The sequence below is a fragment of the Shewanella amazonensis SB2B genome (assembly GCF_000015245.1).
Lineage (GTDB): Bacteria > Pseudomonadota > Gammaproteobacteria > Enterobacterales > Shewanellaceae > Shewanella > Shewanella amazonensis.
On record NC_008700.1, the window covers coordinates 2,457,812 to 2,573,154 of the forward strand.

The 115,343-nt window shown below is 52.7% G+C and carries 108 protein-coding genes and 8 tRNA genes (2 of these 116 running past the window's edge); 46 read left to right on the forward strand and 70 right to left on the reverse strand.

Annotation, left to right across the window (positions count from 1 at the left end):
• The 3 genes from ushA to SAMA_RS10555 form a co-directional block, all read right to left on the reverse strand.
• Positions 1 to 258 carry the start of a bifunctional UDP-sugar hydrolase/5'-nucleotidase UshA gene (gene ushA / locus SAMA_RS10545; protein WP_011760134.1) on the reverse strand. Its footprint begins 1,458 nt before the window's first position, so 258 of the gene's 1,716 nt are visible here — the first part of the coding sequence; the start codon lies at positions 256 to 258; its stop codon lies beyond the left edge, outside the window.
• Between the two features lie 359 nt (positions 259 to 617).
• Positions 618 to 1,298 (reverse strand): alpha/beta hydrolase, encoded by a 681-nt coding sequence (locus SAMA_RS10550; protein WP_011760135.1) that lies wholly within the window; start codon positions 1,296 to 1,298, stop codon positions 618 to 620.
• A 3-nt stretch (positions 1,299 to 1,301) separates the two neighbouring features.
• Positions 1,302 to 1,532, reverse strand: a complete 231-nt coding sequence (locus SAMA_RS10555) for a DUF3389 family protein (protein ID WP_011760136.1) — start codon at positions 1,530 to 1,532, stop codon at positions 1,302 to 1,304.
• Between the two features lie 60 nt (positions 1,533 to 1,592).
• Between SAMA_RS10555 and SAMA_RS10560 the strand changes: the two genes are divergently transcribed.
• Positions 1,593 to 2,543 carry a phosphotransferase family protein gene (locus tag SAMA_RS10560; RefSeq protein WP_041409817.1) on the forward strand — a complete coding sequence of 317 codons (951 nt, stop codon included), beginning with the start codon at positions 1,593 to 1,595 and terminating at the stop codon, positions 2,541 to 2,543.
• Positions 2,544 to 2,633: 90 nt separating this feature from the next.
• On the opposite strand, the gene SAMA_RS10565 is transcribed toward SAMA_RS10560, so the two are convergent.
• The 5 genes from SAMA_RS10565 to SAMA_RS10585 form a co-directional block, all read right to left on the reverse strand.
• A complete protein-coding gene (locus tag SAMA_RS10565) occupies positions 2,634 to 4,544 on the reverse strand; it encodes an alpha/beta hydrolase family protein (protein ID WP_011760138.1) in 1,911 nt (636 codons plus the stop codon).
• 102 nt (positions 4,545 to 4,646) lie between these two features.
• On the reverse strand, positions 4,647 to 7,835 hold the full coding sequence (locus SAMA_RS10570) for a TonB-dependent receptor domain-containing protein (protein ID WP_232280483.1): 3,189 nt from the start codon (positions 7,833 to 7,835) through the stop codon (positions 4,647 to 4,649).
• Between the two features lie 639 nt (positions 7,836 to 8,474).
• Positions 8,475 to 8,957 carry an FKBP-type peptidyl-prolyl cis-trans isomerase gene (locus SAMA_RS10575; RefSeq protein ID WP_011760140.1) on the reverse strand — a complete coding sequence of 161 codons (483 nt, stop codon included), beginning with the start codon at positions 8,955 to 8,957 and terminating at the stop codon, positions 8,475 to 8,477.
• Between the two features lie 94 nt (positions 8,958 to 9,051).
• Positions 9,052 to 9,924 carry a WYL domain-containing protein gene (locus SAMA_RS10580; protein WP_011760141.1) on the reverse strand — a complete coding sequence of 291 codons (873 nt, stop codon included), beginning with the start codon at positions 9,922 to 9,924 and terminating at the stop codon, positions 9,052 to 9,054.
• A 58-nt stretch (positions 9,925 to 9,982) separates the two neighbouring features.
• Positions 9,983 to 11,188 (reverse strand): lytic murein transglycosylase, encoded by a 1,206-nt coding sequence (locus tag SAMA_RS10585; protein WP_011760142.1) that lies wholly within the window; start codon positions 11,186 to 11,188, stop codon positions 9,983 to 9,985.
• A gap of 214 nt (positions 11,189 to 11,402) precedes the next feature.
• On the opposite strand from SAMA_RS10585, the gene SAMA_RS10590 reads away from it, so the two are divergent.
• Together SAMA_RS10590 and SAMA_RS10595 are read left to right on the forward strand one after the other, a co-directional pair.
• On the forward strand, positions 11,403 to 11,762 hold the full coding sequence (locus SAMA_RS10590) for a DUF2750 domain-containing protein (RefSeq protein WP_011760143.1): 360 nt from the start codon (positions 11,403 to 11,405) through the stop codon (positions 11,760 to 11,762).
• The gene (locus SAMA_RS10595; RefSeq protein ID WP_011760144.1) at positions 11,759 to 12,397 is read left to right on the forward strand and encodes a hypothetical protein; all 639 of its coding nucleotides are present in this window, start codon (positions 11,759 to 11,761) and stop codon (positions 12,395 to 12,397) included. The genes SAMA_RS10590 and SAMA_RS10595 overlap by 4 nt, the downstream gene beginning before the upstream one ends.
• Positions 12,398 to 12,489: 92 nt before the next feature.
• Here the strand turns inward: SAMA_RS10595 and SAMA_RS10600 are convergent, their stop codons facing one another.
• On the reverse strand, positions 12,490 to 13,434 hold the full coding sequence (locus tag SAMA_RS10600; RefSeq protein WP_041409818.1) for a chemotaxis protein CheV: 945 nt from the start codon (positions 13,432 to 13,434) through the stop codon (positions 12,490 to 12,492).
• A gap of 204 nt (positions 13,435 to 13,638) precedes the next feature.
• Between SAMA_RS10600 and SAMA_RS10605 the strand changes: the two genes are divergently transcribed.
• The gene (locus SAMA_RS10605) at positions 13,639 to 14,169 is read left to right on the forward strand and encodes a lipocalin family protein (RefSeq protein WP_011760146.1); all 531 of its coding nucleotides are present in this window, start codon (positions 13,639 to 13,641) and stop codon (positions 14,167 to 14,169) included.
• On the opposite strand, the gene SAMA_RS10610 is transcribed toward SAMA_RS10605, so the two are convergent.
• Positions 14,162 to 14,770 (reverse strand): class I SAM-dependent methyltransferase, encoded by a 609-nt coding sequence (locus tag SAMA_RS10610; protein ID WP_011760147.1) that lies wholly within the window; start codon positions 14,768 to 14,770, stop codon positions 14,162 to 14,164. The genes SAMA_RS10605 and SAMA_RS10610 overlap by 8 nt on opposite strands.
• A 145-nt stretch (positions 14,771 to 14,915) precedes the next feature.
• On the opposite strand from SAMA_RS10610, the gene SAMA_RS10615 reads away from it, so the two are divergent.
• The 3 genes from SAMA_RS10615 (at position 14,916) to SAMA_RS10625 (ending at position 16,978) form a co-directional block, all read left to right on the forward strand.
• The gene (locus SAMA_RS10615) at positions 14,916 to 15,470 is read left to right on the forward strand and encodes an LON peptidase substrate-binding domain-containing protein (protein ID WP_011760148.1); all 555 of its coding nucleotides are present in this window, start codon (positions 14,916 to 14,918) and stop codon (positions 15,468 to 15,470) included.
• 79 nt (positions 15,471 to 15,549) lie between these two features.
• Entirely contained in the window at positions 15,550 to 16,197 is a 648-nt protein-coding gene (locus SAMA_RS10620) for a sigma-70 family RNA polymerase sigma factor (RefSeq protein ID WP_011760149.1), read from the forward strand.
• Positions 16,190 to 16,978, forward strand: coding sequence for a ChrR family anti-sigma-E factor (locus SAMA_RS10625; protein WP_011760150.1), 789 nt, complete (start codon positions 16,190 to 16,192; stop codon positions 16,976 to 16,978). Before SAMA_RS10620 ends, SAMA_RS10625 begins: the two co-directional genes overlap by 8 nt.
• Before the next feature lie 71 nt (positions 16,979 to 17,049).
• Here SAMA_RS10625 and SAMA_RS10630 read toward each other — a convergent pair whose 3' ends face one another.
• Positions 17,050 to 18,276, reverse strand: coding sequence for a nucleoside recognition domain-containing protein (locus tag SAMA_RS10630; protein ID WP_011760151.1), 1,227 nt, complete (start codon positions 18,274 to 18,276; stop codon positions 17,050 to 17,052).
• Between the two features lie 80 nt (positions 18,277 to 18,356).
• On the opposite strand from SAMA_RS10630, the gene rsmF reads away from it, so the two are divergent.
• Positions 18,357 to 19,760 carry a 16S rRNA (cytosine(1407)-C(5))-methyltransferase RsmF gene (rsmF, locus tag SAMA_RS10635; RefSeq protein WP_011760152.1) on the forward strand — a complete coding sequence of 468 codons (1,404 nt, stop codon included), beginning with the start codon at positions 18,357 to 18,359 and terminating at the stop codon, positions 19,758 to 19,760.
• Between the two features lie 197 nt (positions 19,761 to 19,957).
• On the opposite strand, the gene SAMA_RS10640 is transcribed toward rsmF, so the two are convergent.
• The 9 genes from SAMA_RS10640 to apbC are packed head-to-tail and all read right to left on the reverse strand — an operon-like array spanning position 19,958 to position 26,959.
• Entirely contained in the window at positions 19,958 to 20,746 is a 789-nt protein-coding gene (locus SAMA_RS10640) for a TatD family hydrolase (protein ID WP_011760153.1), read from the reverse strand.
• A 45-nt stretch (positions 20,747 to 20,791) separates the two neighbouring features.
• Positions 20,792 to 21,118, reverse strand: a complete 327-nt coding sequence (locus SAMA_RS10645) for a PilZ domain-containing protein (RefSeq protein ID WP_011760154.1) — start codon at positions 21,116 to 21,118, stop codon at positions 20,792 to 20,794.
• Between the two features lie 3 nt (positions 21,119 to 21,121).
• Positions 21,122 to 22,036, reverse strand: coding sequence for a DNA polymerase III subunit delta' (holB, locus tag SAMA_RS10650; protein WP_011760155.1), 915 nt, complete (start codon positions 22,034 to 22,036; stop codon positions 21,122 to 21,124).
• 15 nt (positions 22,037 to 22,051) lie between these two features.
• Complete coding sequence (gene tmk, locus SAMA_RS10655; protein WP_011760156.1) at positions 22,052 to 22,678, reverse strand: dTMP kinase; 627 nt, start codon at positions 22,676 to 22,678, stop codon at positions 22,052 to 22,054.
• Positions 22,675 to 23,685 (reverse strand): endolytic transglycosylase MltG, encoded by a 1,011-nt coding sequence (gene mltG, locus SAMA_RS10660; protein ID WP_041409819.1) that lies wholly within the window; start codon positions 23,683 to 23,685, stop codon positions 22,675 to 22,677. Before mltG ends, tmk begins: the two co-directional genes overlap by 4 nt.
• Complete coding sequence (gene pabC, locus SAMA_RS10665) at positions 23,682 to 24,572, reverse strand: aminodeoxychorismate lyase (RefSeq protein ID WP_011760158.1); 891 nt, start codon at positions 24,570 to 24,572, stop codon at positions 23,682 to 23,684. The genes mltG and pabC overlap by 4 nt, the downstream gene beginning before the upstream one ends.
• An 8-nt stretch (positions 24,573 to 24,580) precedes the next feature.
• Complete coding sequence (gene dcd / locus SAMA_RS10670; RefSeq protein ID WP_011760159.1) at positions 24,581 to 25,165, reverse strand: dCTP deaminase; 585 nt, start codon at positions 25,163 to 25,165, stop codon at positions 24,581 to 24,583.
• Between the two features lie 30 nt (positions 25,166 to 25,195).
• Positions 25,196 to 25,834, reverse strand: a complete 639-nt coding sequence (gene udk, locus SAMA_RS10675) for a uridine kinase (RefSeq protein WP_011760160.1) — start codon at positions 25,832 to 25,834, stop codon at positions 25,196 to 25,198.
• A 12-nt stretch (positions 25,835 to 25,846) separates the two neighbouring features.
• Complete coding sequence (apbC, locus tag SAMA_RS10680) at positions 25,847 to 26,959, reverse strand: iron-sulfur cluster carrier protein ApbC (protein ID WP_011760161.1); 1,113 nt, start codon at positions 26,957 to 26,959, stop codon at positions 25,847 to 25,849.
• A gap of 162 nt (positions 26,960 to 27,121) precedes the next feature.
• On the opposite strand from apbC, the gene metG reads away from it, so the two are divergent.
• Positions 27,122 to 29,149, forward strand: coding sequence for a methionine--tRNA ligase (gene metG, locus SAMA_RS10685; protein WP_011760162.1), 2,028 nt, complete (start codon positions 27,122 to 27,124; stop codon positions 29,147 to 29,149).
• 70 nt (positions 29,150 to 29,219) lie between these two features.
• Here metG and SAMA_RS10690 read toward each other — a convergent pair whose 3' ends face one another.
• On the reverse strand, positions 29,220 to 29,969 hold the full coding sequence (locus tag SAMA_RS10690; protein ID WP_011760163.1) for a Nif3-like dinuclear metal center hexameric protein: 750 nt from the start codon (positions 29,967 to 29,969) through the stop codon (positions 29,220 to 29,222).
• Positions 29,970 to 30,153: 184 nt separating this feature from the next.
• Here SAMA_RS10690 and SAMA_RS10695 point away from each other — a divergent pair, with 184 nt between their 5' ends.
• Positions 30,154 to 30,558, forward strand: a complete 405-nt coding sequence (locus tag SAMA_RS10695) for a hypothetical protein (RefSeq protein WP_011760164.1) — start codon at positions 30,154 to 30,156, stop codon at positions 30,556 to 30,558.
• Positions 30,559 to 30,650: 92 nt separating this feature from the next.
• Here the strand turns inward: SAMA_RS10695 and SAMA_RS10700 are convergent, their stop codons facing one another.
• Positions 30,651 to 31,118 (reverse strand): outer membrane lipoprotein, encoded by a 468-nt coding sequence (locus tag SAMA_RS10700; protein WP_011760165.1) that lies wholly within the window; start codon positions 31,116 to 31,118, stop codon positions 30,651 to 30,653.
• 51 nt (positions 31,119 to 31,169) lie between these two features.
• Between SAMA_RS10700 and aat the strand changes: the two genes are divergently transcribed.
• The 3 genes from aat to infA all read left to right on the forward strand — a co-directional run bounded on the left by aat (position 31,170) and on the right by infA (position 32,912).
• A complete protein-coding gene (gene aat, locus SAMA_RS10705) occupies positions 31,170 to 31,880 on the forward strand; it encodes a leucyl/phenylalanyl-tRNA--protein transferase (protein WP_011760166.1) in 711 nt (236 codons plus the stop codon).
• Positions 31,870 to 32,583, forward strand: a complete 714-nt coding sequence (locus SAMA_RS10710) for an arginyltransferase (protein ID WP_011760167.1) — start codon at positions 31,870 to 31,872, stop codon at positions 32,581 to 32,583. The genes aat and SAMA_RS10710 overlap by 11 nt, the downstream gene beginning before the upstream one ends.
• A 110-nt stretch (positions 32,584 to 32,693) precedes the next feature.
• Complete coding sequence (infA, locus tag SAMA_RS10715; protein ID WP_011760168.1) at positions 32,694 to 32,912, forward strand: translation initiation factor IF-1; 219 nt, start codon at positions 32,694 to 32,696, stop codon at positions 32,910 to 32,912.
• Between the two features lie 68 nt (positions 32,913 to 32,980).
• On the opposite strand, the gene clpA is transcribed toward infA, so the two are convergent.
• Both clpA and clpS read right to left on the reverse strand, forming a co-directional pair.
• Positions 32,981 to 35,242, reverse strand: coding sequence for an ATP-dependent Clp protease ATP-binding subunit ClpA (gene clpA, locus SAMA_RS10720; RefSeq protein ID WP_011760169.1), 2,262 nt, complete (start codon positions 35,240 to 35,242; stop codon positions 32,981 to 32,983).
• 48 nt (positions 35,243 to 35,290) lie between these two features.
• On the reverse strand, positions 35,291 to 35,599 hold the full coding sequence (clpS, locus tag SAMA_RS10725; RefSeq protein WP_011760170.1) for an ATP-dependent Clp protease adapter ClpS: 309 nt from the start codon (positions 35,597 to 35,599) through the stop codon (positions 35,291 to 35,293).
• Positions 35,600 to 35,804: 205 nt separating this feature from the next.
• Here clpS and cspD point away from each other — a divergent pair, with 205 nt between their 5' ends.
• Positions 35,805 to 36,011, forward strand: a complete 207-nt coding sequence (gene cspD, locus SAMA_RS19395; protein WP_011760171.1) for a cold shock domain-containing protein CspD — start codon at positions 35,805 to 35,807, stop codon at positions 36,009 to 36,011.
• Between the two features lie 136 nt (positions 36,012 to 36,147).
• Here the strand turns inward: cspD and SAMA_RS10735 are convergent, their stop codons facing one another.
• On the reverse strand, positions 36,148 to 38,373 hold the full coding sequence (locus SAMA_RS10735) for an NADP-dependent isocitrate dehydrogenase (protein ID WP_011760172.1): 2,226 nt from the start codon (positions 38,371 to 38,373) through the stop codon (positions 36,148 to 36,150).
• Between the two features lie 269 nt (positions 38,374 to 38,642).
• Between SAMA_RS10735 and SAMA_RS10740 the strand changes: the two genes are divergently transcribed.
• The 6 genes from SAMA_RS10740 to SAMA_RS10765 all read left to right on the forward strand — a co-directional run bounded on the left by SAMA_RS10740 (position 38,643) and on the right by SAMA_RS10765 (position 44,455).
• A complete protein-coding gene (locus SAMA_RS10740) occupies positions 38,643 to 39,452 on the forward strand; it encodes an rRNA large subunit pseudouridine synthase E (protein ID WP_408640216.1) in 810 nt (269 codons plus the stop codon).
• A gap of 21 nt (positions 39,453 to 39,473) precedes the next feature.
• Complete coding sequence (locus tag SAMA_RS10745; protein ID WP_011760174.1) at positions 39,474 to 39,947, forward strand: NUDIX hydrolase; 474 nt, start codon at positions 39,474 to 39,476, stop codon at positions 39,945 to 39,947.
• Between the two features lie 181 nt (positions 39,948 to 40,128).
• On the forward strand, positions 40,129 to 41,262 hold the full coding sequence (gene mnmA, locus SAMA_RS10750) for a tRNA 2-thiouridine(34) synthase MnmA (RefSeq protein ID WP_011760175.1): 1,134 nt from the start codon (positions 40,129 to 40,131) through the stop codon (positions 41,260 to 41,262).
• Positions 41,263 to 41,265: 3 nt separating this feature from the next.
• The gene (hflD, locus tag SAMA_RS10755) at positions 41,266 to 41,880 is read left to right on the forward strand and encodes a high frequency lysogenization protein HflD (protein ID WP_011760176.1); all 615 of its coding nucleotides are present in this window, start codon (positions 41,266 to 41,268) and stop codon (positions 41,878 to 41,880) included.
• 33 nt (positions 41,881 to 41,913) lie between these two features.
• Entirely contained in the window at positions 41,914 to 43,284 is a 1,371-nt protein-coding gene (gene purB / locus SAMA_RS10760; protein WP_011760177.1) for an adenylosuccinate lyase, read from the forward strand.
• Between the two features lie 52 nt (positions 43,285 to 43,336).
• The gene (locus tag SAMA_RS10765; protein WP_011760178.1) at positions 43,337 to 44,455 is read left to right on the forward strand and encodes a cupin domain-containing protein; all 1,119 of its coding nucleotides are present in this window, start codon (positions 43,337 to 43,339) and stop codon (positions 44,453 to 44,455) included.
• 124 nt (positions 44,456 to 44,579) lie between these two features.
• On the opposite strand, the gene SAMA_RS10770 is transcribed toward SAMA_RS10765, so the two are convergent.
• Positions 44,580 to 45,023 (reverse strand): DUF4826 family protein, encoded by a 444-nt coding sequence (locus tag SAMA_RS10770; protein WP_011760179.1) that lies wholly within the window; start codon positions 45,021 to 45,023, stop codon positions 44,580 to 44,582.
• Between the two features lie 253 nt (positions 45,024 to 45,276).
• On the opposite strand from SAMA_RS10770, the gene SAMA_RS10775 reads away from it, so the two are divergent.
• Entirely contained in the window at positions 45,277 to 46,311 is a 1,035-nt protein-coding gene (locus SAMA_RS10775; protein WP_011760180.1) for a Glu/Leu/Phe/Val dehydrogenase dimerization domain-containing protein, read from the forward strand.
• A gap of 212 nt (positions 46,312 to 46,523) precedes the next feature.
• Complete coding sequence (locus SAMA_RS10780) at positions 46,524 to 46,871, forward strand: hypothetical protein (RefSeq protein ID WP_011760181.1); 348 nt, start codon at positions 46,524 to 46,526, stop codon at positions 46,869 to 46,871.
• A gap of 152 nt (positions 46,872 to 47,023) precedes the next feature.
• Here the strand turns inward: SAMA_RS10780 and SAMA_RS10785 are convergent, their stop codons facing one another.
• The 4 genes from SAMA_RS10785 to ppsA form a co-directional block, all read right to left on the reverse strand.
• Positions 47,024 to 47,440, reverse strand: a complete 417-nt coding sequence (locus SAMA_RS10785) for a MarR family winged helix-turn-helix transcriptional regulator (RefSeq protein ID WP_011760182.1) — start codon at positions 47,438 to 47,440, stop codon at positions 47,024 to 47,026.
• Between the two features lie 97 nt (positions 47,441 to 47,537).
• The gene (locus tag SAMA_RS10790; RefSeq protein WP_011760183.1) at positions 47,538 to 48,023 is read right to left on the reverse strand and encodes a DUF1285 domain-containing protein; all 486 of its coding nucleotides are present in this window, start codon (positions 48,021 to 48,023) and stop codon (positions 47,538 to 47,540) included.
• A gap of 139 nt (positions 48,024 to 48,162) precedes the next feature.
• Positions 48,163 to 51,186: a D-2-hydroxyglutarate dehydrogenase YdiJ gene (ydiJ, locus tag SAMA_RS10795; RefSeq protein WP_011760184.1), complete on the reverse strand. Its 3,024-nt coding sequence runs from the start codon at positions 51,184 to 51,186 to the stop codon at positions 48,163 to 48,165.
• A gap of 181 nt (positions 51,187 to 51,367) precedes the next feature.
• The gene (gene ppsA / locus SAMA_RS10800) at positions 51,368 to 53,737 is read right to left on the reverse strand and encodes a phosphoenolpyruvate synthase (protein ID WP_011760185.1); all 2,370 of its coding nucleotides are present in this window, start codon (positions 53,735 to 53,737) and stop codon (positions 51,368 to 51,370) included.
• 124 nt (positions 53,738 to 53,861) lie between these two features.
• Between ppsA and ppsR the strand changes: the two genes are divergently transcribed.
• The 4 genes from ppsR (at position 53,862) to SAMA_RS10820 (ending at position 57,425) form a co-directional block, all read left to right on the forward strand.
• Positions 53,862 to 54,674, forward strand: a complete 813-nt coding sequence (gene ppsR / locus SAMA_RS10805; RefSeq protein ID WP_011760186.1) for a posphoenolpyruvate synthetase regulatory kinase/phosphorylase PpsR — start codon at positions 53,862 to 53,864, stop codon at positions 54,672 to 54,674.
• A gap of 150 nt (positions 54,675 to 54,824) precedes the next feature.
• A complete protein-coding gene (locus SAMA_RS10810) occupies positions 54,825 to 55,886 on the forward strand; it encodes a 3-deoxy-7-phosphoheptulonate synthase (RefSeq protein WP_011760187.1) in 1,062 nt (353 codons plus the stop codon).
• A gap of 242 nt (positions 55,887 to 56,128) precedes the next feature.
• Entirely contained in the window at positions 56,129 to 56,554 is a 426-nt protein-coding gene (locus SAMA_RS10815; protein WP_011760188.1) for an acyl-CoA thioesterase, read from the forward strand.
• Positions 56,555 to 56,753: 199 nt separating this feature from the next.
• Positions 56,754 to 57,425 (forward strand): response regulator transcription factor, encoded by a 672-nt coding sequence (locus SAMA_RS10820; protein WP_041410357.1) that lies wholly within the window; start codon positions 56,754 to 56,756, stop codon positions 57,423 to 57,425.
• A gap of 63 nt (positions 57,426 to 57,488) precedes the next feature.
• On the opposite strand, the gene SAMA_RS10825 is transcribed toward SAMA_RS10820, so the two are convergent.
• Both SAMA_RS10825 and SAMA_RS10830 read right to left on the reverse strand, forming a co-directional pair.
• Positions 57,489 to 58,778, reverse strand: coding sequence for an NAD(P)/FAD-dependent oxidoreductase (locus SAMA_RS10825; RefSeq protein ID WP_011760190.1), 1,290 nt, complete (start codon positions 58,776 to 58,778; stop codon positions 57,489 to 57,491).
• Positions 58,779 to 58,942: 164 nt separating this feature from the next.
• Entirely contained in the window at positions 58,943 to 62,368 is a 3,426-nt protein-coding gene (locus tag SAMA_RS10830) for a hybrid sensor histidine kinase/response regulator (protein ID WP_011760191.1), read from the reverse strand.
• A 178-nt stretch (positions 62,369 to 62,546) separates the two neighbouring features.
• On the opposite strand from SAMA_RS10830, the gene acs reads away from it, so the two are divergent.
• The 4 genes from acs to SAMA_RS10850 all read left to right on the forward strand — a co-directional run bounded on the left by acs (position 62,547) and on the right by SAMA_RS10850 (position 68,136).
• Positions 62,547 to 64,499: an acetate--CoA ligase gene (acs, locus tag SAMA_RS10835; RefSeq protein ID WP_011760192.1), complete on the forward strand. Its 1,953-nt coding sequence runs from the start codon at positions 62,547 to 62,549 to the stop codon at positions 64,497 to 64,499.
• Positions 64,500 to 64,633: 134 nt separating this feature from the next.
• A complete protein-coding gene (locus tag SAMA_RS10840) occupies positions 64,634 to 66,370 on the forward strand; it encodes a DEAD/DEAH box helicase (protein WP_041409820.1) in 1,737 nt (578 codons plus the stop codon).
• Positions 66,371 to 66,443: 73 nt separating this feature from the next.
• Positions 66,444 to 66,704 (forward strand): GrxA family glutaredoxin, encoded by a 261-nt coding sequence (locus tag SAMA_RS10845; protein ID WP_011760194.1) that lies wholly within the window; start codon positions 66,444 to 66,446, stop codon positions 66,702 to 66,704.
• Between the two features lie 121 nt (positions 66,705 to 66,825).
• A complete protein-coding gene (locus tag SAMA_RS10850; RefSeq protein WP_011760195.1) occupies positions 66,826 to 68,136 on the forward strand; it encodes a GAF domain-containing sensor histidine kinase in 1,311 nt (436 codons plus the stop codon).
• Between the two features lie 75 nt (positions 68,137 to 68,211).
• Here SAMA_RS10850 and SAMA_RS10855 read toward each other — a convergent pair whose 3' ends face one another.
• The 18 genes from SAMA_RS10855 to SAMA_RS10940 form a co-directional block, all read right to left on the reverse strand.
• Positions 68,212 to 69,360, reverse strand: a complete 1,149-nt coding sequence (locus tag SAMA_RS10855; protein WP_011760196.1) for a DcaP family trimeric outer membrane transporter — start codon at positions 69,358 to 69,360, stop codon at positions 68,212 to 68,214.
• A gap of 121 nt (positions 69,361 to 69,481) precedes the next feature.
• Positions 69,482 to 69,557: transfer RNA gene (locus SAMA_RS10860), tRNA-Lys, on the reverse strand.
• Between the two features lie 41 nt (positions 69,558 to 69,598).
• Positions 69,599 to 69,674 (reverse strand) — tRNA-Lys (locus tag SAMA_RS10865).
• Positions 69,675 to 69,713: 39 nt separating this feature from the next.
• Positions 69,714 to 69,789: transfer RNA gene (locus SAMA_RS10870), tRNA-Lys, on the reverse strand.
• A 34-nt stretch (positions 69,790 to 69,823) separates the two neighbouring features.
• Positions 69,824 to 69,899: transfer RNA gene (locus SAMA_RS10875), tRNA-Lys, on the reverse strand.
• 39 nt (positions 69,900 to 69,938) lie between these two features.
• A tRNA-Lys gene (locus SAMA_RS10880) sits at positions 69,939 to 70,014 on the reverse strand.
• Between the two features lie 27 nt (positions 70,015 to 70,041).
• A tRNA-Lys gene (locus tag SAMA_RS10885) sits at positions 70,042 to 70,117 on the reverse strand.
• Between the two features lie 36 nt (positions 70,118 to 70,153).
• Positions 70,154 to 70,229: transfer RNA gene (locus SAMA_RS10890), tRNA-Lys, on the reverse strand.
• Between the two features lie 23 nt (positions 70,230 to 70,252).
• A tRNA-Lys gene (locus tag SAMA_RS10895) sits at positions 70,253 to 70,328 on the reverse strand.
• 146 nt (positions 70,329 to 70,474) lie between these two features.
• On the reverse strand, positions 70,475 to 71,239 hold the full coding sequence (ybgF, locus tag SAMA_RS10900; protein ID WP_011760197.1) for a tol-pal system protein YbgF: 765 nt from the start codon (positions 71,237 to 71,239) through the stop codon (positions 70,475 to 70,477).
• 25 nt (positions 71,240 to 71,264) lie between these two features.
• Positions 71,265 to 71,801: a peptidoglycan-associated lipoprotein Pal gene (gene pal / locus SAMA_RS10905; protein ID WP_011760198.1), complete on the reverse strand. Its 537-nt coding sequence runs from the start codon at positions 71,799 to 71,801 to the stop codon at positions 71,265 to 71,267.
• A 36-nt stretch (positions 71,802 to 71,837) separates the two neighbouring features.
• Positions 71,838 to 73,163 (reverse strand): Tol-Pal system beta propeller repeat protein TolB, encoded by a 1,326-nt coding sequence (gene tolB, locus SAMA_RS10910; RefSeq protein WP_011760199.1) that lies wholly within the window; start codon positions 73,161 to 73,163, stop codon positions 71,838 to 71,840.
• 9 nt (positions 73,164 to 73,172) lie between these two features.
• Positions 73,173 to 74,156 (reverse strand): cell envelope integrity protein TolA, encoded by a 984-nt coding sequence (tolA, locus tag SAMA_RS10915; RefSeq protein ID WP_011760200.1) that lies wholly within the window; start codon positions 74,154 to 74,156, stop codon positions 73,173 to 73,175.
• A gap of 4 nt (positions 74,157 to 74,160) precedes the next feature.
• The gene (gene tolR, locus SAMA_RS10920; protein ID WP_086015250.1) at positions 74,161 to 74,601 is read right to left on the reverse strand and encodes a protein TolR; all 441 of its coding nucleotides are present in this window, start codon (positions 74,599 to 74,601) and stop codon (positions 74,161 to 74,163) included.
• Positions 74,598 to 75,287 carry a protein TolQ gene (tolQ, locus tag SAMA_RS10925; protein ID WP_011760202.1) on the reverse strand — a complete coding sequence of 230 codons (690 nt, stop codon included), beginning with the start codon at positions 75,285 to 75,287 and terminating at the stop codon, positions 74,598 to 74,600. The genes tolR and tolQ overlap by 4 nt, the downstream gene beginning before the upstream one ends.
• Entirely contained in the window at positions 75,277 to 75,678 is a 402-nt protein-coding gene (gene ybgC, locus SAMA_RS10930; RefSeq protein ID WP_011760203.1) for a tol-pal system-associated acyl-CoA thioesterase, read from the reverse strand. Before ybgC ends, tolQ begins: the two co-directional genes overlap by 11 nt.
• A gap of 156 nt (positions 75,679 to 75,834) precedes the next feature.
• Positions 75,835 to 77,991: a prolyl oligopeptidase family serine peptidase gene (locus SAMA_RS10935; RefSeq protein ID WP_011760204.1), complete on the reverse strand. Its 2,157-nt coding sequence runs from the start codon at positions 77,989 to 77,991 to the stop codon at positions 75,835 to 75,837.
• Positions 77,992 to 78,538: 547 nt separating this feature from the next.
• Positions 78,539 to 79,408 carry a flagellar protein MotY gene (locus SAMA_RS10940; protein ID WP_011760205.1) on the reverse strand — a complete coding sequence of 290 codons (870 nt, stop codon included), beginning with the start codon at positions 79,406 to 79,408 and terminating at the stop codon, positions 78,539 to 78,541.
• A gap of 143 nt (positions 79,409 to 79,551) precedes the next feature.
• On the opposite strand from SAMA_RS10940, the gene rnt reads away from it, so the two are divergent.
• A complete protein-coding gene (gene rnt / locus SAMA_RS10945) occupies positions 79,552 to 80,268 on the forward strand; it encodes a ribonuclease T (RefSeq protein ID WP_041409823.1) in 717 nt (238 codons plus the stop codon).
• Between the two features lie 124 nt (positions 80,269 to 80,392).
• Here rnt and SAMA_RS10950 read toward each other — a convergent pair whose 3' ends face one another.
• Positions 80,393 to 80,998, reverse strand: coding sequence for a peroxiredoxin C (locus SAMA_RS10950; protein WP_011760207.1), 606 nt, complete (start codon positions 80,996 to 80,998; stop codon positions 80,393 to 80,395).
• A 306-nt stretch (positions 80,999 to 81,304) separates the two neighbouring features.
• Between SAMA_RS10950 and SAMA_RS10955 the strand changes: the two genes are divergently transcribed.
• Positions 81,305 to 82,624: a Na+/H+ antiporter family protein gene (locus SAMA_RS10955; RefSeq protein ID WP_041410359.1), complete on the forward strand. Its 1,320-nt coding sequence runs from the start codon at positions 81,305 to 81,307 to the stop codon at positions 82,622 to 82,624.
• Positions 82,625 to 82,712: 88 nt separating this feature from the next.
• On the opposite strand, the gene upp is transcribed toward SAMA_RS10955, so the two are convergent.
• Positions 82,713 to 83,339, reverse strand: a complete 627-nt coding sequence (upp, locus tag SAMA_RS10960) for a uracil phosphoribosyltransferase (protein WP_011760209.1) — start codon at positions 83,337 to 83,339, stop codon at positions 82,713 to 82,715.
• Positions 83,340 to 83,571: 232 nt separating this feature from the next.
• Between upp and purM the strand changes: the two genes are divergently transcribed.
• The 5 genes from purM (at position 83,572) to asnB (ending at position 90,063) form a co-directional block, all read left to right on the forward strand.
• A complete protein-coding gene (purM, locus tag SAMA_RS10965; protein ID WP_011760210.1) occupies positions 83,572 to 84,609 on the forward strand; it encodes a phosphoribosylformylglycinamidine cyclo-ligase in 1,038 nt (345 codons plus the stop codon).
• Positions 84,609 to 85,247: a phosphoribosylglycinamide formyltransferase gene (purN, locus tag SAMA_RS10970; protein ID WP_011760211.1), complete on the forward strand. Its 639-nt coding sequence runs from the start codon at positions 84,609 to 84,611 to the stop codon at positions 85,245 to 85,247. The genes purM and purN overlap by 1 nt, the downstream gene beginning before the upstream one ends.
• A gap of 254 nt (positions 85,248 to 85,501) precedes the next feature.
• Entirely contained in the window at positions 85,502 to 86,248 is a 747-nt protein-coding gene (locus tag SAMA_RS10975) for an HAD-IIA family hydrolase (RefSeq protein WP_011760212.1), read from the forward strand.
• Between the two features lie 202 nt (positions 86,249 to 86,450).
• Complete coding sequence (locus tag SAMA_RS10980; RefSeq protein ID WP_011760213.1) at positions 86,451 to 88,079, forward strand: M28 family metallopeptidase; 1,629 nt, start codon at positions 86,451 to 86,453, stop codon at positions 88,077 to 88,079.
• Positions 88,080 to 88,398: 319 nt separating this feature from the next.
• On the forward strand, positions 88,399 to 90,063 hold the full coding sequence (gene asnB, locus SAMA_RS10985; protein ID WP_011760214.1) for an asparagine synthase B: 1,665 nt from the start codon (positions 88,399 to 88,401) through the stop codon (positions 90,061 to 90,063).
• 135 nt (positions 90,064 to 90,198) lie between these two features.
• Here the strand turns inward: asnB and SAMA_RS10990 are convergent, their stop codons facing one another.
• From SAMA_RS10990 to SAMA_RS11020, 7 genes are all read right to left on the reverse strand, one after another.
• A complete protein-coding gene (locus SAMA_RS10990; protein ID WP_011760215.1) occupies positions 90,199 to 90,393 on the reverse strand; it encodes a DUF1289 domain-containing protein in 195 nt (64 codons plus the stop codon).
• Between the two features lies 1 nt (position 90,394).
• A complete protein-coding gene (locus SAMA_RS10995; protein ID WP_011760216.1) occupies positions 90,395 to 90,736 on the reverse strand; it encodes a 5-carboxymethyl-2-hydroxymuconate Delta-isomerase in 342 nt (113 codons plus the stop codon).
• An 8-nt stretch (positions 90,737 to 90,744) separates the two neighbouring features.
• Complete coding sequence (locus SAMA_RS11000; protein ID WP_011760217.1) at positions 90,745 to 91,092, reverse strand: VOC family protein; 348 nt, start codon at positions 91,090 to 91,092, stop codon at positions 90,745 to 90,747.
• Between the two features lie 64 nt (positions 91,093 to 91,156).
• Positions 91,157 to 91,861, reverse strand: a complete 705-nt coding sequence (locus SAMA_RS11005; RefSeq protein WP_011760218.1) for a DUF445 family protein — start codon at positions 91,859 to 91,861, stop codon at positions 91,157 to 91,159.
• Positions 91,862 to 91,932: 71 nt separating this feature from the next.
• Positions 91,933 to 92,361, reverse strand: coding sequence for a GNAT family N-acetyltransferase (locus SAMA_RS11010; RefSeq protein ID WP_011760219.1), 429 nt, complete (start codon positions 92,359 to 92,361; stop codon positions 91,933 to 91,935).
• 249 nt (positions 92,362 to 92,610) lie between these two features.
• On the reverse strand, positions 92,611 to 93,621 hold the full coding sequence (locus tag SAMA_RS11015; RefSeq protein WP_011760220.1) for a 2Fe-2S iron-sulfur cluster-binding protein: 1,011 nt from the start codon (positions 93,619 to 93,621) through the stop codon (positions 92,611 to 92,613).
• Between the two features lie 129 nt (positions 93,622 to 93,750).
• Positions 93,751 to 94,440: a membrane protein gene (locus SAMA_RS11020; RefSeq protein WP_011760221.1), complete on the reverse strand. Its 690-nt coding sequence runs from the start codon at positions 94,438 to 94,440 to the stop codon at positions 93,751 to 93,753.
• A 78-nt stretch (positions 94,441 to 94,518) separates the two neighbouring features.
• Here SAMA_RS11020 and SAMA_RS11025 point away from each other — a divergent pair, with 78 nt between their 5' ends.
• Both SAMA_RS11025 and SAMA_RS11030 read left to right on the forward strand, forming a co-directional pair.
• The gene (locus SAMA_RS11025; RefSeq protein WP_157608324.1) at positions 94,519 to 94,956 is read left to right on the forward strand and encodes a hypothetical protein; all 438 of its coding nucleotides are present in this window, start codon (positions 94,519 to 94,521) and stop codon (positions 94,954 to 94,956) included.
• 69 nt (positions 94,957 to 95,025) lie between these two features.
• Positions 95,026 to 95,244 (forward strand): DUF2986 domain-containing protein, encoded by a 219-nt coding sequence (locus SAMA_RS11030; RefSeq protein WP_011760223.1) that lies wholly within the window; start codon positions 95,026 to 95,028, stop codon positions 95,242 to 95,244.
• A gap of 124 nt (positions 95,245 to 95,368) precedes the next feature.
• On the opposite strand, the gene SAMA_RS11035 is transcribed toward SAMA_RS11030, so the two are convergent.
• Together SAMA_RS11035 and SAMA_RS11040 are read right to left on the reverse strand one after the other, a co-directional pair.
• Positions 95,369 to 96,886, reverse strand: coding sequence for an MATE family efflux transporter (locus SAMA_RS11035; protein ID WP_011760224.1), 1,518 nt, complete (start codon positions 96,884 to 96,886; stop codon positions 95,369 to 95,371).
• 11 nt (positions 96,887 to 96,897) lie between these two features.
• On the reverse strand, positions 96,898 to 97,734 hold the full coding sequence (locus tag SAMA_RS11040; protein WP_041409824.1) for an ion transporter: 837 nt from the start codon (positions 97,732 to 97,734) through the stop codon (positions 96,898 to 96,900).
• 165 nt (positions 97,735 to 97,899) lie between these two features.
• Between SAMA_RS11040 and SAMA_RS11045 the strand changes: the two genes are divergently transcribed.
• From SAMA_RS11045 to SAMA_RS11065, 5 genes are all read left to right on the forward strand, one after another.
• Complete coding sequence (locus SAMA_RS11045) at positions 97,900 to 98,397, forward strand: L,D-transpeptidase family protein (protein WP_011760226.1); 498 nt, start codon at positions 97,900 to 97,902, stop codon at positions 98,395 to 98,397.
• Between the two features lie 7 nt (positions 98,398 to 98,404).
• On the forward strand, positions 98,405 to 98,965 hold the full coding sequence (locus tag SAMA_RS11050) for a VOC family protein (RefSeq protein WP_011760227.1): 561 nt from the start codon (positions 98,405 to 98,407) through the stop codon (positions 98,963 to 98,965).
• 198 nt (positions 98,966 to 99,163) lie between these two features.
• The gene (locus SAMA_RS11055; RefSeq protein ID WP_011760228.1) at positions 99,164 to 100,009 is read left to right on the forward strand and encodes a D-hexose-6-phosphate mutarotase; all 846 of its coding nucleotides are present in this window, start codon (positions 99,164 to 99,166) and stop codon (positions 100,007 to 100,009) included.
• A 189-nt stretch (positions 100,010 to 100,198) separates the two neighbouring features.
• Positions 100,199 to 102,847: a parallel beta-helix domain-containing protein gene (locus SAMA_RS11060; RefSeq protein ID WP_011760229.1), complete on the forward strand. Its 2,649-nt coding sequence runs from the start codon at positions 100,199 to 100,201 to the stop codon at positions 102,845 to 102,847.
• Between the two features lie 47 nt (positions 102,848 to 102,894).
• Positions 102,895 to 104,085, forward strand: coding sequence for an SO2930 family diheme c-type cytochrome (locus tag SAMA_RS11065; RefSeq protein WP_011760230.1), 1,191 nt, complete (start codon positions 102,895 to 102,897; stop codon positions 104,083 to 104,085).
• On the opposite strand, the gene SAMA_RS11070 is transcribed toward SAMA_RS11065, so the two are convergent.
• The 3 genes from SAMA_RS11070 to SAMA_RS11080 all read right to left on the reverse strand — a co-directional run bounded on the left by SAMA_RS11070 (position 104,036) and on the right by SAMA_RS11080 (position 108,897).
• Positions 104,036 to 105,112 carry an AraC family transcriptional regulator gene (locus tag SAMA_RS11070; protein WP_011760231.1) on the reverse strand — a complete coding sequence of 359 codons (1,077 nt, stop codon included), beginning with the start codon at positions 105,110 to 105,112 and terminating at the stop codon, positions 104,036 to 104,038. The two genes, SAMA_RS11065 and SAMA_RS11070, sit on opposite strands and share 50 nt — an antisense overlap.
• A 156-nt stretch (positions 105,113 to 105,268) precedes the next feature.
• Positions 105,269 to 106,282 (reverse strand): protease SohB, encoded by a 1,014-nt coding sequence (gene sohB, locus SAMA_RS11075; RefSeq protein ID WP_011760232.1) that lies wholly within the window; start codon positions 106,280 to 106,282, stop codon positions 105,269 to 105,271.
• Between the two features lie 134 nt (positions 106,283 to 106,416).
• Positions 106,417 to 108,897 (reverse strand): VolA/Pla-1 family phospholipase, encoded by a 2,481-nt coding sequence (locus SAMA_RS11080; protein WP_011760233.1) that lies wholly within the window; start codon positions 108,895 to 108,897, stop codon positions 106,417 to 106,419.
• Positions 108,898 to 109,159: 262 nt separating this feature from the next.
• On the opposite strand from SAMA_RS11080, the gene SAMA_RS11085 reads away from it, so the two are divergent.
• Both SAMA_RS11085 and SAMA_RS11090 read left to right on the forward strand, forming a co-directional pair.
• Positions 109,160 to 109,897 carry a YciK family oxidoreductase gene (locus SAMA_RS11085; protein ID WP_011760234.1) on the forward strand — a complete coding sequence of 246 codons (738 nt, stop codon included), beginning with the start codon at positions 109,160 to 109,162 and terminating at the stop codon, positions 109,895 to 109,897.
• Between the two features lie 75 nt (positions 109,898 to 109,972).
• Positions 109,973 to 110,884: a M14 family metallopeptidase gene (locus SAMA_RS11090; protein WP_011760235.1), complete on the forward strand. Its 912-nt coding sequence runs from the start codon at positions 109,973 to 109,975 to the stop codon at positions 110,882 to 110,884.
• A gap of 66 nt (positions 110,885 to 110,950) precedes the next feature.
• Here the strand turns inward: SAMA_RS11090 and SAMA_RS11095 are convergent, their stop codons facing one another.
• From SAMA_RS11095 to rnm, 6 genes are all read right to left on the reverse strand, one after another.
• A complete protein-coding gene (locus tag SAMA_RS11095; RefSeq protein WP_011760236.1) occupies positions 110,951 to 111,904 on the reverse strand; it encodes a hypothetical protein in 954 nt (317 codons plus the stop codon).
• 98 nt (positions 111,905 to 112,002) lie between these two features.
• Entirely contained in the window at positions 112,003 to 112,890 is an 888-nt protein-coding gene (gene rluB / locus SAMA_RS11100) for a 23S rRNA pseudouridine(2605) synthase RluB (RefSeq protein ID WP_011760237.1), read from the reverse strand.
• Positions 112,883 to 113,479: an SMC-Scp complex subunit ScpB gene (gene scpB, locus SAMA_RS11105; protein WP_011760238.1), complete on the reverse strand. Its 597-nt coding sequence runs from the start codon at positions 113,477 to 113,479 to the stop codon at positions 112,883 to 112,885. The genes rluB and scpB overlap by 8 nt, the downstream gene beginning before the upstream one ends.
• Positions 113,479 to 114,267: a segregation and condensation protein A gene (locus tag SAMA_RS11110; protein WP_011760239.1), complete on the reverse strand. Its 789-nt coding sequence runs from the start codon at positions 114,265 to 114,267 to the stop codon at positions 113,479 to 113,481. The genes scpB and SAMA_RS11110 overlap by 1 nt, the downstream gene beginning before the upstream one ends.
• Before the next feature lie 188 nt (positions 114,268 to 114,455).
• A complete protein-coding gene (locus SAMA_RS11115; RefSeq protein WP_011760240.1) occupies positions 114,456 to 115,076 on the reverse strand; it encodes an L-threonylcarbamoyladenylate synthase in 621 nt (206 codons plus the stop codon).
• Positions 115,073 to 115,343, reverse strand: the 3' portion of a protein-coding gene (gene rnm / locus SAMA_RS11120) for an RNase RNM (protein ID WP_011760241.1). 590 nt of this gene lie beyond the right edge of the window; only the last 271 of its 861 coding nucleotides appear in the window; its start codon lies off the right edge, out of view — the gene reads right to left on this strand; its stop codon occupies positions 115,073 to 115,075. The genes SAMA_RS11115 and rnm overlap by 4 nt, the downstream gene beginning before the upstream one ends.

Sequence of the window (115,343 nt, forward strand, 5' to 3'; positions counted from 1 at the left end):
GCCGCCATTGCCTTCCACTTCACCGCGGATCTGGTCAATCAGCGCCTTACGGGCAGCCATGCCGTACTCACCGTCCTTGTTTTCCCAGAAACGACCGTGGTTGTCGTTGGTATGCAGCACAGTGAAGGTCTTACAGGCATCGCCGGCTTCAGCGCAGGTCGTTGGTACAACCGGCTCTTTCGGATCGGCATCCATACAGCCGGTTAGAGCAGCCAGTACCGCAGTGGCAAGCAATCCTTTCATCAGTTTATGTGACATATTATCAACCCCATGATTTTATTTATTTTAACCATCATCAAATGCAGACCAGGCACTTCGGCCTTTAGTCGCGCAACATAATAGCAATTTTGACGGGGAATTGTGGCAGAAATATGAATTTTCGTGAGCTAAATGTAGGTTTTCACAGCATTTTTACCAAGTGTTTGTTCAGCTGGCAGAACAGGTAAAAACCATCACCACGCATGAATGGCGTACGCTAACAAAAACACCACAAAAAACTCACACGAAGACCATAAAGGACGCCTGTTACGGCACCATCGAATGAACACTGAAGACTGTTTCAAATAAAAAACGCACCCTGAGGTGCGCCTTCATATCAGTGTCACTCCAAATGCACACTAATTAACCAGTTTTGCCAATAACCAGCGACGTATCTCCATCAACTGAGCAGGTAATACGCTATGACCCATGTTGAAACTTTGCCATTCAACGTCATAACCCGCATCACGGAGTGCCTTTTGGGCCATCTGGCCTGCAAAGAGTGGCACCACCTCATCCTGCTCACCATGGTGTTGCAAGATGGGGGTCGAAGCATTGGCGGGATGGCAGTTCTCGGGCAAGGTATCGGCACCCGGCAAGTAGCATGACAGTGCCATCACGCCAGCAAGGGGCTGATGAAACCTCAAACCACAGAAAAGACTCATTACCCCACCCTGACTGAATCCGGCCAACAGGATGCGTTCACTGGGGATACCTGCTGCCATTTGCGCCTCAATCAGCGCCATTATCTGGTGCTCTGATTCAAGCACACCCGCCAAATCCGCCCTATCGTGCAAATCCATACTTTTGATGTCATACCAGGCGCGCATGATATAACCACCGTTGATGGTCACAGGCTGTTCTGGCGCATGGGGGAATATAAAGCGAATACCGGCATCCTTTGGCAGCGAAAGCGCAGGCACTATGGGGGCAAACCCAGCCCCGGAATCCCCAAGGCCATGGAGCCAAATTACCGCGTAACGCGCAGGTACCGCGGGTTCAACCACTATGGCGTCCAAAGGTGTTTGTTCTGTGTTCATCTTTTATCTCTTATCCTTTTCCAGTCCATAAAAGGCTGCTATGGCGTCCAGCTGCTCATCATCGTCCAATATCAATGTCCAACTCACGGCACCGGCATCTGCAATCAATAGTTTGGCATCGGCCAATAAACGAATATCATCCATTAACGCTCTGAGTTGCACGCCGCCGTTAAGCCTGCACAGAAGCTCTGTTTGGGCAAGGATGAGTTTACCCTGTGAGTGGCTAATGACCATCTGGCCTCCATGAGTCTGCCCGTCAACCGATATTGCGTTAATAACCATAAGGGGCCTGAATTGTATCAGCTTTCCGACACCTTGACAGACTGGATAGTAGAGACAATTGGTGAACCTGTATTGACGGTGGAGCTCAACAACCAGGGTTGGAGTAATCTGGTACTTGAAATCAATGGCCGCTGGATTGTGAGGCTCCCCAAACGACTTACAGATAGTGAGGGAAACTCGCTCACCAACCGCTATTTGATGGAAAAACAACTGCTGGAGACCTTAAGCCTCGCCATAGATAAAGACACGTCAAGCCACTTATCGGCAGCCATTCTGCCTAACGTGCACCTGGCCCCCAGGCATGTGGCGGATTGCATGCTCTACCGCAAGCTGCAGGGAAGCCCGCTGGATTGGCAAAGTGAGCAGTTGAGCACGCTTAACAACCACATGTGCACTTCACTTGCTGCTTCTATCGGCGCCTTACTTGCCAAACTTCATGCCACAGAGTTGGCACATCCGCAGTTGGTGGCCTTTCCCTATGGCGATGAGGACTTTGTTGGAAGTGTGCTTCCGGCGCTGCGCCCTTTGGTGGATGCAGACAGTTACAAAAACGCCCAAACCTACTTTATAACGATGTTGGAGACCGTCGCCACACAAGCTGAATTTTCATCAAGACTTTGCCACGGTGATTTCGGCCCGGCCAACATCCTGCTTGGCCGTGATTATCAGCTCACTGGTGTGCTTGATTTTTCGGATGTATGCCTGGGTGATCCTGCCATGGACTTTGCCCCGTTATGGCGTCGCAGTCCCAGCGAGTTTATGCACGACTTATTTTCTGCCTATCGACACACGTCAGGGGAAGACCATTGGCAATCGCTGCAGCCACAGACGCTCAATCACCGCATCCAGTTTCATGCTTTAAGAAAAGCCGCTTTCGTGGTTTGGTACGGCACGCGTTACGGCTTTGAAGATGGGATAACTGGTAGTCTTGTTTTTTTAGAAGAATATTTCAAATCACCATGATCAAAAAGTGTGATTGTGTCTGAACACTATGTGTAATGCTCTTGCATCAAAAAGCCCGGCAATTGCCGGGCTTTTATCAGAGTTATTGTGTTACTTCAGACCGCACTTATTGTCTAACCAATCAATAAGTTCTGAGTAAAACGCCATTTTATGTTCATAAAACAAAGTGTCTGAAAAGTGATCAGCGTCCACCAGCTCAACGTATTTATGATCCTTTTTCAAATCCTTGAGTTTTTCTACAAACTCACGGCTGTGGGCAACTGGCACACGTCCATCGATATCACCGTGTACCACGAGTATTGGCACATTGACTTTCTCAACCTGTGAAAGAGGTGAAACACCCGTGATTGTTGGACGTTGCAGACGGCTTAAGAACCGATTTTCGTTCAAGGTTGCATTGATTTTACTTAAATCGCTGACACCCGCTCCGGCAACAGTACACTGGTAAATGTTATTATCGCGCATTGACGCGGCGAAAGCGGCGTAACCACCATAACTCCAACCAAACATGGCCAACTTGTCCTTGGTGGCCAGTCCTTTTTCAACCAGATACATGGCAGCATCATCAAGGTCGTCCTGCATTTTCAGGCCCCAATTGTTGTCACCCGCAGTCCAGTGCTCGATACCATAACCGGTTGAACCTCGGTAGTTGGGCTGGATAACAACATAACCATTGGAAGCCAGTAATTGCGCCCAATCGTCAAATACGATTGTGTCTCGAACCCAAGGGCCACCATGTGGCAATACTACCGCAGGAAACGGTCCTTTTCCTTTTGGAAGAGTGACATATGCGTAGACTTTACGGCCATCACGGGCTTTGTAAGAGATGTATTTGACGCTACCAAGTTTTTCTTGGTCGACAAAGGGCAACTTACTGCCGATGGTTTCAATTTTACTTTTGTTTAAAACAAGGTAATAAGTCCCAGGATCCTTGTCGGATGACGCACTGACCACCATGACTGAGTCATCATTAGAACGGCTAATAATGGAAACAAACTTGCCTTCAAACAGTTTATCCAATCCATCATAAATTGCTTGTTCATTGGCATCGGTAAGATAGCGCTGAGGCCATTTTGCTGAATAACCAAATCCAACCAAGCTACCGTCTTTTTTCTGGATCACGCCATCCGCATCGACGTTTTCCAAACCGAATAGACGTTCGGAATACTGGCCCGTTTTAATGTTGTAAAGGTAGATTCCGGTTTTGTCCTGCCCTTGGTTGGCGTTGACATAAATTTCATCGGGATTTTCCTTTGAAAAGCCGATAAAGCTGTAACTTTCTCTGGATTTGGGTGAAATCTGTTTCACGAGCTTCCAGTCACTATCGCCCTTCGCTCTGGCATAAAGGTCGATGGCATTGTCTGACAAATTCCAGCCTGTCGCAGCGCGTACATCACCATCTGCATCTGAGATATAACCACCAGAAATTTTGTCACTGCCTCGAAGAACTGAGACTGTGCGACCATTATTTACGTTAAAACGGACAACATCAGGCTTGTAGTTGTTGTTCAGGTCGGTTTCAACCAGGATTTCATCCTTGTTATCAGGCAAGGTATTCAGGATAGAAAAACCTGCGCGGGGATTGTTTTGAAACGGAATTAACCAATCTCCTTTCCCATCTGCATCGGTAATTGCAAATCGGTTTACCCAATACCTTCTGGCACCATCTTTCAAGATCTGACGGAACATTACGCCAATCTTGTCATTGTTAAGCCACACGACACCCGAAACCATCATACGATTTGCTCCCAAAACGATTGGTTGGGCATCGAGTTTGCTCGTGTCGCGGATTTCAATCACATAGTCACCTTCCTTCGACGTGGCCCGGATGATGGCTACTTTGGTTCCGTCGCTTGAAACAGCAACACTGCGAATAAGAGGCGCAGTAGAAAAGGCTTCAATAGTGCTCACGGCTTGTGACTGCGCAGTCACTGGCTCCGCATAGAGTGGCTGTGATGCCATGCAGGTAACTGCGGTAAGGCTTAACAGAAACTTCTTCATTTAACCGTCCTTAATTCTGTAATTCCTTTCGAAAAAAATGGCCCCGCAGGGCCATTTTTCATCGTTTACTCATAATCATGTTCAGCATTTGTTGAACATCTATCAGAACTTAGCACCAAAGTTAACAAACACGGTGCGTGGCTGAGCATAACCTACACCCAGTGGGATGTTGGTGTTGGAGAACGAGCCGTCTGGGTCAACTTTTGGCGGAGCATCGTTGAACACGTTGCGTACACCTACACTGAACTCGTAGTTGTCCATGGTGTAGGCCAGAGACAAGTTGTGAACCCAATAGTCTTCTGTGTAGTCAACAGGACGACAAAGCAATGGGCTACCATCAGCATTGGTCATACCGGTACAGGCTACAGTGTCTTCAACAAACTTGTCACCATCAGTCTCTGGATCGTAGTCTTCTACACCAGAACCGATGAAACGAGTTTGCCAGTTAAAGCTGAAGTCTTGGTATTCCAAGCGCAGCAGTGCACTGGCACGCCACTCAGGCACGTCCGGCTCACCCAGATTGTCGTCCACTGTCCCCAATACATCGTACAGAGATTCGGTCATTTGCGTCGCCTGAATATCCAGAGACACGTCGAAGCTGTTTTCCATAACCACAAACTCTTGGCTATAGAACAGGTTGTAATCCCAACCTTTTGAGGTCAACAAACCAATGTTGATGAAGCTGGCATCGACCAAATCGATCTGACCGTTGGAGCCTCGGTCAATACGGCTACAGAAAGCTTCGTTACCATCAGCACTGTAACATTGATTGATACTGTACGCGGATGAAGGTTCAGCAATACTGTTGGTTACCTCGATATCAAAACGCGTAGCAGACAGTGTCAAATTGAAATCATCTGAGAATGGCTGTTCAACGATCAAGCCATAAGTTTTGGCTGTAGAGGTTTCTTCTGCCAAGCCTGTTGAACCACCAGTGACAACTTCTGCACTGTAATTGGAAGTGTACGGTGCAGAACCATCACCACCAAGGCCCAATGCAGTTGGATCAACACCTGCATTACGACAAGCCTGCAGAACAGATGCATCTCGATCGTCATTTGTTGGATCGTAGGAGATAGGTGCATTAGGGTTCAGAGGGTCTGAAATACGTGCATCAACCGGAACCACACAAGGATCGCTTACCGTATTAAAACCTGATGTACCATTGAGGAAACGTTCACGTAAGTTTGGAGCACGATAAGAGGTGCCTTGCGTGCCACGAACAGTTACCCACTCTACAGGTCGGTATACAGCTTTCAGGCTATATGTTGTTGCTGCGTCGTAAAAACTTTCGTCTGAGATGCGGCCAGATGCGGTAAGTGTCAGCTCTTCAACGCCAGGCATACCACGCACCAATGGGAAGTCCAATTCGGCAAAAGCTTCTTTCAGACGACGGGAACCGTCAGCACCTTGGTCAGCAAAGTAACCCCACAACAAACCATCAGCCGCTGCGGCATTTGGGTTAGACTCAATAGAATCTTCACGCCATTCCATACCGAATACGGTACTTACTGGCTCGTTGTTCCAAGGCAAGTTGAACAGATCACCACCAACGAAACCACTGATGACAGTCTGGTCAACCTTAGTCTCCATGGTACGGTCCATGAACAGATAGTTTGCTTCTGCTTCGGTCAAAGTACCGCCACCGGCTTGGAAAATGTTTGACGCAAAGAGATTAACTGGTACGCAACCGTCGCTACCATCACCACAGGTCACATTACCGTCTGCATCCATCACCGAGGTGTACAGCGAGTTCAGCAAACGCTCTTCATTGATACCAACACGTTTGTCAGTACCCTTAGAGGCACTGTGAGAAACGTAGAAATCGTAGTACCAATTGTCGAGGCCAATTGCCTCAAATACCGGCAAGTTTCCTGTTACACCGGCAACCACGCGATACTGTTCAACTTCTACTTTCGTCAGGTCACGGTCACCACGAATGTTAATAATAGGACGAACTCGCTGAGGTCCAACAGGTGCACCCAACATAGCCAAACAGTCTATTCCATTCACGCCACAAGGGTTGAATGGGTTAGATGCAGGCACCCATTCAAAGATCTGAGCACCTGGATTGAAAATGTCGGTTTCACGTTTGGCATACAAACCTTCGTAATAAAAGGTCGAATCAGAGCTATCCTGGAAGTTGTACTCGCCGTTAACCATGGCAGATACACGTTCCTGACCACTCTTATAGTCGCCGCTCTTGTAGTATTCAGACTGCTGATAGGCATACATTGGATCCTGGAAATCAAAATCCAGGAAACCATCACCGTTGCCATCAACAATACCCACATCGTTGATACCATCGCCGTTGGAGTCAGCAGCAATCCAAGAAGGCAGTAATCCTATGTATTGATTTGGAATAGTGCTTTCACTGAAGTTAGGAATACCTGTATTTGAGTAACCGGGAGTATGGTAAAGGCTTCCCCAGAAATACTGGGTAGTGATACGGTTGGTCAATGGGAAAATATTACATGTATCTTCACCATTCTGTGTCGGACCAATACCGCTGTAGCGATTGATCACACGTCCATCTTCAGTGTAGAAGAATCGTTCTTCACAACCCTTGGTAAAATCGTTACCACCAAATGATTGGGATTCTTGCTTGTTATACTCAACACCGACGGAGATAAAACCATTATCCATGGTTGTACCCCACATACCAGAAAGTTGAGTTTCCTCACCGCCCTCGCCTTTTGGCTGTGAGTAGGCAGCGTTAAACTCAAAACCCTCAACGTCTTTTTTCAAAATTACGTTGGCAACACCGGCAACAGCATCAGAACCATAAACGGTTGAAGCACCGTCAAACAGGTTTTCTACTCGCTGGATCATTACACCTGGGATCAAGTTCAGGTCAGGTGAAGTCGGCGCACCGCCTACACCAGCGGGTGCCATACGACGACCATTTACCAAAACCAGAGTACGCTCAGCTCCCAAACCACGGAAACCGATGGTTGCAGCCCCTGGACCGTTGTCCAGAACATAACCACCAAAGGTATTATCGATTTGGATACCTGAGGCCTGGTTTGTCGTCTGCAGCATCTGACCTGCGTCAAACAAACCCAGTTCGCGCGAAATGTCACCACTGATCACCTGAATAGGTGATGCTTCAGAGAATTCGGCTTTACGGATACGAGAGCCTGTAACCACCACACGCTCTTGAACTTCTTCTTCTTCCAATGAAGCTTCTACAGCGGCATCACTGTTCAACTTCGGTTCTTCTGCTGCATAAGCATTGTAAGCTACGGCTGCGGCACCAAAGATAATCGAAGTGCGCACGGCTTTCGCCAACCTGTTTGTCCTAAACATAACATTCCCCGTTAATGTTCTTCTAATGATTCTATTTACAGGCGATCGTACCGTATTAAATTGTTACTTCACGCCTGAGGTGACACTATATCTTCACATTTATTTACATGGCAACATCATTGGAAAAACATATTCATCAACAGAAAATATTAATTTAACCTTAAAGCAATAAAATGCGGCGCAAACTTGAGAATGAACACACTCACTAAAGCCACCCATCTAATTGAATTTAAAAATATAAAATAGAAAATGCCTTCAAAAAACTGACCAATCCAACCAAATTCTTCTCCTCAGAAACGCACAACTTTGTAAATATGTAGTTACACATTGTGACTACACACATCTAAATAATTGACCACAGTGGCAAAACAGCGGGTATTTTAGTGAAAGGTATTAGTAGCAATCGATTATTCGTGTTACACGCATTGAGATTGCTGCCCTGCCGGAGGTTTCACGGAGGTTTCAGAGTGGTGGCACATTATTAGCAATGCACGAGTAATAACATTATATTTACATCCATTCCACTGGGTAACATTTCACCCAGCTGCTAACATAGTCTCCGCGTACAAATAAAAAGCCGAGGCTCATTGACCTCGGCTTTTTATTAAAGAACATCCAGTATCAGTGGTGATGGCCACCGACGCCGTGGGCGTGACCATGGGCAATTTCTTCTGCGCTGGCTTCACGGGCGTCAACAATTTCGATGTCGAATGTCAGCTCACGGCCTGCCAGTGGGTGGTTGATATCCACGGTAACCATAAACTTACCCACCTTAACCACAGTCACCTGACGCTGACCCTGATCGGTGTTAATGATGGCACGCATACCGGGTTTCCATACCTTGGCACCCATCAGATGTTTGGATGGCACACGCTGCTCAGCATTTTCGATACGCTCGCCATAGGTTTCGCTGGCCGGCAGTGTCACACTGAACTTATCACCCACCTTTTTGCCTGCGATGGCATTTTCAACGCCGGGCATCATGTTGTCGTGACCGTGCAGGTAAGCGATCGGGTCGTGCCCTTCGTTGGTCTCAATTACTTCGCCTTTCTCGTCACGCAGGGTGTAGTTGAACTGCACCACCAGATCGTCTTTGATTTCCATGAATAGTCCTAGTGTCATTAATAAAAAACCGCAGGAGCTTAGCAAAGAAGCGCCAAGCCCTCCAGCCTTATTGACTGGGGAGCCCCCCTCCTGATTATCGGCTTTGAGCGCCGGGTACTATGCCGCTGTGCTCAATTTCACGAAGAATCTCGCGATTTTTCAGCGCCAATTGGCACACACCCGAGCTGATTTGATGCCTCGGACTGCAATCCACACTCCACTGACGCAGTAAATAACCGGCGAGAGCTGCACGACAACTGATGTCCAGTACACCATTTTGCATGCCGTAATCCAACTCGATGGCTTCGGGGTACTTAAGCGAGGGATGAGGGATAAGCGTCAGACAAAGCTGTCGCTGCCAGAGAGCATCGGTTTCACTGCGTTCATGCCCCACCACAGGCTCGCCAAAGCCGCCGATTGACTTAATCCGGTTAATCACAAAGTCGGTAAATTGTTGGTTGAGTCTGTCATAGGCACGCACATGCCAGCGCTGACCATTATTGACCATGGCATGAGGCACTATTTCCCGGCGGGTTTCACCGGATGAGGTAGACACATACTGCACCTTGAGCGATGCATTGGCCTGAATAGCTCGCATCACAGCAGCGACAATCTCCGGCTCGGGATGAATAAGCGCCACCGCGTCGAAACAAATTTCACTGGGATTTTTCGGATGGGACAAACCATCACCAAACCCTTGGGCAAGGCCGTGCAGAATGACTGCGGGATCGTGGGGAAACAGCGCATTAAACCCCGGTTGACGGTGATAGCGTTTGGTTTGGTGCACCAACTGCATATTATCGGGGGCAAGTTCGCGATACATCGCAAAGTCGCGGGTAGCTGCAGCAAGGCCAGTGGCGAAGCGACTGATAAGGTCCTGACGGCTGATCTCGCCAAAATACTGCAAACTGAAATCGATAAAGGCCAGTCGCTGTCGCTGACCATGGCTCAACTCTTCCAACTGCATGGGGCACTCCTTATTATGAGAATGCCCCGAAGTTACGCTTCAGCTGTTTAAGATGCAATCATTTTGAGCTGATAGATGCGACATCCAATCCCAGAGCATTAAGGGTCGCATCGTCGGCAAAACCATCAGGCACCAGTTTGTTGCGCCGTTGAAAGTCACGGATTGCAGCAGAGGTTTTGCTGCCGATAATGCCGTCTGCAGCGCCGATATCGTACCCAAGTTCAATCAGCTTTTGTTGCATGGCTTTGAGCCCATCCCGGGTTCTTCTTGGCTGCAGAGGTGGGGCAACTTTAAGCGGCTTTGCCCCGTTAATGCGGTCGGCCAGATGCCCCACCGCAAGCGCATAGAACTCTGAGCGGTTCCAACGCTGAATCACCTCAAAGTTGCTGTACCCCAAAAATGCCGGGCCTGTATGCCCCGCTGGTAAATAAAGGGCGGCGTCCATGGGCGCGGTGGGAATTGGATGACCAAATACGGTGGTTAACCCTAACGTTTGCCACTCGGCCAACGGTTTACGGTGGTCCCTGCCAAGGCTTTCATAGTCATAATGTTTTGGCAGCAGAACTTCCCTGCCCCAACGCTCGTTTCGCTGCCAACCAAGCTGCATTAAAAAGTTGGCAGCAGAGCTTAAAGCATCCTCGGTACTGTTCCACAAATCGACCTTGCCATCACCATCGCCGTCCACGGCATAGGTGAGATAGGTTGTTGGCATAAACTGCGTGTGGCCCATGGCACCGGCCCAGGAGCCGACCATGTCTTCAAATGACAATCCAAACTTATCGCCAAGCCGCAGTGCCTGCAGCAGTTCCTGGGTGAAATACTGGCTTCGGCGGGCGTCACAGGCCAGAGTCGCCAACGCATCCAGTACCGGCATCTTACCTTTGTAGCCACCAAAGTTGGTTTCAAGTCCCCAAAAAGCCAGCAGATATTGGGGTGGTACACCATACTCCTTTTGCAACTTGTTAAGCAGGGCACCGTGGGTTTTGAGCATTTTTTGCCCTTCCGATATCCGGCGTTCCGTGACTCTTTTATTGAAGTAATCGGCAAAGGTCTGGGTAAATTCGGGTTGGCTTCGGTCAAGCTCTACCACCCGCTGTAATGGTTTGACACTATCGAGTACAGCAATGCTTTGGGGGGAGATGCCAGCACTCTGGGCATCCACTTTGATATCGGCAATGCATTGCTCAAAGGTGCGCGGCTCAGCACCGGCTGAGAATGCAGTGAGAATGCTCAGTGACGAGGCCAGGATGAATGGGTACTTCAAGACGTCGACTCCTTTAGTCGTGCCTGACTAGGCCGGGTGGCAAAAGAAAAGAACTCAGGCGAGCCATCATCGTGCACCAAGGGGCGACGCAAGGCAACCGACAGGCTATTTTTCTGCAACTCTGTGGCTAAAGCCGCATCAAAATAGAGAAAATCCTTGGGTTTGCGAGACCATCGCATATAATCAAGCGAACATCTAATGCAGAGAACCAACTATGACCGACATGAATCCAAAACTCAGCAGTTTTATTGACAATATCAAAGAGTCCCAGTTGCTTTGGGGCCTGATGGATGCCGATGGCGAAGGCTGGGTAGTCTGTGATTCCAGTGAGTACGAGGACACAGACGTCATGCCTTTGTGGTCCAGCGAAGCCAATGCACAAAAGCATTGCTGTGACGAATGGGCCGATTACAAAGCCACCGCCATTTCCCTGGTCGAGTTTCTCGAGTATTGGGTTGAAGATCTGAATCACGATGGCGTACTCATCGGCGTTGACTGGGAAGCCAACGAAGATTGTATGGAAGTTGACCCTATCGATTTGGCTCAGGATCTCGCCGAGATTGAAGCCGAGTGAGCAAAGAGGTTGCACTGACAGAGACGCCTTTCGATAAGAGGCATCTCTGCTGGTTTTGCGAAGAGCCCGCTGGAGGGCTCTTTACATTTGTCAGCCCACAAACGTCAGCGGTGGCTCTCCCCGTCTGCCGTGAATGTAAACAGATTGCCAATACCCGCGAGCTCGACAGCCTTTACGAGTATCGACTCTATGTAAAAGACACCCTCCTTAAGCGTTATGCCAAACACCTGGCTATCGGCAGTAACTGGACCAGGGAAGAGCTGGAAGACTCAGGGTTTGACTGCAAAATTCTCGGCGGTTTTAAAAAAAGCGCCTGGTTTATGTACGAGGTGGCCCGTGACCGTATTAATGCACGCGGTTGGCCCCTGACGGTCAATGGACTTCCTGTTGAAGAAAGTGTGACTGACATCGGCTTTGAGCACGGTGGCCTCACCTTTTCCAGCCTCAATGCCGCAGCGCACCACTTCAGTCAGACTCAAGGCCTGGATGAAGCTTTTTTATGTGCACTGGTAAAAATCCTTGGGCGCGACCGTTTTGGGTATGCGTTAAGGCTCGCGAACCTCTATCGGGTGGCGAGCGCCAAAGAAAAAAAGCAGTTTTTGAGAGAAATCAAAGAGGATGAAGCACAGCTCTGAGTGAACCCAACACAGCTTCCTGCCATATAGGAAGTAGCCGCTGGCGGCGGAAAAAAATCCGCATATTCAGCACTGGGTAAACGCTTGCTAAGTTACGCCTTGATGACGTTGCGCAGTCTGTCCTGAACCACTTCAACCAACCTGTCGGGTTGGAACTTGGAGATAAACTGATCACAGCCCACTTTTTCCACCATGGCATTATTAAAACTGCCGCTGAGTGACGTGTTGAGGGTAATGTAGAGGTCTTTCAGGCGCGGGTCGTTTCTGACTTCAAAGGTCAACTTATAACCATCCATTTCAGGCATTTCGGCATCGGTTATCATCATCAAAAGCTCTTTGGGCACATTCATCCCTTCGTCAGCCCAGCCTTTCAATAGCTCCAGCGCCTCTCGTCCGTCACTCACCTCAAGTATTTCAATGCCCAACTGACCCAGAGTTTCCTTCACCTGTTTGCGGGCGGTGGCAGAATCGTCCACCACCAGGAGTTTGTGCCCAGGCATTTTTGCAAGCAGCGATTCATCCAACACCCCTTCAGATAAACGCACATCGTAGTGGATAATTTCGGCAAGAACTTTCTCCACATCGATGATGGAGACCAGATTTGACACCCCCTGATAGTCAAGGCGGGTAATCGCGGTGAGATAGTTATTGCGCCCGGCCGTTTTGGGCGGCGGCATTATATCGCCCCAGGTCATATTGACGATATGTTCAACCTTCCCCACCAAAAAGCCCTGCACCGAGCGGTTATATTCGGTGATGATAAGATTCGCATCGGCCTCAGCCGGCATGGGCTGAAAACCTATGGCCTGACGCAGATTAATCACTGGTATGGAAACACCCCGAATATTGGCCACACCGCTGATACTGGGATGGGAGCCCGGCATGGCATTAAGCGGGGGCAGCTTAACCACCTCTTTGACTTTAAACACATTGATGGCAAAAAGTTGTGTGGAATTCAGCCGAAACAGCAACAGCTCAAGCCGATTCTCCCCTACCAGTTGGGTACGCTGATCGACAGTTTCCAATATTTTGGCCATAAACGCGGTCTCTCGATGATGTTCTGCGGCGCCCACTATCACAAAAGAGCAGCCGGGTAATTTATTCAACACGTTAAATTATAGGCGTTTCAGTTTTCATCAACCATGCTCTGGCGCAATATTGGGGATGGATAAAGCGCCCGGAGTGATCTTTTCACACCGATTTACGTATCAGGGGATTTACCAGTTACCAGAGGAACGAATATGAATTGGCGCCTATTTCTAATCAGCATCATCATGATTTATTGGCTTTCAGCCTGCAGCAGTCAACGACTGCCGGTAATTCAGGATTTTGAAGTAACACAATACCTGGGCACCTGGCATGAAATTGCACGAATGGAAAATCGCTTCGAAAAAGGCTTAAGCCAGGTCACTGCTGAGTATCGACAGGAAGGCGACCATATCATGGTAATAAACCGCGGCTACTCGGCAGCGGAGCAGCGTTGGAAGCAGGCTGTTGGAAAAGCGCGATTTGAGGGGGCGTCTGATGAGGGACGATTGGAAGTGTCTTTCTTTGGCCCCTTTTATGGCGACTATCAAATACTGGCAGCGAGTCGAAACGCAGATGGACAATACCGCACAGCACTGGTGAGTGGCAATTCCTTCGATTACCTGTGGCTGTTATCAAGGGAACCCTCTCTCACAGACGAAGAACGGGTTTACTTTACCGATAAAATCCGGGCTCTTGGCGTCAACCCTGACACCCTTGTGTGGCTTGACGGTTCGGCTAAGTGATGGCCGCCGCTTTTTGAAACAAGCCCATACCGGCCATTGCCGGAAGCTCGCGACTCTGGCGACATTCCAATCCCAGACGCTCAAGCTCTGCTGTAAACTCACGGTGAGAAAACCGGTTTTCCATCGGATGTTCAAATAACCTGCGACTGATTGGGTTACAGATGGCAAACCGGTACAGATCCCAATACAAAAAGTAGCCGCCGGGTTTAAGCACCCTGGCCACCTCAGCCAGGGCCCCCTGCCAATCCGGCACATGATGGAACACCGCAAACTCAACAACCAAATCAAACGCCGTTTCATCAAAGGGCATCTGACAGGCATTCGCCTCGGTGAAAAAGGCCCAATCGTTTCCCTGCCAACGCTTTGCACTGAGGGCCAACATCTCTTCGTCCAAATCCATGGCGATGACTTGCCGGGCATTGAGGCGATGTTTCAGAAATTCCATGCCGTTTCCACTGCCACAGCCAATTTCCAGTGCCCGTTCCAACACTGGCAGGTCTTTGGGAAAGAGGCTTTGTAGTAGCCTGGCTTCCAATGTGGATTGGATCCAAGCCCTGCCTTTGGAAGTAACAACTGCCTTTTCATTTTGATTCAGTTTCATAGCATCTCTTCGTCATGTGATTTTGATAAATGCCCTCACTGGCAGCGCCGGTGACACTGCAAACCGGGTTTGTCGCTACGCTCAAGTGATCCCCTTGTCGCTCTATTACGTAATGTCAGCCAGAAAAGTTTACTCTGGAGCCCTTATGCAACTGGCCCTTTTTCCTTTACCCATTTGTCTGCTGCCCGGTGGTTTCACCAAACTGAGGATTTTTGAGCCCAGGTACAAGCGCCTGGTGAGCGAATCGCTTAGCTCGGGTATGGGATTTGGTCTGTGTATGTTAGGGGAAAATAACGAGCCTATGCCCGTTGCTACGCGGGTTGAAATTATTGACTTCGAAGCCCTCGATGACGGCTTACTTGGAATAAGCATCGCCGGGATAGAGCGTATCGAAATTCTTTCATGGCACAGTGAATCAGATGGATTAAAGCGGGGTGAGGCACGCATTCTCTCTCCGTGGGAGCCTAGCAAAGTAAACAAAGATCATCTGCTGCTTTCTCAAAGGCTTGAGGAGGTGATGCATGCTTTCCCTCAGCAGCAAAACCTGAATCAAACCGCTGATTTTAACGACCTCACCTGGGTATGCCAACGTTGGTTGGAACTACTGCCCATAGCGCTGGTACATAAGCAGCAGTGTTATCGACAGGACTCACCGGATATGGCGCTTGCTCTGCTGGAACAAATTATTGAAAAAGAGTGATCCGACCGTGTCCCGGCTACGTAACTTGTTTTACGCAGCCAACCTTGCTTTATGAAAACGCCAACAAACGAGCAAAAACATGCAAATTTTCAGGCAAAATCAGCACGGATCCCACTATGATAGAAGCTCGTCTCCTATCAATATCAAAGGTATGCAGGATTCAAAGCCAGATATCAGTGAAGAAACATTGCGCCACTGGTTGGTGGCGGTAGCCAATAACAGGGACAAATCGGCCTTCCGCGCCCTGTTTGATCATTTTGGCCCCAAGGTCAGATCCTTTGGGCTGTCGCGTCTTTCGCAACAAGGTCTCGCAATGGACTTGGTGCAGGAAACCCTCACCACGGTATGGACCAAAGCGCATCTTTTCGATACCGATCGGGGAAATGTCAGTACCTGGGTGTACGCCATCATGCGAAATCAGTGTTTTGACATGCTCAGACGGGTCCAACACAACCGGGAAGATGCCTTTGGTGACGACATTTGGCCTTTATTCGATGTCGATACCCATGCGGGCGACCATGGCGACCATAAGTTGGACGCATTGCTTAACCAATATCTTTCAAAGCTACCCAAGCTCCAACGTGAGGTGGTTCAAGGCATATATCTTCAGGAACTCAGCCAACAGGAACTGGCCGACCGACTCGGCGTTCCCTTGGGTACCATCAAGTCCAGATTGCGCCTGGGCCTTGAGAAACTGAAAAGCCTGCTGGAGAAACATCATGATTAAACATCACCCCAGCGACGAGATGTTGCTTACCCATGCTGCCGGCGAAACTGTGCTTGGTCTGGCGATTGCGCTCAGCGCACACTGTGAACTTTGCCCCACCTGCGCAGCAAAAGTGGAGCATTTTCAGCATAAATTGGCTATGCATCACCTGCCCCTTCCCGACCAAACAAGCGAGGCTGCACCCAGTGGTGTAATCAGTAAAAGTGCGTCTGAGGGGCACATTGACCAATCAGGTGTATCCGCTTTGGATAGCGCTTGGGATATCTCTTGGGAAAGTCAGGATAACAGCCTTGACTCACTCTTTGACGCCATTACTGCCACTCCGGCAGCAAATGCTGCGCAGATATCCGCAACCGCCGGCAATGCTGTCTTGCTGGCAACGGAGGTGAAGGGTGTCAGTTATTCCTTGCCTAAAGCATTCAGGCCTTTTATTGCAAACCCTGCGCTGGCTTCCTCCTGGAGTGGTATTGGTCAGGTAAGCCGTATGCGTTTGGATACCCGGGACGGTAAAGCCAGATCCAGCCTGCTGCACATCGCCGCTGGCGGCGAAATTCCAGAACACACTCATAAGGGGCAGGAAATCACCCTGCTGCTTCATGGCCACTTCAGCGATGAAATGGGAGACTATGCACCGGGAGACTTTATGGTGACCGATACCCGCCACCAACACACGCCCAAGACACTTGATGGCTGTCTGTGTTACACAGTGGTCGATGCACCGCTGCACTTCACCAAGGGATTATCCAAGCTGCTTAATCCCATAGGAGAGCTGATTTACTGATACAGTCAGCGCACTATTGGCGACCAATAATAAAGCGGGCAAAAGCCCGCTTTATTGTTTGACCGATAAAATCAGCCATAAAACCAGTAACACACACCAATCGCAGCCAGGATCCCCGCCAAGTCGGCAACCAGAGCACAGCCCACAGCATGGCGACTGTATTTGATCCCAACAGCGCCAAAATACACTGCCAGCACATAAAAGGTCGTTTCGGTGGAGCCCTGAAGTACTGCCGCCAGTCGTCCGGCAAAGGAGTCCACGCCATGATGGGCCATGGTCTCCAGCATCATTGCCCTGGCGCCACTGCCACTGAACGGTTTCATCAGCGCCGTGGGCATGGCATCCACAAACCGGGTATCACCGCCCAGGGCATTTACCATGGCGGCCAGCAAAGATAACAGATAATCCAGTGCCCCCGATGCACGTAACAGCCCAATTGCCAGCAGCATGGCCAGCAGAAAAGGAATCAGCTTAATCGCCTGCGCAAAACCTTCTTTTGCACCTTCAACAAACTCATCGTAAATAGCCACCCGTCGCCAGGCAGCGCCGAGAATAAACAAAAATACCAGCATCAACAGCACGCCATTGCCGATGACACCGGACACCCTGGCAATCTCGTCAGCGGCGAGCGTTGCAAGATAGAACACCAGTGCCGACAAACTGCCTAAAATCAAAGCCCCGTAGCCGAGCACCACCAGAGAGAACAACGCCAGCCGTTGCACCAGGGCCACCGCCAATAAGCCCGCCAGAGTCGAAGCCGTTGTAGCGAGTAAAATGGGTAAAAATACATCGGCTGGGGACGCCGCCCCCTGTTGCGCCCGGTATAAAAACACGGTGACTGGAACAAGAGTCACCGAGGAGGTATTGAGCACCAGAAACAAGATCTGGGCATTGCTCGCCGTTTCTTTATTGGGATTGACACTGTGCAAATCCTGCATGGCTTTCAGCCCCAATGGAGTGGCGGCATTATCCAGGCCCAATACATTGGCGGTGAGATTCATGGTAACGCTGCCAAAGGCCTTGTGACCGCGGGGAACCTCAGGCATAAGTTTGCAAAGCAAAGGCTCTGTGCATCGCGCAAGCAGAGAAACCATGCCGGCTTTTTCACCCACTCTCATCAAGCCCATCCAAAGAGCAAGCACCCCTATCAACCCCAGCGCAATCTCAGCCGCCAGTTTGGCGCTGGCAAACAATCCTTCAACCGAAGCGGCAAGGACCGCAGTATCGCCCTGAAACAACCTCAGCAGAATTGCCAGAAGGCTTACCGCAAAAAATACCAGCCATACCCGATTCAGCACACCTTGTCCCCCAATTCCTCCGGCCACTGACGAGGGATTTCTGATATACTCCCGCCATTCGCTTTAAGCTATGTCGCGTTATGGTTCAATTAAATCAAAAATTTATCAATAGCATTGCGCAAGAAATGCCGCCACATCTGTCTATGGATGATTTCGTCCACTATTGTGGCTTGCCCCTGCGCCTGTCTATCCGGGTCAATACCCTGAAAATCACATCGGACGCGCTTCGTGCCATACTTGAGCCCCGTGGCTGGCAATTTGAACCAGTGCCCTGGTGTGAAGACGGTTTTTGGGTAACAGTGCCCGACGACTGCCAGCCGGGCAATTTAACCGAGCACTATCAGGGCCTGTTTTACATTCAGGAAGCCAGTTCCATGATGCCGCCTTGCGCACTGTTTATGGACAAAGAGCCAAGGCAACTCTTGCTGGACGTAGCATCGGCTCCTGGCTCAAAAACCACCCAGCTGGCCGCACTGATGCACAATCAGGGGCTTATCATCGCCAACGAGTATTCGGCGTCCCGCACCAAGGCATTACACGCCAATTTACAGCGAATGGGTGTTGCCAATGTGGCCATCACCCAATTTGATGGCAGGGTTTTTGGGGCGCATTTATACGAGACGCTGGATGCGATTCAACTGGATGCCCCCTGCAGTGGCGAAGGCACGGTTCGTAAGGATCCCTTGAGTCTCAAAAACTGGTGTCCTGACGAAATTGAAGCCATTGCGGAACTGCAGCGTGACTTGATTGACTCTGCTTTTCAGGCACTGAAACCCGGTGGTGTGCTGGTGTACTCAACCTGCACATTGAACCGCCGCGAGAATGAAGACGTTTGCCACTTTTTAAAAGAGCGCTACGGCGATGCTGTGGTCTTTGAATCCCTGAATGACCTTTTTAAAGGTGCAGACAAGGCACTCACGGAAGAGGGCTTTTTACACATCTGGCCGCAAATTTACGACAGCGAAGGCTTTTTTGTCGCCCGTATTCGAAAAACCGCCAGCGTAGCAAGAAATACGGACGACCCCAGGTTTGTGAGCAAGTTTCCTTTTGTTGCAGCCAACCGCAAAGAGCTAAGCGCCCTTGAAGAGGCGATGTTGGCCTTGGGTGTGTCTCTGCCGGAAGATGCTGTGATAGTGACCCGGGATGGCGAGTTTTGGTTAATGCCGGCGCCCTTAGACGGCCTGCTCACTAAAATGCGTTTTCAACGGATTGGCATACGGCTGGCAGAAACGCAAAAGCACGGCATCAAGGTCCGCCATGAAGCAGTGATGGCGCTGCCTTGCAATCAGATGCTGTCAATTGAACCTGAGGCGGCAAAGCAGTATCTGATGGGGCGAGATATCGCGCTGGATAACGCAGGGAAGGCGCAGGGCGAAAAAATTCTTTCACTGCATGGTGCACCGCTGGGCATTGCCAAGCATCTGGGAAATAAGCTTAAAAATAGCTTGCCGAGGGATCTTTGCCGCGACAACGTGCAGAACTGAAATCTTTAACCGCATGCTGTGTGGCTGCGGTGAAAAATTTTTGCTTAAAATTTCAGCAAACGCTGAAATGCTGTTCTACACTCAGTGACAGTGTTCTTTAATCCCCTTTTGCGACCGAATAGCGCACGGCTCTTTATGAGCCATTCCCCTGGGCCCAAAACAATTGGAATAGTTTTGGGCCTTTTTTTATCTGCCAATCAGCGACCAGCCAAACGGGCAGCATCCTTAAAGAGGGTAAAGAAGTTATTCGTGGTGAACTCAGCAAGTTCGGGGAATTTTTCACCACGCAGTTCTGCCACAAATTCAGCGACATCGCGAACATAGGCGGGTTGGTTTTCCTGACCACGATGAGGAACCGGTGCCAAATAAGGTGAGTCAGTTTCAACCAGCAGACGGTCCTTGGGTACCTTGCGGATTACGTCCCTGAGCTCGGCAGCATTTTTGAAGGTCACTATCCCGGATACCGAAATATAAAAGCCCAGATCCATGGCTGCCTTGGCCATTTCCCAGTTTTCGGTAAAACAATGCAGCACCCCACCCACGGTATCGGCACCGCCCTCTTTCAGGAGTCTGATGGTATCTTCGCGGGCATCCCGGGTATGAACAATCAGTGGCTTATTAACATCACGGGCCAGCGCGATTTGCTGCTCAAAACACTGCATTTGCAACTCGCGACTGTCATCGGCGTAATAGTAATCCAAGCCGGTTTCACCAATAGCCACCACCCGGGGATGGGCCGCAAACTCTTTGAGCTCGTTCAGATCCAGGCCTTCTTTTACATCCAATGGATGCACGCCACTGGACAGAAACACATTGTCAAATTGCTCGACCCTGGCACACATGGATTCAAATCCCTTCTGACGGACGTTGACACAGAGCACATAGTCAACACCCCTCTCCTTGGCGCCTTTGAGCATATCTGCCAAAGACGCATCACAGGGGGCGGCTTTTAATCTGTCGAGGTGACAATGGGAATCGATAAGCAAAGTGAGGATCCTGCCAATAGTGAAAAAGATGGCAAGGATAGCGGCCTACATGGTACAGGTCAAATCGGCGGACGCGAGCTCTCTGGAAAGCAGATTTTCGATATGATGCTTGTGGGTATCGGCATCGGAAACGATTTTGAGACCAACGCCGGGAGGACGACCACCGGAGGCTCCGACAGGGTTTATCCAAACCACTATGCCCTTGAGTTGATGCACCGTGGTGGCACCCGGGAGTCGATAAGCCACTGTCATTTCCTGCCCAAGAAAATGGCTTTCGCTGGTGGAAACAAAGAGCCCCGCCGGCTTGATAAAAGGCATATAGGCACGATACAGCTGATGCAGGGTATCGAAGTTAACCACCAGATCTACCATAGGCTAGTTTTCTTTTATTCTCTGATATTCTGAAACAATCTTTTGACATAGTGCCAGATAATTGACGCTCGGCATAGTACTTAACGTATGACAAACGCTCATAACTTCACCAGCCAATCCTGCCAGCCGTGATGCCAAAAGCGGATCCTCTTTTGCTGCTGCAGCGAGGTAGGCCATCAATTCAACGTACAAAACCTTAAGAGCATCAGTTATTTGGTCTTCGGCAATTTCTTTCAAGCTAGCACACAGATGGCCCGTCGACAAACTGCTTCGCCAATCTTTTCTGATGTTTTCAAGTACGCTTATGTAATTGTTTTGCAAGTACTCTGCCAATTTGATGGGGCCACCCACCACAGGCAAACACCAGAGAGCGTCTGTGCCAAGCCCCTGCTGAGCCAGCCAGGCCGCGATCTGGCGTTGGTTAGGTGCCACAAACGCCAACTTTTGACAGCGACTCTGCAAGGTGGGAAGCAAGCGTGCAGGCGTGTTACTGTGCAATAAAATCAGGGTGTTGGCACCTGGCTCTTCCAGGGTTTTCAACAGCGCATTGGCAGACGCGGTATTCATGCGCTCAGCCGCTTCAATGATGGCTACCCGCCTGCCACCTTGCTGGGCGGTGCTCGAAAGACGGGCAATGAGTTCACGGATTTGATCGATTTTAATTTGAGTCCCATCGGCTTTGATGGGGTAAAAATCCGGATGATTTCCCGCACTGAATAACTGACAGCTTTTACATTGGCCACAGGGTCCAGACACATTGGGAGAGGTGCAGAGTGCTGTTTGGGCAAGTTGATTAACCAGCATCGATGCGCCCAGCCCTTCATCCACACCCACCAACACCGCATGGGGCATGCGCCCGGCGGTTAGCAGCGCCGTAAAATCGGCCAAAGGCTGGGAAAGCCAGGGAATGGCAGTCATAGGTCTCCTTGCCCTCTACAGGGCTGTGCTTAAGCAGGCAAGAATGTCCTTGTGTACCTCGTTAAGCGGCTTGGAAGCGTCAATTACCACTATGGAGCTGTCATCCCTCGCCTGAGCAAGAAAGGTCGCTCGTGCGCGGTGAAAAAAGTCAATTTCCTGTTGCTCTATCCTGTCCAGAGCGCCGCGACGGGCAGCGCGCTCCAGTCCCAGCAAGGGATCTATATCGAGATAAAGCGTCAGATCCGGCTTAAATCCGCCCAGGGTGGCGTCACTGATGGTTTTGACCAAAGACATCAACCCGCGGCCACCGCCCTGATAAGCGATGGACGATAGATTGTGTCTGTCTCCCAGTACCCAACGACCCGATGCCAGCGAGGGCTTGATGACGTTTGCCACCAACTGAGCACGGGCCGCGTAAAACAGCAAACATTCGGCCTCATCACAGAGAGGATCGCCAGGCTCGGCATTTTTCACAAGGTCGCGGATTTTTTCCGCCAGCGGCGTGCCACCGGGCTCCCGTGTGCACACTGGTGCCATGCCGGTGTGCTTCTCGATAAAGTCATGTACCAGTGTGATGGCACTGGACTTACCTGCGCCTTCAAGCCCCTCAATCACAATGAATTTACCGGGATTCTGCGTCATTTTTGTTTTCTCTGAAATTGGTTTACTGCGCGATTGTGTTCAGCGAGTGTGCGGGAAAATACGTGGCTGCCATCGTTTCTGGACACAAAGTAAAGATAATCTGATTGTGCCGGTTGTGCCGCCGCCATCAAGGCTTCACGTCCGGGTGCCGCAATAGGCGTAGGTGGCAGTCCTTGAATGCGATAGGTGTTGAAGGGCGTATCCTCACGCAGATCTTTACGGGTGATATTGCCGTTAAAGCGCGTTCCCATGCCATAAATCACCGTGGGGTCTGTCTGCAGTCGCATTCCCTTTCGCAGCCGGTTGATAAACACCGCAGCAATCAAGGGGCGCTCCTCGGCCTTGCCGGTCTCTTTCTCTATAATGGACGCCAGGATAAGCAGCTCATAGGCGCTCGCCAGAGGTAAATCGGGAGCTCTGACCTGCCAGGCCGCTGCCAGCTCTTGCTGCATCTTCAGGTAGCTCTGGGTAAGCAGCGTTTCCACATCCTGGTTGGCAGGATAGCTGTAGGTATCGGGAAAAAATTTCCCTTCCGGCAATCCGGAATCATCACCGTTCGCCTTGAGAACCTTATGGAAAACATCCGCGTCCCAATTCAGCCTGGGGGCAGTTTCCAGCTTAGCCTGCCATTCCCGCAGCGTTTGGCCTTCAACCAAAGTGATTGCGAAGTCCTTCACTTTACCGCTGATGAGCTTTTCAAGCAGTGACTTGACCGTGTCGCCTGGGGTGATTTCGTACAACCCCTGACGAATGCCCGCCATGGCGGGATTTAATCGCAGATACCAATCGTAATGCCATGAGCCTTCAAGGAGTCCCTGCTCAACCAACTCTTTGCCCAATGCGCGGGCATTGGTTCCCCGATTGAGTTCCAGCTCCCTCGCCTGCTCAAGCATCAGAGGCCTGTTGGCAAAGGTTTCAAGCTCTTTCATACCCCATAACGCCGTAGCGGCGCCGAGCAAAGTCAGGGACATAATCGCCCCAACTATCCCAATGAGAATTCTCTTCATAAATTCAATTCCAGCGCATCGCGAATGCTCTGGCTTTCAGTAAAAACCTGATAATGAAAGTTATCGATACGCACCACATCCACCAGCCCAAGCAAACTGTTGCACATGATGACAGCCTGCGCCTTTACCAACATATCTGGGTCAAGCTTATCGGCCACCACCCTGTAGCCTCGTTCCAGCAAGGCGTGAATTATCTGCTCGCGCATCACGCCCGAGACACCGGCAAAGGCATGATAAGGCGTGTATGCGGTACCACCTGTGATAAAAATCAGGTTGGCCATGGACGCTTCTATCAGGGCGCCATCCGTGTCTGACACCAGAAAATCCTGTGCCCAGTCCGGCATCTGCTGAGTGCGAATAAGCACCTGCTCAAGACGATTAAGATGTTTCATTCCCGCAAGCTTTGGCTGTTTGGCCAGCTGCAGTTCACTGGAGAAGAGGCAAATGCCTTTACGTTGCCACTCGCGGTAATGGGCCGGAACATCAAAGGCGCTCAGTACGGCTATGGGGCTCGCGTCATCGGGTGCCTGATAGCCGCGGCCACCGGGTCCGCGGCTGATAAGGAGCTTCAGGCCTCTCGGGGTTTGCTGGTTAGCTTGGGCCTTCGCGGCCAGCACGAGCCTACTCTTTATATCCTTGAGATCCAGCACAAAGCCCAGACGGCACGCGCCCTGGTGTAAGCGAGATAAGTGGGTATCGAGAAAAGCGACGTCCCCTGTGGGTGTCAGCGCCATGGTGGCAAAAAGGCCATCGCCATAGGCGAGGCCTCTGTCCATTGGGGAAATGCTCTGAGCATGTGCGGACTCAGTAGACTCCAGGGTTAAATCGAGCCAGTTGAGCCTGGCAGTCGCCTTGCCCTTACCGCTTTCCATGGTCAAGATGGCCATGGGCAGACTCAGGAGTCCTGGCTGATGCGGCTGGCCACCGCTTCCTGCTGATCCTTGTACTTGGCGTTTTTACGCTTGTTATAGGGGCGGGACACGGGGCCGCTCAAACGTTCAAAGTTAAGCGCACCTATGGTCATGCCAGGTCGCAGCGCCAGCGGCAACTTACCACTGTTGTAGAATTCGAGCACGATTTTACCCTGCCAGCCCGGGTCGATACGGTGGGCAGTTACGTGGACCATCAAACCTAAGCGAGCCAGGGATGAACGGCCATCGAGCCAACCCACGATATCCGCCGGCAGAGTCACACTTTCCAGGGTCACGGCAAGCGCCAGTTCCCCCGGGTGTAGGAAAAAAGCATTGCCGTCTTTGATATCAATCTTGTCGCTCATGACCCGGTCCAGCGCCGCCTGCACCTCGGCACTGGGTCCGCTCAGATCGATAAAGGGTGCCGTGTGATCCTGAAATACCCGAAATTGGTTCCCCAGGCGCACATCCACACTGACGCCGCTGATAGCATCATTGCTTGGCCGAGGCTCAATAAGGATGGTTCCGGCGTCGAGGGCCTGCTCAATTTCAAAGTCTGTCAATCGCATCTTGCCTTTATCTCCCTGAGTTTTATGTTTTTATTTTGCCAACAGGTGCTGAATACGTGCCTTGAGGATATCAGTGGCAATACGGTTTTTACCACCACGGGGCACAATGATGTCGGCATATTGCTTGGACGGTTCAATAAACTGCAAAAACATCGGCCTTACCGTCTTTTGGTACTGGCTGATGACCGATTCCATGGTACGGCCACGCTCAGCAACGTCACGGGTCAAACGGCGCAGGAAACAAATATCCAGTGGTGTATCCATAAATACCGAGGCATCCATCAGATCACGCAGATGCGGGTCGGTCAGCAGCAAGATGCCTTCGAGGATAATCACCTTCTTGGGCGTCATGGTGCGGGTATCGCTCATCCGGGTATGCTCTGTGTAGCTGTATACCGGGATCTCCACCGAGTCACCTTCTTTCAGGCTTCGCAGATGCTGCGCCAACAATTCATGGTCCATGGCCTTGGGGTGGTCATAATTGGTTTTTACCCGCTCTTCCATGGACAGATGGCTCTGATCGCGATAATAGGCATCTTCTGCTATTACACCTATCTGATCAGTGCCCAAATCACGGCACAACTCTTCATATATGGTTTTTGCGATAAGGCTCTTGCCCGATGCACTGGCCCCTGCAATACCAATAATGACACATTGCTGCGAATTCATATACTTAAAACCTTACTCATCGTCCGAAATGCTAATGGATACACCGGTCTGGGGTCCCGTCTTTGCAAGACTGGCACCCACTTTCCGCGCTATTTCCCGGTAAATAGCGGCAATTTCACCCGAAGGCTCGGCAACCACAGAGGGATTACCTGCATCCATTCCTTCCCTGATGGCGATGTTTAAGGGCAACGCGCCAAGCAGCGGTACATGATAGCGCTCAGCAATTTTACTGCCGCCCAGGGTACCAAAGGGGTGTTCTTTGTGTCCGCAGCTCGGACACAGGTGGAAACTCATGTTTTCAACTATCCCAATGACTGGAATGTTGACCTTATTGAAGAGACTGATGCCCTTTTTGGCATCGAGCGTGGCGATATCCTGAGGCGTGGTAACCACAACGGCGCCGCTTACCGGCACCTTTTGAGACAACGTCAGCTGAATATCTCCCGTGCCCGGCGGCATATCCACCACCAGATAATCGAGCTCAGGCCAACTGGTTTCATTCACCAACTGCACCAGGGCACCAGCGGCCATTGGACCGCGCCAAACGGCAGCCTGCTCGTCGTCGAGAATAAAACCGATACTCTGGGCGGCAATCCCGTGGGCGTTGGCGGCGGTCATCATTTTGCCATCGGGGGACACAGGTTTAAAATCGGGCACACCCAGCATCAAGGGCACGGAAGGACCGTAAATGTCGGCATCCAAAATGCCTACGCTAGCGCCTTCGGCTGCCAGTGCCAATGCAAGATTTACGGCGGTGGTGGACTTGCCCACCCCGCCCTTGCCCGAGGCTACGGCAATGACGTTTTTGACGTTGGGAATAGGCGCTGCATTGGTATTTCCCGCATTGGCAGGGACTTGCAGATCGATTTCACACTCAACTTCGTCGATAACATCAAGCTTGGCCAGCGCCTTGGTCAATGTCATTACGGTATCTTTGTAAGTGGTTTGGCAGGGGTAAGGATAAACCAATCCAAGTTCAAGCCGACGGCCGTTCAAGGCCAGTTTTTGCACCATGCCTGCACTGACCAATCCTTTACCAAGCAGCGGCTCCACATGGGCCTCCAACACAGATAACACGGCAGACTTCAGTGGCTCTTCCAGTCGATAATTGTGCTCAGTTAACACCCAGTATTACCTCCCCCGCAAAAATTTGCCCAAGTGTATCAGATATTGCCAAAAAGATGCGTGCACAAATAACTCAATTGCACAGGCATTTGGTGAAAATAACGCGCGCATCGGTTAGTATCTAAGCCAATTATTTCGGGACCAACACGATTTTGAGTAAAGATGGCCAATTCACAACGTAAAATCCTTGTCACCAGCGCCCTTCCCTATGCCAACGGCCCAATCCATTTGGGGCACATGCTGGAATACATCCAGACCGATATCTGGTCACGTTTTCAGAAACTGCGCGGCCATGAGTGCCACTATATTTGCGCCGACGATGCCCATGGCACGCCTATCATGCTCAAGGCACAACAGCTGGGCATGGCTCCCGAAGAGATGATTGCCCAGGTCAACGTTGAGCATCAGCAGGACTTCGCTGACTTCAACGTGGCCTTTGACAACTATCACAGCACCCACAGCGACGAAAACCGCGCACTGGCGAGCGAGATTTATCTGAAACTTCGTGATGGCGGCTACATCAAGAGCAAGACAATTTCTCAGCTGTTCGACCCTGAAAAATCGATGTTCCTGCCGGACCGCTTCGTTAAGGGCACCTGCCCCAAGTGTAAGTCTGAAGATCAGTATGGCGACAACTGCGATGCTTGCGGTGCAACCTACAGCCCAACCGAGCTGATTAACCCGCGCTCTGCCGTGAGTGGTGCCACCCCGGTAATGAAAGAGACTGAGCATTTCTTCTTCGACCTGCCTGCGTTTGAAGGCATGCTCAAAGCATGGACCCGCTCAGGTGCACTGCAGTCAGAAATGGCCAACAAGCTGGACGAATGGTTCGAACAGGGCCTGCAACAGTGGGACATCACCCGCGATGCGCCTTACTTCGGTTTTGAAATCCCCGATGCGCCGGGCAAGTATTTTTACGTGTGGCTGGATGCCCCTATCGGCTACATGGGCTCATTCAAAAACTTCTGCGATAAGCGCGGCGATATCAATTTCGATGAGTTCTGGGCCAAAGACTCCAGCGCCGAGGTGTATCACTTTATCGGCAAGGACATCGTCTACTTCCACAGCCTGTTCTGGCCAGCCATGCTGCACGGCGCAGGTTTCCGCCAGCCAAGCAGTGTTTACGCCCACGGCTATGTGACCGTAAACGGCGCCAAGATGTCCAAATCCAAGGGCACCTTTATCAAGGCACGTACCTATCTGGATCATCTGGATCCTGAGTACCTGCGTTACTACTACGCAGCCAAACTCAGCGCCCGTATCGACGACCTGGATTTGAACCTGGAAGACTTTGCCCAGCGGGTGAACTCCGACTTGGTTGGCAAACTTGTTAACCTGGCCTCCCGCACCGCTGGCTTTATCACCAAGCGCTTCGATGGCAAGCTTGCCGCCGTGGCCGACAAGAGCCTGATTGACAGCTTCCTCGCCAAGCAGGACGTGATTGCTGAACTGTATGAAGCCCGCGAATACGGTAAAGCCATGCGTGAAATCATGGCGCTGGCCGACGTAGCCAACGGCTTTGTGGCCGATGCCGCTCCATGGCAGCTGGTGAAACAGGACGACAAGCAGGAAGAAGCCCATCAGGTATGCTCCAACGCACTGAACCTGTTCCGTATTTTGGTCACCTACTTAAAGCCTGTACTGCCACGCCTTGCCAAAGACGTGGAAGATTTCTTCAGGATGGAGCTGACTTGGGACGGTCTTGACAGCGATTTGAGCGGCCATGAAATTGCCCCGTTCAAGCCAATGATGCAACGGGTTGAACTGGACAAGGTTGCCGCCATGGTGGAGGCCTCCAAGGAAAACCTGCAGGCGACTGCTGAACCGGTTAAAACAGGCCCACTGGCAGATGACCCTATCAGTGAAACCATCAGCTACGAAGACTTCGCTAAAATCGATTTGCGTGTGGCGCTGATTCAAAAAGCCGAAGCCGTGCCAGAAGCCGATAAGCTGCTGAAGCTGCAGCTGGATATCGGCGGTGAAGTACGTCAGGTGTTTGCCGGTATCAAGTCTGCCTATAATCCGGAAGATCTCGAAGGCAAGCTCACTGTGATGGTGGCTAACCTCGCACCGCGTAAGATGCGTTTCGGCATGTCCGAAGGCATGGTGCTGGCCGCTGGCCCCGGTGGTAAAGACCTGTTTGTGCTGGAGCCACACGCGGGCGCCAAACCAGGTATGCGGGTGAAGTAAGCTCAACGTTGAAATGAAAAGGCCGCAATTGCGGCCTTTTTTGTATATTCAAGCGCGTGATTGTAACGCCTTAAACCGGATTATCGATATCGACAAAATGATGTGTCAGGCCAAATTCGCGGCGAAGATGCTCACCTAACGCCTCTATACCATAGCGCTCAGTGGCGTGATGACCCGCAGCAAAATAATGAATGCCCTGCTCTTTGGCGCTGTGGAAGGTGCGCTCTGATACTTCACCACTGATAAAGGCATCAACACCCAAACTCACGGCGAGGTCGATATAATCCTGGGCACCGCCGGTGCACCAGGCCAGGCGTTGTACTGGCTTATCGGCGTCAATGTGCAAAGGTTCGCGTCCCAGTACTTTGGCCAGCAATCCGGCAAACGCCTCACCACTCAACGCCGTATCAAGGCTCCCACCCCACAGTAAGCCATCGCCAACGGCTTCAAACGCCTCTGCATCCAAAATGCCCATGCGGCGGCCAAGGGTAGCGTTATTCCCAACCACGGGGTGCGCATCCAGCGGCAAGTGATACCCAAAGAGGTTAATATCATGTGCCAGCAATGACTTGATACGGCGCTGTTTCATCCCCACCAATACATCCGGCTCGTTTTTCCAGAAAAAGCCATGATGAACCAATATGGCATCGGCCTTGAGTTCTATGGCACGCTCAATCAATGCCTGACAGGCCGTCACTCCGGTGACTATGATTTGGATCTCCGCCTTGCCCTCTATCTGCAGTCCATTGGGGGCGTAGTCCTTAAATTTTCCGGTTTGTAAAAAGTCGGCCAGATACTGGCCCAAAACGCTGCGCTCCATGGCGCCTCCAACACTGTACTTAACTCTCAAGAGGTTACTGTCAAAGTGTACTGATCCTGAATTTGGGGTCAACCGATGCCGTGCCTGCCGGTCTTTGCCGGTGAAAAATTGGACAAGACAGGCATCCGCTTTTACTATGTCCGGGTAACCCAAACAACCATAGACGACAACAGGTTATATCAATATGTCTAACATGACCAAAGAAGAGGTGATCTCAGCCTTGGAGGCTGCGCTGGAGCAAGCCGAAGGCCGTAAGGTAAGCATTGAACAGAAAGGAAGCTGGTTCAAAATTGATGGTGGTAAATCGCTGCGCTTTGCTGAGCTCGAAGCCATGCTGGCTGAACACAGCGGCGGTGCGGCAAACGCACCCAAAGCAACCAAACCGGAGCCAGCAGCAAAAGCGGCACCCAAGGCGAATGCCAAGCCTGAGTTACAGGCCGAGCCCAAGGCCGCCGCCAAACCTAAAACGGCTCCCAAAACTGCAGCCAAACCCGCGACTCCCCCAGGCTCAGGCGGTCTGCTGCCAAAAGACCTTTGGAAACAGCAACTGCTGGCCAAGGGCAACACCCTGCCCCGCGGCGTAAAATAGACGCTCGTTTACAAGCCCCTCCTGTGGCCAAGGACGCAGCAAAGAGCCCGGCAATGCCGGGCTTTAATTATTTTAACGGAATTAGCCAACCATCACATGGCTTTATCGACTCTGACCATGCCCTGAAGGTATACCACGCGCACCTCATCACCAGCCTTGAAGGGCATGCCTGAGTCTTCGTCCTGCAAAATCATGATTTGCGTGTCGTCTTCCTGACGGATCATCAGCTCAATCAGACGAAGCTCACGATAACTGTCGCCTCCGGCCTGATTGGCAATCACCCCGCCAAGCAGGGCCCCGAGGACTGTCGCCACATCCTGTCCTGAGCCGCCCCCAAACTGATGGCCAATCACGCCGCCGAGCAAAGCGCCCCCAAAGGTTCGCCAGCCACGATGCTTGTCAGCCACCAATTCCTGCTGGGTCAGTCGACGCACTGAGATAACCTCACCATAAAGTACTTTTTCCACCGGCATCGCCTGATTTCTCTCGTAACCGGCACAGACCGAGCCTGAGAAACATGCTGTCAAAAGCACCAGACAATAGAGTGCAGGTTTCCACATAATCCAATTTCCGCTACTTTATTAGGATGAACCCTTTGATAGTACGCCTTTGTGAACGGCCTGTCTTTTATCGATGATGAACAGATAAGATTTCCTTCTCCCGAGCTCGCCTTGTCTGAGCCCAATGGGCTGCTGGCCATTGGCGGCTCCCTGCATCCCAAACGTTTGCTGGCGGCCTACTATGATGGCATTTTCCCTTGGTTCAATGCCGAGGACCCTATTCTGTGGTGGTCGCCTGACCCCCGGGCTGTCTTTCTTCCCGGTGAGCTTAAAATCAGTCGCAGTCTTAAGAAAAGCCTTAAAAAGCATCCATGGCGCGTCACGATCAATCATGCCTTTGCCGATGTGATGGCCGGCTGTGCTCAGCCCCGTAAAAAACAACGCGATACCTGGATAACCCAGGAAATTCAACTGGCCTACCTTGAGATGCACAGCCAAGGGCATGCTCACTCGGTAGAAGTGTGGATGAAAGACCGCCTGGTTGGTGGTCTTTACGGGCTTGCCATAGGAAAAGTCTTTTGTGGTGAGTCCATGTTCCATCGTGAAACCGATGCATCCAAGCTGGCGATGATGGCGCTGCACCAGCATTTACTGCAGCACGACTTTAAGCTGCTGGATGCGCAGATCATGAATCCGCACCTCGAAAGCCTTGGCGCCCGCGAAGTCAGCCGGACAGCATTCCTCTCGCTGCTTAAACGTTACCGGGACGAACCCGTCGCCAAAAGCTGCTGGCTGCCCAGGGAGATGCCAATTGGAAAGTAGTACCCACGTCAGCGTTGGGATAAGCCAGCTATTCCAATGCAGTTACCTTGAAGATCAACAGGAACAGCTACTCATTATTCAGGAGCCTTTTCTCGATCCCCTGTTGTTTGAGCGACTACTGCAGCTGGGTTTCAGACGCAGTGGTGATGCCATTTATAAACCCCGTTGCCCCAGCTGCAGTGCCTGTATCGCTCTCAGAGTACCGGTGCGCAGTTTTCAGCCATCCAAGCGGCAAAAGCGAACCCTCGCCAAAAATAAGGACCTGACGGTCAACTGGGTAAACGAGAGCAGCGACGAGCACTATGCTCTCTACGAAAAATATATCAATCTCAGGCACTTTGACGGCCCCATGTTTCCGGCAAGCAGAGAGCAATACGAGCATTTTGTTCTGTGTGACTGGGCACCGCCGGGATTTGTGGAATTACGACTTGAGGGAAAGTTACTCGCAGTGGCTGTGACCGACGTACTGCCAACCAGCCTGTCGGCTATTTACAGCTTCTTTGACCCTGACTTTGATGCCAGGTCCCTTGGCAGTCAGCTGATATTGACTCAGATGGCGCTTGCGGCCGACATGGACAAAGCCTTTGTTTATCTTGGCTATCAAATCGATGCCAACCGGAAGATGTGTTACAAGAGACTCTATCGCCCCTATCAAATCCTCACCCAGAACGGCTGGGAGTTTCATACCAACGCCAACCTCTGATTATCTCGGCTTTACCATGCTTATATCCCAGTGCGCCCTTTACAGTCAGGGGAAATTGCGGCATGATACGCCCGTTTTTCATCTTTGAAGGCTAATGGGACAATTATTTAATGGCGAAAGAAGACAGCATTGAGATGCAGGGCACTATCCTGGAGACTCTGCCGAACACAATGTTTCGTGTAGAGCTCGAGAATGGTCACGTGGTTATCGCCCACATCTCCGGTAAAATGCGCAAAAACTACATCCGTATCCTGACCGGTGATAAAGTAACCGTTCAGTTGACTCCTTATGATCTGACCAAGGGTCGTATCGTCTTCCGCGCTCGCTGATTTGCCCTTCAAAATAAAAAACCCGGAACATCCGGGTTTTTTTGTTGTTCTCAGAGGCCAAGGCCACCTCAGGTAACCTTCTCCAAACGCTCAGCAGAAATCACGATTTCCCCGTCTTTGGCATCGACGTGCGCCATGCCGCCATGCTCAAGTTCGCCAAAGAGGATTTCATCGGCCAGAGGTCGTTTAATCAAGTCTTTGACCACCCTGGCCATGGGTCTGGCGCCCATAGCTTTGTCGTAACCCTTCTCTGCGAGCAGGGTTCTGGCTTCATCACTGACCATCAGCGTTACCCGTTTGGCATCGAGCTGCGCCTGCAACTCGGTCAGGAACTTGTCCACCACCTTGGCAATAATGGTTAAATCCAGGTGGTTAAACCAAATGATGGAGTCGAGACGGTTACGGAATTCGGGTGAGAATACCCGGTTGATTTCCGACATGGCATCGTGGCTGTGATCCTGCTGTTTAAAGCCAATGGATTTACGCACAGTCTCCTGCACACCCGCGTTGGTGGTCATGACCAGAGTCACATGGCGGAAGTCCGCCTTGCGGCCGTTGTTATCGGTCAGGGTACCGTGATCCATCACCTGCAGCAGCAAGTTATAAACATCCGGATGGGCCTTTTCGATTTCATCCAGCAGCACCACACAGTGGGGCTGCTTAATCACGGCATCGGTCAGCAAACCGCCCTGATCGTAGCCCACGTAGCCAGGAGGGGCGCCGATGAGACGCGATACTGTGTGCGCCTCCATGTACTCAGACATGTCAAAGCGTACCAGCTTTAGCCCCAAGCATTTGGCAAGCTGATTGGTGACCTCGGTTTTACCCACACCGGTTGGCCCGGCAAAGAGGAAACTGCCCACAGGTTTGTTGTCGGCGCCCAATCCGCTGCGGGACAAACGGATAGCGGCACTCAAGCTCTCAATGGCTTTGTCCTGGCCAAAGACCACCATCTTGAGGTTACGCTCAAGGTTCTTGAGCATGTCCTTATCTGAGGTGGACACAGACTTTTCAGGAATACGGGCGATTTTGGCGATAATGGCCTCAATTTCCGCCTGGCCTATGGTTTTTCTGCGTTTACTGGCCGGTTGCATTGCCATGCGGGCGCCAGCTTCGTCTATCACATCAATAGCCTTGTCCGGCAAATGCCGGTCATTAATGTGTTTGGCGCTGAGCTCTGCCGCGCAGGCAAGGGCTGCCTGGGTGTAACGTACCCCATGGTGTTCTTCGTACTTGCTCTTGAGCCCCATCAAAATCTTGGTGGTTTCGGCCACCGACGGCTCGTTGATATCTATCTTCTGGAAGCGACGCGCCAGTGCACGGTCTTTCTCAAAAATACTCTGGTATTCCTGAAAGGTAGTGGAGCCCATGCAGCGCAAGGTGCCACTTGAAAGAAGCGGTTTGAGCAGGTTGGAGGCATCCATCACCCCACCGGAGGCAGCACCCGCACCTATAATGGTATGTATTTCATCAATGAAGAGAATCGCGTGCTTATCTGCTGTGAGCTCTTTAAGCAGGCTCTTAAACCGCTTTTCAAAATCCCCACGATACTTGGTACCCGCAAGCAGCGCGCCAAGATCCAGTGAATATACGGTGGCATCACGCATGACTTCGGGCACGTCGTCATTGACGATGCGATACGCCAAACCTTCGGCAATAGCGGTTTTCCCAACGCCTGCCTCACCCACGAGCAAGGGGTTATTTTTCCGGCGGCGGCAGAGGATTTGGATTGAGCGCTCGATTTCGTTGTCACGGCCGATAAGCGGGTCAATCACTCCCTGTGCGGCCAATAAATTCAGGTTGGCCGCAAACTGAGACAGCATGCTGCGCTGCTCTTCGCCCTGCTCTGAATGATCTTCGATGCGCTCCTGCTCAGATTCCTGAGGTGCATCTTCACTCTTTGAAAACCCATGGGAGATGTAATTGACCACGTCGAGGCGGGTAATATCGCTGCGACGAAGTAAATACACAGCTTGGGATTCTTGCTCACTGAAAATGGCCACCAGGACATTGGCACCTGTGACTTCGTTGCGACCGGAGGACTGCACATGAAACACCGCCCGTTGCAGCACCCGTTGGAACCCGAGTGTAGGCTGGGTTTCCCTATCATCATCGGGATCGGTAATGACCGGCGTGGTTTGAGAAATAAAGGTGGCGACTTCTTCCCTGAGCTTATCTATGTTGGCGCCGCAGGCAACCAAGGCATCCTGGGCTGATGGATTATCGATAAGTGCCAGCAGTAAGTGCTCTACTGTCATGTATTCATGGCGGGCATCCCTTGCCTGCTGAAACGCCAGATTCAACGTCACTTCAAGATCTTTGTTCAGCATAAATACCCCCTAAAACTGCTGCTAAAGCGCACGGAAAGACTTGATGCTTTAGGCTTTCTCCAAAGAACACAGTAATGGATGTTGGTTTTGTCTGGCAAATTGATTTACCTGAGCAACCTTGGTTTCGGCAATGCCGAAAGGAAACACACCACATACTGCCTTACCCTGATGATGGATTTGCAACATGATTTCTGTTGCCTGATGCTCATTCATCTTGAAGAACAACTGAAGTACTTCTACCACAAAATCCATGGGGGTGTAATCGTCATTATTCAGGATCACCTTATACATGGACGGCGGCATCAGTTCAGTGTCGGCACGCTCGACTACTCTTTCTATATTTCCTGCTTTTGCCATATAGCAATATTAGCCTCTCAAATACAGTGCACCAACTGGCCTGACCAATTGATACCACTTAATTAAGCAGATGTTGCCTCTTTGTTAATTTTAGCTTGACATCCGCTTTTAACGCTTTCATTCTGTTCAACGAAGCGGAGTTAGGAACCCGCTTAATTGGTTTTACTATCTTACTGGGAAGTAGACAACAGAAGGAAGTGGAAGTATGGCAAGCGGGACTGTTAAATGGTTCAACAACGCCAAAGGATTCGGGTTTATTTGCCCTGATGAAGGTGGTGAAGATGTATTTGCCCATTATTCAACTATCGAAATGGAAGGCTATCGAACTCTAAAAGCAGGCCAACCAGTCCAGTTCGAAGTTGAGCAAGGTCCAAAGGGGATGCACGCTTCAGCAATCACACCTGCTCGATGATGCGTCGAAAGGTAAAGTTAAAAAGGCAGGAATAATTTCCTGCCTTTTTATTTTTAGTTCTTTTCCCTGCCATTTATTTTTAACACCCATTAAAAAAGGAGAGCCTGAGCTCTCCTTTTTCAACGACTGACTATGCTCAGTGGCTCATCAGGCCGTTCAGGGTCGCGCTTGGGCGCATTACTGCACTTGCCTTGGCAAAATCAGGACGATAGTAACCGCCGAGATCCACGCTGTGGCCCTGTACACCAATCAGCTCCGCCAAAATGGTTTCTTCGTTGGCAGCAAGCTTATCAGCCAACTGACCGAAGTGAGCAGCAAGCTCGGCATCGGCAGTTTGCGCGGCCAGTGCCTGAGCCCAGTACATGGCCAGGTAGAAGTGGCTGCCACGGTTGTCGATTTGACCTACACGACGGGCTGGTGACTTGTTTTCGTCCAGGAACTTACCGATAGCAGTATCCAGGGTATCGGCCAGCACCTGCGCCTTGGCAACACCGGCGGTTTGGGCCAGGTGTTCGAAAGATGCAGCCAGTGCCAGGAACTCACCCAGTGAATCCCAACGCAGGTAGTTTTCGCTCTGAACCTGCTCAACGTGCTTGGGCGCGCTGCCACCGGCACCGGTTTCAAACAGACCGCCGCCATTCATCAAAGGCACGATCGACAGCATCTTGGCGCTGGTACCGAGTTCAAGGATGGGGAACAGGTCAGTCAGGTAGTCACGCAGTACGTTACCGGTAACTGAGATGGTGTCTTTGCCATCTTTCATGCGCGCCAGCGAGAACTGGGTTGCTTCAACCGGAGACATGATGTGAATTTCCAGACCTGAGGTGTCGTGCTGTGGCAGGTAGGCTTCCACCTTCTTGATCAGCTCAGCATCGTGGGCACGGTTTTTATCAAGCCAGAACACCGCTGGAGTCTCAGACAAGCGGGCGCGACGAACGGCGAGCTTCACCCAATCCTGGATTGGCGCGTCTTTCACCTGACACATACGGAAGATGTCACCGGCTTCAACAGTGTGGCTCATCAGCACAGAACCCGCCGCGTTAACCACAGTCACCACGCCGTCTTCGGCGATTTCAAAGGTTTTGTCGTGGCTGCCGTACTCTTCGGCTTTCTGCGCCATCAGGCCCACGTTAGGGATGGTACCCATGGTGCGGGGATCGAAGGCGCCGTGCGCTTTACAGAAGTTGATGGTGGCATCGTACACACCGGCATAGCAGCGATCCGGGATCATAAACTTGGTGTCTTTAAGCTGGCCGTCCGGGCCCCACATCTGGCCTGAAGAGCGGATAGCCGCAGGCATGGAGGCATCGATGATGATGTCACTTGGTACGTGCAGGTTGGTGATGCCCTTGTCAGAGTTCACCATGGCCATGGCAGGACGCTCGGCGTACACGGCCTGGATATCGGCTTCGATGGCGGCGCGCTCGGCTTCCGGCAGAGACTGGATTTTGGCAACCACGTCACCAAAACCGTTGTTTACATCCACACCCAGACGTTCGAAGGTTTCGGCATGCTTGGCGAACAGTGGCTTGAAAAACACTTTAACAGCGTGACCAAACATGATGGGGTCAGACACCTTCATCATGGTGGCTTTCAGGTGCAGCGACAGCAGCACATCTTCTGCCTTGGCGGCTTCGATTTCGCGCTCAAAGAAGGCAACCAGGGCATTTTTGCTCATCACAGCTGAGTCGATGATTTCACCGGCTTGCAGCTTAAGACCTGATTTCAGAACGGTTTCCACACCGGCTTTGCTGGTGTGCACTATGCTGACGCTATCGGCATCGGCCAATGTCACAGACTGCTCAGAGCCGTAAAAATCACCGGCTTCCATATGAGATACGTGAGACTTGGAGTCGCTTGCCCACTTGCCCATGGAGTGTGGGTTCTTGCGGGCATAGTTTTTCACTGACAGCGGCGCACGGCGGTCGGAGTTACCTTCACGCAGTACAGGGTTTACTGCACTGCCTTTAATCTTGTCGTAACGGGCCTTGATAGACTTCTCTTCATCAGTCTTTGGCTCTTCAGGATAGTTAGGGATGTCATAACCCTGAGCCTGCAGCTCTTTAATACAGGCTTTGAGCTGTGGGATAGAAGCAGAGATGTTTGGCAGCTTGATGATGTTGGCTTCTGGCTTGGTGGCCAGTTCGCCCAGTTCAGCCAGGTGATCGCCAATGCGCTGGGCATCGGTCAGCTTCTCAGGAAAAGTAGCAATAACGCGACCGGACAGAGAGATGTCGCGGGTTTCGATCTTCACGCCGGCTGGCTCGGCAAATGTCTGAAGGATAGGCAGCAGGGACAGGGTAGCGAGTGCTGGCGCCTCATCGGTTTCAGTGTAAATAATCGTTGGGGAATTATCTTTCATTTTGCTTCCTACGTGATTGTATAATTTAAAGATTTATAGTTTTTATTCGATATTCACGATGAGCAGTATACGCACCTGACTTCACCGCACGGTAACCGGTCGTCCAGTGGTTACCGGAAAGCTGGGCTGCCGATATGGGCATTGATCACATTTTGATGGCCGACATCATAGAGCATTCGGCCCAATATTCAAATTCCACTTAGGGCGAACAGGGGTTACCCTATAGCTAGGTACTGTACAGTTAGAGCTACAAAGGAAATCCACACGCCGTGTCGTCCCCTTCCCGCGCCAATCACCCGTCGGCCAAACGCCCTGCCCGAAGCCCATCAACTCGGAAACCACAGGGCGAGAAAAAAGGCTTTGCAACCAAAATTAGCCAGCAGACAGATGCAAAAAACCGTAAATCATTCAATGACAAAGGACCGGGAACTGACAAACGGATGTCAGAGAAAATCGCAGAACGGCCAAGCGCCAAGGCTGCGCCGCGCAAGCCCGCGGTTACCCAGCTGGTGCTGTTCAACAAGCCCTTCGATGTGTTGTGCCAGTTCACCGATGAAGCCGGCAGGCAAACCCTGAAGGACTTTATTCCTTTGCCCGGCGTCTACGCCGCAGGCCGGCTCGACAGAGACAGTGAAGGCCTGTTGCTGCTCACCAACGATGGCCAGCTGCAATCCCGTCTTACCGAGCCGAAAAAGCAGACCTATAAAACCTATTGGGTGCAGGTCGAAGGCATTCCCGACGAATCGGCGCTGGATAAACTGCGTGAGGGTGTTGAGCTTAAAGATGGCCCTACTCTGCCTGCCAGGGTACGCCGCATCGATGCGCCTCAAATTTGGCCGCGCAATCCGCCGGTGCGGGAGCGAAAAAGCATTCCGGACTGTTGGCTCGAAATTCAGATTTGCGAAGGTCGCAACCGCCAGGTTCGGCGCATGACGGCCCACATTGGCTATCCCACGTTAAGGCTGGTGCGCGCCGCCATAGGTGAGATAAGACTTGGACATCTTGGCAGCGGCGAGTACCGGAAGCTTAACCGGGACGAGATAAGTAGCCTGAGCACCACCCTTGGCATAAAGCGCTAGCTTAATAATTAAGGAAGCCCGATGGAGCGCTACAAACCCAATGTGACCGTTGCCTGTATTGTTCATTGTCAGGGCAAATTCCTGATGGTGGAAGAAATCATCGACGGCAAGTCCGTTTTTAACCAACCGGCAGGTCACCTTGAAGCGGCGGAGTCGCTGATTGATGCCTGCAAGCGGGAACTGTGGGAAGAGACAGGTATCAGCGCCGAACCGAGTCGCCTCCTGGGCATTTATCAGTTCAGTGCCAGTGCCGAGCTTGCGTTTTTACGCTTCACCTTTGTGTGTGAACTGGATGAACCAATACACAGCGAGCCACAGGATCAAGCAATCCATGCCCTGCACTGGCTTACTCATGCAGAGATTAACGACAGCAGCCGCTACCTTCGAAGCCCGCTTGTCAGCCGCTGTATCGACGACTATCTGGCTGGCAAAGGTGCAGAACTCAGCATCCTAGACAGCGAACTTCTTTCCATAGCCGCTAGTACCAATCCATGATAGAATACGCCCCCGAAAAAACGCCGCAGTTTCAATGCCGAACAGATAAACAACAGGCGCTGGATCAAGTATTGATTAGCCATTGTTTTATCTGAGTTTTACCTGCAATTGCTCTGATTTCACTTGCAGTAAATGCGAATGGCAGCGGTGATTGGTTACTCGAAAGGATCATTTTCAACGTATGACGTCAACTACAGCTTCTCCCGCTGAAATCGCTGCCAACAGCAGCAAAAAAGTCATTGTCGGCATGTCCGGCGGTGTGGACTCTTCTGTCTCTGCGTACCTTTTGAAACAACAGGGGTATCAGGTTGAAGGCCTGTTCATGAAAAACTGGGAAGAAGATGACACCGACGAATACTGCGCCGCCGCTGAAGATCTGAAAGATGCTCAGGCCGTGTGCGATAAGCTCGGCATCAAGCTGCATACAGTGAACTTTGCCGCCGAGTATTGGGATAACGTGTTTGAGTACTTCCTCGCCGAATACAAGGCCGGCCGTACCCCAAATCCCGACATCATGTGCAACAAGGAAATCAAATTCAAAGCCTTCCTTGAATTTGCGGATGACATCCTCGATGCCGATTACATCGCCATGGGCCACTACGTGCGCCGCCGCGACACAGACGGTAAAACCGAAATGCTGCGCGGCATCGATGGCAATAAAGATCAAAGCTACTTCCTGTACACCTTAAGCCACGAGCAGGTTGCCCGCAGCCTGTTCCCTGTTGGCGAACTGGAAAAGCCAGAAGTACGCCGTATCGCCGAAGAGCAAGGGCTTATCACCCACGATAAGAAAGATTCCACCGGTATCTGCTTTATTGGAGAGCGCAAGTTTAAAGACTTCCTCGCTACCTACCTGCCCGCCCAACCCGGTAACATCGAAACGCCTGAAGGCGACATCATTGGCCGCCATGAAGGCCTGATGTATCACACCCTCGGCCAGCGTAAAGGCTTAGGGATTGGCGGCATGAAAAATTCAAACGACGATCCCTGGTATGTGGTTGACAAAGACATGGCCCGTAACGTGTTGGTGGTGGCACAGGGCCACGAGCATCCACGGTTGATGTCAAAGGGCATGCGCGTTAACCAGCTGCACTGGGTTGACCGTACTGGCCCGGCAGATGGCGCAACCATCAGCGTGAAAACCCGTTATCGCCAGCAGGACATCCCCTGCACCGTGAAGATTATCGATGAGCAAACCATCGAAGTGCTGTTTGATGAGCCGGTGGCCGCCGTCACCCCCGGTCAGTCAGCGGTGTTTTACGATGGCGAAGTCTGCCTCGGCGGCGGCATTATCGACACCCTGATAAAGGACTGAGCCATGAGCCAAATGCAAGCGCGCACCATGGCCTTCGCTGGTATCTTGCAGGCCCTCGCCCAGGTGCAATACATCGCCCGCCACGGTGACAGCGACACAGATGCCATGGCCGCCAGTTTCAATACCATTATGGTGACCAATCCAGAACAGCCAGAAGACGTCTACGCCGACAAAGATCAGCTCAGAGTCGGCTACAAATGGATTTTGAATCAGCTCGGTGACGGCGAAAGTAAAGACGTGGAGATGACCCGCTATCTGGTGGGGCTTTTGGCGCTCGAGCGCAAACTGTCCCGCAGTAATGCCGCCCTTGGCATGCTGTCTGAGCGCATTAACCAAATTCATCGCCAGCTGAATCACTTTGCCATCACCGACGAGCAAGTGATTGCCAATCTGGCCAGTATCTACAGCGATATCATCAGTAACCTCGGCCCCAAGCTGCAAATTACCGGCAACCCCAATGTGCTGCAGCGCCCCTTGGTACAGCAAAAGATCCGTGCCCTGCTGCTGGCAGCCATGCGCAGTGCCGTACTTTGGCGCCAACTGGGTGGCAAACGCCGCCATCTGGTGTTTGCCCGCAAGGCCATCGTTGATACTGCAAAGAAAAATCTTACCCTATAGACAAATAAAGCCATTCCATTAAGGAGCTTATCAATGGAACTTTCTGCACTGACAGCTATCTCCCCGGTCGACGGCCGCTATGGCAGCAAAGCCGCCGAACTGCGTGGGATCTTCAGCGAGTTCGGTCTCACCAAGTATCGTGTTCAGGTCGAAATCAACTGGCTCAAGCTGTTGTCCAGCTGCCCTGAAATCGAAGAAGTTCCGCCATTCAGTGAAGAGGCCCTGGCCCTGCTCGATGGCATCAAAGACAACTTCAGCGAAGCCGGAGCCCTGCGCGTTAAAGCCATTGAAGCCACTACCAACCACGACGTTAAAGCCGTGGAATACTTCATCAAAGAGCAGTTCGGTAACAACGGTGAACTGAAAGCCGTTGATGAATTTGTGCACTTTGCCTGTACCTCTGAAGACATCAACAACCTGTCACATGGTCTGATGCTCAAAGAAGCACGTGAACTGGTGCTGGTACCTTACTGCCAGAAGATAATCGATGCCATCAAGGCGCTGGCCAAGACCTACAAGAGCGTGCCCATGATGTCACGCACCCACGGTCAGCCTGCCTCTCCTACCACACTGGGTAAGGAAATGGCCAACGTGGTGGTGCGCCTTGAGCGCCAGCTTGCCCACATCAAAGCCGTGGAAATTCTGGGTAAAATCAACGGCGCCGTAGGTAACTACAACGCCCACCTGTCTGCCTACCCGGAAGTTAACTGGCATGCCCTGTCTCAGCGCTTTGTGACCAGCCTGGGCCTGAACTGGAACCCGTACACCACGCAAATTGAGCCGCACGATTACATCGCCGAGCTGTTTGATGCTGTCGCTCGCTTTAACACCATCGTGATTGACTTCGACCGTGACATCTGGGGTTACATCGCCCTGGGTCACTTCAAGCAGAAGACCATCGCCGGTGAAATCGGCTCTTCCACCATGCCGCACAAGGTGAACCCAATCGACTTCGAAAACTCCGAAGGCAACCTGGGTATCGCCAATGCGCTGATGCAGCACTTGGCCTCCAAACTGCCGGTATCCCGCTGGCAGCGTGACCTGACTGACTCTACCGTACTGCGCACCCTCGGCGTGGGGATTGCCCACAGCATCATCGCCTATCAGGCGACGTTAAAAGGCATCAGCAAGCTGGAAGTAAACGAAGCCAGCTTGGCCGCTGAACTGGACAGCAACTGGGAAGTTCTGGCTGAGCCGGTACAAACCGTGATGCGCCGCTACGGCATTGAAAAGCCATACGAGAAGCTCAAAGAGCTGACCCGTGGCAAGCGTATCGATGGCCCACAACTGGCTGCCTTTATCGATGGTCTTGCGCTGCCAGAGCCGGTGAAGGCCGAGCTGAAGCTGATGACCCCGGCAAGCTACATCGGCCGCGCCGAAGCCTTCGTGGACGAATTGAATTAATCCACTTAAATGGAGAGGCGGCAAGGGAAACCAAGCCGCCTTTTTTAACACTATGTATAAGCTCAATCTCGATATTCAGGCGTTCCTCGCCAATGACTGGCAACAGGCCCCAAAAGTATTCAAAGGCGCTTTCCCTGACTTTGAAGATCCCATTGCTGCAGACGAGCTCGCGGGTCTTGCCTGTGAAGAGGAAGTGTCCAGCCGCGTGGTTGTCACCAAGGGTAACGACTGGGAAGTCATTTCCGGTCCCTTCGAAGACTACGACCGGTTTGGTGAGACCCATTGGCAGCTGCTTGTGCAAGCCGTAAACCACTGGTACCCCGAATCCCAGCCCCTGGTGGAAGCCTTCAGATTCTTGCCAGACTGGCGCTTTGATGACCTGATGGTGTCTTTCGCCACCCCGCAGGGCGGCGTGGGACCTCACATCGACAACTACGATGTGTTTATCATTCAAGGCGAAGGCCAGCGCCGCTGGACCGTGGGCCCCAAGGGCAACTACCAGCGCCGCGGTGGTGTAACGACCTCACCCCTGATTGAAGACTTTGAGCCCATTATCGATGTCGTGCTGGAAAAAGGTGATGTGCTTTATATCCCGCCCGGCTTCCCTCATCAAGGTGAAACCCTGACTCTGGCACTCTCTTATTCCATGGGGTATCGCGCGCCCAGCCAGCAGGAGCTTGCAGGACAAATTGCCGATCAGTTGATGGATGAAGACAAGGGGCACAAGCGCTTTATCGCCGTGGATGGCGCCGCGAGCCATGGCACTGTGAGCCTGGCAGAGCAGCAAGGCATCATGCAGCTTATCCGCGACCTTTGTAATGACACCGATAACGTCGTTAAGGTCCTCGGTAAACTCTTAAGTCAGAACCGCTTCGACCTGGATATCCAGGAAGATGAAAGCATCGATGCCGACGCCCTGGTTGAGGCTCTGAATGAAGGGGCTGTGCTGATGCGGATTGGTGGCCTTAAGGTGCTCAAAATGGAAGGCGACAGCCAGGCAAGGCTCTTTGTGGCAGGCGAGAGTGTGATAATTGAAGGCGCTTCGGAAGAAGAGCTGATCGAGGTATCCAACTCAGTCAACGTCAATGCTGAGCTGGCGCAGCTGCCACACTGGCAGGGCTTCTTTGTTCAGATGCTGCAAAAAGGCTATTTCTATCTCGGCGAAGACTGACTACCTGACGGAACCTTGTCGAGTCTGTGAATAGTTTCGTTAAGACTCAGCCAAATAATCAAAAAGGCACCTAAAGGTGCCTTTCCTGTTTTTGAGGTTGCTGCACTGACAGGCAGTCTAAGACTTAGCCCCAGAGTTTGTCATCCTGCTGGATTTGATACAGGCTCTGAGCACGGGAAATCAGCATATTAGCAAACTTGGCCTGTGTGGGGTCTTGTACCGCACCGGACTGGATCAGATTCTCAGCTTTAAGTTGCCACATCATGGAGAAGTGTTTCAGTGCATCACGGGCGGTTTGTGCTACTTTCACATCGACATAATCGGTTGGCAGGTCACCAGACATCACCCAGTAGGTTTGTTTGGCAGGCTTTTGTGCTTCCATCTTCCACACCGCAACGTAAGGCACCAAATAGCGGCTTTCATCGATCAGTACTTTACCGGGTAAAATGCCCTTCTCAGCCAGAAAACGGTTGGCTTTTTGGAACTGGGTACGCACCCACTCCTGGCGCAGCGCTTCGGGATCCTGTGCTGCTGTTTCAACCTGGGGTTCTTGGGTTTGCTCAGTCATACTTCTTTCCTATCTTATTGTTATACCGCACAATCTAACACTGAGAATGAGCGTATCAATCCGCACTGGATGCCGGGAGACTGCCATAACTTTACGTTGACGTAAAGTGGAAAGCAAAATTGCCACAGTGATCACAAATAATCCACTGGCGGGCTTTGTTGAGAGTATCCCTAAATGCTATGGTTCGGCAATAAATATAACGACCGCAGGTAGCCGCCTGCGGCTTTTTATTAGCAATGCGGAGATCTGCAACGTGGCTGTATTCAATCATGTATCTTATGACGAACATGAACAGGTTGTTTTCTGTCATGACAAAGAGAGTGGCCTGAAGGCAATTATTGCCGTGCACAATACCAATCTGGGCCCTGCGGTGGGTGGTTGCCGTATGTGGAACTACCAGTCTGACGAAGAAGCGCTGAACGACGTACTTCGCCTCTCCCGCGGCATGACCTATAAAAATGCCCTCGCCGGCCTGACCATGGGTGGTGGCAAGTCAGTGATCATTGCCGATCCCAAGACCCAGGACAGAGAAGCCCTGTTCCGTGCCTTTGGCCGCTTTATCAATACCCTGGGTGGCAAGTATTATTCCGCTGAAGACGTGGGCACCACCACGGCCGACATCATGATTGCCCACCAGGAGACCCCTTACATGGCCGGTCTGGAAGGCAAGAGTGGCGACCCATCCCCTTTCACTGCCCTGGGGACTTTCCTTGGGATCAAAGCTGCCGTTAAACATCAGCGCGGTCTCGACAGCCTCAAGGGGCTGAAAATCGCCGTTCAGGGCGTGGGCCACGTTGGCTACTACCTGTGTAAGCACCTGCACGAAGAAGGCGCAGAACTTATCGTGACAGACATTCATCAGGCATCTCTGGACAAGGTTGCCACCGAGTTTGGTGCGGCTGTTGTTGCCCCACAGGACATCTACTCTCAGGACGTTGATATCTATGCTCCTTGCGCCCTGGGAGCCACCATTAACGACGCTACTCTGCCACTGCTCAAGGCCAAGATTGTGGCCGGTTGTGCCAACAACCAGCTGGCCGAGCCACGTCACGGCCAGATGCTGAAAGACATGGGTATCCTCTACGCCCCTGACTACGTAATTAACGCTGGCGGTATCATCAACGTGTCGTTCGAAAACGACTACGATGCAGCCAGGTCCACTGCCAAAGTGGAGAAGATTTACGACACCCTGCTGACCATCTTTACTGCCGCAGACGAGCAGAACCGCACCACAGGTGCCGTTGCCGACGAAATGGCCCGCGCCATTATCGACGCCGCCCGTAAGTAATTCAGCCAATTCAAAACACAGGGAAACCATTTCGGTTTCCCTTTTTTGTGCCTGCATTTTGTCATCTTTCGCCGGTAAGATTTTTTTCAGATTAAATTTAAAAGCAACTCATGGGGATATGGCATTTCCAACCAAAAGCAAAAATTTTGGTGTGGAAATGGTCGGGATCCTTTGCTTGACTTAAACACTCCCCCAAGGTGCAGGAGAGCATCATGATCTGTTTCAAGTACTGTCTGAATCAGGATTCTGTCGAGTTGCAGGCAAGCGACTGGAGTGGCCTGGAGCGCGTCTACGTCAACGGTGAAATGGTCTCAAGTAAACTGAATTTTGGCGGACAGAGTGAGCATCAGGTGCCATTAAAAGATGGAAACAAGGCAAAATTTCAACTATTTATCGACCCCCAAACAGAAGAAGTCATGTGCCGTATCTATAAAAAAGGCCAGCTGGTCGCAAGCCTCAAACAGGGGCAAGAAAATCTGTCGCGTGCGCAAAATCTGCTGTGGCAGTCTTTGTTGGGTGTCGGCATGTTGGGAGGGCTGGTGATGTTGGTGGTGCACTGAGCACACATTCTTACCCCATCATCTGGCTGAACCCGAAGCCCTACTTCGCGTCGTTCGAGAATGACATGGCGACAAGGAATATCACCAACAAAAAGACCGGCAAACCGCCGGTCTTTTTTGCAAACTGAGATGCCATTTGACGAAAAGCAGCATCACTCAGTGTGATTTATCTTGTTCAGCAATTTCATCAGCAAATCTTGCTCTTCCACGTTCAGCTCGGCCATAAACTTTTCATTCACCCGCTCCGCTTCACGGATAAGGTCCTGCTCAAGGGCTTTGGCTTCGTCTGTTAGAAAAATCTTGAAGGCGCGGCGATTATCCGCTTCCTGATGCCGCGTGATGAGTCCCTGTACCTGCAGTTGATCCAACAGCCGGGTCATGGTGTAGTTGGCCACGTCGCAGCGACGTGACAATTCGGTTTGGGTAATGCCTTCTTCCTGCCAAAGCGCAAACAATACCGGCCAGAGTTTAATGTCCAGCTGATAGCGCTTCAGGCGTTGATCCAGCTCATTGGCAATGGCCACATTGAGATGGGACACCAAATAACCAAGACTCTCCTGACGATTCAAACAGCACCTCCCGTCGTTCAAGCTGCTGGCCAGAATTCACAGCCACCTTCTTAATACTATCACCGAAAGCGCAATACACTAGCGGCCCTGCGCAAATTCAGTCTTTGTCACACAGGAGTAATTCCGCATAGCGATAGAAGCAGGCACGGCTCATGCTGCCGGTTTTCAAATTGGGAAGTGAAATCAAAACACCCTCTTCCATCAATGAGATATCTGCTTTGTCGACTCGGTACTGGCTTCCCAACACACAGGTAAGGATCAACTGGTCTGCCGCTGTTTCAAAATCCACTATCACCACAGGCGTTCTGGCTACCGTCACTTTGACCCTCTCTGCCGGTGTTACCAGGGCCCAGCCGCCGCTATCGGGCCTGAGGATACCCATAAAGAGCCGGGCAAATTTATCGGGCAGGGGCTGTCCCTGATAGTGCCATCGCCCAGCTTCATCTATAGCAAAAAGCGGTTGTTCGCTGCAAAAGGCTGGCTTCAGCATATTCTCCATGGCCGCAAAGGCGGCGGCCTCGGGGGGCCCTTCCTGACTCATGGCGTTGGCCGACTGAGTGTTAGGATCTGGTATCTGCGTCATGATGTGTGTCTTCCTTTGCATCACTAATCTTGTTACTCAGGCTAAACCGGGATGGCATAAATCGGAAGTAAAAGGCCCCATCACTCTGTGAAAGGGCCTTTATTCGTTTGAGGCATGGAGATCAAATAACGCCGTTTACTTAGATAAGCTCAAGCAGGGCTTCCAATGGGTGCTTTGGACGGAAACCCGAGAAGCGCTTCACCTGAGAACGGCAGGAGTAACCGGATACCAGGATCTCTTCCCTGGAAGTACCATTAATCCCCTCTTTCCAGGACATATCATAGAGCTGTTGCGATCGCGCAAGATTATCCAGCTCATGGCCATAGGTGCCTGCCATGCCACAGCAACCCAGGTTTTTGACCTTAAGCGTGGCACCGAATCTGGCAAAGATTGCGCTCCACTCTTTAGCGGTGCCCGGCTTGGCGGTGGACTCGGTGCAGTGACTGAACCAGGTGTACCCGCGGCCCGATAACTCACGCTGTGGCAGCGCCTCAAGCACTTCCATCAACCACTCGTTGGCGAGCTTGATGTTAAAATCGCCGCGATCTTTACCGAGCGCCACCTTGTACTCATCACGGTACACCAGCACCATAGCCGGGTCCACGCCCACCATAGGCATACCCAGTTTACCAAGCTCGTTGAAAAAGGCCGCCGCGGTACCGGCACTGGCGGCAAACTTATCGAGGAACCCCTTGATATGGGCAGGCTTGCCGTTTGGCTTAAATGGCAGCAACACGGGCTTAAAGCCAAGCTTCTCAATCAGCTTCACGAAGTGATACACGAGCCCTGCATCATAGAAGCTGTTGAATGGATCCTGTGCCACCAGCACATAACGGCTGCGCTCAGCGGCAGGAATACGTTTGAGTGACTCTAGGTCATACCCCAGACTCTGATGGCTCTCTAGCCGCTGAGTCAAAGTCGGGACCGACAATTTGGGCGCATCCACATAGCCAATGGCTTTCTTGATAACCCACTGGGACAGACTGTTTTGTGACAGTGCATTCACAAGCTTAGGGGCTTTGGCCATCAGCGGCAGCGCATCTTCGATACCGGCCACCAGATAGTCTTTGGGCGGGCGTAGATAACGCTGATAGTAAATATTGAAAAACTGGGCGCGGAACTTGGGCACATCTACCTTAACCGGGCATTGGCCCGAACACGCCTTACAGGCAAGACAGCCCTTTAAGGATTCCATCACCTCGTGGGAATAATCGTACTCATCCTTGGCCTTAAGGCTATTTTGCGCACGCTGCAACCAACCCAATGGTTTGGATTTGGCCAGTTGCTCCACATCCACGCCTTCGGCTTCCAAAAGTCTTAACCATTCACGCATCAGCGACGAGCGGCCCTTAGGGGACTGGATACGGTCGCCGGTTACTTTAAATGACGGGCACATGGGCGAATAGGCCGAGTAGTTAAAACACAGGCCATTGCCGTTGCAATTCATCACATCCGGGAAGGCTTCGCGCACCTTAACGGGAATTTGCCTGTCGAAACTGCCGCGCTTGGCGCTGTCGACATTGTAAAACAGTTCACCCTTGTCCTTTGGCGCCACCAGCTTACCGGGATTTAACCGATTGTCCGGGTCAAACCAGCCCTTGATGTCCTGCAGCACGCCGTAAAGCTCATCACCAAATACCGCCGGACCATACTCGCCCCGCACGCCCTTACCATGCTCGCCCCACATCAGGCCGCCGTATTTAAGCGTCAGCGCCGCTACTTCATCGGAGATAGTACGCAAGAGCTTTTCATCCACGGGATCGCACATATCCAGCGCAGGACGGACGTGCAGCACGCCCGCATCCACGTGGCCAAACATGCCGTATTGCAGCTTGTGGCCATCGAGCAGCGCCCGGAACTCCATAATAAAGTCGGCGAGCTTCTCTGGTGGCACGGCAGTGTCTTCGGCAAAGGCAATGGGTTTGCGGCTGCCCTTGGCAGCGCCCAAGAGACCCACTGCCTTTTTGCGCATGGCGTAGATTTTTTCGATGCTTACCTTATCGTGGGTACTTCGGAATCCCACCACACCGCACTCGCCGTTTTTGATTTGCTCAGCAAGCACAGCTTCGAGCGCCGCCAGTTTGGCGTTTACTTCGGCTTCGTCACCGGCAAACTCCACCATATTGAGGCCATCGATATGCTTGCCGGGCACTTCCTGAATGAGTTCACTCACCGAGTGCCAGACAATGTCTTCACGGGCAAGACCCAGCACCTTGGAATCCACCGTTTCCACGACTGTGGCACTGGCAGCCACCAGTGATGGGGCGTGACGCAGCGCCGACTCGAAAGAATCGTATTTGATATTGACCATGGCGCGCTGCTTGGGCAGCGGCGTAAGATTGACTTTCGCTTCGGTGATAACGGCAAGGGTACCTTCGGAGCCGGTAAGAATGCGGCTTAAATCGAACTGGCTGAGGTCATCGTCCCACACGTGTTCCAGATCGTATCCTGTGAGGAAACGGTTCAAGCGTGGAAAACGGGTTTTCACCAGCTCGCGCTTGTCACGGCACACGGCGGAAATATTGGCAATCAACTTACCCGCAAGACTGCGGCTGTCCACGGTATCCAGGCTTTCGGCCGCCATTGGGACTGAATCCAGCACAGAGCCATCGATGAGCACGCTCTTAAGGCCCAGCACATGGTCAGACGTTTTGCCGTACACCAGTGAGCCTGCGCCCGAGGCGTCTGTGTTTATCATGCCGCCCAGGGTGGCGCGGTTGGAGGTCGACAAGTCCGGGCTGAAGAAAAAACCATGGGGCCTTAAGGCGTCATTGAGCGCATCTTTGACCACACCGGCCTCGACCCTGGCCCAACCTTCCTCGGCGTTGACTTCCAGCACCTTGTTCATATGGCGCGACAAATCGAGGATAAGCCCGTGGGTCAACGACTGACCGTTGGTGCCGGTGCCGCCACCGCGGGCACTGAATACCACCTCGCGAAACTCGTCTTTGGCAGCGAGTTGCATTACCCGCTGCACATCCAACGTGCTCTTGGGATAGAGCACCGCCTGGGGGAGAAACTGATACACGGAGTTATCTGTGGCCTGCACTATGCGGGCGCTGTAACGGGTATCTATCTCGCCGTCAAAATCGGCGGCAAGTGCCTCGAGAAAGGCCAGATATACGGGTTCCAGAGTTTGCTGGTGAGAAAGCAGGGGTAACATGCACGGTATCTGTGTTGTTGTTTTGTCTCGGCATTATAAACAAAAAAAAGCCGCTAAAAAGCGGCTTTTGTTACACATCGGTAAAAAGGGGCGCCAGCGGCGCCGACCTTCTCAGAATGTGGCTATCTATGTCCGGATTAACCGAGGGTATTGTCCGGATTAACCGAGGGTTCTGCCCTGATTAACCGTGGGCCTCGGCCAGATACAGCCAGGTATCAATCACAGTGTCAGGGTTCAGCGACACGGTATCAATGCCCTGCTCCACCAGCCAGGCGGCGAAGTCGGCGTGATCCGATGGACCCTGACCACAGATACCCACGTAAGCGCCCTTGGCCTTGGCAGCCTTGATGGCCATGGCCAGCAGTGCCTTCACGGCTTCGTTACGCTCGTCGAACAGGTGGCTGATGATGCCGGAGTCACGGTCCAGGCCCAGGGTCAGCTGAGTCAGGTCGTTAGAGCCGATGGAGAAGCCATCGAAGTGCTCCAGGAACTGCTCGGCCAGCAGGGCGTTGGATGGCAGTTCACACATCATGATAACGCGCAGACCGTCTTTACCACGCTCCAGACCTTCCTGTTTGAGGAGTTCAATCACCTGCTCGGCCTCACCCAGGGTGCGCACGAAGGGGATCATGATTTCCACGTTCTTCAGACCCATGTCGTTGCGAACGCGCTTGATAGCTTCACACTCGAGGGCGAAACAGTCGCGGAAGGACTCAGAGATATAACGGCTGGCACCACGGAAGCCCAACATTGGGTTTTCTTCCTCTGGCTCGTAGCGATCACCGCCCACCAGGTTGGCGTACTCGTTTGACTTAAAGTCAGACATACGCACGATCACCTTCTTCGGATGGAAGGCCGCCGCGATAGTGGCGATACCTTCAACCAGACGGGCTACGTAGTACTCTACTGGCGAGTCGTAACCGGCAATCATTTCGTTGATTTCTTCCTGCAGGGCAGCTTCCTGCTGGTTGAATTCGAGAAGTGCCTTGGGGTGAATACCAATCATGCGGTTGATGATGAACTCAAGACGGGCCAGACCCACACCCTCGTTTGGCAGACGGGCGAAGTCGAAGGCGCGGTCAGGGTTACCCACATTCATCATTATCTTCATTGGTAATGAGGGCATGGAATCCACGCGGCTGGAGATCACTTCAAACTCCTGCTTGCCATCGTAGATATAACCTGTGTCGCCTTCGGCGCAGGATACAGTCACCATCTGGCCGTTCTGGATGCGGTCAGTCACATCACCACAACCCACTACAGCTGGCACACCCAGTTCACGGGCGATAATCGCAGCATGGCAGGTACGGCCACCACGGTTGGTCACGATGGCGCTGGCGCGCTTCATGATAGGTTCCCAATCCGGGTCGGTCATGTCGGTTACCAGTACGTCACCTGGCTGGATTTTGTCCATTTCTTCAATGGACTTCAGCACTTTGGCAACACCTGAGCCAACCTTGTGACCGATGGCACGGCCTTCGCTTATCACAACGCCACGGCTCTTTAAGTGATAGCGTTCAATCAGCTGAACGTCTTCACGTGAGCGTACGGTTTCAGGGCGGGCCTGAACTATATAGAGTTTACCGTCGTTGCCATCTTTGGCCCACTCGATGTCCATTGGACGACCATAGTGCTTCTCAATGATGATGGCCTGCTTGGCCAGTTCCATCACTTCGGCATCATTAATGGAGAACTGACGACGGTTTTCCACCGACACATCTTCGATTTTCACCTGCTTACCGTGTGAAAGATCGTCTGAGTAGACCATCTGGATAAGCTTGGAACCGATGTTGCGGCGAACTACGGCCTGATGGCCTGCAGTCAGGGTTGGCTTATGAACGTAAAATTCGTCAGGGTTAACCGCGCCCTGTACTACCATTTCGCCCAGACCGTAAGATGAGGTCACAAATACCACATCGTCGTTACCGGATTCGGTATCTATGGTAAACATCACACCAGAGGCGGCTTTGTCAGAACGCACCATGCGCTGCACACCGGCAGACAGGGCCACACCACGGTGATCGTAACCCTGGTGCACACGGTAAGAAATCGCGCGGTCGTTAAACAAAGACGCAAATACGTGCTTGATAGCCACCAATACGGCATCGTAACCCTTCACGTTCAGGAAGGTTTCCTGCTGACCGGCGAAAGAGGCATCAGGCATGTCTTCGGCGGTGGCAGAGGAACGTACGGCAAAGGAGGCTTCGGTGGTTTCACCGGAGAGTTTGTTATAGGCCTCGTGGATGGCCTGTTCGAGTTCGGGTTGGAAGGGGGTTTCGATAACCCACTGTCTGATCTGTGCACCCACTTTCGCCAGTGCGTTAACATCATCGACGTCCAGAGTGTCAAGAATGTCATAAATCTTCTGGTTTACTCCGCTTTGCTCCAGGAACTCATTAAACGCATGAGCCGTGGTTGCAAAGCCACCGGGGACTTGAACACCTGCGTTGGCCAGATTACTGATCATCTCGCCCAGTGAAGCGTTCTTGCCGCCAACTTTGTTGACGTCGCCCATGCCCAATTCCTGATACCAGAGTACATATTGCTGCACAGTTCTATCTCCGCATGTTTATTTAGTTGGCCCCTTCACACCGGGGCAGCGGCATTTTACACTTCGGGGCATTAAGCGTAAATCTATAATTTTCTTTGTAATTTTATTACTACATGAGGTTGGTATGGCTCGTAAAGTTTTCTACATTTCCGATGGAACGGCGATCACAGCAGAAGTTTTCGGCCATGCAGTACTTTCCCAATTTCCTATGGAATTTGAAGCAATTACCATTCCCTTTGTCGAAACCAATGCCAAAGCAGAAGCGGTAAAAAAGCAGATAAATGATAGTTTTATTACAACAGGAGAGCGGCCTCTGGTATTTCATTCCATCGTAAAGCCGGAGATCAGAGATGTTATCTATTCCAGTGAAGGACTGGATTATGACTTTTTGAACACCTTCGTTGCGCCACTTGAGCAACAATTGGGCGTCAGTGCGGCACCTGTGCTGCACCGTACCCATGGAAAAGCCAATCACAGTTACGAAGCCCGTATCGATGCCATTAACTTCGCCATGGAAAACGATGACGGCCAGACCCTAAAACACATGGACAAAGCCGACATTATCCTGCTGGGTGTATCCCGCTGCGGCAAAACCCCGTCCAGTCTGTACTTGTCGATGCAGTTTGGTATTAAAGCGGCCAATTATCCTTTTACAGAGGATGACATGGACAGCTTAAAGCTGCCTGAAGCCCTCAAACGCAACAAACACAAGTTATTCGGTCTGACTATCGATCCGGTACGTCTGCAGGAAATTCGCCAGAGCCGGATGGAGAACAGCCGCTACTCCTCTTTGCGTCAATGTCGGATGGAAGTAAAGGAAGTGGAAATGATGTTTAAGAAGGAACGCATTCCTTATATAGACACCACCAATCACTCGGTGGAGGAAATCGCCACCAAAATTCTCGACATGACAGGTATGGAACGTCACATGTTTTAAGATTGGCCGCTTCGGTCAATCAGATCTAACTTAAATCAATTTCGTTGCACAGTTGTCGATTAATTACACAATCGGCACTGTGCAGCCCGTCACTATTGGTTATAATCCGGTTCAATCTGGCGATAAGCCCGCACCAAACCGGTATGCTGAATGACGATTAAGACTGACGAACTACGTACATCCCTTCTTTGTAAAGTAATTTCACCTTCACAACTGGCCGCAGAATACCCGCTGACACAGGAAGCGGCAGACTATCTGGTTGCTCAGCGCCGTGAGGTGGAAGCCATTCTCACCGGTCAGGATAAGCGCCTTCTGGTGATTATCGGCCCCTGCTCTATTCACGATACCGAAGCCGCGCTCGAATATGCCGGACGTCTGGCCAAGTTGCACCATGAACTCAAAGACGATTTGTGCATCCTGATGCGGGTGTATTTTGAAAAGCCACGCACCATCGTTGGTTGGAAAGGGCTGATTTCCGACCCGGATCTGGACGGCAGCTTCAGTGCCAACAAAGGTCTTCGCCTTGCCCGTCATCTGCTTCAGCAAATTACTGAACTGAAACTGCCCATCGCCACCGAGTTTTTGGATATGGTGAACGGTCAGTACATCGCCGACCTTATCACCTGGGGCGCCATCGGTGCCCGCACCACCGAAAGCCAAATTCACCGCGAAATGGCGTCGGCGCTGTCTTGCCCCGTGGGCTTTAAAAACGGCACCGACGGCAACATCAATATCGCCGTGGACGCCGTGCGCGCCGCCAAGGTGCCACACATATTCTACTCACCGGATAAAGATGGTCATATGTCGGTTTACCGCACCCACGGTAACCCATACGGCCACATCATTCTGCGTGGCGGCAAGAACCCCAACTACGCACAGGAGCATGTGCAAAAGGCCCATGAGCAGCTCAAAGCCACCGGCATAGACACCGGCATGGTGATTGACTTCTCCCATGGCAACAGCCAAAAGCAGCACAAAAAGCAGCTGGAAGTAGCCGAAAACGTGATGGCACAAATTCGTGCCGGCTCCACCGCCATTGCCGGCATCATGGCCGAAAGCTTTATTGAAGAAGGTAATCAGGCGGTGGTCGAAGGCCAACCTCTTTGCTACGGCAAGTCCATCACCGATGCCTGTTTGAGCTGGGGTGATACTGAGCCGCTGCTGCGCAATCTGGCCGCCGCCGCACGGGTACGCCGCGAGCTGAAAAAGTAAGTCACTTACTGCATATGCCCTATAAAAGCCTCCTTACGGAGGCTTTTTCGTTAGCTCATATCTTAGCCCTATTATCCGTACAGGCACTGCACAGGTGAGTAATAGGCTGGCAACTGGATTCCATGGTCATCCCGCTATCCAGGTTCCGACCCATAGTCCATGACAGTAAAGCCGTGAAAAGGCTATACTGCGCGCCTTTTGAGTATTCTTCAGATTTGTTTGCATAACCCCAAGGTTGCCGTATGCCACTGACTGACACCCAGCCACAATTTCCTGAAGCCATTGCCCGCCGTATTGACGCATCGGAAGCGCGCGTTATCAAAGCGGTTTTTCCGTCCAACACCAACCACCACAATACCCTGTTTGGCGGTGAGGCCCTCGCTTGGATGGATGAAACTGCCTTTATCGCCGCTACCCGATTTTGCCGAAAAACCCTGGTCACCGTGAGCTCGGACCGCATCGACTTCAATAAAGCCATTCCCGCCGGCAGCCTCGCAGAATTGATTGCCCGGGTGATCCATGTAGGTAACACCAGCCTCAAGGTAGAAGTGAATATTTTTGTTGAAGACATGTATCAGGATAAAAGAGAACACGCCATTCGTGGCGTCTTTACCTTTGTGGCGGTAGATGAAAATCGCAAACCCACTCAGGTATGGTCACAGGACTAATTGCCGCCACTAATGAACTTCTCAGGGGCCGTTGCACTGACGCATCTGCCCCTGACAGCAAATACGACTTTAGTCTAACCCCAAAGAAAATTAACACATTCAAGGCAATAGCTCAGGATAAATCCATAGGATAATTGGGCATTCTTCTGTTACATTGGTTTTATTGCGCATCTGTGACGATAAGAAATATAACCGCATCATGAAGCTCGAGAATCTCAATGTGATCATTGCCGACGATCACCCCCTGTTTCGAAACGCCCTCAGGCAAGCCTTGTCCAGCGCCTTTGCCGATACCCGCTGGTTCGAAGCTGACAGTGCCGATGCACTCCAGCAACTGCTTGATAAACCTGAAGTTGATTACGATCTGGTACTGCTGGATTTGCAAATGCCAGGCTCCCACGGTTATTCAACCCTCATACATCTTCGTTCCCATTACCCGGATATCCCGGTGGTAGTGATTTCAGCCCATGAAGATGCTCAAACCATCAGTCGTGCGATCCATTATGGCAGCGCCGGTTTTATTCCCAAATCAGCCTCCATGGAAACCCTCACCGAGGCCATGAGTGCGGTACTTTACGGTGATATCTGGCTGCCCCAGGACATTGAGTTGGTCAAGATTGAAGAAGACGGCACCGACCAGGTGGCGGGTAAGCTTGCGGATCTTACCCCGCAGCAATACCGGGTATTACAGATGTTTGCCGAAGGCCTGCTCAACAAACAAATCGCCTATGATTTAGGGGTATCAGAAGCCACCATCAAGGCCCACGCCACCGCCATTTTCAGAAAGCTTGGGGTAAGAAACCGCACCCAGGCTGTGATTGCACTACAGCAGCTGGAAATGGACAAGGTCGATTTGGGGCAAAGCCACTGAGCATTGGCAATGCAGACGCACATTAAAAAGGCCGCATTGGATGCGGCCTTTTTATTTCATCTGTCAGCCCCGGAGGCTCTCACGCAGCTGATAGTAAAGCATACCAATGGCCAACGCCTGATTGCCAAACCATTCATTCAGTGGAATGCGCCAGTGCTTCATACCGGCAAAGAGGCCAAACTCACGCAGATCACCATCAATGGCTTTGGCCATGATTTCTGACATGATGTGGCTGGTCGCCACCCCATGGCCCGAATAACCCTGGCAGTAGTAGACGTGCTCGGAGACTTTGCCAAGCTGCGGTATGCGGTTAATCACAATCCCCGCCATACCGGCCCAGGCGAATTCTATCTCCACACCTTTAAGTCGCGGGAAGGTGCGTTCAATCGCAGGGCGCAGCTCTTCGGCCACATTCTTGGGATCACGGCCACTGTAGTTGGTGCCGCCACCGAACATAAGGCGGTTATCCGCGGTAAGCCGATAATAATCGAGTACAAAGCGGCAATCATACACGGCAAGATTGTGTGGATTGATTGCACTGGCCACTTCGTCTGATAAGCGTACAGTTGCACAGTTGCCCAGGGATGCCGGAAATAGCATGCCTCTGAGTTTCGGGCGCCCCAGCTTGTGATAGGCGTTGCCGGCAATGAGCACCTTGTTTGCAGTGACGCTGCCAAAGGCCGTTTTCACCACCGGACGAGGGCCCTCAACGATATCCAATACTTGCGTATCTTCGAAAATCCGCACACCCAGGCTTTCTGCCGCCCTCGCCTCACCGATACACAGATTAACCGAATGCAGGTGCATGTTCTTTTTATTGAGCAAGCCACCATGGTAGAGAGGCGATTCGAGATACTGAGGCATCTCGTCTTTTTCGACCAATGACACCAGATCGCCCATACCCTTTCGCTGGGCTTCGTCCAACATGGATTTAAGCTCATTCATGTGGGCTGGTTTATAGGCTGTGTGCAAATGGCCATGGCGCAAATCACAGTCGATATTGTACTTAGCCACCCGGTTCTTGATGATATCGTGACCACGCCAGCGCAGCGCCCAAACATAATCCTCGGCTTCTGCGCCGATACGGTTTCTGAGCTGTTTGGTCATGGCCTGATCGCCTGACAGCGACCCTGTGACCTGGCCGCCGTTACGGCCTGTGGCACCCCAGGCAATCTTATTGGCTTCCAGCAGCACCACTTTATAACCCTGTTCGGCCAGTTCAAGCGCTGTGTTTACGCCGGTAAATCCACCGCCGATCACCGCCACATCTGCTTGAATTGCTTCAGTTAAGCGCGGATAGTCAGTTTCGTGTTTGATGGTGGCATTGTAATAAGAGCCGCAACGAGCTTGCATGGAGAGTCCTGTTGTTTTTTATTTTTTACGGATGTTAGCGATATATACAACAGAAGGTCAATGGGTGAACAGCAATTTGTTTACCCATTGTAAAATTTGTGAAAAGCCGGGCGTGAAAAACTCCCAATAATTGCGCGTTAACGCGTTACGCCGTGGACCACGGATTATTTCACCAAACTTGAAATCAATGCCCTGAGCGCCGCCGGTTTAACCATCTTTGCCATATAGTGGTAGCCACGGCGCTGTACGTCTTCCACCAAATCTTTACGGGTATTGGCGGTGATAAGAATGCCGGGCAAGTGCTCGCCATAGAGAGCTCGGATCCCGTCCATGGCATCTACACCATTCTGGCCGTCATCCAGGTGATAATCCGCCAGCACTATATCCGGCGCCAGCCCCTTGAGGCCCAACTTGATACGGGCGTCACCCAGATCCCGCGCGCAGATGACCTCACACTGCCAGCGCCTGAGAAGGCTCTCAAGCCCGGCAAGGATAGCTTCTTCGTTGTCGATACAAAGCACCTTCACCCCGGCCAGTGGCTGCAGCACAGTGGGTCTGCGGGTTGGCACAGGCGCAGTGACGGTTTTACCAAGTGGCACAGAGATAGAAAACACCGAGCCCCGTCCCAGCACAGAAGCGACCTTGATATCGTGGCCGAGCACCTTGCTTATCCTGTCTGCAATGGCCAAACCCAAGCCAAGACCACTGACGCCCTTGCTGTGTGGATTCGACAGACGCTTAAACTCCTTGAAAATTTCGTGAAGTTCACGCTCATCTATGCCGCAGCCCGTGTCCAGCACCTGGATCTCAAGCTCGCCGGGGCGATGACGGCAGCCAAGCAGCACCCTGCCACCACGGGCGTAACGGTAGGCATTGGTCAAAAAGTTCTGCAATACGCGTCTGAGCAGTGCCGGGTCAGAGTTGATGGTCACGCTGGACGACACCATGGCAAAACGAATCTGATTATCCTTGCCCATGGCATCAAATTCGACCGCCAAACCGGAGAGAATATCCGATACCGCAAAATCCCGTCGGTTGACCTCCACCATGCCGGAGTCCAGCTTGGAGATATCCAGAAGGTCGGTTAGCAACTCACCGGCGATTTTCAGCGAGCTGTTCACATGGGATAAGGTGGTGCGGGCCTCGTCATCAAGGTTGCTGTACTGGGAGAGCGATGCCGTAAATAGCCGCGCCGCGTTGAGGGGCTGCATCAGATCATGACCCACTGCCGCCAAAAACCGGCTTTTTGAGGCATTGGCCATCTCTTCCTGGGCCTTGGCTTCCAACAGCTGGCTATTGAGCATGGCAAGCTCATAAGTTCGCTCTTTCACCCTGCTTTCCAGGGTTTCATTGGACTCTTTCAGTGCCCGCTCCTGGGCACGGTATTGGGTAATGTCGGTAAAGGTCATCACGAAACCACCATCCGGCATGGGGTTACCCTGAATTTTAATGACCTTGCCGTCGCTGCGCTCCCGCTCAGAGGTGTGTGGCGTACCATTTCGCATATGCTGCACGCGCCGCTCTACCTGCTCTTCAATATCACCAACGCCACAGTAACCTCGAGCAGCATTGAAGCGAATAACTTCGCTGATGGGCATGCCCGGCTGCAGGAAATTATCCGGATACTGATAAAGCTCACCGTAACGGGCATTCCAGGCGACCAGATTCAGGTCTTTATCCACCACACTGATGCCTTCATAGGCGTGCTCAATTGCTCCCCTTAGCATCTCCTGACTCAGGATGACCTTGGAGGAAGCCTCATCCACCAGGGACAGCACTTCATCCAGCGCCAAATCCCGACCCGCGATAACGGAATCAAGCACCAACGCGGCGCTGGAAGCACCCAGCACACCAGAAAGCAGGTGTTCCGTGTGAGCGATGAGTTCCGGTGATGCGGCCTTGTTCCAGCTGTCACGATTGACCGCTTCCGGTGAAAAACGGCTGAAGCTTTCATAGGCTCGGGTGGGGCTGACAAAGCGGCTCACCAAAATGAGCAAATCCTGTTGAGAGATGGGGCCGGTGCGACGGTTACCTGCTGTTTTAAGCTCCCCCGGCGATACAAAGCTACTGGCCTGAATACGCTCAACCACCCCGGCCCTGAACCAGATGGAGCCCAGCACATAGAATACCGAGTTCACCATGATGGCAAGCAGGGTGTCAGACACATTTGGGCTAATATAGGACAACAGCCACACATCCGAGAGCCCCGCACTGGCCACGCGCTCTCCCGCGCCTTGCAGCAAAATCCACACCCAAAGCCCAAATCCGGCCGCCAGTCCCAAAAAGACGCCGGCGCGATTACCGTGTTTCCAATAAAGGCCACCCACCAGTGCAGGGGCGAGCTGCGCGAAGGCGCCAAAGGCCAACATCCCCAAATGAGCCAGTGAATCGCTGTCGGCAAGGTACAAAAACGACAGGTAACCTATGCCAAGGATGATGACTATCGCCAAGCGGCGGGCATTCAGCAGGAACTGGGAAAACTGGGCGAAGTTTTTCTTACGGATGCGACCGCTTCTGAGCATCAGCGGCACCAGCCATTCGTTACTTATCATGATGGAGATGGTCACCACCGCCACTATCACCATACCGGTGGCGGCAGATAAGGTACCGAGAAGGGCGACAATGGCAAGGCCATCGGCATTGAGCGCCAGCGGCAGGTTAATCACATAACTGTCGGCGGGCACACTATCACCAAGAAGCAGTTTGCCCGCCAGAGCCAGCGGTGCCACAAACAGCCCAAAAAGGGCGATATAAACAGGGAATATCCAGCGGCCGCGGCGCAGTACACCTTCGCCGGCACATTCCACCACCATCACGTGAAACTGACGCGGCATACACAAAAATGCGGCAATGCCGACCACCAAATCCGGTAGTATGGCTTCGAGCCTGAGCTTGGGATGTTGGATGATTCCGGCCTCATCAGCCTGCTGCCAGATGTCGGAAAAACCATCAAACACCCCAAAGCTGATAACCAGGCCCACCAACAAAAAGGCCGCCAGCTTCACCAAAGACTCAAAGGCGATGGCGAGCATCATCCCGGGATTGTGTTCAGTGGCGTCAAGCTTTCTGGTACCAAACAGGATGGCAAAGACCGCCAGCACCACGGAAATTATCAGCGCCACACTCATGCCGTCCAGCGGCTGCCCTGCCTCCTGAAACAGGTTCAGTGAGGCCACCATCGCCTTAAGCTGCAACGCTATATACGGCATGATGCCAAAGAGTGCGATTAGGGTAACCAGGGCTGCCAGCCCCTGAGACTTGCCATAGCGGGCGGCGATAAAGTCGGCCACCGAGGTGATGTTCTGCGCCTTGGATACCACCACCATTTTGCGCAGCATGCCAAAGCCAAAAGTGAAAATGAGTATGGGCCCGAGAAAAATAGGCAAAAACGACCAGAGATCGCCCGCCGACTGACCAACAGTACCCAGGAAGCTCCAGGATGAGCAATATACCGCGAGACTCAGGCCATAAATCCAAATCTGCAGCTTCTTGGTCACGCCACTGAACCAGCGCTCGGCGCCCCATGCCAACAGGAATAACAGAAAGACGTAAAAAACCGCAATGACGGCAACAAAGAGGGTCAGATTCATAGTATGCTCATTTTTTTAGCCCATTGTGCCTTGAAAACTGTTGGAAATCCAGCCACCAATAAAGATGCAACCAGCTAAAAAATAAGGAAAAAAACAAACTAGACCAAGGTCTAATAGTGTGTGAGGGGTGCCATGCCCATACTCAAGCTCACGCAACAAATTATAAAAGGGAAGCCCTATGAGCACGCAGTCTCTCTACTCAGTGCCCGCCGATATCGCCGCCAATGCACTGGTAAACAACGAACAATATCAAAAGATGTACCAGGAATCCGTTGCCAATCCCGAGGGTTTTTGGGGAGAGCATGCCAAGCGCATCGATTGGATTAAACCTTTCACCCAGGTCAAAGACACTTCCTACGATGACCAGAACCTGTATATCAAATGGTTCCATGACGGCACACTCAATGCGTCGGCCAACTGTCTTGATCGCCATCTGGCCTCCAAGGGTGACGATGTCGCCATCATTTGGGAAGGCGATGATGCCAGCGAGCAGCGCAAAGTCACCTATCGTGAACTGCACGCCGAGGTGTGTCAGTTTGCCAATGCCCTCAAGGCTGAAGGTGTAAAGCGCGGTGATGTTGTCACCATTTATATGCCCATGGTGGTCGAAGCGACCGTCGCCATGCTGGCCTGTGCCCGCATAGGTGCTGTGCATTCGGTTGTGTTCGGTGGTTTCTCACCAGACTCCATCGCATCCCGCGTCATTGACGGTAAATCCAAACTGCTGATTACCGCCGACGAAGGCGTGCGTGGTGGCCGTAAAATTCCGCTTAAAGGGAATATCGATGAGGCGCTGAATCGTCCCGATGTGACCACAGTAGAAACCGTTATCGTGCTCAAACGCACCGGCGGCGCGGTAAACTGGGTCGAAGGCCGCGATAAATGGTGGCATCAGGTAACTGACGGTGCCGCAACCGAGTGTGCCGTTGAGGAAATGGGGGCCGAAGACCCGCTGTTTTTGCTGTATACCTCAGGCTCTACCGGTAATCCAAAAGGCGTGCTGCACACCACAGGTGGTTACCTCGTTTACGCCTCTATGACCCACGAATATGTGTTTGATTACAAACCCGGTGAAGTGTACTGGTGTACCGCCGACGTGGGCTGGATCACCGGCCACAGCTACATGGTCTACGGGCCACTGGCCAACGGTGCCACCATCCTTATCCATGAGGGTATCCCCAACTTCCCAAGCCCGGCACGCCTGGGTGAAATCGTGGACCGTCATCAGGTCAATATCCTGTACACAGCCCCTACCCTTATCCGTGCGCTCATGGCCGAAGGCAAGCAGCACTTTGATAATTTCGATGGCAAATCGCTGCGTATCATGGGCTCGGTGGGTGAACCCATCAACCCAGAAGCCTGGCGCTGGTACCACGAAGTCATTGGCCATGAACATTGCCCAATCGTGGATACCTGGTGGCAAACCGAAACCGGCGGCATCCTGATCACGCCGCTGCCGGGTGCCACCGACACCAAGCCGGGCTCTGCTACCCGCCCCTTCTTTGGTGTGCAGCCAGCGCTGGTGGACAACGAAGGTAATATTCTCGAAGGCGCCACCGAAGGCAACCTGGTGCTGCTGGACTCCTGGCCCGGACAGATGCGTACCGTATACGGCGATCACGAGCGCTTTGTGCTGACCTATTTCAAGACCTTCCGCGGCATGTACTTCACCGGTGACGGTGCCCGTCGTGATGAGGACGGTTACTACTGGATCACCGGTCGTGTGGATGACGTGATTAACGTGTCCGGCCACCGCCTCGGCACAGCTGAAGTGGAAAGTGCCCTGGTAGCACATGACCTGGTTGCCGAAGCCGCTGTAGTGGGTTACCCCCATGACATCAAGGGACAGGGTATTTATGCCTATGTCACCCTGACCAAGGGCACCGAAGCGACAGAAGAACTGCGTCAGGAACTGCGTCAGTGGGTACGTAAAGAAATCGGCGCCCTGGCAACCCCCGATTTGATCCAGTGGGCCAGCGGCTTGCCCAAGACCCGCTCCGGTAAAATCATGCGCCGCTTCCTGCGCAAGATTGCGGCAAACGAAATCACCAACCTGGGTGATGCTTCCACCCTGGCCGACCCATCGGTTATCGATACCCTTATCGAAAGCCGCTTGAATCGCGCCGACTAACCAACCTTTCTTCTCCTCGAGCTTGGCCCCTGAATAAGGGGCCTTTTTTTGCCCCGAATTCAACGTCTCCACCGTGATGATGGTACAATCGTCGCCTTTAAACCATGCAGCACGATAGACGCCGCCAGCCGACAATGACGATAAAACTCAGGGATTATCAGCAAGATGCCATAGAAGCGACGCTCGCCCACTTCAGAACGAGCCGCGAGTCTGCGCTATTGGTACTGCCAACCGGCGCCGGAAAAAGCCTGGTAATAGCCGAGCTTGCCCGCTTGGCAAAAGGGCGGGTATTGGTGCTGACCCACGTTAAAGAATTGGTGGCACAAAACGCCCAAAAGGTAGATGCGCTCGCTGGCAACGCCAGTATCTTTTCCGCCGGACTGGGCGAAAAAGACAGCGGCGGTAAAACCGTGGTGGCCGGTATTCAATCGGCTGCTGTCAATGTTGCGGCCTTTGATGAGCCATTTTCGCTCGTGATCATCGATGAGTGCCACAGAGTCAGCCTTGATGAAAACAGCCAGTATCGGCAGGTCTTCAGTCAGCTGCGGGAGAAAAACCCCGATCTCTTGCTGCTTGGACTCACTGCCACCCCCTATCGGTTGGGGGAAGGCGCCATTTATAAACGCCATGTTCGCGGTCATGTGGGCAACCCGGATAAAGGGGTGTTTGATGTCTGTATCTTCGAACTGCCCATCCGCAGTTTGATTAAGCAAGGGTATTTAACCGAGCCGTTGCTGCTCGATGGTCTCGCAGCTCAGTATAACTTCGCCGCACTGAAGGCATCAGAGGATGCGGATTACCAGGAGGCTGAAGTTCAGGCTATTCTTGACACCAGTACCCGGGCTACGACGACCATCATGGGTCAGCTAAAGGCCCTGGCCCAGCAGCGGCTGGGAGTCATTATCTTTGCGGCTACGGTTCGCCATGCAAAAGAAATCATGGCGCTGCTGGATGAAAGTGCAGCACTTATCACCGCCGATACTCCCGGCCCCGAGCGCGATAACATCATCACCGCATTTAAAGCACAGGAACTGAAATTTCTGGTGAATGTGGCGGTGCTGACCACGGGCTTTGACGCGCCCCATGTGGATTTGATAGCCATATTACGGCCCACGGCCTCGGTAAGTCTGTTTCAGCAAATGGTTGGGCGGGGCCTCAGACTGTTTCCAGGCAAGGCTGAGTGTCTCATCCTTGACTACGCCGCCAACGGCTTCAGCCTGTATCACCCGGATGTGGGTAAGCCCAGACCCGACAGCAAAAGCGTCCCCGTGCAGGTGCCCTGCCCAGCCTGCGGCTTTGCCAACCTCTTTTGGGGCAAAGCCGATACCGATGGCGACATAATCGAGCACTACGGCCGGCGCTGCCAGGGGTTACTCGACGATGGCAATCAGTGTGATTTTCGTTTTCGGGCACGTATCTGTCCCGATTGCGGAGCCGAAAATGACATTGCTGCCAGAGTCTGCCGTGGCTGCGACTCTGCTCTCGTCGACCCGGACAAGCACCTTAAAGCCGTGCTTGCACATAAGCACCATCACCTCTTTAAAGTGACCGACATGCTGCTTGGCGCCACCGACGCTGGCCTGGAGGTGACTTATCTGGATATGGACGGCAACAGCTTCATAGAAAGGTTCAAAATGCAAACCCCGGGGCAGAGGAAAGCCCTTTACGCCCTGTTTTTACTCCGCCACCAACGGGCTCCGGGACTAGCACTGCCCAAATATCCTGACGCAAAAGCCCTGATAAAAGACAGCGCAAAATTCAGGGCGCCGGAGCTGCTGTTGCTGAAAAAGAGCAAGTTTGGTTGGCAGCTCGTCGATAAATTTTTTGATTACCGGGGTAAGTATCAAACCCGCGCTCGTTTTGAAGACTAAAGACAGCCACGGATTATCAAAACCACCCTGGCTGTGATATAACAGCCACACAGTATCGTTCTGAGGAGACTACATGTACGTTGTAATTTTTGGCCGTCCCGGCTGCCCCTATTGCGTTCGCGCCGAGCAACTTTGTGAGCAGCTTGCCGAAAAACGTGAAGACTTCCGCTTCCGCTATGTGGATATCCATGCCGAAGGGATCAGTAAAGAAGACCTGTCCAAGACGGTTGGCAAGCCAGTGGAAACCGTGCCGCAGATTTTTGTGGACAAGACCCATGTAGGTGGCTGCACCGATTTTGAGGCCTATGTTCGCGAGCACAATCTGCTGGCCTGAGCCCGATACAAAAAGCCTGCTTAATGCAGGCTTTTTGTTGGCTGTTCAGTCTCTTGCTGGTATGCAAATGGATTCATGGCTATGCTGAATTAATGTCGGCCGCCGCTACCTGAGAAGCAACATGGACTCGATGCTATCCACCATCATTGAAAAGGTTTCCAATACCCGGGGTGAAGCGTTTTTCAACAGCATAACCCTTGCGCTGCACGATGCCATTGGCGCTGACTTTACCTTCGTTGCCATCCTGGATAAAGAAAACTACAGCTCACATACGCTGGCACTGGTGGCAGATGGCAAGCTGGTTGACAACATTTCCTACTCCCTTGCCAATACGCCCTGCGCCAATGCCGCGGATGACTCGGTGTGCTGTTACCGCGCCGATGTCACTGCCACTTTTCCCGATGATCTGATGCTGCAGGACATGGGAATTGAAGGCTATCTCGGCACACCGTTGCACAATCTCAAAGGTGAGGTAATGGGGCTCATTGTCGCCCTTTATCGCCGCCCTATTGATAATCACAGCTGGGCACTGGAGCTATTCAAACTGTTTTCCGGACGAATAGAGGCCGAGCTTGACCGGGTAGAGCACGAAAAAAAGCTCGAGCAGGCCAATCAATCCCTCGAGACTAAGGTCACTGAACGTACCGAGCACCTGAACCGGGTTATTGCCGACTTAAAGCAGGCCCAGGATAAACTTGTCGAGTCAGAAAAGATGGGAGCCATGGGCAGCCTGGTGGCGGGTCTTGCCCACGAAGTGAACACGCCGCTGGGTGTTGCAATTACAAGTTCCAGCGTAATTAAGGAACACAGGGACCTGCTGGTTAATGCCTATCGCAGCGGGGATCTGTCCACCGAGCAGCTGGATGAGTTTCTCGATGTCTGTGATAACGCGCTGTCGTTGTTGGATATCAATCTCCATCGGGCCATCGAACTGGTTGAAAGTTTTAAACGCACGGCGGCGGATCAACACAACAACGATACAGAGCACATTAATCTGGCGCAGTATTACCATCAGGTCATTACCGCCCTCAAACCACTGCTAAACACCATGCAGGCACAGGTGAAACTTGAAATCCCAACAGACTGGGAGGTGGATACCGTCCCGGGGGCCCACTCACAGATCCTCACCAATCTGCTCAGTAACAGCATCAGCCATGGCTTCACTCAGGGCGAGGACAACCAAATCCACATCAGGGGCAAGCGCCTTGCCGATGGCAGTTACCACATCCACTACAGTGACAACGGTAAAGGTCTGAACGAAGAAGCCAGAAAACGCATTTTCGAACCCTTTTACACCACGGCGCGCGCCAAAGGCGGCATTGGTCTTGGGATGAGCATTGTGTTTAACCTTGTTCACCAACAGCTCAATGGAGCCCTGAACTTGCCCGAGTATGATAAAGGATTTGCCATGGAATTCAGTTTTAAGGGATAGCCGGGAGACGGCATCCAACAAAAAAGGCGAACTATGTTCGCCTTTTACGTTTCTCAGTCTGGGAGCTGAATGCGCTTAGAGCACATATTTGGCCGAGAAAATGACCCGATTCAGGTCACCGTCCACGCCATTTTCTTTGCTATTGGTGGCAAACATGTATTCCACACCAAAGGTCAGCGGCTTGCTGGGAGAGTACAGCAGGTTCACATAGGCTGAATAGGCATCTTTGTTCACGTTCTCACCGGTGATATCGACGTTGTTGTCGACCTTCATACCAGACAGGGTGAAGCTTGAGCGCCACTGCTCGTTCCACCAATGACGATAAGAGACAAAGCCGCCAAAGGATCCAATGGTATCGAGTTGCCCGTCAGCATCCACGGAGGCGGCATTGGCAAAGTTAAGCCCCATGTAGCGGCCCAGACCTTCACCCCAGGTGGCAGTGAACTTCAGATCGTCTTTACCCAGTGGAATAACACCGGCAAAACTGGCACCGAAGCCCAGGGTTGAGTCGTCATAGTTGCTGTTTTCCAGTGTCAGCTGACGACCAATAGCCGCCACAGAGAAGGAAGCGCCACCTTCGGTTTTGAAGTTATAACGTGCGACCACATCGGGCATCATACCGCTGCCACCAACAATACGACTGCCCGTTTGATAATCACTGACCGTGGTTTCGGGGTTTTCAACAGCGAACTGGAAGCCGCCATTGGTGTAACGCAGCTGCGCCTGACGCACGAAGGGGGTACCGTCAGCCGCACCGACAAAGTCGAGGTTTTCAGGCAAAGCGCCTGGATTTTGGAACGTGGTCCAGGTTTGCCCCACGGTCCAATTATCATAAGTCACAAAAGCATGGCGAATGCGGGGCGAGTAGCTATTGGAAACCCGCTCGTTGCCGTCGGTGTGGGTCATAAAATCCAGCTCGATAAAGCCGGTCAGGGTATGCCCATCCAAATCTGTGGTGGTTTTAAAGTTGAAACGGGTTTCACGGGCCTGAAAATCGACAACTTGCTCGCCGTTACCCGCTTTACCATAAATAGTGCCCGGAACATAAAACTGGCGGGATAAATCACCCGACTCCGGTGCGCCATTGCTGTAATCACTGAACATCACGTCGGCCTTGATATAGCCGCCAAACTTAAAATCGGTTTTTCCGGTTTCGGCGATGGCTGAGCCTGACATCGCCAGAAGCGCACTGGCCAGCGCAAGTGAGACTGGTGCTTGTTTCATTCTTGTTGCTCCCTGATTGTTATTATGTATCAAAGGAACTATGAACAAATTGTTACCGGGGAAATATTAGCAATAGGTCTATGAGACAAAAGTAGAAAAGCAGAAGGTAATATTTGGGAAGTGGTGGGTCGTGAAGGATTCGAACCTTCGACCAATTGGTTAAAAGCCAACTGCTCTACCGACTGAGCTAACGACCCATCTGGGGTGCGTTATCGCAATGTTTGGCACTTCAAGAAAGTGGTGGGTCGTGAAGGATTCGAACCTTCGACCAATTGGTTAAAAGCCAACTGCTCTACCGACTGAGCTAACGACCCATCTGGTTGCGATACTGCGAATTGTTCACTTCAGGGAAGTGGTGGGTCGTGAAGGATTCGAACCTTCGACCAATTGGTTAAAAGCCAACTGCTCTACCGACTGAGCTAACGACCCATCTAGGTTTGCGGTATTTGAGATATCCTGCGAGTGGTGGGTCGTGAAGGATTCGAACCTTCGACCAATTGGTTAAAAGCCAACTGCTCTACCGACTGAGCTAACGACCCATCTCGAGATTTACCGCAGATTGCCACTTCAGGAAGAAGTGGTGGGTCGTGAAGGATTCGAACCTTCGACCAATTGGTTAAAAGCCAACTGCTCTACCGACTGAGCTAACGACCCAAATTTTGATACAGTGTTCACCGAGCGTGGTGGGTCGTGAAGGATTCGAACCTTCGACCAATTGGTTAAAAGCCAACTGCTCTACCGACTGAGCTAACGACCCGCTCGATACACTGTGATGATCCCGCCCCACCGAAAGTGGTGGGTCGTGAAGGATTCGAACCTTCGACCAATTGGTTAAAAGCCAACTGCTCTACCGACTGAGCTAACGACCCGTCGGGATCCGGCATTCTGAATTTGGTGGGTCGTGAAGGATTCGAACCTTCGACCAATTGGTTAAAAGCCAACTGCTCTACCGACTGAGCTAACGACCCATTCCAGATTGCCCTCTACGCTGCCTTGGCTGCGCTGAGGGCGCCTATAATACCTTTTTCAGTTATCCATGCAAGCGCAAATTCCCGAAACTTTTGCCGTTTGCATGAAAAACAGCCCAAGAGACTGTTTTCTGGATTAAAACCCGTCAAAGCGCGTTCAATTGCTGCTGTGCAATGCGCGCAGCAGCACTGTTTGCGTACTCTTTTATTACCTTGCGGTACAGGTTTTTTGCGCCAACGGTATCGCCTTTCTTCTCGGCAATCAGACCCAGCTTGACCAAGCTGTCACCACGCTTACTGGAATCGGGATATTTTTCCACCACCACAGTAAAGGCACCACGGGCCTCGTCGAGCTCGTTCTTATTATAGAGAAGCTGACCCAGCCAATAGTTGGCATTATCAGTGTAGTTTGAGCCAGGGTATTTTTTGACAAAACTGCGAAATGCCGCGATAGCCTCATCGTACTTGCGCTCTTTGAGGACCAGGTTAATGGCCTGCTCGTAAGAAGCGGTCTCATTGAGTGAAGCTTCCACCGCCACAGTGCCGTCACTAATGACTGGCTTGCTTGCGCCGCCAGCAGCACTGACAGGTGCCTGCGCCTGGGGCTGCACCTTGGCAGCACCTGAGCTTAAGCTGGCTATCTCTTCATACAGTTTGCGCTGACGCTCAAGCATCTGGTTGATTTGATAGTTCTGCTGCTCCGTGAGCCCACGCAAATCCAACACTTCCTGCTGCAGGGCGTCCAAACGACGCTGCATGTCAAAGTCGGTTTGCTGTTTGGCTTTCAGAATTCGCTCAAGCTTGGCGATACGCTCATCGAGGCTACCGCCACCACCCAAATCTTCAACCGGCGCGGCGGCAAAGGCTTGCCCCGCCGCCAACATGGCTACCAGTAATACAGTCTTTTTCATCAATCCTACCCTGTCGTGTTAACCCTCAGTACACCAATACTGCGCGACGGTTCTTGGAGAAACCTTCATCGGTACGGGTCAGATCCTGTGGCTTTTCTTCGCCGTAGCTGACAATGCTCATCTGGGCAGGTTGTACACCCATGGCCTGCAGATACTTGGCAACGGCCTTGGCACGGCGCTCACCCAGGGCAATGTTGTACTCAGGGGTACCGCGTTCGTCAGAGTGACCTTCAATGAGGATACGCACTGAGGGGTTTTCAAGCAGATAGTTACCGTGGGCCAGCAGAATATCGGCTGACAACGGCGACACTTCACTGCGGTCGAAGTCGAAGTAAATCACGTTCTCGCGGCGCAGTTCTTCCTGCTTCATGCGCATCTGCTCTTCGGGAGTCAGCATGCCGGATACGCTGCCGGTTTCAACGCCGCCCATGCTTGAGCCGCTGCCACCCAGACTGCTGGATGAGCCGCTGGCATCAGTGGCTGAGTCGGTTGAGCTACAGGCAGACAAAGCCATGATAGGAGCCACAATCAGCATGGTCTTAAGCAGTTTGTTCAATTCCATTTTTAAATCCTTTAATCAATCGATGATGATAATTCGTTACAGGAACGGTGACCAGGAAGGTGATTTCACCTCCCCCTGCCCCGCGGGCAATCTTGCCTTAAAGCGTCCATCCGTAGACACGGCAGCGAGCACCTGCCGGCCCTGATGCGTGGTGCCATAAATGACCATGGTGCCATTGGGCGCCACGCTGGGAGATTCGTCCAAACGGGTCGTGGTCAGCACCTGCATAAACCGGGTTTCCAGATCCATGCGAGCGATATTGAACTTGCCGTTGGTACGGTTTACAAAAATCAGGGTGCGGCCGTCCGGGGTAATGGAGCCACCGAGGTTCCACTCACCATCAAAGGTCAGACGGGTCAACTTGCCGGAGTCCAGCTCCACCTTATACAGCTGAGGTCTGCCGCCACGCTCAGAGGTGATAAGCAGCGACTTGCCATCGGGGAACCAGCTTGGCTCTGTGTCGATAGCATAGTGGTTGGTTATCCGGCGGGTGGTCTTGGTGGCGATGTCGATGGTATAGATTTCGCTCTGACCGTCTTTAGACAGCGTCACCGCCAAGGTTTTGCCATCGGGCGAAAAACTTGGCGCACCATTAATTCCGGGAAAGCTGGAGACCTTGGTACGGGCCTGAGTAAAGATGTCCTGTACAAAGATTTCGGCCTTGCGGTTTTCAAAGCTGACATAAGCCAGGCGGCGACCATCCGGCGACCAGGCAGGCGACATCAGCGGCTCAGGGGAGCGCAGCAACATGTGCTCGTTGTAGCCGTCATAATCGGCAATCATCAAACGGTATGGGGCTTTCTCGGCATGATTTACCACCACGTAAGCGATACGGGTCAAAAAAGCGCCGCGAATACCGGTGAGTTTTTCGTAGACCACATCGCTGATGCGATGACCATACTGGCGGAACTGGGCCGCGGTAATCACCGTCTGGCGGCTATCCAACAGCAGGTCCTGCTTGTTCAGCGGCGCCTGACCGGCCAATTGCGCTTTCAGCAAATCAATCAAATCAAAGGTCACCAGATACTGATCCGGGCCATAAGGCTTGATGGCGCCAACCACGGCCGCTTCGGCGTTAATACCGGTCCATTTTTGCGGTGCAAATTCAGCGAGGGTAGAAATACCGCTTTGCGGCAATCCCAACGCATCCAAAGGTTTAAAAGTACCACTGCGGGTGAGATCCGATGCCACAACATCTGAAATCTGTGATGGAACCGGGCCAGTTCCCTGCCAAACAAAGGGCACCACTGCAATGGGTCGGGCAGCATCAACACCTTCGGTGATAACGATGTCCAAAGCGGCCTTCACGGGCAAAGACAGAGCGGCAATTATCAGCAGCGCCCACTTTCCGATGATCTTCATGAAACTCCTTTAGATTTCCGGTTGCACGGTCAAATTGATTTCTTTCATCAGCTGGTACACCTCAGGCTCAGGTGATACCGGCAGACGTCCGGCCTTGGTAATGGCCGCTTTGGCGGCGCGGCACACCACGCCGTCCCCTTCCCGCGCTTCGGCGGTGGTCACAAAACCATCGCTGGCGAGACGGATAAACATTTTGCAGCTTTTGCCGCGCATCGACTCATCCACCACCAGGTTGCGCTGAATGGTAGCCTTGATCATGGCGGTATATCTGTCGCGCTCAGATACAAGTTGACGATTGCGCGCCGCATTAATGGTGGCCTGCTCAGCGGCCATCATATCGGCCAACTCCTGCTCACGGCGCGCAGCTTCTTCTGCGGCCTTGCGCTTACGTTCTGCTTCCGCCTTACGCTTAGCCTCTTCCTCAGCTTTGCGCTTACGCTCTTCCTCGGCCTTGCGTTTACGCTCTTCCTCGGCTTTCTTGGCGGCAGCCTCTTCAGCCTTACGCTTATCCTCTGCCTTCTTGGCCGCTTCTTCTGCTGCCTTGCGCTCAGACTCTTTACGCACTCGCTCTTTTTCAGCCTTGTCAGCAGCTTGTTTGGCCTGCTCTTCCTTGCGCTTCGCTTCATCGATGGCCTTTTGGGTCTCGATTTCTTTTTGCTTACGCTCGATTTCGAGCTGTTTCAACTTGGCCTGCTCCTGCTCACGGGCCTTACGGGCTTCGTCGGCCTTGCGTTCGAGCTCTTCCTGACGCAGCTGTTCGCGGCGCTCGGCGTCACGCTTCTCTTGTTTAATTTTCTCAGCCGCTGCCGCCACCTTTTGCTGGTCTATCAGTACAGCCTGCACAGGCGCGGCAGCTGCGGGTTCCGGGGTCTCGAGCTTTTTGGTAAAAAAGTCCAGCGCGCCCAGCGCCAACACCAGAATAATACCCAGGTGTATGGCCAGGGAAATGGCCACAGGCAAGGTCAAACTTGAATTGGATTTCTTCGCGGACACCCTGTTACTTCTCCTGTGGCGAGTCCGTCATCAGCCCCACCGAGGGCACTCCGGCTTTTTGCAGCGTGATCATCAACTGAATAACGTCCTCATAGGGAATAGTGCGATCGGCTTTCACCACCACGGGGCGCTCAGGCTCCAGCATTATCATGGCCGCAACCTGAGTTGCAACATCATCGAGGGTCAGCACGTCTTTGGCGCTGCTGCCACTGCCAATATCCAGATAGTAATCCCCATTGGCATCAATGGAGGCCACTACCGGTGGCTTACTGTCTGTGGACAGGGCTTCAGCCTCACCTGTGGGCAAGTCGACCTTGACGCCCTGAGTCACAATGGGCGCAGTCGCCATAAAGATGATAAGCAGCACCAGCATCACGTCGATATAAGGGACGACGTTGATTTCAGCCACGGGGCGGCGGCGCTTGCGCTGATAACCGTGCATCAGGCTGACTCCTTCTCGGCATACGCCTGACGGTGCAGGATGCTGGAGAACTCTTCCATAAAGTTCACATAGGTGCCTTCCAGCTTCTCCACCTCGGTGGAATAGCGGTTATAGAAGATCACCGCAGGAATCGCAGCAGCCAGACCCATGGCCGTGGCAATCAGCGCTTCGGCAATGGCGGGCGCCACAATACCCAGGGTGGGGTTTTGCACAGCACCCAGGGCGATAAAGGCATTCATAATCCCCCATACGGTACCAAAGAGGCCGATGTAAGGGCTGGTTGAACCTATGGTGGCCAGCAGCGGCAGATTGGTTTCGAGCTTTTCCAGCTCACGGGACAGGGTCACACGCATAGCACGGTAAGTACCGTCCATCACCGCGCCGGGGACCCGGGCCGACAAGCGTGCCAGGCGGGAATACTCTTTAAAGCCAGTCACAAACATGGCTTCGAGGCCTGCATTGGCGTCGCCGCGGGCAGACAGTTCTTGATATAGGCGATTCAAATCCACCCCAGACCAGAATTTGTCTTCAAATTTGGCAGAGCGCGACTTGGCGGCCTTGATGAGGTTGCGGCGCTGAATGATCACCGCCCAGGACAGGACCGACAGACCAACCAGCACAAGCATCACCAGCTTGACCAGCAAGCTTGCCTGTAAAAAGAGTCCCAAAAACGAAATATCAGCGTGCACCTTGTGTTAACTCCTGCGCTATATGGGGTGGAATGGCATGGGGCCGCATCTTCGACAATGCCACGCAGGCAACCACTATGTGTCCCTCGCAGTAACAGGTGCCGGCCTCATCCAGAAGTCGTTGTTCGAAAACCATGGAGGCTTTCTTCATCTCTATGACAGTGGAATGCACAAAAAGATTCTGCTCAAATCGCGCCGCTTTACGAAACTCAATCTCGGCCCGCTTCACCACAAAGGCGATATCGCCAGCCAGCAGCTCGGTTTGGCTGATGCCAAGGGCGCGCAGCCATTCGCTTCTTGCCCGCTCGAAAAAGTTGAGATAATTGGAGTGATATACTACCCCACCGGCATCGGTATCTTCGTAGTAGACGGAAATAGGCCAGATAAACATGGCAAATGCGCACAAATCCTGTTGTTAAAGTGAGGCCTACTATACCTAGCCTGCTCGGGATTGTGAATGGCCGCTCCCCCGCCAACTGTAAAGAAAAATAAATGATAAAAGGGGCCAAAGCCCCTTGTATCAACGCATTTTTTGTGCGTTTTGCGTTCAGAGTTCAGTTGGCAGGGTTAAACCGAAGTTTTGCCACAAAAACGCATAGATGTCGGCAAACTCGGCAATCTGCATCGCCGTGGGTTTACCGGCACCATGGCCAGCCTTTGATTCAATTCGCATAATCACAGGCGCTTGTCCCTGCTGTTTGGCCTGCAGCATGGCACCAAACTTGAAGCTATGCAGCGGTACTACGCGATCGTCATGGTCGGCTGTCATCACCATGGTGGCAGGATAGGTCTGCGCTTTCACATTGTGATAAGGCGAATACGCCAGCAGGTATGGAAAATCTTCGGCATTGTCCGCACTGCCATATTCTGCCGTCCAGGCCCAACCTATGGTGAACTTTTGGAAGCGCAGCATATCCAGTACACCCACTGCAGGCAGGATGGCGGCAAACAAATCGGGTCTCTGGGTTACGGCTGCGCCCATCAAGAGGCCACCATTACTGCGACCATAGGCGCCAAGCTTGCTGCTGTTGGTGTAATTTTCGCTGATGAGATATTCGGCAGCAGCAAAATAGTCGTCAAACACGTTTTGCTTTTTACCGAACATACCGGCCTTGTGCCACTCTTCACCGTATTCGCTGCCACCACGCAGGGCCGGCACCGCATAAATGCCGCCCATGTCCAGCCAGGCTATGGTGGCCGGGCTGAAGCGTGGGGTCATGGAGATGGAGAAACCGCCGTAGGCATATAGCAGCGTTGGATTTTTACCGTCTTTCTTCAGGCCCTTCTTATAACTGACCAGCATGGGGATGCGGGTACCGTCTTTGCTGGTGTAGAACACCTGCTCAGACACATAGTCATCCGGATTGAAGGATACCTTGGGCGCACTGAACACCTCATTGGTGCCCTTATTCAGATCGTACTTGTAGATGGTCTGAGGCTGTACATAGCTGTTGAAGATGTAATAAAAGTAAGGCTTGCTGGCCTTGCCGTAGGGACCGGCAATCTTGCCCTTACCCGGCAGCGGCACATCTTCACGCTTTACGCCATCCATGTTGTAAATGGACAATTGACCCAACACATCGTGCAGGTAACTCACCACCAGGTGTTCGCTGATGATACTGACTTCAGCGATGGGGTCCTGAGATTCTGGTACCAGGGTACGCCAATTGTCTTTGGCGGGATTGCGGGTATCTACGGCGATGATGCGACCTCTTGGTGCGTCCAAATCGGTCTTAAAGTAGAACACCGGACCTTCATTGCCGAGGAACTGGTATTCAGCTTCCAGTTCGCTCATCAACTCAACTACTTTAAGACTTTTATCTTTCAGTGGTTTATAGAAAAAGCGATTGCGGCTGTCTGTACCGACTGACACGCTGATCAGCAAGAAGTTACCATCATCGGACACCGTGGACGAAAAGCCCCACTCTGGTTGATCAGGGCGCTCGTATACCAGGGTATCCTTGGCCTGCTCGTCGCCAATACGATGGAAATACACCTTCTGGTTGTAGTTCACATCGACCAGGATATCGCCGCCAGCCGGCGCATCGTAACGAGAGTAGTACACGCCACTGTTGTCATGGGCCCATTCGGCACGGGAAAATTTGATCCAGTTCAGGCTGTCGGCCAACTTGCGACCGGTGGCCACATCGATAAAGGCCCACTCCTGCCAGTCGGAGCCTGACTTGGAGACGCCGTAAGCCAGCGTTTTGCCATCACCGCTTACGGAGACGCCGGACAGGGCCACAGTGCCATCGGCTGAAAGCGTATTGGGGTCAAGCAACACCCGCTCATCACCTCCCTTTTCACTCACATAAAGTACGTTTTGTGATTGAAGGCCATTGTTTCTGAATATAAAGCGATTTTCACCGTGCTCAAAAGGTGCACCAACTTTCTCAAAGTTCCACAGCTCGGTAATGCGGTCAACCACCACTTGTTTATTGGGGATGGCGGCAAGGTATTCTTCACCAAAAGCCTGTTGCCGTTTGACCCAATCCTCAGTCTCAGGGCTGCTTTCTTCGAGCCAGCGATAAGGGTCTTGCACTTCAACGCCGTGGATTTGTTCGCTTATGGCAACCGTTTGGCTGGCAGGATAAGCGATAGCCGCCACGGGGGCGTCTACGGTCGCGTCTTTGGTGTGACAGCCTGATAATCCCAGGGCAAAGCCCAGGGTCAGCAGGCTTAGAGTGCTGATTCTGCTTGTCATTGTTGTCTTCCTTTGCAGTAGAGAGGTGCATTGCCGCTGCTCACTATACCCCCAAAAATGGAGGTGGCAATGGCGGGTAAACATGGTGGCGAAACTTTCGCCAAAGCCCGGCGTTAAAAGAGTGATAACATCTTATGGCGATGCCATACGCTTTTTTATGCTTGATATCTGCTTAATTACTCGAAATATCTGGATTCAGGCCGTTAACGTGCGCAAGATCACACAATAATCCATTAGTTAAACTAATCTCAAATTCCAATTTTTCTCGTTTGTTGTTCTTATCATACCTGACTACAATGGCCACGTTTTCCGGAAGTGTCTGCTTGGCAGATTGTGAAAACAAAGAACATTTTATCGCTGTGTCTGACACATCGATATCATCCCTGGTTCTTATGCTTGACTTCCTTCCTTCAATTTGTTGATTGCAATGCTTATTCTTTTGCGGCCCACTTGAAATCAAGTGGGCTTTTTTTTACATCCCGATTTGCATCCCTGCCCAACAAAAAAGACCGCGTCGGCGGCCTTTTATATGAAGAAAATTTAATCCTCAAATAGCTTTGGTTATCTGGATAACCACCCGGCGGTTTCGCTGGCGCTCGTCGGCCCCCTGATTGGATGCCACGTGACGCGTTTCCCCATGACCTTCTGTCTGGATTCGGTCAGCGGGGATGCCTTTACTGACAAAAAAGTCCTTCACTGAATCAGCGCGCTTGTCAGACACCTTTTGATTCAGGTTACGGCCGCCATGGCTGTCGGTATAGGCATTGATAAGGATAAGCTCAACATCGGGATCCAGGCTCAGGTATTCCTGCACCCGTGCCAGCTGCGCCTTGGAAAAGCGGGTCAGTTCAGTTCCGCCCGACTCATAATTGAGCACCGTAAAGGCAATATCATCGAAACTGTATGGCAGCAGGCCTGAAAGACACTGACGGAATTCTGTGTACTTGCGGCGGAAATTGGCGGCCGACAGACCCACGGCAACCTTATTGTTGCTGTTGTACCAGTCGGCATAATAGAAAGTAGGCTCACGTCCCCGCTCAAGCTCGGTCAGCATGGACCAGGCGGCCTTTTTGGGTACTTCCCCGTTAAAGTCTCTCATATATGAGAGCCTGGTAATGGTGGACTGAACTTCGCCGGGGCGCCAGGAGGGCGCTTTACTCACCAGAGTTGCCGCCGTCGCTGCATCAGGCTTTGACCACATATCCAGGGTAAACAGTAGATTCTGATCTTTCCCCGCAGCACTGGAAAACACCGCCTTGCCGTAAGCCGGAATATCATGCTCCAAACTGCAGCGAATACGGGAGTTCTCAGCCAGGCGCCACTGGGAGTCGGCAATGCTGGCCACGTAGTGACGCATGTCGGCCGCCGCGCCCAGGGGCAGCAGCAGTGCAGATAGAATAAAGCAGTTACGCCACATAGGAATTCTCACAATTCAATGCTTACTCTGGAACTATCGACCAATATTCCCGGTTCTTTAGCGCAGATTTTGCGCAATCAAACATGACAGCCAAGGCGCCTTTTAGCATAATAGCGCCCTTTGCAACGACCAGAGAATTCAGGATGTCTGACGCCTTCAACCCCAACAAGCTCAAGTACCGGTTCCGTGGCTATTATCCTGTGGTAATCGATGTAGAAACCGCCGGCTTCAATGCCCAGACCGATGCCTTGCTGGAAATAGCCGTCACCCTGCTGACTATGGACGATAACGGCATGCTGGCGCTGGATAAAACACTGCATTTTCATATTGAGCCCTTTGAAGGTGCCAATCTCGAACCTGCTGCGCTGGCCTTTAACGGCATAGACCCAAGTAATCCCCTGCGTGGGGCCGTCAGTGAAAAAGAGGCGATGCTGGAAATATTCAAGGCGGTGCGCAAAGGCATGAAAGCCGCTGATTGCCACAGGGCCGTGATAGTGGCCCACAATGCCGCCTTCGACCATGGCTTTGTGACCAAGGCGATTGACCGCAGTGGCGTAAAACGCTCGCCATTCCATCCCTTTGCCACTTTTGATACTGCCTGTTTGTCTGGTCTGGCCCTGGGGCATACAGTGCTGGCGCAGGCCTGTAAAATCGCCGGTATTCCCTTCGACAATAAAGAAGCCCACAGCGCCCTCTACGATACCGAGCGTACCGCCGAGCTCTTCTGTTATATCGTCAACCGCTGGAAGTCCCTCGGTGGCTGGCCATTACTGGGCGCCGAGGCTCTGGATGACGCCGAGAATACGGCTGCGGATAAGGAGATCGATGATGAGGATACCCTGGGTAGCACTGGCGAATAAGCGACTCTTCCCCTCCATGTGCTGATAGCGCCGCATAAATCAAAAGCGCCTAAGCGAATCACTGAAATAAAAAAGCCGCCCGAGGGCGGCTTTTTATGCGATTCAATCTCATCCGGATATTGGATTACAGATCGTCAGCGTTCTCGCTCAGGTAAGCAGCAACACCGTCTGGGCTGGCGCTCATGCCTTTTTTACCTTTTTCCCAACCGGCTGGGCACACTTCACCGTGCTCTTCGTGGAATTGCAGCGCGTCAATCATACGCAGCATTTCATCAACGTTACGGCCCAGTGGCAGGTCGTTCACTACCTGGTGGCGTACCATACCTTCCTTGTCAATCAGGAAAGAACCACGGAAAGCCACACCGGCTTCTGGGTGCTCTACGTCGTAAGCCTGGCAGATTTCGTGCTTAACATCAGCCACCAGAGTGTACTTAACTGGGCCGATACCACCCTTGTCTACTGGGGTGTTACGCCAGGCGTTGTGGCTGAACTGAGAGTCGATGGACACACCGATCACTTCAACACCACGCTTGGTGAACTCTTCCATGCGGTGATCGAACGCGATCAGCTCAGATGGGCACACGAAAGTGAAGTCCAGTGGGTAGAAGAAAACCACGGCTGCTTTGCCCTTGATGGCTGCAGTCAGGTTGAAGTTGTCAACGATTTCGCCTGAACCCAGAACGGCAGCAGCAGTAAAATCGGGGGCCTTACGACCTACTAATACGCTCATTGGTAACCTCCATCTATGGATTGAGCTAGGGATAATACGAACTTTCCTGTTAGATATTCAGCATTATAAGAGGTGCCATGAGCCTGACAACCCAATTTGGAGGAATATCACACAATTGCTCCATTCACCGGTCTGTCAGAGCAATTTATCGCCGTAAAGCCCCCTGCAATTTCGGGGCTTTTCAAGTGGCGAGACGGCACTGGATCACAATTGGTAAATTTGTACGCGAATTCGTGCCCATTGCTGGACAAGCAAGGGAAACACTGTCAAAAATAGCCCTTTTGATTGAAGACAGACTTATCCATGATGAATTCCGTGGTTATTGCCGTGTGCCTGATGCTTGCATTAAGCCTTGCACGGGTAAATGTGGTTATTGCGCTGACCATCAGTGCACTGGTCGCCGGGCTTTGGGGCGGTATGGGGCTGACGGCCACCATTGATGTCTTTAATACCGGGCTTGGCGGTGGTGCCCAGATAGCACTGAGCTATGCACTCCTTGGAGCCTTTGCCGTGGCCCTGTCACATTCGGGGCTGACCACGGTGATTTCCCGCGCGGTGATTAAAAAGCTCGGCCGGGAAAACGATGCCAAAGCCCTGGGTACTGTGCGTATGTTGCTCTTGGTTTCACTGCTTGCCATGGCCATGGCGTCCCAGAACATTCTGCCTATCCATATCGCCTTTATCCCGATTCTGGTGCCGCCGCTGCTGCACCTGATGTCCAAGCTCAAGCTTGACCGCCGTCTGGTGGCCTGTGTGCTCACCTTTGGTTTGGTGACCACCTATATGGTGCTGCCTGTGGGCTTTGGCGGTATCTTCCTGAACGATATTTTGCTGGCCAACCTCACCGGCAATGGTCTTGAGGCCAGTCGCGAGCAAGTGCCCGGTGCCATGCTTATTCCGGCACTTGGGATGATCCTTGGCCTGCTTATCGCTGTGTTCATCAGTTACCGTAAACCCAGAAACTATGTGGAAGAGAAAATTCTCGCCGCCGAGCCCGAAGAGCGCATCCAGGGGCGCAGCCTGATTATCGCCGCGGTTGCCATTGTGGCGACTCTGGTGGTGCAACTTCAGACCGACTCCATGATTTTTGGTGCCCTGATTGGTTTTATGGTGTTCAGTCTCTCGGGCGCGATTAAGCATGTGGCCGATCAGGATATCTTCACCCAGGGCGTGCGCATGATGGCCAATATCGGTTTTATCATGATTGCCGCCGCTGGCTTTGCCGCTGTGGTCAAGGCCACAGGCGATGTGGGTAATCTGGTGTCGTCCTTAGGCGAACTGATTGGTGATAATAAGGCGCTGGCGGCGTTCCTGATGCTGCTGGTAGGCTTGCTTATCACCATGGGAATTGGCTCCTCCTTTTCTACTATCCCCATTATCGCCACCATCTATGTGCCATTGGCGCTGTCGTTTGGTTTCTCGGTACCGGCCACCATTGCCCTGGTCGGCACCGCAGCGGCGCTGGGTGATGCAGGTTCACCTGCGTCTGACTCTACCCTGGGCCCTACTGCAGGACTTAACGCCGATGGACAGCACGACCATATGCGTGACAGCGTGATCCCAACCTTCATCCACTACAACATTCCGTTGTTGGTGTTTGGCTGGATTGCGGCCATGGTGCTATAAGCGGACAGATAGCCTAAAAGAAGTACTGCTGGATACAAAAAAAGCGCCCTAGGGCGCTTTTTCATTTAAGGCGGCTGTTTACAACAGCTTATTTGGTGCCAAAAATCTTGTCACCGGCATCACCGAGGCCCGGTAAAATGTAGCCATTTTCATTCAGGCAGCGGTCGATAGACGCGGTGTAGAGCTCGATATCCGGGTGGGCTTTTTCCAGTGCAGCCAAGCCTTCGGGGGCAGCAACCAGTACCAGTGCCTTGATTTGCTTACATCCGCGCTGCTTGAGCAGGTCGATGGTAGAAATCATGGAGCCGCCTGTGGCCAGCATGGGGTCAACCACCAGCGCAATGCGCTCATCCACCTGGCTGCACAGCTTTTCGAAATACGGTACTGGCTCAAGGGTTTCTTCGTCGCGGTAGATACCTACCACAGAAATACGGGCGCTTGGGATATGCTCCAGGACGCCGTCCATCATGCCAAGACCGGCGCGAAGGATAGGCACTACTGTCACTTTTTTGCCCTTGATTTGCTCAACCTGCACCGGACCATTCCAGCCTTCAATGGTCACGGTTTCGGTTTCTAAATCGGCAGTGGCTTCGTAGGTGAGCAAACTGCCCACTTCGGCAGCCAGTTCACGGAAACGCTTGGTGCTGATATCCGCTTCTCTCATCAGGCCAATTTTATGGCGAACCAGGGGATGTTTTACTTCGACGACTTTCATGTCTACTCCTGCGACTTTTGGCGTTTTTCAGGCAAATTTCTGGAATTTTAGATGATTTGTTCTCTCGATAAAACATAAAGTTTTGTTCAAACACCGAATCGTGAAGCCTGTCGCGACTTATCCCGCCAAAAGCACATTTGATAGTCAAAACTACCCTTTCGACACCCCTCACAAACTGCTAGAATACGGCCCCAATAAAAACCACTCGATGTACCCTACTAGAGGATCCTCCGTGAGCACTCCTACCCCACTGAGCTATAAAGACGCCGGTGTCGATATCGATGCAGGCAACGCACTGGTGCAAAACATCAAGTCTGCCGTTAAGCGCACCCGCCGCCCTGAAGTGATGGGCAACCTGGGTGGTTTTGGTGCCCTGTGTGAACTGCCGACCAAATACAAGCACCCAGTGCTGGTATCCGGTACCGACGGCGTGGGAACCAAGCTGCGTCTGGCCATTGACTTCAAGAGCCACGACACCGTGGGTATTGATCTGGTCGCCATGTGTGTGAACGACCTGATTGTGCAGGGCGCTGAGCCACTGTTCTTCCTCGACTACTATGCCACCGGCAAGCTGGACGTAGAGACAGCCACCTCTGTAGTAAATGGTATTGGTGAAGGCTGTTTCCAGTCAGGTTGCGCCCTGATTGGTGGTGAAACCGCCGAAATGCCCGGCATGTACGAAGGCGAAGACTACGACCTGGCCGGTTTCTGCGTAGGTGTGGTTGAAAAGGCCGACATCATCGACGGCACCAAGGTAAAAGCCGGTGATGCGCTGATTGCACTCGCCTCAAGTGGTCCTCACTCAAACGGTTATTCTCTTATCCGTAAGGTACTGGAAGTGAGCAAGGCCGATCCTCAAATGGATCTGAACGGCAAGCCGCTCATCAAGCACCTGCTGGAACCCACCAAGATTTATGTCAAATCACTGCTGAAGCTGATTGCCGAAAGCGACGTACACGCCATGGCGCACATCACCGGCGGTGGTTTCTGGGAAAACATCCCACGCGTACTGCCTGACAACTGCAAAGCCGTGGTTCAGGGCGATTCCTGGCAGTGGCCTGTGGTATTCGACTGGCTGCAAACTGCCGGCAATATCGAAACCTACGAAATGTACCGCACCTTTAACTGCGGCGTGGGCATGATTGTTGCCCTGCCCGCCGACAAGGTTGACGCGGCCCTTGAACTCCTTAAGGCCGAAGGTGAAAACGCCTGGCACATCGGCCATATCGCCGCGCGTAATGGCGATGAAGAGCAGGTGGAGATCCTCTGATGAGTTGTCGCGTCGTTGTCCTTATCTCCGGCAGTGGCAGTAATCTGCAGGCCATTATCGACCAGTGTCAGGGCCGTAGCGGCGTTGAACTGGTTGGCGTTATCAGCAATAAGCCTGATGCCTATGGTCTGGTCCGTGCCCACCATGCCGAGATAAACACCAGCTGCGTTATCGCCAAAAAAGGTGAAAAACGCGCTGACTATGACGCGCGCCTCACGGCGGCCATTGAAGCTTATCAGCCAGATCTGATTGTGTTGGCAGGCTTTATGCGCATTCTCAGCGAAGGCTTTGTCAGCCGCTATCTGGGTAAAATGCTGAATATCCATCCGTCACTGCTGCCCAAGTACACCGGGCTGGATACCCACCAGCGCGCCATCGATGCCGGTGATACTGAGCATGGTGCCAGTGTGCATTTTGTCACCCCCGAGCTGGATGCCGGTCCTGTTATCCTGCAGGCCAAGGTACCCATCTATGAGGGTGACGACGCTCAAGCGCTTGCCGAACGGGTACATGAGCAGGAACATGCCATCTACCCTCTGGTCGTCAAATGGTATGCCGCAGGCCGCTTGAAAATGGACGCCAATGGCGCCTATCTCGATGGCAGCCTGATTGGTCCAGGCGGCTACGCGCCGGACTGAGCAGACTGAAGCGAGCAGCACACTCTCTTGCTGCTTAATGAAAAAAGAGGCCCTGGTGGCCTCTTTTTTTATCCGGCAATCTATTCTCCCGCGACCTGACGCTCGGGTCACAGCGGACTCACCTCCTTTCAGTTAAATCCTGACAACCGCCGCTAACTCGCTCTGTTATCGTTGAATTTGCCGCCGATTTGGCTTTAGATAATGAGGCCGTCCATTCTTTTCGCCAGCGACGGAACCTTGAACAGGATTTTTCAATGAAAAACATCATCTGTGATATCGACGGAGTACTGCTGCACGACAACAAACTGGTGCCCGGCAGCGACAAATTTATTCATCGGGTGCTGGAACAAGGCAACCCCTTGGTTATCCTGACTAATTACCCGGTACAAACCGGCAAAGATCTGCAAAACCGCCTCGATGCCGCGGGCATTAACGTCCCCGAGGAATGTTTTTACACCGCCGCCATGGCCACCGCCGACTTTTTGAAACATCAGGAAGGCAGCAAAGCCTTTGTGATTGGCGAAGGCGCTCTCACCCACGAACTCTACAAGGCCGGTTTTACCATCACCGACATCAACCCCGACTTTGTGATTGTGGGTGAAACCCGCTCTTACAACTGGGATATGATCCATAAAGCGGCACGGTTTGTAGCCGATGGCGCCCGCTTTATTGCCACCAATCCAGATACCCATGGCCCGGCATTTTCACCGGCTTGTGGCGCCCTGTGCGCGCCCATTGAGCGGATCACCGGCCGCAAACCCTTTTACGTGGGTAAACCCAGCAGCTGGATAGTGCGTTCGGCCTTAAACCACATCAACGGCCACTCGGAAAACACGGTTATCATTGGCGATAATATGCGCACCGACATTCTGGCCGGTTTCCAGGCGGGCCTTGAGACCATACTGGTACTCACTGGCGTGAGCCGTCTTGAGGACATAGAGAAAGAGCCGTTCAGGCCCAATCATGTGTTTAATTGTGCCGGTGACATCGATATTTTCTGATCCGCACCAACGCCTGCACGATATCACTTTCCCAAATGTGTGAACGTGCGTGTCAGCCCAAGTGCATTCACCCAGGGTATGTTCACAAATTGACACATAAAAATGGCCGTTTGCCTTGTCATAGGTAAGCGGCCTTTGTCATTATGGGCGCCGCAAATCAAATGCAAAACACAATAACAACAGAATACCAACAAGGTACCCTATGAAATCACTGCTCCCATTGGGACTTGTGCTGCTGACCGCCTGCAGCCAGGGCGGTCAGACTGCCGCCACGGCGCCATCGCCGGATTTTAATGAGGCGCGTTTCAGGAACGACATCAAAATCCTGTCTTCTGACGCCTTTGAAGGCCGCGCCCCCACCACTGCCGGTGAAAAGCTCACCCTCGACTACCTCTCCACTGCGTTTAAAGCCGCCGGACTCAAAGGCACCAACAATGGCAGTTTTTTACAAAGCGTGCCCATGGTGACCTACAACGCCTCAGAAAATCAGGCAATTCGCCTCGGCAATCTTCATCCTGCATACCGAAAAGACATTGTGCTTGGCAGTCGCCACAACAACCAGGGCGTAGAGATAAGCAACGCGCCGTTGGTGTTTGTAGGCTATGGCATTAAGGCCCCAGAATATGACTGGGACGATTACGCTGGCCTTGATATGCAGGGCAAGATTGCGGTTATCCTGGTCAACGATCCGGGATTTGCTGCGCCGGAATCCGGCAAGTTCAAGGGCAAGGCCATGACCTACTATGGCCGCTGGAGTTACAAGTTTGAAGAAGCCAGTCGTCAGGGAGCACTTGGCGCCATCATCATTCATGACACAGCGCCCGCATCCTACCCCTGGTCTGTCATAGAAAACAGCTGGACCGGACCACAGCAAGACCTGGCCGATGCCAGTCAAACCGACAGCAGAGTTCAGGTGGAAGGCTGGATGACCCTGGATACCGCCAAGGCACTCTTTGACGAGGCGGGCCTGTCTTTGGATACGCTGAGCCAGGAGGCCGCCCTGACACCGGGAAATCACGACCTGAAGCAAAGCGCCGACATTGCCTTTACCAACAGCGCAACCTTTACCGACAGTTATAATCTTGTGGCAACTCTGCCCGGTACCGACAGAGCCGATGAACATATCCTCTTTACCGCCCACTGGGACCATATCGGCAAGGATGACAGCCGCGACGGCGATAAAATCTACAATGGTGCCCTCGACAACGCCTCTGGTGTCGCCGGTATTGTCGAGATTGCCAGGCAATTTGCTGCGCTGGATGCCATGGGGTTTAAGAACCGTCGCTCCATCACCTTTATTGCTACCACGGGTGAAGAGCAGGGTTTGCTTGGGTCGAGATACTATGCCGCCAATCCACTGTTTCCCATCGACAAGACCATTGCCGTGCTGAACCTCGATTCGACCAATGTGTTCGGCCGAACCAAGGACTTTACCATTGTGGGCAAGGGGCAATCCCAGCTGGAAGACTATCTTGTCGCGGCGGCCAAAGCCCAGGGACGGGAAGCAGTGGCTGAAAAGAATCCCGCCTCCGGCGGCTTCTTTCGCTCTGATCACTTCAGCTTTGCCAAGCTGGGGGTTTCTGCGGCCTTCGCCGGTGGCGGCAGCATTCCCCTGGACGATGCCACCGCTACTTATAAGGCTGAGATGCAACAGAAAATGAAAGGTTGCTATCACAACGTGTGTGATGAATATCGTGCCGATTGGGATTTATCCGGCGCCCTTCAGGATCTTGCCCTCTATTACGATGTCGCCAGAACCCTGGCCAACAATGAGCACAGACCCGGCTATTATCAAAAAAGTGAGTTTTACCCGTTAAGACCCGCGAATTAAATCTTCACCACAGGGCACCTCAAAGGTGCCCTGTGTGTTTTCTGCGCAATCAAACCGCTGCCCATCCACACGCTTAAAATGACACTGCATTACGAATACACCAAGGCACCGGCCCTCTTACACAGTGCAATTTAACTATCGACAATGAAACCAAACTAATTTTGATGAAAATTTATTTAACAACATCACAGCGCAAGATCATTACCACAAAATAAGCCGAAAAAATCACATTTCATCATTTTTATTGTTTGCTTATTGCAGAATTCACTGGCAAAGTGACAAAACATTGATGCCTATGAAGTGACGTGCGGAGTTTGTTATGTGTTCGATATTTGCCATTCTCGATATCCAGTCTGATGCCAGCGCCATGCGCCAGGTTGCCCTGGAAATGTCCAAATTATTGCGTCACCGCGGCCCCGACTGGTCAGGTATTTACGCCGACGACCACGCTGTGCTGGCCCACGAGCGCCTTGCAATTGTTGACATAGAGCACGGTGCCCAGCCGCTTATCAGTGACGATGGCAGCCTGGTACTGGCAGTGAATGGGGAAATCTACAACCACAAAGAACTCAAGGCAGAGCTTGGCGACAAGTACAGTTACCAGACCAACAGCGACTGCGAAGTGATCCTGGCACTGTACCAGGAATACGGCAGCGACTTTCTCGACAAGCTCAACGGCATCTTCGCATTTGTACTGTACGACAAAGCCAAGGGCACGTATCTGATTGGCCGCGACCATATTGGCATCATTCCACTCTACACCGGCCGTGACGCCAAGGGTAACTTCTATGTGGCGTCCGAAATGAAGGCATTGGTGCCGGTTTGTAAAACCGTCGAAACCTTTGCCCCCGGTCATTATCTGTCAAGCACCGACGCGCAGCCCGTTCGTTACTACCAGCGCGACTGGCAAGCTTTTGACGCTGTGGTCGACAACGAGGCCAGCGTGGAAGAACTGCGCGGTGCACTCGAAGCCGCCGTGAAGCGCCAGTTGATGTCAGATGTGCCCTATGGTGTGTTGCTGTCCGGCGGTTTGGACTCATCCATCGTGTCGGCCATCACCCAAACCTTTGCCAAGCGTCGTATTGAAGACAACGATGAAAGTGAAGCCTGGTGGCCCCAGCTGCACTCCTTTGCCGTGGGTCTCAAAGGCTCGCCCGACTTGGCCGCATCACGCAAGGTAGCCGATGCCATTGGCACCATACACCATGAAATCCACTTTACCTTCCAGGAAGGGCTGGATGCCATCAAGGACGTGATTTATCACCTGGAGACCTATGATGTCACCACCATACGCGCGGCCACACCTATGTACCTGATGGCCCGTAAAATCAAGGCTATGGGTATCAAGATGGTCCTGTCTGGCGAAGGCGCTGATGAGCTGTTTGGCGGTTACCTGTATTTCCATAAGGCGCCTAACCCTCAGGCGTTCCACGAAGAGCTGGTGCGTAAACTCGACAAGCTGCACCTGTTCGATTGCCTGCGCGCCAACAAGGCCATGGCAGCCTGGGGCCTGGAAGCGCGTGTGCCTTTCCTCGATAAAGAATTTATGGATGTGGCGATGCGCTTAAACCCGGCCGCCAAGATGTCCGGTAAGGGCAAAATCGAGAAGCACATTCTGCGGGAAGCCTTCGAACACAAGTTACCGGCCGAAATCGCCTGGCGTCAGAAAGAACAGTTCAGCGATGGCGTAGGTTACAGCTGGATTGATGGTCTCAAGGAGCAAGCCGCGGCTCAGGTGGACGATTTGCAGCTGGCCAATGCCCGTTTCCGCTTCCCGCACAACACGCCGGAAACCAAGGAGGCCTATTTCTACCGCTGCTTCTTTGAAGAGTTGTTCCCGCTGGAGTCTGCGGCCCTTACCGTACCGGGTGGCAAGAGTGTGGCCTGCTCGACGCCTGAGGCGCTTGCCTGGGATGCCAGCCTGCAGGGTATTATCGACCCCTCCGGCCGAGCAGTGCGGGAAGTACACGCCCAAAGCTACTGAAGCCGCTACCCCATGGTTCGCTTTTCCGCGAGAGCGGATAAAAACACCTCAGCCTAATAACCAAAAAGCCCCGCACTGAAGACGGGGCTTTTACTTGTGAGCTGGTATTTCTGAGTGAATAAAATCCAGCGGAGTTTACCGCAGAGGCTGCCCACGCATCTCAGCCATTTCCTCCAACCGTACTTTGGCTTTTTCCAGTATCAACTGCTGCCGGTGTGTATTGGCCTGATGCCAATCGAGGATTTCCTGATAGCTGCGGCCACACCCCATACAGATGTCCTCATTGGTCAGGCAGCAATTGCGAACGCAGGGAGACGGTAACTTATCCATTTCAGGCCAACTTCTTAAAGTAATGTGCTTTTTCCAGCTCGCGCACTTCCATGGTGAGACTGGATGCCTCAATAGTCATGGTATCGATGGCTTTGGCCATCGCTTCCATCAGCGACCGCTTTTGCTCACTGCTGCGTCCGGGCATGATGCTGATATCGACATGGATAAAACTATCGCTGCCCTCGCCGGTTTGAGCTGCTTCGGCGCGGTGGGCCCGGGTTTTAATGGACGCCGGCTCAAACAAGCCACTGGCAACCATGGCGCTGTGGCATGCGCGCGTCAGCGTCTGTGCGATATCATGTCCGCCAACATTGGCTGAAAAATCAATAATACAATGAGGCACTTGAACTCCTATTCAGACCAGACGGCATATTCATTGCCACTGGGACAGGCAAAGTGAAAACGTCGACCACCGGGAAAGCTGAAGACGGACCGGACTATACGGCCACCCTGGTGCATGATTTGCTCCTGTTTCGCCGCTAAATCATCACTGTAAAGAACCAACAGTGGTCCTGCCGCAGCACTGAAGCTTATGTCGGCCAGATAAAAGCCACCGTCGATACCTGCATCCAAAAAGCAGCTGTATTCAGGACCGTAATCAAGAAAGTCCCAGCCAAATACTGCACTGAAAAATGCCTTGGTTTCAGCCAACTTACTGCAGGGAATTTCCAAATAGTTAATGGTATTTATGCGGTTCATCATGCTTCCTTGACGCCGATGGGCATTTACACCTTACGCAGACTTTTACCGTACCACAGCCAGTTTATGCCTGTAGCAGCCCGGCGACAAGACCGATAAGGCCGCCAAACACGCCTCCCCACACCACAAGCCAACCCAGGTGCTCACGGATCATGTCCTGCACCAGGCGTTTTACCAGCTCCGGGGTGAGTTCATCGAGGCGATTTTGCACTATCTGTGCTATCTGGCTCCTAAAGTCTGACAACATATCTGGCTGTTCAAGCGCTGCTTTAAGCTGCTCGTGGAAATTATCCGACGCCGCAATTTCGGTTAAAGAGGCTTTCATTTTCTCTTCGAAGGGGGCCTTCATCGGGGCCAGGGCCTCTACGCCACCGAACATGGCCAGCATGCCACCAAAGGAAGACTGGGCAACGGTTTCCACCAGAGCATCGAATGCGGGGGTTAAGTCTACGCCGGCAATGACGCCGGATAAGTCCAGCGCCCTGTGACCGGCGCCATCACTCAAAAACCGGTCGATGTTCTCGTCGGTGAAGAACTGCTGCATCATGAGTTCGTGAATCGCCTTTTTAAAGGACTCGAACTTGGCAGGGATCACACCCGAACCATAGAGCCCGGGCACTTTTTCAAACAACATGTGTACGGCAAGCTCGTTGGTGAGCGCGCCTGAGAGAGAAAACAGACCGACCGAGGTCAGCAGCGGTTGTTCTGCCGCAAAGCCCGCAGCCGTAATGGCCGCAGCCAACCCATTGGTTACCAGCCCTTTATTCATGTAAATCCCCCGGTTGGACAACAAACAAAACGACGGCATTCTAGCAAGGAGTCCAACCGAGGCCAACGTCCTCAGTGCTGGGCAAGTACCTGATAGATACTGCGATCGCCGGTTTCTGTGTCCAGCACAACCGAAGTATTGGCATCCACCAGAGTACGACGCACGCACAGGACGTCGGTTTCCATGGCAAGCTCCATGGCTTTACCCGCAAGCAGGTCAGCCACACCGTGATCGCGATACGCAGGGGTGACGTAGCTGTCGTCGAAATACCATAGCGGCTTGAGATGCAAGGATGAATAAGAGGGATAGAGCTGAATAAATCCCACCGCGTTGTGTTCGTCCAAGGCGACGAAAATCACAGAGTCATTTTCGGTCAAGCGCGCTGCCAAAAACTCACGGACTCCAATGGGGTCAGACGCAGAGCCAAGACTCTGGCGGTAGGCATTAAACAGGGGAACAAGATTGTCGAGATCGTTGTCGGAGGCTAAACGTATTTGCATGCTTCTTCCTTGAATTATCCAAAGCTCCAGGGCCCAGAAAGACTCGAGTGAAGGTAACACAATGAAATTAAAAAAGACACTGGCGAAGATGCAGCTCTTTTCCATGGGGTGCATTTGCTCATCCGCGGCTATCACGGGCTAATAATGCGCAGCGAAACGTGACGAAAAGGGCCGACTGACCTGCCCCCCTGGCATCCGGCGCCACAGGGCGGTGCACTGAGCCAACTGGCGGCTCAGCCTAAAAAGAGGCTACTGCCCGTCCTGGTTTCTTGGCCGGCGGCGCAGATCGCGGTATTCAAAGGATTGGGCGTGAATTCTGTCCATGTCCAGGGCACACAGGAAGGCGTATTCGGTCACCTTGGCCACCATATCCGGCTCACCAAATAGAAACAGTCGCTTGTCTCTCCCAAGCTCGTGGCGCTCTTTCAGGATTTGTGGCACGTCCATCAGGCGTACCCTATGATTATCGATGCGGTCGGCATCGCTCGATGCTGAAATAAGCCCCTGATAATGCAATACCTTATGCTCAAGCATCAACTTAAGCAGGGTGCGGTGCAAATACAGATCGTCAAGATATTTACCCCAGTGATAAAGACTGATGGGCCTTTGATGGCCGCTGTCGAGCGCCGATTGCACCAACCCCAGCGCAGGACCTATTCCCGTGCCAAAGGCCACTACAATAAGCTCGTCATTTCCATATGCCCCATCGTAGTTGCACCGACCCCATGGGCGGGTAAGCGACAAGCTTCCACCGACCTTCACCTCGTCACACAGCCACCGACTGAAACGGCCATTACGCTTGCGCCGTACATGTACGGCAAAGGTGCCCTCTCCCTGCCCCGGCGCAATACCGTAGGTGCGGCCAAGTCCTTCGGGGCCACGAATACCGGTACAAAGCCCTGGAATGTATGGAGTCCTTGTATCGGGTTTAATGATCAGGCGGGTAACATCCTCGCTCAGACTGAGCTTATCGAGCAGCCGCGCACTGACATAAGTGTCTTCGGCGGGACTGCTTAACTTCATGCCATTTTTGGCCACACACTGACAGGCATACACCAACTGCTGTGCTTTCAGGTCCGGTTCCAGGCCTTTTTGAGCCTTGGGCGCAATCTTGCCTTCATCCAGACGCAGCAAACAGCTGCGGCACTGACCTTTGGTGCAGGAGTAATTAATCGGATGACCGACGCGTTTGAGGGCGCTCAGAACGGTTTCGCCGGATTCGGCGTGGAAGCGCTGGTTATCCAGAAAAAACAGCGTCATGTGATGTGTGGCTCTCCCTGCCGGGAAGGGGTTAGGCGCTTCAAGATGCTGACTTCATCCAGGCTTGTCAAGTGAAGCTTTAAAAGGAGCGAGCCAGGTCAAATGCGCCGTATGGCTCTCACTGGAAGATCACTTGCGCCACAGATAGTAACGGTCGGAGTAATCACTGAGCCATTGGGGACGATATACCACCAGCAGGGTAACGGCCATACCATTGAGCAAGGCCTCGGGAAACACCATAAGCACCGATAGAGAAAGATAATCCTGCCACAGCACCTCCGCTGGCTGCATATCTGACGCCCACAGCCACAGCGACCAAAACCCCTCATGACTGACCTGAGACACCCCGGCGTTGAAAAAGCCAGCGACAAAAATCAGCACAAACACATTGTTAGGCAACCAATAAAAGCCGCGATTATGGATAACAAACGCCAGATACAGTGGCAGACATACCCCCATCAGGGCATAGGCCCCAAAGAGCCAGGGCTGTTTTAACACCACAAGGCAGTAAAAGGCGCAGGGCAGCAGCGCGAGTACAGAGGCAAGACGCCATGAAAACATCAGCATCAGAGTAACCAGTCCCAAGAAGTGCAACTGCAGTAAGCCATGAACACCGGCATTAAAAAGCCAGAGCCCCATGATGGCGCTGAGGGATAAGAGCGCCCTTAATTGCCGCTCCTTGTTTGCCAGCAGGCCGATAAGGTCGTCTTTGGGCCAGATAATCCACAACCAAATCAACAGCAATACTATCGCCACCCCATCGGCGAAGGTGAAGTGCCAGTCGATACTAACCCACAGATTGTGCCAAAACTCAGTCATGGAAAAGCATTGATTCCCGGGTGAATATGGTTACTCTTGATCACAGTGATTATCACCGATTTTTGGGGAATTAAAACCGTGTTATTCAAAACCAGCGCCCTGGTATTCTGGGCTTTGTTGCTCGCAGGTTGCGCTGCATCCACTGGCTCAGACATCGAGCCAGTGGCAAAATATGAAGGCGTTATTCGCGACAAACTGACCACCAGCATTGCCGAGAATGGTCTGAAGCTCTTTACTTACAGTGTCAGCAATACCCGGGTGATACCACAAATAACCATGCAACCCCTGGAATTGACCGGGCGCGACCGACGAAAGCGCTCGTCCGGTCCTGACTTAACCGAATGGACAGAGCAAATCGAACTGGGGCTGAAGCGGACTCTTGCCATGTCGGGCTTTTGCCGTGAAGGCAGCATAGAAATCAGTCGCCTCATTCAGGCAGACAGGGCCGAAATTCGCGGAGAATGTACCGAAGGCGCCACCGATGATGACAGGCAACGCTTTGGAAGACAGGGTTAACACGCCATATCAGTGGCATTTTCGGCGCTGCTTGGGTAGTATTCGCCGCTCGATTGCGCGGAGCTTAATATGAACAGAAGACAGGCACTGATTAAGAAAATGGCCAAACGCACCAAGGCCAGAGAAAACAAGAAAGAAAAGCCCAACGCAGGTGCAGCCAAAGACAGATACATCTCCAAAGCCGAGCGCGCGAAACTGGAAGCAGAAGCACTGGCCGGTGAGGCACAGCTTACTGATACATCGAGCAATGAAATGGATGCCGACGTTGCCGCCGATACAGGCAACTGAGTCAATGCCAAGCTCACTGAATGGCCAGTATGATTTAAATCCCGGCACGTTACAGCATCTTGCCAAATAAAAGAGGCTCCTCTGCGGAGCCTTTTTTATGCCATTTACACCTTGACCAGGGCTATCAAACTTTATCTTTCGGTACTGCGCCCGCTTCAGATGGGCAGATCTCAGGCTTAACCAAAAACTCTGTTGCCTCCTGGGCGCCTATGCAATCCTTCTCTTCGGTGTGCGTCGCCATCTGCACAAAGGATGACGACAAGGGATTGGAACTGGCAGGCACCACCTCTTCGTCGGCCGCTTCCTTTGTGGCATTACGGTCACTTTCAAAGGAGGCGACCAGACGATAGGCGGTATAGACACCGGCAACACCAAACAGCACTGAACCCAACACCTGCCCGATAAGCACACCGTATACGCCGCCGTATTGGGCACCTAGCCAGATAAAGGGCAAGGTCCCCAGTGTCGCCTTGCCCACATTAAACACCGTGGAATACTTGGCTTTACCCAGGTTGTTGAACGATGCATTGGCGACAAAGAGTGCCCCGGAAAACACAAAGAACACGGCGATGTAGGTGAGGAAAAAGCCGATAAATTCAGCCGAATCACCTTTAAGATCAAAGGCACTGACTATCAGGTCCTGAGCCAGAAACAGCACCAGCGCCATACCCACCACATAAACAGTACAAAACAACAGTGATTGGGTTAAACAATCCCTGAGCCTGTCGTAGCGCCGGGCACCAAAATTCTGTCCAACGATGGGGCCTATGGCGCCTGAAAGTGCAAATATCATCCCGAAAGCCACGGGGGTAAGACGCCCGAGCACGGCCCATCCTGCCACGTAGGCGTCGCCAAATTCAGCGATGGCGCGGGTCATAAAGCCGTTTCCGATGGGGGTTGCCACATTGGTGATCATGGCCGGTCCGGCAATGGCGAAAATGGGTTTCAAATCGCCAACAAAAGCATCGCGTGTGGGTTTACTGCCCAGCCCGTGTTTCACAAACACACCGCGTCCGGCCACCAACATCACTGATAAACGCGCCAGCACAGAGGCCACCGCAGCCCCTTCAATGCCCATGGCAAGCACAAAAATCAATATGGGATCGAGTACCAGATTGACGCCGCCCCCCACCAGAGTCGATACCATAGAGAGCTTGGCATCCCCTACCGCTCTGAGTGCAGCGCCAAGGGCCATGGCAAGGCAGATAAAAGGCAGCGAGGGCACCAGAATATAAAGATAGTCCGCGGCAAGCTCTGCCGTTTGTCCGGTGGCGCCCACCAGTGTCAGCAGTGCTGGGATATTCAGCGATACGAGCAACGATACCAGGGAGGAGACTGCCAGGGTCACCAGAAGCGAGCTCATCAGCAGCCGTTTGGCGTTGTCGATTTCCCTTGCGCCAATGGCACGGGACACCTGTGCCCCCAGCGCAATAGATAAGCCAATACCGATGGACGTGGTGAAAAATGAAATGGTACCTGCGTATCCCACGGCCGCGGCAAGCTCCGCTTCCCCGAGTAAGCTCAGAAAGAAGATATCCAGCAAGTCCACCAAAAACAGTGCCGAAATGCCCACCGCAGCGGTGGAGCTCATCACCAATATGTGGCGCAGTATCGGCCCTTCAACAAATTTAGCTTGGGTCATTATGGGTCCTGTTACGGCTCTTTTTGCAGCTCGCTGCCACACTTATTGCAGTATTCGGCGTCTTGATCATGACCGGTTTTCAAACAGTTACTGCAACGTCTCAGATCCCGGTGCCGGCCAATCTCCTGAGAAATTTCCGCGGTGAGTATGCCCGTTGGAATAGCAATAATCGAGTAACCTATCAGCATGGTCAGTGCTGCTATCGCCTGGCCCAACTCTGTCTTAGGCGTAATATCCCCATAACCCACAGTGGTAATGGTCACTATGGTCCAGTAGATAGACTTGGGAATGGACGAAAACCCATTTTCGGGGCCTTCAACCATATACATGATGGCGCTGAGCACCATGATGATCAGGCTGACGGAGAAGAAAAACAGAAACACCTTACGACTGGACTGCATCATGGCCTTGAGCAGCAGATTCCCTTCACTGAGGTATCTCAAGAGCTTGAGCACCCTGAATATTCTGAACAGCCTGAGCACCCGGATGATGAGGGTGAAATTGGCCCCCGGGAAAAACAGCGCGAGATAACTTGGCAACACAGACAAGAGATCCACTATGCCGTAAAAACTGTGGGCGTACTGCCAGCGATGGGCGCTGCAATAAATCCTGATGCCGTATTCCAGGGTAAAAATGACGGTGAAAATCCACTCAAGAACATGAATAAGCCCGCCCCAGCGGGCGTTGATGCTGGAGACAGTATCCAGCAGTACCAGAGTCACACTGGCAATGATGCACAGGATGAGTGCCAAGTCGAACCAGCGGCCCGCCGGTGTATCTGTGCCAAAAATGATTATCCTGAGTTTTTTCTTGAGTTCACTCTCAGCATCGGCCTGGGGTTGGCTCATGGGTTCCCTGAAGTCCTTGGAATGGGTCTGAATCGCTCCACAGTGTGCCATGGCAATCCCTCTGGCTCAAAAACAATTCTCAATGCAGTTTTCAGCTGCCGCAGCCTTGGGTAGAATTCGATTCAGCACGTCTTGTGCATAGAATAATGGTGGATTGGGGATTTCATGTTTCGTCAGCTGTTGGTGTTATTGCTGCTGGTCAGTGCCAGTGTGCAGGCAAATGCAATTAAACCGGGTCAGAAAGTAGACCTGGTGGTGGTTAACAAAGCAGAAGCACAAATGCAGGTGTTTTACCGCGGTGAGCTCATTAAGAGCTATCGCATTGCAATGGGCGACAACCCCAAGGGACATAAACTCAAAGAAGGCGATCAGCGCACCCCACAGGGCCGTTACCTGCTGGACTTTAAAAAGGCCGACAGCGCCTATTACCGCTCTATTCACATCTCTTATCCCAACGACGAAGACATTCTGCGCGCCAAAGCCCTCGGTATAAGCCCCGGTGGCGCCATTATGATCCATGGTCAGGACCCCAAATCGCCCCTGAGTGCAGAAGAAGCGCAAAAGTATAACTGGACCAACGGCTGTATCGCCGTCACCAACAGAGACATGGATGAGCTGTGGCAATTGATAGACCCAGGCACTCCTATCGAAATCTGGCCCTGAGGTAAGGATGCAACTGGAATCGTTGTTAAACAGCTGGTCCGAATTTGAGACCCGTATACTCGCCCTGGTTGATAAGCTGGGTTTAACCGACCTTAAGCTTGAGTGCGACCATGCATCACTGAGAGTCAATACCCGGGAAGCGGCCGACAAGCTCACAGAGTCCTTTAGTCATCTGGGCTGTATCATCAGCAATAATATGATTAATGGGCGCCCCATTCTGATTATTAAGCTGCACACTGCGCTAAACCTCGGGCCATTCACAGTACCTTGTATCGAACTGCCCTACCCGGGCAGCAAGCAGTACCCCAGTGAAGGCTGGGAGCACATAGAGCTGGTATTGGCTTGTAATGCCACCGACTGTGACACACTTGAGCAGGCACTGGTGGCTGAAGTACCCTCGATAGGTGCCGTGCTTGCCGGTGATAGCCCCTTTAAGGTCAAGCGCAGTTCGCCCCAGGGTGACGCAGAGCGTCTACCCAACCCCACCCTGGCCTTTGGGCTCGATGGATTAACGGTCAAAGTCCACCCCCATGGAATCGAAGCCATCGTTGCCAGTGAACAGGCTTAACGCCTGCGTTAACAGGTCAATGTCACACCTCTAAGAACATGATTATTCTGGCAGTGTTTTGTCTGGCGAACAGACAAAACCGCCAAAGAAGGTCTGAAGCGGTTTATCAGAGCCGACTTTCTTGGGTAAAGTAGGCGGCAATTTCCTATTCTGCGTGGCCCCATCCACGCCTTTACAGCTAAATGGAGGAAGTCATCCATGGCGTCGGTGAGCAACAAAAAACATCCCCAGGGACTCGATTACATTGAAGTCAGTACCGCACTTTGCAAGGCGCGAATTTTTCTGCAGGGCGCCCAGATAGACTTCTTCCAACCCACGGGGAAACCGCCTTTGCTTTGGGTCTCTGAAGCCGATGATTACCTCCCCGGCAGCGGTATCCGTGGAGGAGTACCTGTTTGCTGGCCCTGGTTTGGCATGCACAGCAATCCGGCGTTTCCCCAGCACGGCTTTGCCCGCACCCGTCTGTGGCATCTTAAGCACAGCCATATTCATAATGAAGAAGTCGAGCTGGTATTTGGCCTTGAGATAGCGGTGGACGACCGCCAGTTTTGGCCCCATAACACCGAGGTCGAAGTCCATTTTCGTCTCACTGACACCCTGGCCGTTTCTCTGGTAAACCGCAACCTGGGCGACAGCCATGTCAGCCTCACTCAGGCGCTGCACAGCTATTTCCCCATCACTGATATACACGCGCTCAGTGCCAGGGGCTTCAGTGGCGCCAAGTACATCGAGTTCGGTGAAGGTCCCTATGCTCAGGAAGGCGATGAGGTCGGGTTCGACCGTGAAACCGACAGGGTCTACACCGACCTTGGCCCCTGCCAGACCCTGCACACGCCGGACGGCGTGATTGAGGTCAGCCGTGAGCATAGCCAGTCGGCCGTACTCTGGAATCCGTGGATTGATAAGTCACAGCGCTTGGCTCGTTTCAGGGATGAAGACTACCTCACCATGGTGTGCCTGGAAGCTGCCAATGTACTGGAAGACAAAGTAGAGCTGGCCCCAGGTCAAACCCATACCCTCACGACCCATATCCGTTGGCGCTGAGTCACCAAAGGCCTTGAGCCAAACCCTATTCCCCTAAAACGCGCCTGTGCGCGTTTTTTATTGCCTGAAATTTCCCTCTTGCTGGCTCGTCAAAGCAATCCCAAGCAGGTTGGCCGGATTTCTCATTGCCTAATGTGTACGTTCGTGCAAGGTTTCTTAACAGATATATAACAATAACGAGGAACACTCATGCACAACAAGACTCGAAAGCACTGGCTGCCATCCGCAGTCGCTCTGGCCGTGGCATTGCAACTGGGGGGCTGCTTTTCTGACAGCGAAGACACCGCACCAACGCCACCGCCACCGGTTGTCACACCGCCCACCTCCGGCGGACCCAGCTTTCCTGAAGGCGCCATCATGATTGAAGCGGGCGACAACTTAACTACCCGCATTCAGGAAGCCCTGATTAACGCCCAGAGCGGCGATGTGATAGTGCTGCCAAAGGGCCGGTTTGAGATCCAGTCTACCCTGCTGTTTGACGGTGATGTGGACGGTGACGGTGCCTTTGCCAAAAACGTCACCATCATGGGATATGGCATGGACGAAACCGTGCTGGACTTTGCCAATGCCAACTCTGGAGACGGCATCTTCGTACAAAACGCCATGCAGATCACCATTGCGGATCTGTCTGTTTATGAAGCCAAAAACAACGGCATCAAGCTGAAAAACACCAATGGCATCATACTGCGTAAAGTTGGCGCCGTTTGGGAAGGCGCGCTGGACAAGGACAACGGCGCCTATGGACTCTACCCGGTAGAGTGCGAAAACATTCTGATTGAAGACAGCTACGTACGTGGCAGCGCCGATGCCGGTATCTACGTTGGCCAATCCGAATATATCGTCGTGCGCAACAACATCGCCAAAGAAAACGTGGCCGGTATCGAGATTGAAAACAGCCGCTATGCCGACGTTTACAACAACGAAGCCATGGGTAACACCGGCGGTATTCTGGTATTTGACCTGCCCATCAATAACCACAGATACGGCTCCAGCGTGAGGATTTTTGACAACAAGGTCTACGACAACAATACCCACAACTTTGCCAATGCCTCAGCCAATCCAGCCGGCGTACACATAGTGCCGCCCGGCACCGGTGTGATTATTCTCTCCACCAACGACGTGGAGATTTTCAATAACCAAATCACCAATCACGACACCCTTGGCCTGACGGTATCGAGCTTCTTCATTGCCGAACCCGAAATCAGCGACTTTGTTGCCAACTACGGCCAGCCCGGTCAGTCCATCGAAGATGGCTGGCGCCCTGTACCCCGTAATATTTATGTGCATGACAACGAGATAAGCGGCTACGGCGCCAAACCCAACGGCTACCTCATCACCGACATCATCAATGCCTACGTGTTGACCCACGGCGCCATGCCCGGGATCCTCTATGACGGTTTGGGTGAACTGCTCGCCAACAATGGCACCGCCGCCTATCTGGGACTCAGGGAAATGCCTTTCGCTGCGGACGGCAGTGACAATGTCTGTATGCAAAATAACGGCGATGTCAGCATGGGGCAGCTTTACAGCAACAGCAATACCGACATGAGCATTGCCGATGTGCTGTACGAGAAGACCCAAACCAATCTGCTTAAATGTGCCCAGGTGAGCCTGCCGGTGCACACAGTCACCTTTGGCGAACAAATTTTCGGTTGCGGCGTGGATGACGATACCGCAGGCTGCGATGGCGGCAACCTGATTGGTGGTGGTGGCACCATTGGCGACGGTGACGGCGGCATCATTGGCGATGGCGATCAGGCACTGTGCGACAGCACGGCCTCCGGTGTGAACTGGAATGCCCTGGCCAAAGCCAACTGCCCCAAGCTGTCTGACTATGGGCTGTTTGCCGATGAAACCGACCCCACTCAAAATGCCAATGGCGGCATGCCCTATGATTTGAACACTCAGCTGTTCACCGACTACGCCAGCAAATACCGTTTCGTGTTTATGCCGGATGGTACCAAGGCCCAATACAGTGAAAACGAAGCCTTTGATTTCCCGGTGGGTACAGTGATATCCAAAACCTTCGCCCTGCCTGCTGACACCAGCAAGCGCGGCATCGCCAATGAGGATTTGATTGAGACCCGCCTGCTCATCAAGCGTGCCAGCGGCTGGACCGCCCTGCCCTATGTGTGGAATGCCCAAAAGAGCGATGCTGTGCTGACCAAACCCGGCGCCATTCAGGCCAAGACGGTCATGCACAAGGGCGAAGCCAAAACCTTTGACTATGTCGTGCCTTCCATCAACCAGTGTAAACAGTGTCATCAATTCAAGGCCGAGGGCGACGAGTTCCCACGCTTTGTGCCCATAGGACCAAAGGCACGTTTCCTTAACGGTGACTTTGCCTATGCCGACGCCACAGTGAACCAACTCAGTCGTTGGCAGAGCGCCGGAATACTGGAAGGCCTGCCTGAACTGTCCAGCGTACCCAAGGTCCCGGCCTTCCACGATGGTGATGAAGCTGGCCTCGCAGCACTTGACGATGCCAGCCTGATGCAAACCGCCAAGGGATATCTGGATATCAACTGCGCCCACTGTCACCGCCCCGAAGGCAACGCCTCCAACACAGGACTCAAGCTTGAGTACTGGCGCGGTTATGGCGATGACAATGGTTACTCCCACGGCACCTGTAAGCAGCCGGTGGCCTACGGTGGCGGCAGCCTGGGCTATGACGTGGTGCCCACAAAACCAGACAGCTCCATCATGCATTTCAGGATGGCAAGCACTGAGCCCGGGGATCGCATGCCAGAGATTGGTCGCAGCCTCGCCCATGAGGAAGGTGTCGCCCTTATCCATGAATGGATAAAACGCCTGCCTGCGGCAGCCTGCTCCAACTGATGTCACATGGCCGGGGAAACCCGGCCTTTTCTTAACAGGTACCCAAGATGTCGAATCCAGGATTGCGTTCTGCACTGCTGATGCTGCAACCCAAACTGCCGTTACTTTTACTTGTGGCGCTCACGGCCTGTGGTGGTGAAGGTGAGAGCACAGCGCCCACAGCGCCGCCCTCAATTGTCGTAACGCCGCCTGCCACTTCGGTGTGCGACAACAATAATGGCAGCATCAATCATGAGGCCCTGATGAGCACAAACTGTGCGCGCTTGTCTGACTACCGGCTTTTCAGCGACAGCCGCAACCCGGCTCTGGCACCCCATACGCCGGGTGTGGCCTACCAGCTCGCCAGTGAGCTTTTTACCGACTATGCCATTAAACGCCGCTTTATCTTCTTACCCGAAAACAAGCCCATGGTGTTACAAGGAGATGCCCTGTCGTTGCCGGTGGGCACCGTGTTGGTTAAAAGCTTCTTACTGCCTTCAGATACCTCAGACACCAATGTTTCTGCTGCCCGGCTTATCGAGACCCGGCTGCTTATCCACCGCGAGAGTGGATGGACGGCGCTGCCCTATCTGTGGAATGGGGATGAGGCGTACCTTGCCGAAACCGGTGCCGATGTATCCCACAGTATGAATAGCACAAATGACACGCTGAACTTCACCTATCACGTGCCCAGCCGCGCCGAGTGTAAGATTTGCCATCAAAGCGCCCGGAATGGCCTGACCACCATAGCGCCCATAGGTCCCAAACCGCTGCTGCTGAACAAAGCCATCACCGTTAATGATGAGTCGATTAATCAGCTGACATGGTTTGCATCCCAGGGGCTGCTCACAGGGCTTGGCGAGATTGACTCACTGCCACAGACCTTTGCCATTGGGGATGAGCAGCAAAACCTTACCGCGCGGGTGAAAGGCTATCTCGATGTGAACTGTGCCCATTGCCACAAGGCCGACGGCTTTGCCAGCGTATCGGGACTCAGGCTCGGGTTCGAAACCGATCATCACAGCTATCAGTACGGAATTTGTAAGCAGCCGCCCGGTTGGGATGGCGGCGAGCGGGGGCTTTCCTACGACATAGTGCCGGGCAACGGCGACCACTCGATTCTGGTCTATCGACAGACGCTTTCAGCGGCCAAAGACCGCATGCCGCCAGTGGGACGAGCTTTGGTGCACAGTGAAGCCGTAACGCAGATCAGTCGCTGGATAGACTTGATGGCCCCGTCGGTGGGTAACTGTCAGTAGTGGGGTAACCGGCAACAAGCCGCTGAAACTTCCCCGGCGGCGCCCCCAACCAATGCTTGAAACTCGCCCGGAAATGGCTAACGTCGGTAAAGCCAAGGGACTCAGCGATGTCCTCGGCGCTCAGGCGGCCTTCAATGATTAATGCAATGGCCGCCTGACTTCGCACCTTATCCCGCAGCAGCTGAAAATTGCAGCCATTTTCGGCCAGTTTTCGCCTGAGCGTCCGCTCGCTGGTGCCCAAACGCGCCGCCAATTCATTGAGTGTGGGCAATACGGGCATGGAAATCTTAAGTTGCTGTAACACCTGATAGATATAACTTGGCTGTATCAATTCGGGCTCGCGGCGCTCTTCGTCGCTAAAGGCATAGCTCACGGGCAGCGCCAGCACGGCTGCATCCACAGTCCATTCGCAAAAAGGTGCACCAAACGATGGAGTAACGCCGCACAGTGACTCAATAAAAGCGCAGGGGTGAGAAGCCTCAGTCAGGGCAATGCTGCCCAGCGGAAACGCCTGACCACAAAGCTCTCGCCCGAGTACCACCAGGGCGCCCAAACTATGAAGAAAGTGGCAGTGAAACTGGCTATCCGGGATCCTCAGGGTATTAATCCAGCGAACCCTGAGCTTGCCACCGGTCAGGGTCACCAGGCTGTCATTCATGGTGCCGGCCCATTCCGGATTGTCATTCAGCAAATAGAAACAATCTGCTAAGGTTTGGCAGCGTGCAAGATGGCCTTTGAGAAACCCAAGCTCACTGACGCGATAATCCGCCGCGGCCCGCATACCTATTTCCCGGTCATCAGTGAGGGCACAAAGAGCCTCCATGGCGCCATCGACCTGCCACACGGGCACCAGAGTGATGTGGCCAAGCACTTCGGGGGCCACTCCGAGGCGGGCACACACATCGCTGTGGGCCTGCTCGCCAAAAAGCCGTCGAATGGCTGACAGGATCTGCAACAGCTCCCAGGCAGGATAGCCCTGATCACCCACCATGGCACCGGCACGGTAATTTGATAACGACATATTCATGATTGACTGATATTCCCCCGAACGCCCAGTTGTATACCATTTAGGGAAGGAAGAAAACCCCGGCTACAGAGAGTGACATTAGGGTGTTCAGCCTAAATGGGCGCACAAAAAAGCCTGCAAAAGCAGGCTTTTAATATATACAACATGCAAGGAAATTTATGGCAGCGGTTTATTCTTTTCCGCCAGCTTTCCAAAAAAAGTACTGACTGTCAGTGCGGCGCTGTGGGCCAGCTTGTCGGCGAGCTTCTTCCGCGGCTGATAACGCAGTTTAATCAGGGTTCTGTCTTTGGCCGCTGTCAGCATCAGGTCGTCGCTGGTGCTGATGCTGTCCACCAGCCCCAAATCCAGGGCCTGCTGTCCGTACCAGTGCTCACCGGTGGCAACCTTGTCCAGATCAAGCTCAGGGCGATACTTGGATACGAAGGCCTTAAACAGCTGATGGGTCTCCTCCAGCTCTTCACGGAATTTCTGTCTGCCCTCTTCGGTATTTTCACCAAACAACGTCAGAGTGCGCTTAAAGTCCCCGGCGGTGTGCTGCTCGTAATCAATATCATGCTTTTTCAGCAAGCGGTTGAAGTTCGGCAGTTGAGCCACCACACCGATAGACCCCACAATGGCAAAGGGCGCGGCGTAGATGCGATTGGCCACGCAGGCCATCATGTAGCCGCCACTGGCCGCCACCTTGTCGATACAGGCGGTCAGAGGAATGTCGGCCTGACGCAGTCTGTCGAGCTGGCTCGCCGCAAGACCGTAACCATGTACCATGCCACCACCGCTCTCGACGTTAAGCAGCACCTCATCGCCTTTTTCGGCAATGGTCAGTATCGCGCTGATTTCTTCCCGTAAAGAGGCTACTTCATGGGCATCGATACTGCCTTTAAAATCCAGCACAAACGTTCTGGGCTTAGGCTTATCCTGCTTCTCAGCCTCTTTGGCCTCGGCTTTTTGGGCCTTTTCGTACGCCTTGAATGCTTTCTTATCAAGCAGTTCGTGTTTAAGGTGCATCTTTAAATGATCGAGTTCTTCGGTGACATTGGTCAGCACCAGTTCGCCTTTATCACCCTTACCTCGGGCCGCACCGGCAAACACCATCACCAGAATGGCACCGATGGCGGCGACCACTGTCACAGCCTTGGCAAGAAACAGCCCATATTCGTATAAAAATTCCAAATTCCGCTCCAAAGCATCCCAACACCCGGCAACCTGGCCTGGCGAGCATAAAAGTGCGGCTATTCTAACAATTCAGCCGCTAAAACCAATAAAAAACCGGCCCAGAGGCCGGTTTAACTGTGACTTACCTAAGATCAGTCGCAGGCTTTAAGCACACTGGCATCGTTCACCAGAATGGTGGCTGTGCCTGCAGCTGCCGACTTGGCAAAACCTGCTACCTGCCACTGCATCTCTGCAGTCGACGCAGCCGCCTTGCCATCGGTGGCACCGTTCTCGCTTGGATCCACGATAGAGCTGTGATGCCCCTTGATAAAGCGCACTGCACCGCCGCCCTGAGCCGTGGTGTCACGACACTCCAGCCCCAGGTTTGCAATCAGTGGCTCGGTTCCCGACAGCGGGAAGCCTTCCACACTGTTTGGCAGTACCTGATCAGGCAGGTTACCGTTACCGTCACCCACCACCTCAATCAGATGAACAGGCAAACCCGTTGCCTTCAGCATGCCAGCATGGTTAACCGGGTCAATGGAGTCCACACCGGTCTGGATGGCAAACGCGAAAGTAGGGATAAAGCCGGCATAAACCTGCTGTACCAGCGCCGCGTATTCAGGGCTACCGGGCTCATAACCTGCCGTGTTGGCCGCATCCACCATGGCCTGGAACTCAGAAGTACCGGTAATGGTATTAAAGAGCACAGGGCCAAAGGTCGCGGAGCCCGCGAAGGCGCCAGCCAAGCCACCGGAAGGCGCAACCAGTGAAGCCGCAGTGATGGCATAGGGATTGGGCAACTGAGTACCTGTGCCTGGGTCAACCAAACCGGTTGAAGCGTAGGTCGCAAAGTTGGTGTTTACAATGCCACCGAGGCTCAGGCCCTGGGAAGACACCTTGGACACATCGAATACCTGAGGCTGGTTGTTGGCGGCCAAATATTGCGCCATGCCTGTAAGTGCCAAACGCACGCCCAGATGGTCGGCCACGGCCTGACGGAAGTTATCCCGCACCGACAGTGAACTTGCGATATTTACAAACACCAGCGGTGAACCATTTTTGAACGCGTCAGGTTTACCAACCACAGGACCAAATGACGGATCGGTCGCTGAAACTTCATAGATACCATCTTTGTTGGCATCAAATGAACGCTCACCATGAAGCGGCATATCGATGGCGACAGTGGCCACACCGGCTGCGGCATAGGTACCCGCATAGGCGAGCGCCATTTCTTTACCACCGCCCAGACCATGCATGGCAATATTTACCGGCCAGCCATTGGCAGGTGGCACAAAGGCCTGCCCCTGAGCTTCGGTAAAGGCCTTCAGCTTGGCGGCGTTGGGCAGAGTCATCAGCACAGAGACACTTTCGTATGTCTTGGGCGCTGGAATAGGGTTGAATTTGGTGACGTGGCGGGTTTTATCCGCTGGGGTACCATCATCAAGCTTAAACTGCTTTCCAGCCAGCAGCGCCGGGTTTGCCAGCGCGGCAGCAGGGTCTTCAATACCCTGCGCCATCGCCTGGGCACCAAAGTTTTGTTGGCTCAGGGTGCCTGCCTGCAGCGCAAGCAGCACAGACACTGGGCTGTCACCCAGCGCAGTCCAGCGGCCGTTAATCTTGGGCGCCATGTCAGCGGTCAAACAGCCGTTGGCGGAACAATCGCTATAAACCGGCAGCTTGATTTTGGCAACATATACATCGGCCAAATCAGACAGTACGTAGGGCAGACCCATTTCCGGGCTCATACCGGCCATTTGCGCCACTGTCATCCCGGTTGGGGTTGGAAACATATCGAACGATGGCTTGAACGCATCGTTGCTCGCCATCAGCAGTTTCAGGGTTTCATAAGCAGGATTAACCGATTGGGTGGTAAAGAGGCTCGAGTAGGTGATGCTGGCCTTATCGACACCTTTGGACTCGAGGGCATTTTCATAGCTGTTAACCAACGCCTGCAAGCCGCGCTGTGCTTCGGTGCCCAGCGGATGGGTGGTGATATCCATCTTTACCGAGCCGTAGGTCGACGAAGTGGCGACCGGACGGTTTTCAGAGTCTTCAATCAGAGTCGTGGTGGCGTAAATGTACGACTGACCGGCTTTCAGTGGCTTTAAGGGCACGATGACAATCTTGTTGCCCACTGCCTGACTGATAAAGTCGACACCGAATTGCAGCTCATCGCCAATCTTACAGGCTGATACCGAAGGCGCCGCTTTACATTCTGCATCCGAGGAGAGCGCGCCGCCCACAGTGGCTTCAAAAACACGCACGGCGCCGGGCTGGAATACAGAGGCTGCGTTTAGTGACAGCAGGTTACCGCTGTGATCTCTGGATGGGGCAAAATCAATGCTGATGGGCTGCGTGGTGGACCAGCCATCAAGCGCGCCGATGGCGTACTGAGGGTTGGTATAATCACCGCCTTCTTCGCCGGGAATGGCCAGGGTACCATCGAGGGTGCCACTGAACAGCAGATCGCTCGGCAGCGGTACCTTGCCAGCGGTTGGATCAAACACCAGGTGGGACTCGGGGATCAGCGGCTCGATATTATCCCTGAGCTCATTGACACTATCCTCACCACCACAGCCGCTGAGGCCCAGAGCCGAGGCGATTGCTACTCCCAAAATGAGTCTTTTCATCTTTTTTCCCCAAATCTTGTTGTAATAATTTTGTTTTCCCCAAGAAATTGGTCACAATAGCCCGTATTGCGATGCCAACCGGACTTATTAAATGTCCGTAACTCGTTTCAACTTAACGCAAAAATATTGAGTTCGCTACAATTTTGTCACACTGCGCAATGAAGTGAACGCCCAATAAACAGTCAATTGTTTTAAACAGCTGTATGACTCATAAAATCCCTCAGTAAAGACGGGAAGTTGCGCCAAGAGGAAGTTTAAATCCATGTTGGAATATAAAGTTGCCCCCGATGCTCTGAAAGGCAAAACGATTCTGGTTACCGGTGCCGGTGACGGTATCGGCCGCGCTGCGGCACTGGCTTACGCCGCCCACGGCGCCACTGTGATCCTGCTGGGCCGCACTGTGAAGAAACTCGAAGCCGTTTACGATGAAATTGAAGCGGCAGGCCAGCCTACTCCGGCCATTGTGCCTTTGGATATGAAAGGCGCTACAGAGCAAAACTACCGCGACATGGCAGATACCATCGAAGAGCAATTTGGCCATCTCGACGGCGTGCTGCACAATGCCAGTGTACTGGGCGTGCTGGGTCCGTTTGAACACATAGATTTGGCTTCACTCGAAGAAGTCATGAAGGTCAACGTTACCGCTCAGGCGATCATGACCAAAAGCCTGCTCAAGGTGCTGCGCAAGGCGCCTGCCGCCTCGGTTATTTTTACCTCCAGCGGTGTTGGCCGTACTGGCCGGGCCTACTGGGGCCCTTATGCCTTTTCCAAATTTGCCACCGAAGGCATGATGCAGGTGCTCGCCCACGAATGTGATGGCACCAATGTGCGGGCCAATTCAATTAACCCCGGTGCTACCCGTACCAAGATGCGCGCCAACGCTTATCCGGGTGAAGATCCGCAAACCCTGAAAACGGCCGAAGAGCTGATGCCGCTGTATGTCTATCTGATGGCAGACGACAGCAAAGACCAGAATGGTCAGGCCTTCAGCGCACAATAAGCTCTATTCACAAGGCCCGCTGCAGCGGGCTTTTTTATATTTACTCTCAGCCAAATACAATAAAGAGCAAAGACTATGACAGCTCCCTACCCTATTGGCACGCCCGGTTCGCCCTGGAATGATGCCGACAAGCAAGCCTGGTTTAAAGTCCAAACAGTAAAACGCAGCTATCAGGATGAAGTGCTGTCTCGCGTGCTGCCACTGAGTGCCGATTTTGAATTGGTTAACTACGGCGCACTTTCTATCGATGCCGGACGTTTCCCGCTGTATGCCCTGAAAAACCAATGGCAGCCAGGCCTGCCGCTGGCGCTGGTTACGGGCGGTGTTCACGGGTATGAAACCAGCGGCGTACAGGGCGCGCTGGACTTTCTCCATCAGGATGCCAAAGACTATAAGGGCAAGGTAAACCTTCTGGTTGTACCTTGCGTGAGCCCCTGGGGTTACGAAATCATCAATCGTTGGAACCCCAAAGCGGTCGATCCCAACCGCTCCTTTGTGGAAAACAGTCCATCAGAGGAATCAGCAGCCCTGCTGAAACTGGTCGCCCCCCATCAGTCTGACTTTGTGCTGCATATCGACCTGCACGAAACCACAGACACAGATGAAACTGAGTTTCGCCCGGCGCTGGCTGCCCGTGATGGCAAAGACTATGAGCCCGATGTCATCCCCGATGGCTTTTATCTGGTGGGGGATAGCGATAACCCCCAGGAAGCTTTCCAAAAAGCGATTATTGATGCGGTGGAAAAGGTCACCCATATTGCGCCCCCCGATGAGAAGGGCAACATTATCGGCTCACCTGTGGTGCAGCATGGTGTCATTAACTACCCGGTAAAGAAACTGGGGTTGTGCGCCGGGATAACGGATGCAACCTATACCACAACGACCGAGGTCTATCCCGACAGTCCCAAAGCAACAGCTGAAGAATGTAATGCCGCTCAGGTGGCAGCCATTCGCGCCGCGCTGGACTTTATGCTGGCAAATCGCTGATATAGCGGCTCAACGTTTCATAGCAATAAAAACGGCTGCCTTGGCAGCCGTTTTTATTGCGCGAGTCTACTCAAGTCGGATAGCGGCAAAGTAAATCGCCGTCTTTCCTTCATGGCTTGAGTAATAACTGACTTTCAGCTCATCTCCTTTTACAGAGTGCTCCATCACCACCCCCGCGTAGCTGGTATCTCCCCCAGAAGGCAGCGATAAATGCTCGGCCACATGGCCGGTGGTTTCACATATTTCCACCAGAGACGTGCGTACCTTTTCATCATAGAGCCGCACAATGGCCAGTAAGCGATTGCACCAGCGAAAAACAACCGGGCCGCCGATGCGACAATCCAGCTCAAGCCATTGCCAATCCATAAAAGGGGCTTTTGCTTTGCCAAGTAAACCGTTTCTACGGTCATCCCAGACAGGATCACGTCTGAGCAAACAGGTGAAGATGCCATCGGTGATCTCAAGGCCTGTTTCATTGACATAACCCTCGCTGTTAAGAGCAGCAACCAACGGGATGAAATCAGTACCTTTGAGTGGGCCTTGCGGCGCAGCCCGGTACAGGCGGACATCACCATCAGGCCCGGGACGATAAGCCACACCATAAAGGGCAGGCGCTCTAGAGACTGATTGCTCATTGTTATCGGCTATCACCCGCCACAGCCAATAACCTGTGTCGGCGCAGTGTTCAGCCGCCTGCCAACGACAACCATCAGACGAACGCCACATAAGAGACTGCAGCGGCTCTCCGGCAATGGCTCTGGCGCCAAACAGATAAAGCTCGCCCAGCCAAACCAGTAATCTGGCGTCACGTAAATCTCCTTCATCCAGCTTGATGAGCGCCGCCTCTTTCCAGCTGGAACCATCATCCTCAGACACCAAAATCCTGAGTGCTCCGTCTGGTGATACGTGGGCAGAGCCTTCACGAAAGGCGCAGTACAACTTGCCATCAAAACGAATTAAATCCGTAAAGGCGTTGTGATCTCCCCGATCCCAGATTTTTACCACTGACAACAGCTTCATGTCGCTTCCATGTAAACAGTCTGATTTACTGATTGGTATAACACAAAAGGCCGCATAAGCGGCCTTTTTTACTCAGATATCCAACGCCTTAGGCGGGATTAACTGCGGGTGCGAGTGGGCTTGGGACGTTTTGAGCCGGTGGCGGCGCCTACCTTGCTCTTGCGCACTGCGCGGCGAATTTTGGCGCTGCGCACCTGGGACGCACGCGCCACACTGTGCTTGTCGGTACCAATCATGGAGCGGGTTTCAGGATCCATACCAGCCAGCTGACGCAGGTAGTTTACCTGCTCCAGCGGCAGTTCAATCCAGCCACCACGGGGCAAGGTTTTCGGCAGTTCAATCATACCGTAACGCACGCGGATAAGACGGCTCACCTGCACTTCCTGGGATTCCCACAGGCGGCGCACTTCACGGTTACGCCCTTCGCGCAGTCCCACGTGCCACCATTGGTTGACACCTTCACCACCGGCAGCCTTTACATAATCAAACTGCGCCGGACCGTCTTCAAGCATCACGCCGGTACGCAGCTTTTGAATGGTAAAGTCATTCACTTCACCAAAGGTACGCACAGCATACTCACGGTCAACTTCGTTGGACGGGTGCATCAGGCGGTTAGCCAGTTCACCGTCAGAGGTAAACAGCAACAGGCCCGAAGTGTTGATATCCAGACGACCCACTGCCACCCAACGGGCGTCACGCAGCTTGGGCAGGCGGTCAAATACCGTGGGACGGCCTTCCGGGTCTTTGCGGGAGCAAATTTCACCCTCTGGCTTATGGTAAGCCAGCACACGACAGATGATATCGTCGGCTGACTTGATAGACACCAGGCGACCGTCGAGACGCACTTTGGCGTCGGCATCTACCCGGTCTCCGAGGTTGGCGATTTCGCCGTTGATACTCACTCGTCCTGCAGCAATCCATGCCTCCATCTCACGACGGGAGCCATGGCCTGCACGGGCCAAGACTTTCTGCAACTTTTCACTCATGAGTTAATTCTTCCTGCGCATTTGGTAATTCAGTTTGTTTGCCAAATAACGCATCCAATGACTCCAGATCCGCCAGCGCCGGTAATGACGCCAGATTATCCAAGCCAAAATAGGCCAAAAATTCTGAAGTGGTGGCGTAAAGTGCCGGACGACCCGGAACCTCTTTATGCCCCACCACTCTGATCCATCGACGATCAGATAAGGTTTTCAGGATGTGGCTTCCAAGTGCCACACCCCTTACCTGCTCAATATCACCCCGGGTCACAGGTTGGCGATATGCAATCACCGCCAGGGTTTCCAGGGTTGCCCGCGAATACTTGGGCGCCTTTTCCTGCCACAGGGTCTGCAGGTAAGGGTTCAGGGTTTCCTGGGTCTGGAAGCGGTATCCGCCCGCCACTTTCACCAGATTGACCCCTCGTTCCTGATAATCGACCATCAGCTCGGCAACAACGGTACTGATCCTTTCCCGTGATACGGCAAAAGGCGCCAGCACGCCTTCTCGCAATGCTTTGATGGTCATCGGCTTTTGCTGAACAAACAGGCAAGCCTCTATCAATTGTTTCAGCTGTAAGTGACTAATCTGCGCCATCAGGTCGCCTTCACGTAAATGCCGCTGAGGGGCTCGGCCTGGTACAGCTCAACCAGGGTTTCCTTCACCAGTTCCATCAGCGCAAGAAAACTGACCACCACACCGCCACGGCCTTCTTCCGGACTGAAAAGCGCCGTGAAGGGCGTGAAGTGTTCATGATCCAGTTTGGCTAAAATTTCGCTCATTCGCTCCCGGGTAGAGAGCACTTCTTTTTTCACCTGGTGGTGTTCAAAGGCCGATGCCCGTTTAAGTACTTCAGCAAAGGCCAGTGCCAGCTCTTTGAGCGAAACATCAGGCGGTATGACCTCGGGTTTAAGCCCCGGGGCGGCCTGAGCCCGCGCCTGATGCACATCACGCTCGAGCCGTGGCAATTCGTCAAGCTTAAAAGCCGCCTCTCGAATCGACTCATAGGCCTTGAGCTGCTTGATAAGCCGGACCCGCGGGTCTTCTTCCTCGTCGTCTTCCACCGCCATTTTCGGCAACAGCAGTCGCGACTTGATTTCCGCCAGGGTAGCCGCCATCACCAGGTAATCGGCGGCAAGCTCAATCCGTGCATCGGTCAGCAATCGGATGTATTCAAGGTACTGAGCCGCTATCAGGGTCAGGGGCAGTTCTATCACGTCGAGCTTTTGCTTTCGGATAAGGTAAAGCAGCAAGTCGAGTGGACCTTCAAAGGCCTCCAGGAACACTTCAAGCGCTTCCGGTGGGATAAAGAGATCGGCGGGCAACTCCCTGACGGGCTCCCCACGAACCACCGCAAGTGGCAAACTTTGCTGAATGCCTTGCATCTATCCTCCAGGCGACCCAAAGGCCACCTTCTTACCAAAAAACCGAGCTTTTACAATGTGTAAGAGGCCCAATTTCACCGGTTTTCAGCGCCGTACCCGTTATCGGACACGAAAGCGCGCGATTATACCCGAAAACAGGTCTTCTTAAAAGAAAAGCCGCTTGAAAGAAACGTGGCCGACGAGCCATTTTACAGAAACGGACTGATATCCCCGGCGCCTTCCCGGAGCACCTCGAAGGTGTCTTCCGACATATCCACCACAGTGGTCGGACTCTCACCGAGGTAACCACCATTGAGAATAGCCTCAACCTGGTGTTCGAGCAGGTCGCGGATATGTTCAGGATCCGATTCGGCGAACTCCTGGCCGGGCATCACCAAACTGGTGGACATTAAAGGCTCACCGAGTGCTTCGAGCAGTGCCAGGGCTATCACGTTGTCGGGCACGCGGATACCAATGGTTTTCTTCTTGTCGTTTTGCAAACGGCGCGGTACTTCTTTGGTGGCCTTGAAAATAAAGGTGTAAGGCCCGGGCGTGCAGTGTTTCACCAAGCGGAAGGCCTGATTCTCGACCCTGGCGTAGGTCGCAATTTCAGACAGGTCACGGCACATCAAAGAGAAGTGATGATCCTGCTCCATCTGACGAATTCGCACGATACGCTCCATGGCGTTTTTATCGCCAATCAGGCAGCCCAGGGCATACCCCGAGTCGGTGGGATACACAATCACGCCGCCACTTCTAAGAATATTGACCGCCTGATCTATCAAGCGTTTTTGAGGATTCACCTCATGCACATAAAAAAATTGACTCATTCCCTCGTCCCCCAGAGTTCGGTTTGCCAGACCCAGGTCACGCCCTGTGGTCGGTAAAGATTTTTACCCAGCTCGACAAAGCTGCCGGGAAAATGAAAATCGCTGCCCAAGCTGCCGTATAAGCCGTTGAGATGGGACAGCGCCACCAAATTGGCTCTGTCCTCTAATGTTTGCTGCCCCAGCACCACTTCCATGGCATCGCCGCCAGCTTCTTTAAATTCCCGCACCAATTTTTTCAGCCACTTGGCCGACATTTTATAGCCACTG

Bases quoted from the DNA above. Each gene is read 5' to 3' on its own strand.
- SAMA_RS10550 (WP_011760135.1), bottom strand. From the start codon at position 1,298: ATGAACACAGAACAAACACCTTTGGACGCCATAGTGGTTGAACCCGCG.
- SAMA_RS10555 (WP_011760136.1), bottom strand. From the start codon at position 1,532: ATGGTCATTAGCCACTCACAGGGTAAACTCATCCTTGCCCAAACAGAG.
- SAMA_RS10565 (WP_011760138.1), bottom strand. From the start codon at position 4,544: ATGAAGAAGTTTCTGTTAAGCCTTACCGCAGTTACCTGCATGGCATCA.
- SAMA_RS10575 (WP_011760140.1), bottom strand. From the start codon at position 8,957: ATGGAAATCAAAGACGATCTGGTGGTGCAGTTCAACTACACCCTGCGT.
- SAMA_RS10580 (WP_011760141.1), bottom strand. From the start codon at position 9,924: ATGCAGTTGGAAGAGTTGAGCCATGGTCAGCGACAGCGACTGGCCTTT.
- SAMA_RS10590 (WP_011760143.1), top strand. From the start codon at position 11,403: ATGACCGACATGAATCCAAAACTCAGCAGTTTTATTGACAATATCAAA.
- SAMA_RS10600 (WP_041409818.1), bottom strand. From the start codon at position 13,434: ATGGCCAAAATATTGGAAACTGTCGATCAGCGTACCCAACTGGTAGGG.
- SAMA_RS10605 (WP_011760146.1), top strand. From the start codon at position 13,639: ATGAATTGGCGCCTATTTCTAATCAGCATCATCATGATTTATTGGCTT.
- SAMA_RS10610 (WP_011760147.1), bottom strand. From the start codon at position 14,770: ATGAAACTGAATCAAAATGAAAAGGCAGTTGTTACTTCCAAAGGCAGG.
- SAMA_RS10615 (WP_011760148.1), top strand. From the start codon at position 14,916: ATGCAACTGGCCCTTTTTCCTTTACCCATTTGTCTGCTGCCCGGTGGT.
- SAMA_RS10620 (WP_011760149.1), top strand. From the start codon at position 15,550: ATGCAAATTTTCAGGCAAAATCAGCACGGATCCCACTATGATAGAAGC.
- SAMA_RS10625 (WP_011760150.1), top strand. From the start codon at position 16,190: ATGATTAAACATCACCCCAGCGACGAGATGTTGCTTACCCATGCTGCC.
- rsmF (WP_011760152.1), top strand. From the start codon at position 18,357: ATGGTTCAATTAAATCAAAAATTTATCAATAGCATTGCGCAAGAAATG.
- SAMA_RS10645 (WP_011760154.1), bottom strand. From the start codon at position 21,118: ATGGTAGATCTGGTGGTTAACTTCGATACCCTGCATCAGCTGTATCGT.
- holB (WP_011760155.1), bottom strand. From the start codon at position 22,036: ATGACTGCCATTCCCTGGCTTTCCCAGCCTTTGGCCGATTTTACGGCG.
- tmk (WP_011760156.1), bottom strand. From the start codon at position 22,678: ATGACGCAGAATCCCGGTAAATTCATTGTGATTGAGGGGCTTGAAGGC.
- mltG (WP_041409819.1), bottom strand. From the start codon at position 23,685: ATGAAGAGAATTCTCATTGGGATAGTTGGGGCGATTATGTCCCTGACT.
- pabC (WP_011760158.1), bottom strand. From the start codon at position 24,572: ATGGCCATCTTGACCATGGAAAGCGGTAAGGGCAAGGCGACTGCCAGG.
- dcd (WP_011760159.1), bottom strand. From the start codon at position 25,165: ATGCGATTGACAGACTTTGAAATTGAGCAGGCCCTCGACGCCGGAACC.
- udk (WP_011760160.1), bottom strand. From the start codon at position 25,834: ATGAATTCGCAGCAATGTGTCATTATTGGTATTGCAGGGGCCAGTGCA.
- metG (WP_011760162.1), top strand. From the start codon at position 27,122: ATGGCCAATTCACAACGTAAAATCCTTGTCACCAGCGCCCTTCCCTAT.
- SAMA_RS10690 (WP_011760163.1), bottom strand. From the start codon at position 29,969: ATGGAGCGCAGCGTTTTGGGCCAGTATCTGGCCGACTTTTTACAAACC.
- SAMA_RS10695 (WP_011760164.1), top strand. From the start codon at position 30,154: ATGTCTAACATGACCAAAGAAGAGGTGATCTCAGCCTTGGAGGCTGCG.
- SAMA_RS10700 (WP_011760165.1), bottom strand. From the start codon at position 31,118: ATGTGGAAACCTGCACTCTATTGTCTGGTGCTTTTGACAGCATGTTTC.
- infA (WP_011760168.1), top strand. From the start codon at position 32,694: ATGGCGAAAGAAGACAGCATTGAGATGCAGGGCACTATCCTGGAGACT.
- clpA (WP_011760169.1), bottom strand. From the start codon at position 35,242: ATGCTGAACAAAGATCTTGAAGTGACGTTGAATCTGGCGTTTCAGCAG.
- clpS (WP_011760170.1), bottom strand. From the start codon at position 35,599: ATGGCAAAAGCAGGAAATATAGAAAGAGTAGTCGAGCGTGCCGACACT.
- cspD (WP_011760171.1), top strand. From the start codon at position 35,805: ATGGCAAGCGGGACTGTTAAATGGTTCAACAACGCCAAAGGATTCGGG.
- SAMA_RS10735 (WP_011760172.1), bottom strand. From the start codon at position 38,373: ATGAAAGATAATTCCCCAACGATTATTTACACTGAAACCGATGAGGCG.
- SAMA_RS10745 (WP_011760174.1), top strand. From the start codon at position 39,474: ATGGAGCGCTACAAACCCAATGTGACCGTTGCCTGTATTGTTCATTGT.
- mnmA (WP_011760175.1), top strand. From the start codon at position 40,129: ATGACGTCAACTACAGCTTCTCCCGCTGAAATCGCTGCCAACAGCAGC.
- hflD (WP_011760176.1), top strand. From the start codon at position 41,266: ATGAGCCAAATGCAAGCGCGCACCATGGCCTTCGCTGGTATCTTGCAG.
- purB (WP_011760177.1), top strand. From the start codon at position 41,914: ATGGAACTTTCTGCACTGACAGCTATCTCCCCGGTCGACGGCCGCTAT.
- SAMA_RS10765 (WP_011760178.1), top strand. From the start codon at position 43,337: ATGTATAAGCTCAATCTCGATATTCAGGCGTTCCTCGCCAATGACTGG.
- SAMA_RS10770 (WP_011760179.1), bottom strand. From the start codon at position 45,023: ATGACTGAGCAAACCCAAGAACCCCAGGTTGAAACAGCAGCACAGGAT.
- SAMA_RS10780 (WP_011760181.1), top strand. From the start codon at position 46,524: ATGATCTGTTTCAAGTACTGTCTGAATCAGGATTCTGTCGAGTTGCAG.
- SAMA_RS10790 (WP_011760183.1), bottom strand. From the start codon at position 48,023: ATGACGCAGATACCAGATCCTAACACTCAGTCGGCCAACGCCATGAGT.
- ydiJ (WP_011760184.1), bottom strand. From the start codon at position 51,186: ATGTTACCCCTGCTTTCTCACCAGCAAACTCTGGAACCCGTATATCTG.
- ppsR (WP_011760186.1), top strand. From the start codon at position 53,862: ATGGCTCGTAAAGTTTTCTACATTTCCGATGGAACGGCGATCACAGCA.
- SAMA_RS10810 (WP_011760187.1), top strand. From the start codon at position 54,825: ATGACGATTAAGACTGACGAACTACGTACATCCCTTCTTTGTAAAGTA.
- SAMA_RS10815 (WP_011760188.1), top strand. From the start codon at position 56,129: ATGCCACTGACTGACACCCAGCCACAATTTCCTGAAGCCATTGCCCGC.
- SAMA_RS10820 (WP_041410357.1), top strand. From the start codon at position 56,754: ATGAAGCTCGAGAATCTCAATGTGATCATTGCCGACGATCACCCCCTG.
- SAMA_RS10825 (WP_011760190.1), bottom strand. From the start codon at position 58,778: ATGCAAGCTCGTTGCGGCTCTTATTACAATGCCACCATCAAACACGAA.
- SAMA_RS10830 (WP_011760191.1), bottom strand. From the start codon at position 62,368: ATGAATCTGACCCTCTTTGTTGCCGTCATTGCGGTTTTTTACGTCTTT.
- acs (WP_011760192.1), top strand. From the start codon at position 62,547: ATGAGCACGCAGTCTCTCTACTCAGTGCCCGCCGATATCGCCGCCAAT.
- SAMA_RS10840 (WP_041409820.1), top strand. From the start codon at position 64,634: ATGACGATAAAACTCAGGGATTATCAGCAAGATGCCATAGAAGCGACG.
- SAMA_RS10845 (WP_011760194.1), top strand. From the start codon at position 66,444: ATGTACGTTGTAATTTTTGGCCGTCCCGGCTGCCCCTATTGCGTTCGC.
- SAMA_RS10850 (WP_011760195.1), top strand. From the start codon at position 66,826: ATGGACTCGATGCTATCCACCATCATTGAAAAGGTTTCCAATACCCGG.
- SAMA_RS10855 (WP_011760196.1), bottom strand. From the start codon at position 69,360: ATGAAACAAGCACCAGTCTCACTTGCGCTGGCCAGTGCGCTTCTGGCG.
- ybgF (WP_011760197.1), bottom strand. From the start codon at position 71,239: ATGAAAAAGACTGTATTACTGGTAGCCATGTTGGCGGCGGGGCAAGCC.
- pal (WP_011760198.1), bottom strand. From the start codon at position 71,801: ATGGAATTGAACAAACTGCTTAAGACCATGCTGATTGTGGCTCCTATC.
- tolB (WP_011760199.1), bottom strand. From the start codon at position 73,163: ATGAAGATCATCGGAAAGTGGGCGCTGCTGATAATTGCCGCTCTGTCT.
- ybgC (WP_011760203.1), bottom strand. From the start codon at position 75,678: ATGTTTATCTGGCCTATTTCCGTCTACTACGAAGATACCGATGCCGGT.
- SAMA_RS10935 (WP_011760204.1), bottom strand. From the start codon at position 77,991: ATGACAAGCAGAATCAGCACTCTAAGCCTGCTGACCCTGGGCTTTGCC.
- SAMA_RS10940 (WP_011760205.1), bottom strand. From the start codon at position 79,408: ATGTGGCGTAACTGCTTTATTCTATCTGCACTGCTGCTGCCCCTGGGC.
- rnt (WP_041409823.1), top strand. From the start codon at position 79,552: ATGTCTGACGCCTTCAACCCCAACAAGCTCAAGTACCGGTTCCGTGGC.
- SAMA_RS10950 (WP_011760207.1), bottom strand. From the start codon at position 80,998: ATGAGCGTATTAGTAGGTCGTAAGGCCCCCGATTTTACTGCTGCTGCC.
- SAMA_RS10955 (WP_041410359.1), top strand. From the start codon at position 81,305: ATGAATTCCGTGGTTATTGCCGTGTGCCTGATGCTTGCATTAAGCCTT.
- upp (WP_011760209.1), bottom strand. From the start codon at position 83,339: ATGAAAGTCGTCGAAGTAAAACATCCCCTGGTTCGCCATAAAATTGGC.
- purN (WP_011760211.1), top strand. From the start codon at position 84,609: ATGAGTTGTCGCGTCGTTGTCCTTATCTCCGGCAGTGGCAGTAATCTG.
- SAMA_RS10975 (WP_011760212.1), top strand. From the start codon at position 85,502: ATGAAAAACATCATCTGTGATATCGACGGAGTACTGCTGCACGACAAC.
- SAMA_RS10980 (WP_011760213.1), top strand. From the start codon at position 86,451: ATGAAATCACTGCTCCCATTGGGACTTGTGCTGCTGACCGCCTGCAGC.
- asnB (WP_011760214.1), top strand. From the start codon at position 88,399: ATGTGTTCGATATTTGCCATTCTCGATATCCAGTCTGATGCCAGCGCC.
- SAMA_RS10990 (WP_011760215.1), bottom strand. From the start codon at position 90,393: ATGGATAAGTTACCGTCTCCCTGCGTTCGCAATTGCTGCCTGACCAAT.
- SAMA_RS11000 (WP_011760217.1), bottom strand. From the start codon at position 91,092: ATGAACCGCATAAATACCATTAACTATTTGGAAATTCCCTGCAGTAAG.
- SAMA_RS11005 (WP_011760218.1), bottom strand. From the start codon at position 91,861: ATGAATAAAGGGCTGGTAACCAATGGGTTGGCTGCGGCCATTACGGCT.
- SAMA_RS11010 (WP_011760219.1), bottom strand. From the start codon at position 92,361: ATGCAAATACGTTTAGCCTCCGACAACGATCTCGACAATCTTGTTCCC.
- SAMA_RS11015 (WP_011760220.1), bottom strand. From the start codon at position 93,621: ATGACGCTGTTTTTTCTGGATAACCAGCGCTTCCACGCCGAATCCGGC.
- SAMA_RS11020 (WP_011760221.1), bottom strand. From the start codon at position 94,440: ATGACTGAGTTTTGGCACAATCTGTGGGTTAGTATCGACTGGCACTTC.
- SAMA_RS11030 (WP_011760223.1), top strand. From the start codon at position 95,026: ATGAACAGAAGACAGGCACTGATTAAGAAAATGGCCAAACGCACCAAG.
- SAMA_RS11035 (WP_011760224.1), bottom strand. From the start codon at position 96,886: ATGACCCAAGCTAAATTTGTTGAAGGGCCGATACTGCGCCACATATTG.
- SAMA_RS11040 (WP_041409824.1), bottom strand. From the start codon at position 97,734: ATGAGCCAACCCCAGGCCGATGCTGAGAGTGAACTCAAGAAAAAACTC.
- SAMA_RS11045 (WP_011760226.1), top strand. From the start codon at position 97,900: ATGTTTCGTCAGCTGTTGGTGTTATTGCTGCTGGTCAGTGCCAGTGTG.
- SAMA_RS11050 (WP_011760227.1), top strand. From the start codon at position 98,405: ATGCAACTGGAATCGTTGTTAAACAGCTGGTCCGAATTTGAGACCCGT.
- SAMA_RS11055 (WP_011760228.1), top strand. From the start codon at position 99,164: ATGGCGTCGGTGAGCAACAAAAAACATCCCCAGGGACTCGATTACATT.
- SAMA_RS11060 (WP_011760229.1), top strand. From the start codon at position 100,199: ATGCACAACAAGACTCGAAAGCACTGGCTGCCATCCGCAGTCGCTCTG.
- SAMA_RS11065 (WP_011760230.1), top strand. From the start codon at position 102,895: ATGTCGAATCCAGGATTGCGTTCTGCACTGCTGATGCTGCAACCCAAA.
- SAMA_RS11070 (WP_011760231.1), bottom strand. From the start codon at position 105,112: ATGAATATGTCGTTATCAAATTACCGTGCCGGTGCCATGGTGGGTGAT.
- SAMA_RS11080 (WP_011760233.1), bottom strand. From the start codon at position 108,897: ATGAAAAGACTCATTTTGGGAGTAGCAATCGCCTCGGCTCTGGGCCTC.
- SAMA_RS11085 (WP_011760234.1), top strand. From the start codon at position 109,160: ATGTTGGAATATAAAGTTGCCCCCGATGCTCTGAAAGGCAAAACGATT.
- SAMA_RS11090 (WP_011760235.1), top strand. From the start codon at position 109,973: ATGACAGCTCCCTACCCTATTGGCACGCCCGGTTCGCCCTGGAATGAT.
- SAMA_RS11095 (WP_011760236.1), bottom strand. From the start codon at position 111,904: ATGAAGCTGTTGTCAGTGGTAAAAATCTGGGATCGGGGAGATCACAAC.
- rluB (WP_011760237.1), bottom strand. From the start codon at position 112,890: ATGAGTGAAAAGTTGCAGAAAGTCTTGGCCCGTGCAGGCCATGGCTCC.
- scpB (WP_011760238.1), bottom strand. From the start codon at position 113,479: ATGGCGCAGATTAGTCACTTACAGCTGAAACAATTGATAGAGGCTTGC.
- SAMA_RS11110 (WP_011760239.1), bottom strand. From the start codon at position 114,267: ATGCAAGGCATTCAGCAAAGTTTGCCACTTGCGGTGGTTCGTGGGGAG.
- SAMA_RS11115 (WP_011760240.1), bottom strand. From the start codon at position 115,076: ATGAGTCAATTTTTTTATGTGCATGAGGTGAATCCTCAAAAACGCTTG.